The sequence below is a fragment of the Mesorhizobium sp. WSM4808 genome, from assembly GCF_055811675.1.
Genome location: NZ_JBVVQX010000014.1, coordinates 55,928 through 170,757, shown reverse-complemented (window position 1 = coordinate 170,757; position 114,830 = coordinate 55,928). Strand labels below are relative to the sequence as shown.

The window sequence follows — 114,830 nt, the reverse complement described above, 5'->3', positions numbered from 1 at the left end:
CGATCTCCAGCCATTGCTTCTGGCCATGCGCGAGCTCGCCGGCCAGCGTGGCGGCACGGTTACCGAGCGCGACCAGTTCCAAGAGTTCACCAACCGGGCGCACTGGCGAAGGCGCGCCCCAGCGCGCGACCTTCAGATTGTCCTCCACCGAGAGGTTCGGGAAGACCGAGGGAATCTGGAATTTGCGGGCGATGCCGAGCCGGGCGATGCGATGCAGCGGCAATCCGGCGATGTCATGGCCGAGGAAGCGCACGCTGCCGCTGGTCGGACGCAGCGTGCCGGTCAGCACGTTGAGGAAAGTGCTCTTGCCAGCGCCGTTCGGCCCGATGATGCAGCAAAGCTCCTTGTCTCGTACGGTGAGGTTCAAAGCCTCCAGCGCCTGCAGTCCGCCAAAGCGGATACCGACATTTTCAGCCTGGAGCAGGATGTCGCTCATTGCGCGCGCCTCCTGCCCTTGAACAGGCCTTTCAGCCGCGCGTAGATCGACAGGATGCCATCCGGCAGGACGAAGACGATGATGACGAAGACACAGCCGAGGAGAAGGGGCCACAGGCTCGGGTTGAAGCTGCTGATCGTCTGCTGCGCGCGCTGAATGAAGATGGCGCCCAGTACTGGCCCAAGCAGCGTGCCGCGTCCGCCGACCGCCACCCAGACGATGACTTCCGTCGACAGAAGCAGCCCGGACAGATCGGGTGCCACCAGCCCGGCCATGCAGACATAGAGGGCGCCGGCAAGGCCGGCGATCGCCGCCGACAGGACGAAAGTGACAAGCAGCCGCAACGGCGCATTGTGGCCGAGCGCGGCCGCCCGGATTTCATTGTCTTCAATGGCGGTCAGCACTGTGCCCCAGCGGCCACGGCTGATCAACCAGAGCGCCAGCACCGTCATGGCGACGATGGCCGAGACGAAGATGTAGCTGGGCAGATCCTGGCTGAGATCGACGTGCAGCCCGCCAAGATCGAACTCGATCGGCGGGATGCCGATCAGGCCGCTGTCGCCGCCGGTAACCGAGCTCCAGGAGACCGCGGCCTGCTGGCAGATGACGCCCATGGCCAGCGTGACGATGGTGAAATAGCTGCCACGGATGCCGCCGAAGAACAGGAAGTAGCCGATGATGGCGGCGACGAAGGCCGCACCCGCCACCGCACCCATGATGCCGAGTAAGCTTCCAAAGGGGATGGCATCATTGAGTGTGACCAGCGCCATGATGTAGCCGCCGATGCCGAAAAAGGCGGCGTGGCCGAAACACAGGATTCCGGTGCGGCCCCAGAAGAAGTCGAGGCTCGCCGCGAACAGGCCGAAGATCAGCGCGTCGCGGATCACCGTCAGCTGATAGCCGCCGGCAAAGAACGGATAGATGATCGCGAGCGCCACGCAGGTGGCGAAGATCAGCAGCCAGTTGCGATCACGGGCGATCATCGCGACGCACCGTTAAACAGACCGTTGGGCCGCAGACGGACAGCGACGATGGCAGCCAGCAGCACGATCGCCTGCGCCAGCGACGGCGAGATCTGATAATTGAGGATGCTGGTCAGCCCGCCGACGAAGACGCTGCCGGCGACAAGGCCGCCAATCGAGCCGACGCCACCGACGATGACGACGAAGAAGGCGTTGGCGAGATAGTTCACCCCCATCTGCGGCAGCACGATCGCCAGTGGCGCGACCAGTCCGCCGGCAAGCCCGGCGATGGCCGCGCCAAAGGTGAAGGCAATGGCGTAGGTGCGCCGCGTGTTGATGCCGACGCCCTCGGCCATCTCGCGGTTCTGGATGACGGTTCGGATATCGAGGCCGAAGGGCGTCCGGCTGATCAGCAGGATGACGCCGAGCAAGGTCAGCATGGCGATGCCGATCAGGATCAGCCGGTAGGCCGGATAGACGGTGAAGACGAGATCGAGCGTGCCCTCGATCGGCGGCGTCACGGGCTTGGCGCCGAGGCCGAAGGTCAGTTCCAGCCCTTGCTGCAGGATCAGGCTGACACCCCAGGTGGCGAGAACGGTCGAGACAGGCCTGGAATAGAGATGGCGGATGATGGCGAATTCGAGGATGCAGCCGACCACCGCGCCGGCGATGGGCGCGGCGGCCAGGCCCAGCCAGAAAGAGCCGCCTATGCTCTGGACGAAATAGACAGCGAAGGCGCCGACGGTGACGAACTCGCCATGCGCCAAATTGGTGACGTTCATCAGGCCGAAGCTGATCGCCAGCCCGAGCCCGACCAGCATCAGGATGCTGATCAGCGTCAGAGCATTGAGCAGCGTGGTGATGAGAAAATCCATCGCGTCAGGCCGCGCTTGCGAGACGTTGGCGCAGGCCGGCGAGCAGCCCCTCCGCGGCATCGATCGCAGCAGCCTGGTGTGGCTGCAGATCCTGCCCAGCCCACTCGCCGATATGGTCCGACAGCGGATCGACCACTTCGGTACGGTGATTGGCCAGCGTCTCGATGACGGCATGGCCGCAGAACGGCACATAACCTTCGGAGTAGCCGCCCTCATGGGTCATGATCAGGCGTCCTTGCGATGTTTCCGCGGCCAACGCCACCATGCGCGCGGCGAGCCGCCTGAAGCATTCGCTGTTGAGCATCATGCGGCCGAGCGGATCAAAGCCTGACGCATCGAAGCCGGAAGCGACGATGACGAGGTCCGGTCTGTAGGCGCGCAGCGCAGGTGCGATGACGCGGTCGAAAGCCGCTTCATAGGCGCCGGTGCCGCTGCCCCCCGGCAGAGGTATGTTCATGTTGTAGCCTTTGCCGGCATCTTTCCCGTTGTCGGCCAGCGCACCGCGCCCGGTCGGGTAGAGATTGTCCTGATGCACGGAAATGGCCAGCACCGACGGGTCGGAATAGAACACCGTCTCGGTGCCGTTGCCGTGGTGCACATCCCAGTCGACTATCGCCGCGCGCCCGAGCAAACCTTCATGCTGCAGCCGGCGGACAGCAACGCCGATGTTGGAGAACAGGCAGTTGCCCATCGCCTGGTCGGGTTCGGCATGATGCCCCGGCGGCCGCGCCAACGCATAGGCATTGTCGACGCGGCCGGTCAGCACCGCGCGCATGGCGGCATAGGTGGTGCCGGCAGACAGCAGCGCGATGTCGAAGCTGTTGAGACCGATCGGCGCCTGTGGTCCGGCGAAACCGGAGCCACGCTCGCTGAGCATGCGGATATCGTCGACATGGCGTTGCGTGTGCACGCGCAGCAGGTCCTCGATCGAGACTGGCTCTGGGATGATCGGCACCAGATGACGCGACAGGCCACTGACCTGGATGAGGTTGTTCAGCCGGCGCTTCGAGCCGGGCGATTCCAGATGGCGGCCGGGTTCCACGAAACGGCCGGGCGGCATCATGTCGGCGCTGGGGCCGGTGTCGTGCCACATCAGCTGTTCGTGAAAAACGTAGCCTGTCGCCATCCGCAGCGTCCTCCGAAAACCAGGTGACGCTAGCAGGCTGACGATCATGTGGCCCGACCCGAAAGAGGGGTTGTGCCCGTTATTCTATACCCCTCCTTTCGGAGGGGGATGGGCGCCTGCTGACCCTTGCGCGGCGCGCACCGCCTGCACCCGGTTGGATACCGCAAGCTTGCCGAAAATGTTCTTCAGGTGCCATTTCACCGTGGTTTCGCTCACCGACAGCGCCAAGGCGATATCGCGATTGGACATGCCCTCAGTGAGATAGCGCAGCAGTTCGGCCTCGCGCTGGGTGAGCTGTTCCTTCTCAGCGGCTGGTGCGGCCAGCTTGCTTGTCGCGACAGGCATCGCCTGCGCGGCATCGATGATGCGCGTCGCATAGGCTGACAGCGCGGGATCGGTCTTCGCCTGAGCCGCACGCAGCCGCCTCAACCCTTCGACGACAGGCCTTCCCTCGTCGACGAAGGAACGGATGAAGCCTGACGGCTGGGCAAGACGTAGTGCTTCGAGGAGATTGCGGTCTGCCTCGCGTTGGTCGTGGGCAGCGCTGGCAGCCTTGGCGCCCAGGATCAGCGCCAATATATGGCGGCGCATGCGCCCGCTGTCTCTCGTGCGCTCCAGCAGCGCGTCGAAAATCCGCGCGGCATCGGCATAGGATTTCTCGGCCGTCAGCAGGCGGCCCTCGGCGAAGAATTCGAACTCGTTGGCGGTGGTGATAACCATCGACGCCTCGGTCCCTTCTCCGCGATGCTCGGCCAGCAGCGCGCGCGCCTCGACATTGCGGCTCTGGTCGAGCAGCACACGTATGCGGTCATGCACGATCATCGATGCCAGGCGGCGATACACCGTGCCGCGCACGCGTTGATAGATGCGCTCAAGCATATCCAGTGCCGCTTCGGTGCGGCCGGTCAGCTGCAGCACGCGGGCATAGGTCGGCACGCTGGCCAAGGGATAGACGATGACCGCCGCGCCTTCGATCTGCGGTCCGAGATTCTCGACCAGCGTCAACGCCTCGCCCGACGCATTGGTCTCGTAGGCGAGTTCGGCAAGCAGCGTTCCGGCTAGGGCTTCGGCATAGGAGTTTGCACCGATCCGCGCCCTGGCCTCGATGATGGCGTTGCGCAGCAGCCGCTCTGCGGCGGGCAGGCGGCCCGCCGAACGCTCGATCACGGCCATGTAGCAATTGGCGATGGTGACGCCGAGCAGGCTGCCGCTTCGCTCGTGCGCCCGTCGTGCCGCGTCGATGGCGGCGCGGGCACCTTCGAGGTCGCCCAGCGCATAGAGGTTGTAGCCTATGACGTTGGCGGTCGCGCCCTCCATGAACCAGGCATCGGGCGCAATGACGCGCAGGGCCGCAAGGGCTGTGTCGCGCGCCTGATCGAACTGCTCCAGCGTGCTGTGCACGGCAGCGGCGAGGACCACGAGCTCGGCCTTTATCGTCGTGCCGGTCATGGTGCCCGGGTCACTGCCGTCGGCCGGTCCGGCCTCGACCAGCTTGCGCGCGTTGCTAAGCGTCTGCTGCGCAATCTCGGGTTGGCTGCTGTGCACCGCCAGCCACAGCACGACGAGTTGCAGCCGGATGCGCTGGTCAATCAGCGTCCTCGGCAGCAGCGCAAGCAACTGACGCACATAGAGGAGCTGGCACTGGGCGATGAGGTCGAGCGCATTGTTCTCGACGAACACCGCCGCGCGGGCCTGGTCGCCGGCGGCCAGCGCGTGCCCGATCGCCTCTGTCAGCATCTTGCGCTCGCCGAACCATTCGGCGGCCGCCAGATGCAGCGGCGCGATCATCTCCGGTTCGCGCCGCTCCATTTCGCGGCTGAGGAAATCGCGGAACAGATGATGGTAGCGGAACCAGCGCCGTTCTTCGTCGAGCGGCACCAGGAACAGGTTGCGCGTCTCGATCTCGGTAATCGCCGCCTCGGCATCGGCCGCCCGCATCACCGCTCGGCAGGCCTCGGCACTGAAGCGTTCGAAGATCGAACTGTAGAGCAGGAATTTTGCGATTGCCGGCGGCAGTTCCAGGAACACTTCGCCCATCAGGAAGTCGGCGACGTTTCGGTTGGCGCCGGTGAAGTTGCCGATGACGGTTTCGGGTGCATGTGCGGCACTCAGCGACAGCGAGGCCAGTTGCAGGCCGGCGGCCCATCCTTCGGTGCGCGAGCACAGGGTTTCCACCGCACCGCTGCTGACGCTCAAGCCCAGCTTGTCGTTGAAGAAGGCTTCCGCTTCTGACGAGGCGAAGCGCAGATCGTCCGGGCCGATTTCGAAGACGTCGCCAAGCACCCGGAGCTTGCCGAGCTGCAGGTCGGGCAGGCTGCGCGAGCCGATGACGAAGGCGACGTTTGCCGGCGCCTGCCGGGTCAGACGCTCCATGAACCGCTTCACCGCCGGCGCCTCGACGGCGTGGTAATCGTCGAAGAACAGGGTGATGTCGGCCTGGCGCGCCGCCAGACCCGCCACAAGTGCCGAGAGCACGACATCGAGCTGGGGGATCGGGCTCGACTGGAAGGCAAGATCGAGTTCCGCCGGACTCTGAACCAGTTGGCGCAGCGCGCCCACCAGATGCGACAGGAAGGCGCCCTCGTCATTGTCGGTTGCCTCGCAGGACAGCCAAGCGGTCAGCCGGCCGTGGCGCGCGACTTCCGCGGCCCATTGCGCCATCGTCGTCGATTTACCAAAGCCGGCCGGCGCGGCGAACAGCACGATGCGCGTGTCGATATGGCGCTCCAGCGTCGACAGGATGGTCTCGCGGCGAACCCATCGGCGATGGTGCGGCGACGCTTGGCTGACGGATTGCGGGGCTGTTCTCATCTAGGTCCGCGCAACTTGTCGCTTTTCCGGGGAAAGCGCGGCTCCCTTGCCATTGCTCCACTCCGTTTCGATCAGCGGAATCTGCGGTGCGGCATCGCGCGGCAAGGTTCCCTTGATCCGGGGATCGTCGACGATCTCAAATCCGGTCGCGAACGGCACGAACCCGCAGGCACTGTAGAACCCGATGACACTGTGATGATCGAAGCTGCTTGTATGCAGCCAGATGCGGCTCGGGTTGAGACACCATGCGAGGTCCAGTGCCCCGGCCATCAGCCGTTTGCCGAAACCCCTGCCGGTCAGGGACGGGAACAGGCCAAAATAGATGATCTCGATCTCGCTGCTGTCGGCGACGAAGAATTCGACCATACCGAGATGGGCGCCGGTCTCATCATGGCCGTAGTAGAGATGCTGGCGCGGGTCGGCGAAATGCTCGGTGATTTCGGCATCGGACATTTCGGAAACACGGTCCCAAAGCCAGGGCGCGCCGATCTCGAGGAAGATCGCCCGATAGGAAGCGCAGTCGGGCGTCGTAATCCGTGTCATGGCCAAGGGGTGCGCGAGATCGGGCTGCGGCGAGCGCGCCTCCATCCACGTCACCGCATTGGCAAGCTTGCCCGCCGGCAGGCGATGGTAGCCAATGGCGAGATCGGTGATTTCGGCCGGCATCGTGTCTTCGGTGATCAACGCATTCCCCGTCATGTCTTCCAGAGATAGCAGTATCGGCTTGCTGCATCCGATGCCAACTCCCCAAGACCATGGCAGCATCGAACGGCAAACCTTGGACTGAAAGTTTGGCGCGTATGCCTCTTGCATTTCACAGGAATGGCATATGAGATATGATACACCATTCAGAAGAAAGTGAAATATGATGCCTGAGCGGATTGCGGACGAGGCCATTCTGAGCGCGGTCGATGACGGCTTCGCGCGGCAGGTAGCGTTTCTGCAAGAGCTCGTGCGTTTTCCTTCACAGCGTGGCGAGGAACATGCCGCACAATCGTTCATGGCGGCTGCCTTTGAGGCTGACGGCTATGCCGTCGACATGTGGCGCGTCGATGTCGATGCGATTCGCGACCTGCCGGGTTTTTCACCCGTGGCAGTTTCTTATGACGACGCCTTCAATGTCGTTGCCACGCATACGCCGCGAAACGCGACCGGCCGCTCGCTGATCCTCAACGGCCATATCGATGTCGTGCCGACCGGACCGTTCGACCGCTGGGTGCGCGATCCCTACGACCCGGTGATCGAGGACGGCTGGATGCATGGCCGTGGCGCCGGCGACATGAAGGCCGGCCTGTCCGCCTGCCTCTATGCGCTGGCCGCATTGCGCAGCCTTGGCTATCAGCCGGCCGCGAACGTGTATCTCCAGTCGGTGGTCGAGGAAGAATGCACCGGCAATGGCGCGCTTGCCTGCCTGCAGCGCGGCTACCGCGCCGACGCCGCCTTCATTCCCGAACCGCTGGAGCCGAGGCTGATGCGGGCGCAGGTCGGGCCGATCTGGTTCCGGGTCGAGGTCGACGGCGACCCGCAGCATGCGTCGGGTGCATTTTCGGCCGGGGCCAATGCCATCGAAAAGGCATTTGTCATCATCCAGGCGCTGAAGCAACTCGAAATCGTCTGGAACGCGCGCAAGGTCGACGACAAGCATTTCCATGATCACCCGCACCCGATCCGCTTCAATCTCGGCAAGATCGAAGGGGGCGAATGGACATCGAGCGTTCCGGCGCGATGTGTCTTCGAGATGCGCGTCGCCACCTATCCCGGCCAGAGGCTCGAAGACGCGAGAGCCGAGCTCGAGGCCTGTATCGCCGAAGCGGCGCGTGCCGATCCGTTCCTGGCCAATCGTCCGCCGAGCCTCACCTACAACGGCTTCATGGCCGAAGGCTATGTGCTGGAGGGTGCCGACGAGATGGAATCCGTGCTGCGCCGCAGCCATACCGCCGTCTGGGGCGAGCCGCTGACGGAACACGTCACCTCGGCGACGACGGATGCACGCTTCTTCGGCCTCTATGCCGACACGCCGGCGATCGTCTATGGCCCGATCTGCCGCATGCCGCATGGTTATGACGAGGCGGTCGATCTCGACTCGGTGCGCAAGGTCACCCAGACCATCGCGCTGTTCATCGCCGACTGGTGCGGGCTTGAACCTATCGAGGCTAAGCCATGAATGCGGCCGTCCCCGATGCGTTCGGCGAAACACTCGCCGAGGACGCGCCTGATGTTTCGGCGGCCGAAGCGCTTGCCATCCTGCGCCGGCACTACGGGCTGACCGGCACCGCGCGTCCGCTGCCTGGCGAACGCGACCACAACTTCCACATCCAGGCCGACGGCGAGCGTGAGTTCGTTCTAAAGATCTCCCATCCGGCGGAAGAGGCCGGCTTCACCGATTTCCAGAACAAGGCGCTCGACCACATCTTTGCAGTCGACCCCACCTTGCCGGTTCCCTCGGTGCGCAAAAGCCTTGAAGGCGAGCCGCAATTTGCGGCCAGTGTTGGTGGATCGGCGCCGCGAATCATCCGGCTGGTGACTTATCTGCCCGGTCAGCTGCTGTCGCGCTCGCCGACTTCCGAGGCGCAGGATCGCAATCTCGGCGTCTTCCTCGCCCGCCTTGGCCGGGCGCTGCGCGGCTTCTTCCACCCGGCCGCCGGCAGCGACCTGCTCTGGGACATCCGCAAGGTCGCCAAGACACGGCCGATGATGGCGCATATCAGTGATCCGAGCCGGCGGGCGATGGTCGAGCGCGCGATCGACTCCTTCGAGCAGCATGCGGCGCCGGTCATCCCCACCCTGCGCGCGCAGATCGTCCACAACGACATGAACTCCTACAATGTGGTGATGGACGCGTCGCGGCCGGAGATCGTCAGCGGCATCCTCGATTTCGGCGACATGATCCATTCGCCGCTGATCTGCGACCTCGCCATCGGCGCCGTCTATCGCTGGCCGGCGCAAGGCCATCCGCTGGCGCCGGCCGCGCGCTTCGTCGCCGGCTATCAGTCGGTGCAGCCATTGGAGGCCGAAGAGATCGGCATTCTCTTCAATCTGATCCGTGCCCGCCTTGCGCTCATCGTCAACATCGCCAGTTGGCAGGCCGAGCGTTTCCCGGCCAAACGCGACTACGTGCTGCGCCTCGCCACCGAGGTCTGGGCTTCGCTTGAAAAGCTTGATGGTCTGTCATCCACCGATGCCCGCCGCTATTTTCTCGACAATTCCAATCCGGAGTAAATGCTCGTGTCCCAGTCCTCGCCATATCCTTCAAATGCCGACGCGGCTGCATCGGAGCGCGCGCTGCTCGAGCGCCGCGCCAGGCTGCTCGGGCCGACTTACCGCGCCTTCTACCGCAATCCGATCCATCTGGTGCGTGGCAGCGGTGTGTGGCTCTACGATGCCCAGGGTCGCAGATTCCTCGACGCCTACAACAACGTCGCCTCGGTCGGACACTGCCATCCGCGTGTCGTCGAGGCGCTTTCGGGGCAGGCCGCCACGCTCAACACACACACACGCTATCTCAGCGAGATCATCCTCGACTACGCGGAGAAACTTCTCGGCACCGTGCCGGCCCATCTCGGCCATGCCATGTTCACCTGCACCGGCAGCGAGGCCAACGACCTCGCCATCCGCATCGCCCAGCATTCCAGCGGCGGCACCGGGGTGATCATCACCGACTTTGCCTATCACGGCGCCACCATCGCGACGGCGCAGCTGTCGCCGGCGGCGGTCGGGGCAAAGGGCGTGCCCGCGCAGCACCGCACCGTGACAGCGCCGGACACGTTCCGCGACCATGGCCGGGCCGCACATGATTTCGCCAGAAATGTCGCTGCCGCCATCGAAGATATGCGCGCAAAGAATATCCGGCCGGCCGCATTGCTTCTCGACTCGGCCTTTTCCAGCGATGGCATCTTCTTTCCGGATGCGGCGGTAATGCGCGAGGCGGCCGACCATGTAAAAAAGGCCGGCGGCATCGTCATTGCCGATGAGGTCCAGTCTGGCTTCGGCCGGCTCGGCCAGGGCATGTGGGGCTTCGCGAATTACGGCGTCGAGCCCGACATCGTCACGATGGGCAAGCCGATCGGCGATGGGCACCCGATGGGTGCCGTGCTGGTGCGGCCGCAACTTGTCGCCTCCTTCGGCTCGAACACCGGTTACTTCAACACTTTTGGCGGCAATCCGGTCGCTGCCGCCGTCGGCCTCGCCGTTCTGGAGGTGATCGAAGGCGAAGGACTGATCGAGAATGCGCGCAATGTCGGCGCCTATACGGCTGAGCTGCTGCGCGCCCTGCAGAGCCGGCATGGCGCGGTCGCCGATATCAGGCACAACGGCCTCTATTTCGGTGTCGAGCTGACGGCGGACGGTGACGAGGCGCTGGCCGCCACCAAGACATCGGCGGTCGTCGAAGCCATGCGCGAGGACGGCGTGCTGATCTCGTCCTGCGGTCCGCGCGGCAATGTGCTGAAGATCAGGCCGCCACTGCCGTTTGCCAGGGACAATGCCGAGCAACTGGCCGAGACGCTCGATCGCGCTTTGTCGAACTGGTGATCGGAGCGGGCCGCGCATGCTGAAGCTCGAACATCAGACCCTGAATGACCGCGCCTATGGTGCGCTCAAGCAGGAATTGATTTCGGGTGGTTTCAGCCCGGGGCAGACGCTGGTTATACGCAAGCTCGCCGAGACGTTCGGCATCTCGACCACGCCAATCCGCGAGGCGCTGCAGCGGCTTGTCGCCGAGCGACTGCTCGAGATGCAGAACAACCGCTCGGTCATCGTGCCGTTGCTGTCCGCGCCTGCCTTCGAGGAACTGACGCGCATCCGTATCGCCGTCGAGGGACTGGCGGGCGAGATGGCGGCGACCAGGATGAGCGAAAGCGGGCTGGCTGACATACAGGCGACGCTCGCCGGCATGCAGCGTGCCATCGAGGCCGGCGACGCCAGGGCCTATCTCTCGTTGAACGAGGCGTTCCACTTCGCCATCTACCAGCATGCCGGCGCGCCGATCCTTTTGAACATGATCCGCGACCTCTGGGGGCGGGTTGGGCCTTATCTCAAGCTGCTGATGCAGGCCGATCGCTACATCCCGCACTCCAACGACGCGCATCGCAAGATCGTCGCCGCACTGGAGCAGCGCAGCGGCCCCACTGTGCGGGTCTTCATAGAAGAGGACATCGCGATGGCGGCCGCCGTGCTGTCGGCAAACCTTGACGCTGCCAGGTAGCCGTCGGCCTAGCTCGTCCCGTCCAGCCGGTCGCGCAGCATGCTCCAGCCGAGCAGCATGTTGGGCGCGTGCCGCAGCAAGGCATGGAACGGGATTGGCGCCGGCGACGCATAGGGCAGCGGCAGGTCGCGGGCCTCGGTTCCAGAGGCCCAGTCCGCCAGCACCTTGCCCATCGCCGTTGTCATCGCGATGCCGCGGCCGTTGCAGGCGCGTCCGGCGATCAGGCCCGGACCGAGGTCGATCAGGTGCGGCAGGAAATCCGGTTCAACCGCTGCCATTCCCGACCAGCTGTAGGCAAGCGGCGGCAGGTCGGGCAGACCGAGATGCCGACCAAGCCTTCGCCAAATCGTCTGCGGTACGCGCGTGTCGGCACCAGCGCCAAGGATGTTCATGCCGCCGCTGATCAGCCGGTTTTCGGCGTCGAAGCGGAAGGTGAACAGATTGCGTCTGGTGTCACCGACGCCTTGCCCGCCGGGAAGCAACCGGCTGCGTACTTCACGAGGCAATGGCGCTGTCGCGGTCTGGAAGACTTTCAGCGGGAAATAGGTTCGCTGCAATGACGGATTGAGGGACCAGCCATAGGCGTTGGTGGCGATCAGCACCTTGCCGGCGCGTACTGAGCCAGATGGGGTTTTTAGCATCCAGCCATCGGCTATGCGATCAACCGAGGCGACGCGCGTCTGCTCGAAGACCTTCGCGCCGGCTTTCTCCGCCGCATCGGCAAGCCCGCGCGCATAGGCGACCGGATTGAGCACGCCGCCGCAACGATCCATCCAGCCGCCGGCATAGCCCGGCACGCCCGTCAGGGCTTCGATTTCCTGCCGGTCCAATGTGACTGCCGGCCGGCCAAGCTGTGCCCATTGCCCGGCACGTGACTTGACCTTCTCGAAGGCGGCAGGCGAATGCGCAGGCTGGATCCATCCGTTCTGCACGGCGTCGCAGTCGATGCCGTGCTGCCGGATCAGGCGGAAGACCAGGTCGGCGCTGCCGGCGGCGAAATCGATCAGCCTTTCGCCGCGCGACGGTCCGAGATGGGCCAGTATGTCGACTGGATCCATTTTGGCGAAGTTCGGCACGACAAAGCCCGCATTCCTGCCGGTCGCACCCCAGGCGATGAATTCGGCTTCGAGAACGGCGACGGAAAGGCCTTTCCCCGCCGCGTGCAGCGCGGTGGAAAGACCGGAAAAGCCACCGCCGACGATGGCCAGGTCGACAGCGAGCCCGCTCTGCAGCGCCGGCCGCTCGCGGCGGTTGCGGCTGACGGCATGCCACAGCGAAGCGCCATGCGTTTCCCGCCGAACCGTGGCATTCATGACGGCGAAATGCTCCTGGCCGTCGCCGCCTTCGCCCGCTTACCTAACCAGGACCGCCGCGGTCTGTCGCCGAATAGGCCGTTCGGCCGGATCAGCAGTATGACGCAGAGCATGACGCCGATGGCGGCGATCTGCAGCGCGGCGGCGCGAGCCTGCTGTTCCGGCGGGAAGAGGATGCTGGTCAGCGTGCCCGATCCGGCCCATATCGCCCACACCAGGATGCTGCCGATGACGGCGCCGAGATTGCTGCCGGAACCGCCGACGATCAGCATCACCCAGACCTGGAAGGTCAGGATCGGCAGATAATTGTCCGGCGCGATGAAGCCGGTGAAATGCGCCTGCAGCGCGCCGGCCAGCGCCATGATGGCGCCGCCGACGGCAAAGGCCTGGACGCGGTAGAAACGCGCGCTCTTGCCAAGCGAGATCGCCGCCCGCTCATCCTCGCGCAACGCCTTCAAGACCCGCCCCCACGGGCTGCGCGACAAATGTTCCAAGGCGAGATAGGCGATCAGCGTCACCACCGAGACCACGCCAAGGTTGGACAGGTTGAACAGCAGCGGCGTCTCGGCAAGGCTGCCGAAGGGGCGCGGAATAAAACCGATGCCGAACGGGCCGCCGGTCAGTTTCTGCGCGTTGAGCGCGACCAGTTGCACGACGACGGCGACGCCGAAGGTGGTGATCGCCAGATAGTCGGATTTCAGCCGCAGCGTTGCCATGCCGGTAAGCGCTGCAGCGATGCCGCCGACGACCATGGCGCCCGCCCAGCCGACAAGGATCGGCAGGCCGAAGCCGCCCAGCCGCGCGGCATCGTCCGGTGTGGTCAGCAGCGCCGATGTGTAGGCGCCGATGGCGACGAAGCCGGCGAGGCCGACATTGAACAGCCCGGTCAGGCCCCACTGCAAATTGAGCCCTAGCGTGACCAGCGAGAAGATCAGCGCTGTGGTCAGGAAGAAGGCGCCGTAGCCGAGCAGGTCCATCAGCGTTCCCTCACACCAAACAGGCCGATCGGCCGCACGAACAGCACCGCCATCAGGATGATGAAGGAAACGGCGGCGCGCCACTCGGCGCCGATCAACTGCACCGCACCAGCCTCGGCGAGCCCGATGATCAGGCCGCCGAGCACCGCACCGGGAATGCTGCCGATGCCGCCGAGAATGGCGGCGGCGAACATCGGCAGCAGCATGTCGAAGCCCATGAACGGGCGGATCTGCACCAGAATGCCGATCATCACGCCGGCGACGCAGGCGAGAGCGCCGCCGATGACCCAGGTGACGCGCACCACGCTGGCGACATCGATGCCGACGATGCGGGCCAGCGCCGCGTTCTGGCTCAAGGCCTGCATCGAGCGGCCGGTCTGCGTGCGCGTTATCAACAGATGCACGCCGAGCACCAGCACCGCGGTCAGCAGCAAAAGCGCGATCTGGTCGGGTGTGATGCGGATGCCGAAGCCGACCGGCATGGCGATCTGGATCGCGCGGCTGAAATAGGTCGGCCGCGAGGTGAAGGTGAATTCGAGCAGGCTTCTCAGCGCCATCGAGGCGCCGAAGCTCGCCATCACCACGATGATCGCCTGGCCTTGCGAGCGAAGCCGCGAAAACAGCACCTTGTCGAGCAGCAGCGCCAAGAGCGCGGTGAAGGCCATGCCGATAACGAGCGCAACAATGAGCGGCCAGCCGAAGGACAGCGGTGCGATCGGCGCCACCTTGCCTACTGTCGCACCGATGGCGCTGACGACGGCCAGCGTCGCATAGGTGCCCCATGCCATGAAGTCGCCATGGGCGAAGTTCGAGAAGCGCAGGATCGAATAGGTAAGCGTCACGCCGATGGCGCCGAGGCCGATCATCGAACCCGTCAGCAATCCGTCGACGACAAATTGCAGGCTCATGCCTCACCTCCTTTCCCTGCCTTAGATGGGCGCTGGCCGAGATAGAGTTCGGCGACCACCGGATCGTTCCACAATTCGGAGGCGATGCCCTCGTGCCGGTCCTTGCCTTCGACCAGGACATAGGCGCGGTCGCCGATGGCGAGCGCCGCCTTGGCATTCTGTTCGACCAGCAGGATGGTGACGCCGGACTTGCGGATGCCGGCCAGCATCTCGAACACCATCGAGACGAATTTCGGCGACAGGCCGGCCGACGGCTCGTCCAGCACCAGCACTCTGGGGTGGACGATCAGCGCCCGTGCGACAGCGAGCATCTGCCGCTGTCCGCCCGACAAATTGCCGGCGGCGGTGCGGCGCTGGCGGACGAGGTCTGGGAAGGCGGCATACATCTCCTCGATGCGGGCAGGGATTTCGCGCCGCTCGAGGACGCCGCAGGCGACCCTGAGATTGTCCTCGACCGACATCAGCGGGAAGATGTTTTCGGTCTGCGGCACGAAGGCCAGTCCAAGCCGCACCATGGTGTGGGCAGGCGCAGCGGTAATGTCCTTGCCGTCCAGAAACACCGTGCCACCGGTGATCGGGACGAGGCCGGCGATGGCCTTGATGAAGCTCGACTTGCCGGCGCCGTTGGGGCCCAGCACGACGACGATCTCGCCTTTTTTGACAGTGATCGAGGCGCCGCGCACGATCGGCACGCCGGGCTCGTAACCGGCTTCGAGGTCGCGGACATCGAGGACGATCTCGCTCATGCCGCGCCTCCGAGATAGGCCTCGATGACACGTGGGTCGCGAGCGACTTCTTCGGCCGTGCCTTCGCTGAGCAGCTGGCCGCTCGCCATGACGAGGACGCGATGGCAAAGCCGCGTCACCATATCGATATTGTGCTCGATCAGCAGGAAGGTGATGCCACGCGCGTTGATGTCCCGGATGCGGTCGATGATGACCTCCAGCAGCGTCGCGTTGACGCCGGCCGCCGGTTCGTCGAGCAGTATGATCGCCGGGTCGGCCATCATCACGCGGGCGAGTTCGAGCAGCTTGCGCTGGCCGCCGGAAAGCACCCGCGCCGGCTCATGCGCGAGATGGGTGAGGGTGACCAGTTCCAGCAGTTCGAGCGCCTTTGTCCTGGCGGCTCTTTCCTGCGCGGCGACGCGCCATGGCGTGATGAAATTGGCGAGCAGCTTTTCGCCGGCCTGGCCCTGTGCGGCCAGCATAATGTTTTCGATCAGCGTCAGATTGGGCAGCGGGCGCGGGATCTGAAAAGTTCGGCCAAGGCCATGACCGATGCGCAGATGCGCGGCTTCGCCCGAGACAGGCGTGCCGTTGAGTAGGATCTCGCCGCTGGTCGGCAGGATGCTGCCGGCGAGCAGGTCGAACATCGTCGTTTTGCCTGCACCATTGGGGCCGATCAAGCCGAGGATTTCTCCCGCTTTGACGTCAAACGAGACATCGTTGACCGCGACAAGGCCGCCGAACCGCCTGACGACATTCCTTGCCGTCAGAACCGGCGCGCGGGTTTCCCCTTGCCGTTTGGTTGCCTCGCTCATCAAACCCTCTGGCCGAAGACGATCGTTGCCGTCTCCTGATTATGATTTGTGATCACACTTGCTTTGATCACGCTATTCGGCTTTAATTTCATCCGCAAGCCGAAAACCGGCCAAGAACGGAATTCCATGCAAAAGGCTGCCATCGAAAAGAACAACGAGGCGATCGCGGCCCAGCTTGCGCCAGTCGGCCGCGAAACTGTGCAGGACCGCGTCTACTCGGAATTGCGCCGCGCCTTGATCGGCGGCCTGTTCGAGCCGAGCCAGGTGCTGACCATCCGTGGCCTAGCTGACGCCTTGGTCACCTCGACCATGCCGGTGCGCGAGGCGCTCGGCAGGCTGATCACGGAAAAGGCGCTGGAGGCGCTGCCCAACCGTTCGGTGCGTGTGCCGCCGATCACATTGGAACGGCTGGATGATCTCTTGCGTGCCCGCATCCTGATCGAGGGCGAAGCGATCGCGCTGGCCGCCGCCCGCATGGGCCCGCGCCAGATCGCCACCATCGAAACCATTCTCGGCGAATGGGACGAGATGCGGGCGCTGAAACACAAGAAGGACGTCGATCGCGAAGTGACGCTCAATCAGAGCTTTCATTTCGAGATCTACCGCTCCTGCGGCTCGGCCGTGCTGATCCCGATGATCGAGAGCCTGTGGCTGCAATCGGGGCCCTGCATCCGCGTCGCTATCTATGCCTTCTCGGAGGCCGGCGAAGTCGACACCGCCCAGTATCACCGCCGCATCGTCATGGCGCTGTCCACGCAGGATGCGCAGGCGGCGCGCGAATCGCTTGTCGCCGACATCAGCCGCCCCTTCACCTTCCTGCGCAGCAAGCTGCAGGCCGCCGCCGCGAAAGACCAGACATGACCGCCATCAGGATCACCGAGCCGCGCTCGCAGCTTTCCGTCACGGCGCTGCTGCTGCCCGAGAAGGCACCGGAAAACGCTGCCTTCCTCTCGGCCTATCTCGGCACGCCACGTGTCGTCCCTGGCATCCATGCGATGTGGACGGGGCCGGAAATCTCCTGTCCGGTTCCCGCGGCCGATCTCGAGGGCCAGGCCTATGCGAAACCGTTGCCGGCCGAGAACGCGACGCTGACGCCGCAGCCGGGCGACATCGTGCTTTCCTACGTGCCGCCACGCATGTGGGGCGGCAATCCCAATGCGATCTTCGACATCGGCCTCTACTACGGGCAGGGCGCGCGGCTCTTGTTCCCGATCGGCTGGCTGGCCGGCAGCGTGGTGGCGCAAGTGCGCGTCGAAGAGCGTGACCGGTTCGCCGCCGCTTGCGGTGTCATCCGCCGCAACGGCGCCTGCGATGTTACCTTCAGCCTGATGGAGGCTTGAATGGCCGACGACAGTTTCGAGCTGTTCGATCTTCGCGTCGAGGCGGTCATCCCGGAGGGCAAGCCGATCTATTGCGGCGCCAAGGAAGGCGACTATTTCGAACTTAAGGGCGAGATGCTGTCGATGCCGGCAGGGCAGGGTTTTTCGATCTATTCGCTCGCCGCCGTCTTGCCTCTGCTGGCGGCCAAGCAGCGCCCAACCCACCCGAACGACTGGATGACCTCGGACGCGGAGATCGCTTGTCCCGATCCCAATTGCGCCAGCCGGCTGAGGATCGTCAGGATGGCCAAGCGGCGGTTCAGCCACGCCGAGACCACGGCGGTGCCGCTGCCTAAAGAGGATGACCTGAGATGAGTGCCAAGACCTTCGAACTCGGCTCTGGCTACACCATCTCGCGCGTCATCCGCGGCGGTTGGCAGCTGGCCGGCGGCCACGGCGCCATCGACCGCAGCCAGGCGGTGGCCGATCTGATCGCCACCTTCGATGCCGGCATCTGGACCTATGATTGCGCCGACATCTACACCGGCGTCGAGGAATTGATCGGCGCCGCGCGCCTGCGACTGGCCAGTGAGCGCGGCCTCGATGTCGCCGCCCGGATGAAGGTGCACACCAAGCTGGTGCCCGACCTCGAACGGCTGGCCAGCATCAGCCGCGACTACATCAGGAGCATCGTCGACCAGTCATTGCGGCGGCTGAAGACCGAGCGGCTCGATCTCGTTCAGTTCCACTGGTGGGATTATGACCAGCCTCGCTATGTCGAGGCGATGGGCTGGCTCGACGAGCTTCGGCTTGAAGGCAAGGTGCGCAATCTCGGCACCACCAATTTCGACACGCCGCGCCTGGCTGAAATCCTTGCCGCCGGCATACCGCTGGTCAGCCAGCAGCTGCAATATTCGGTGCTCGACCAGCGGCCTGGCAACAGCTTGGCGAACCTCGCCGCCAAACACGGCGTCAGCTTCCTCTGCTATGGCTCGGTGGCCGGCGGCTTTCTCAGCGACAAATGGCTCGGCGTGGCCTAACCGGCCACGCCGCTCGAAAACCGCTCGCTGGTGAAATACAAGCTGATCATCGACGATTTCGGCGGCTGGGGCCTTTTCCAGCACCTGCTTCAGGCGCTGAAGGCCGTTGGCGACCGCCACGGCGTCGACCTCGCCACCATCGCCAGCGCCTGGGTGCTGGAGCAGCCGCAAGTGGCGGCCGTCATCGTCGGCGCCCGCAACCAGGCGCATGCGCTGGCCAATGCAAAGATCATGGACGTTGCGCTCGACGCCGAAGACCGGGCGCGGATTGCCGCCGTCATCGCGCAAGGCACCGGTCTCGAGGGCGACGTCTACACGCTGGAGCGCGACCGTCACGGCCGTCACGGCTCGATCATGCACTACAACCTCAATGCGGGGAAGAAATGAGCGACGAGCCCTCCCTGTTTTCACGCGCCAGCGCCGAAATCATCGACCTGCACCGCTTCTTCGTCGACTGGTTCGTCGCTGCGCGCGCCAACACGGTGGACTTCGGCCGCTTCGAACGCGCCATGGGCAAAGACCTCAGCATGGTGGCGCCGGACGGGCAGATCCTCGACCGCGAAGCGGTCATCGATCATGTCCGCGCAAGCCGCGCTTCCTGCGACGATGGTTTTGCCATTTCGATCGAGGACATCCGGCCCGGCTGGCAGGACGCCGATACCATCGTCGTCCTCTATGTCGAAGCGCAGCTGCGCGCAGGCAAGCACAGCCGCCGCCAGTCCAGTGCCGTCTTCACCACCAGTTCATCGGCGCCCAACGGCGTTGAATGGCGACATCTGCATGAGACCTGGCTGCAGGTGCCGGAACGCTGAACAGGCTCCAGAATTCAAATACAGTCGAGTAACGAAAGGGGAACAACAATGACAAAGACGATACTCCAACTCACCACCGCGCTCGCCCTCGTCACGATGGCGGGTGCTGCGCAAGCCGCCGATTGCAAGATCACCGTCGGCCTCGTCATGGAGCTGACCGGCCCGGCCGGCGAATACGGCCAGGCCGGCGCCAAGTCGGTCGAGATGGCCTTCCGCGACATCAACGGAGCCGGCGGTGTGCGCGGCTGCGATCTCGTCACCGACACGCGCGACAGCCAGAGCCAGGGCAACGTCGCCGTTGACGCCGCCACCCAGCTGGTTCAGGTCAAGAAGGTGCCGGTCATCATCGGCGGCATCATCTCCTCGGTGTCGATCCCGATCCTGACTTCGGTCACCGCACCAGCCAAGATCGTCCAGGTCTCGCCGGCTTCGTCCTCGCCGACGCTGACCGCGCTCGGCCGCGACGGCAAGACCAACGGCATCTTCTTCCGCACCATCACCTCGGATGCGCTGCAGGGCGTCGCCGCCGCCAAATACGCCGTCGACAAGGGTTTCAAGAAGCTGTCGATCATCCATGTCAACAACGATTTCGGCGTCAACATGGTGGCCGAATTCTCACGTGCCTACAAAGCGCTCGGCGGCACCATCGTCTCCGACACGCCCTACAATGAGAAGCAGTCGAGCTATGCCTCGGAAGTCACGGCGGCAATGGCCGGCGAACCGGACGGTCTTTACCTCGTCAGCACGCCGGTCGACGGCGCTACGGTCGCCCGTACCTGGATCTCGCAGGGCGGCGTGCAGAAATTCCTGCTCAATGACGGCATGAACAGCCCGGACTTCATCGAATCCGTCGGCGCCGATTATCTGAAGGAAGCCTACGGCACGTCCTCCGGCACCAGCCCGACGGCCTCGACGGAGTATTTCACCAAGAACTACAAGGAATTCTCCGGCATCGAACCGACCAATCCGGCGGCCGACCGCTCCTATGACGCCGGCGCGATTGTTGGTCTGGCCATCGCCATTGCCGGTTCTGAGGACCCGGCCAAGATCAAGGATGCGATGTACAAGGCCGTCGATCCGGCCGGCACGCCGATCTTTGCCGGCAAGGAAGAGTTCGCCAAGGCGCTCGGCCTGATCAAGGACGGCAAGCCGATCCGCTATGAAGGTGTCATCGGCCCTGTCGCCTTCGACAAATATGGCGACATCACCGGCCCGTTCCGGCTGTGGAAGATCGTCGACGGCAAGGTGGCCACCGACGGCGAAATGACCACCGACGACGTCAACGCCCTGCAGGCCAAGCTTCAGTAAGACAACTCTCCGGTATCGATCACGATCCATCGTGATCGATACAGGACGATTGTCCTGTTTTACATTGCCGACGGACACGGACGACGTCGCTTTGCGTGGACGATCGTTTGCCCGGCAGGCGGCGTTTCGGCCTAACATGGCATCGGCCTCGACAAGAAGAAGTGGCTGCATCTGGTCCGCAGCGACGCCGAGATCGCCACGATGCGGCGGCTGAACGCAGCGCTTGACCCGAGAAACATCCTCAATCCGGGACGGGTCTTCGACCTCGACCCGACTGCCTTCTGCCGATGACGATCCCGCACAGCCTGACGCATCAGCCGCTTTGCCTTGCCGCTTCGCGGATGGTCTGCAGCAGGATGGAAAAGGCCGGCGAGGGCGCGGTGTCGGTCCGCATGGTCAGGCCGACCGGTCCCTTGGTTTCCTCGGTGTTGACCGGCAGGGCGACGAAGGCGCCGCTGCCGAGTTCATTGGCAACGACGCCAGCCGAAATGATCCAGACGGCATTGCTTTGCCGCAGGAAGGCGCAGCCGAAGGAGTCTGAAACGGTTTCGATCTCGGTTGCCGGCGCCGTCATGCCGTTGGTGATGAACAGGCGGTCGACGAAGGGGCGGATGACCGATTCCCGCGTCGGCATCAGCATCGGGAATTCGTCGAGCCGTGCGAACACATCCTGTCCCGGATCAAGCAGCGGATGTCCGGCTCGCACCACGAACAGCACCGGTTCAGAATAGAGGTGCTCGAAGAAGAAGCCGGTCATGTTTTCCGGCGCCGCCAGCCTTCCGACGACGAGATCGAGCGCTCCGGTGCGCAACTGTTCGAGCAGCACGGCGTTCTCGCCGGTGACGATCTTGATCGCCGCACCTGTGTCCTCCTCAAGGAACAGGCCCATGGCGAGCGGTATCACCCGCGCCGACACTGTCGGCAGCGCACCGATGCGGATCGGGTGCCGGCTGACCGCTCCGTCCTGGCGGACGGAATCGACGCCTTGCTTGAGTGCCGTGATCGCCGTTCCGGCATGGCGAAGAAAGATCTCGCCAATGCGCGTCAGTCGGATGCCACGGCCGTCGCGCTCGACCACCGCAACCCCCAGCGCCCCTTCCAACTCGCGCAATGTCTTGGTCACTGCCGGCGGGCTGACATGCAGCAAGTCAGCCGCTCGTGCCACGCTTCCCTGCCGCGCGACCTCCAGGAATGCCTGCAAATGGCGGAACCGGATCCGGCTCTCGGACATGAATTAATAACCCATGAGTTAATGAAACGACGCAAAATATCATTTTACCGAACCAAACGCCTTGTGCAATGTGGGGGCGGAGGACCGAAACCGTGCCATTCCTCACCATCGGCGGCATCACGCTGCACCATCGCCACATCAAGGCGAGCGGCAATGCGCGCCCTATCATATTCATCAATTCACTGGGCACCGACTTCCGGATCTGGGACGAAATTGTCTCGGCGCTCGATGGTGAAATGCCGCTGCTGGTCTATGACAAGCGCGGTCACGGGCTGTCCGACATCGGCGACATCAGGTCGATCGACGATCATGTCGATGATCTCTCGGGCCTCATCGATCATTTCGAATTGAGCAAAGTCGTGCTGTGCGGCCTGTCGGTCGGCGGCATGATCGCGCAGGGGCTCTATGCCAGGCGACCTGAAATCGTCGAAGGCCTGATCCTTTGCGACACGGCGCACAAGATCGGCACGACGGACAGCTGGAACACACGCATCGCAACGGTCGAAAGCAAGGGCATCCAGGCGATTGCCGATGGCGTGCTAAAAATGTGGTTCACCCCCGCCTTCCACGCGGCGCGTCCAGCCGAGCTCGACGGCTATAGGAACATGATGACCAGGCAAGCGCTCGCCGGTTACATCGGGACCTGCGTTGCCGTTCGCGATGCCGATTTCACCGATGCCGCACGCCGCATCGCGGTGCCGACACTCTGTGTCGCGGGCGGCCAGGATGGCTCGACGCCGCCCGATCTCGTCCGCTCGCTGGCCGAGCTGATCCCCGCCGCGCGCTTCGAGATCATCCGCGACGCCGGACACATTCCTTGCGTCGAACAACCCGAAGCGCTGGTCGCCCTGATCCGCAGTTTTATCGCGTCGCTTGCCCCTGGAGCAGAAACTCATGGATGAAGTCCCCGGCGACGCAGCCAGATATCGCAAGGGGCTCGCGGTGCGGCGCTCGGTACTCGGCGACCGGCATGTCGACCGGGCCGAAATCGCCGCCACCGATTTCGACCAGCCTTTCCAGGAGCTGATCACCGAGGCTGCCTGGGGAACCGTGTGGGCGCGGCCGGGTTTCACCAAGCGTGAGCGTTCGATCGTCACGCTGGCGCTGCTGGCCGCACTCGGCCATGATGAGGAGATCGCCATGCATGTGCGCGCCACCGCCAACACCGGTGCGTCGCGCGACGACATCTGCGAGGCGTTCCTGCATGTCGCCATCTATGCCGGCGTGCCGGCCGCCAACCGTGCCTTCAAGATCGCCAAGGAGGTGTTTTCGGAAATGGACGGGAGCCAGAATGCCCGCTGAGTCCGGCTCGACCCGGAGGCCCGAGACCGGCGCCTTCTTCCAGCGCGACCGGACATGGCATCCGCCGGCTCTGACGCCGAACTATAAAACCTCGGTGCTGCGCTCGCCGCAAAAAGCACCGCTCGCCTTCGACAACACGCTGTCGGAGATTGCAGGTCCCGTTTTCGGCCACGCGATATTGGGCGAACTTGACGCCGACCTGATCCACAATTTCGCCAGGCCCGGCGAGAGCGCGCTCGGCGAGCGGATTATCGTCCATGGCCGAGTGCTCGACGAACGCGGCATTGGCGTGCCCGGCGCGCTGCTTGAGTTCTGGCAGGCCAATGCCGGTGGCCGCTATCGCCATAAGAGGGATGGCTATCTGGCGCCACTCGATCCGAATTTTGGCGGTTGTGGCCGCACTATTACAGGCGAGGATGGCTTCTATGCCTTTCGCACCGTCAAACCCGGTCCCTATCCTTGGCCGAACGGGCCGAACGACTGGCGTCCTTCGCACATCCATTTCTCGGTCTTCGGCCAGGGTTTCGCGCAGCGGCTGATCACACAGATGTATTTCGAGGGCGACCCGTTGATCTGGCAATGCCCGATCGTGCGCGGCATCCCCGACAAGGCGGCCATCGAAACGCTGATCGCCACGCTCGATATGCAGGCGACGATCCCCTTCGACGCGCGCGCCTACAAGTTCGACATCGTGCTGCGCGGCCGGCGCGCGTCGCTGTTCGAAAACAGGCCGGAGGGCAATTGATGGCCCAGTCGCTCGACCGGCTCAGGGAAAGCCCTTCGCAGACCGCCGGACCCTACGTCCATATCGGGCTGACACCCAATTTCTGCGGCATCGGCGGTGTCTATCCGACCGACCTTGGCGCCACCATGGTCAACGACAAGACCAGAGGCGAGCGCATCGGCCTGCGCATCCGGGTGCTCGACGGCACCGGCACGCCGCTCAAGGATGCGCTGATCGAGATCTGGCAGGCGGATGCCGACGGGCTCTACAATCCGCCGGCAGAACCGCGCGGCACGGCCGATCCCAATTTCTTCGGCTGGGGCCGTTGCCCGACCGACATGGACACCGGCCTGTGTGCATTCGAAACGGTCAAGCCTGGCCGCGTTCCGTTCAACGATGGTCGCCTGATGGCGCCGCATATCACGCTCTGGATCGTCGCCCGCGGCATCAATCTCGGCCTGCACACAAGACTGTATTTTTCCGATGAGGAAAAGGCCAATGCTGAAGATCCGATCCTTGCGCGGGTCGAGCACCGCGTTCGCGTGCCGACGCTGATCGCCGAGCGCCAAGGCGATATGTATGTCTTCGACGTCCATCTCCAGGGGGAGAAGGAAACGGTCTTCTTCGACAGCTGATGGTCAGGAGGAGCAGGACATGACCGTATCGCCCTTCGACCACCCACTGCTCTCCGCGCTTCTCGGCGACGGGGAAGCGAGCCGGCATTTTTCCGTCGAGGCGGAAATCGATGCGATGCTGGCCTTTGAACAGGCGCTGTCGCAAGCGGAGGCCGATAACGGGATAATCTCCAAAGATGCCGAGGCAGCTATCGTGGCAGCGCTGGCCACGTTCCGGCCCGACCCCGCCTTGCTGCGGGCCGCTGTCGCCAAAGACGGCGTCATGGTGCCGGAACTGGTGCGCCAGATCAGGGCGGCGGTTGGCGAACCGCATGGCCAGAAAGTGCATTTCGGTGCGACCAGCCAGGATGTCATCGACACCGGCCTGATGCTTCGGCTCAAATCCGTCGTCGAGCATCTCGATCTGTTGTTGACCGAAACAGTCATGCGCCTCGCCTCGCTCGAAGAGCGTTTTGGCGGCAGGGCGCTGACCGGCATGACGCGTATGCAGAAGGCGATTCAGATCAAAGTGCAGGATCGTGTGGCAGCGTGGCAGGGGCCGCTGCAACGGCATCAGGAAAGGCTGCCGGAACAGTCGAGACGCTTGCTGGTGGTGCAGTTCGGCGGTGCCGCCGGCACACTGGAAAAACTAGGCGACAAAGGAAAGGCAGTGCGCGCAGCCCTGGCCGTCAGGCTTGGTCTTGGCGACGCACCGCAATGGCAGAACCAGCGCGACGCTCTCGCCGATTTTGCCGGTTGGTTATCGCTGCTGACCGGCAGCCTCGGCAAATTCGGCCAGGACATCGCTCTGCTGGCGCAAGGTGGAACCGAAATCAAACTTTCCGGCGGTGGCGGCTCGTCTACCATGCCTCACAAGCAGAACCCGGTGAAGGCCGAAGCGCTGGTGGCGCTTGCCCGCTTCAACGCCACGCAGCTTGCCGGCCTGCATCACGCGCTCGTGCATGAGCAGGAGCGGTCGGGTGCTGCATGGACGCTGGAGTGGCTATTGCTGCCGCAGATGGTCGTCGCAACGGCAGCGTCGCTGCGCCTTGCCGCCGAACTGGCCGCACAGGTCGAAAGTCTCGGCCACTGATGCGCACGCAAATCGTCGTCATCGGGTCCGGGCCGTCCGGGCTGCTGCTTGGGCAATTGCTGGCCGGCATCGGCGTCGAGACGGTCATTCTGGAACGCGCAAGCCGCGAGCACGTGCTTGGCCGCGTGCGGGCAGGGGTGCTCGAACAGGGCACCGTCGAATTGCTGGAACAGGCCGGCGCGGCGGCAAGGCTGCATGCCGAAGGGCTGCCGCATACTGGCATCTCGCTCGCCTTCGACGGACGCTTGCATCGCATCGACCTCAAGGCGCTGACCGACGGCAGGCATGTCACCGTCTATGGCCAGACCGAGGTGACGCATGATTTGATGGACAAGCGCGACGCGGCTGGGCTGACCACGATCTACGAGGCGGCAAATGTCGCTCTGCACGATTTCGACGGCACCGCGCCTTTCGCCACCTATGACAAGGATGGCGTCACGCATCGCATCGACTGCGACTTCGTTGCCGGCTGCGACGGTTATCATGGCGTCAGCCGCAAATCGGTGCCCGAGCGTACCCTAAAAATCTTCGAGCGGCAGTATCCGTTCGGCTGGCTCGGCGTGCTGGCCGAGGTGCCGCCAGCCGACCGCGAACTGGTCTACGCCAATCACGAGCGGGGTTTTGCGCTGTGCTCGATGCGCTCGACGCATCGCAGCCGCTACTATGTGCAATGCCCCCAGGACGATCGCGTGGAGGCGTGGTCGGATGAGCGCTTCTGGGACGAGTTGCGCCGCCGCTTGCCGGAGCAGACCGCGGCAAATGTCGTCACCGGCCCATCTTTCGAGAAATCGATCGCGCCGCTGCGCTCCTTCGTTGCCGAGCCAATGCGCTTCGGCAGGATGTTCCTGGTTGGCGACGCCGCCCATATCGTACCGCCGACCGGGGCGAAAGGCCTCAACCTCGCCGCCAGCGACGTGCGCTATCTCTTCGCAGGTTTGCGCGACTTCTACGTCGAGAAGTCACATGATGGCATCGACGCCTATTCCGGCAAGGCGCTGGCACGGGTCTGGAAGGCGGTGCGCTTTTCCTGGTGGATGACGACGATGCTGCACCGTTTTCCCGACACCGGCGATTTCGGCCAACGCATCCAGGAGGCCGAACTCGACTACCTCGTGCACTCGCGCGCCGCATCGACCGCGCTCGCCGAGAACTATGTCGGCCTGCCTTATTGAGGGCTGCGGATCATCCAGCGCCTTGCTGCCTGGCAAAATCCAAAAGCATCGGGCGCTGCCCCTTGAGGATTTTCACCTCGGCCTCGGGCAAGGTGAACCAGCCCGCTCTGTCGACCTCCGGGAACTCCTTCAGGGATCCCGACCTTGGCGGCCATTCCATGGTGAAGCTGTTGCTCTTGATGGAGGTCACATCGATGTCGATGGTCGCCTCGACGGACCAGGCCGAGACGATCTTGCCGCCCGGTTGCCTGTAGTCGCCGAGACGAGTGAAGTATCCATCGACCTTGACGCCAAGCTCTTCCTCGGTCTCGCGTTGCGCTGCCGTCAACTCGTCCTCGTTTTCGTCGACAAGACCCTTCGGTATCGACCACGCACCATCGTCCTTCTTCGCCCAGAAGGGGCCGCCCGGGTGAACCAGCAACACTTTGAGACCACCGTCTTCGCGGCGATGGATCAGCAATCCCGCACTCCGTTTTGCCATTTTATATGTCCGTCTGCGAAGCCGGCAGCCTGCCACTGGTTCCTTGAATCGTTGACGCGAACCTTGCACCAGGGGATTGCGACGCTATGTCAGGCGCGGCTGCATTGCACCTCACCCGCGAGTCCGGCAATCTGATACCATCGCCTATTTGGCGGCTCGAAGGCTAGGTGACGATGCAACTCGGTCTTATTGGCTACTACAGCGACTTCGTCGTGTATCCGCTGGTAATCGCCGTGCTGGCAGTGGCCGGGCTGCTCGAAGCCGGCGAAGAGGGTGCGCCGGGCTGGATAGGCACGGTCCTCGCCTGTCTCGGCCTCTGGACGCTGATCGAGTATGTGCTGCACAGGTTCGTTCTTCACCACATTCCCTACATCAAGGACCTGCACGACCGTCACCATGTCGAGGAGCGCAGTTCGGTGGGCACGCCGACCTGGCTCAGCCTCGGGGTGCATGCGCTGGTCGCGTTCCTGCCGCTATGGATGATCTCGGATTTCGCCACCGCTAGCGCGGTAAGCTGCGGGTTGATGCTGGGGTACCTCTGGTACATCAGCATCCACCACATGATCCATCACTGGCATCCCGCGCATCCGAGCTATCTCTACACGCTCAAGCGTCGCCACGCGGTCCATCACCACATCGACGAAGCGGCCAATTTCGGTGTGACGTCGGCGTTCTGGGATCGCGTTTTCGGGACGGCGCGGCTCTAGTCGGAGGCCAGATCAACCCCAATCGTTCAACGCCTCTTCCCGCGACCTCCGGGAGACTTGGCTCCGCGGGGTCCGCTCTGAGCCGGCGTGTTGTTCTGGTTTTCGTCGGACAGCTTGCGCCAGCGGGCAAGGCGCTCGGGATCGAGCGTCCCGGCCTTCAAGGCAGCCTGCACAGCACAGCCCGGCTCATGCACATGCGTGCAGTCGCGGAACTTGCAGAGCGGCGCGAGCTCGGTGATTTCGGCAAACAGCGTGTCGATGCCATAGCCGACGTCGCTGACTTGCAGCGTCCGCATTCCCGGCGTGTCGATCACCCAGCCGCCGCCGGCAATGGCGTGCAGCGATCGCGACGTGGTGGTGTGGCGTCCCTTGGCATCGTGCTCGCGTATGCCTCCGGTCTGCTGCGGCGATTGCTGCCCCGATCCGGCCAGCGTGTTGACCAGCGTCGATTTGCCGACGCCGGAGGAGCCGATCAGCGCCACCGTCTGGCCGACACCGCACCAGGCAGCCAGGATGGTTGCCGCATCCGATGTCCGGGGGTTCAGCGTCACGACCGGCAATCCACGCTGCAACGCGGCAGCCTGCCTTGCATATGTCTCGGCGTCTTCAGCGGTATCGGCCTTGGTCAGCAGGATCACTGGCGTCGTTCCGGCCTCATTGGCGAGCGCCAGATAACGCTCGAGCCGGGCGGGATTGAAGTCGGCATTGCACGAGGTGACGATGAACAGCGTGTCGACATTGGCCGCGGCAAGCTGCGGCACCCTGCCGCCCTGGGTGCGGCGCTCCAGCACCGTCTTGCGGACCAGGCGGCGCTGCACAAGGTGTTCATGCCCATCGACCAGTACCCAGTCGCCGACCGCATAGTCACCGGTGTTCGCCTGCGCCGGCAGCGTCAGATCGACCGGCCCTGCCTGGGACAGGCCGGTCAGGCGATCGCGGTGGACGGTGGCGATCCGCGTCGGGACAAGATCGGCGTCGCCGGGTTCGAGCTGGTCGCCAAAAAAATCCGTCCAGCCCAGGCCGGCAAGCGATGGCATGGAGTGGTCCGTCACGGCTTTGACCACGGCGTCGCGGACATTGGAGAGTATCCCTGGCAGGTGAGGCGCGGACGGGGTGGGCGATTGCCCAGCTGTATGGGCGGCATGGCGGCATTTGGCAAGCAGGCCGGAGCCGAGAGCGAGCGGCAAGCTTCTGCAGCCTATCCCTCGATCGTCGAACTGACGATCAAGTCGACGAAACAGCGCTATCCGAAAGCGTTTGGCGGGAAAAAACGGCGGCGAGCCGCCTCAGTTTTGAAACGTTAACGAATAATTTGACGCATGCAATATTTCTGGGTTCTATTGGTAACTGTGAAAATTGACTGAATAAGTTCCATCCAGCATTGTCGCATCCGGTCAACGGCCGCATGACTGGGGCGGGCCGATCATGGCAGGGGATCAGGAATATATCGATGGCGGAGAAGACGCACCGCACGATGGATGACTTCGCCCAGGCATGCGGCGTGTCCCGGCCGACGCTGTCCAAATATTTCGACGATCCGGCGAGCGTGAAGCCGGCGACGCGGGCGCGCATCGAAGCCGCCCTGCGCTCCTCGGACTATCAGCCCAACCTTTTCGCCCGAAATCTCAACCGCAAGCGCACCCGCAACATCGGCATCGTCGTGCCGACGATCACCGATCCGTTCTACGCCGAGATGGTCAGCCGCATCGAATTTCGCTGCCGCGACGAAGGCTACTGGCCGATCGTCATCTCCTCACATGGTTCGCCGAAGCTGGAGGCGGAGTCGGTCAGGACGCTGCTGTCGCTGAAGGTCGCCGGCGCGATCATCGCCCCACTGGGTCTGGCTTCCGACCGCGGCGTCTTCGACAAGCTCGGGCAGGATATTCCGATTGTCTATTTCGACACCTATATCGAGGGCGATACGCCGTTCGTCGGCAACGACAACCGGCAGAGCGTCTCGACCATCGTCGACTATCTCTGCCGTTCGGGTGAGCCGCCGGTCTATCTCGACATCCCACACGTCAACCACAACTCCGGCGAACGCCAGGAAAGCTACATCGTCGCGATGGAGACCGCCGGGTTCAAGCCGGTCGTCATCGAAGGCACCCGCGATTACACCTGGGACTTCGAACGCATCGGCTACGAGCAGACGGAAAAAATGCTGCAGGCCGGCGCCTTGCCCGGCCGCACCATCCTGTGCGCCAATGATCGTCTCGCCTTTGGCGTGATGGCGGCTGCGTTCTCGCGCGGCCTGAAGGTCGGCCGCAGACCCGATTGCGATCTACGCGTTGCCGCGCATGACGATCATCCGCTGAGCCGCTACACCTGCCCGGCGCTGACCACCATGGCGCAGGATTTCACCGCCATGGCCGGCCGCAGCGTCGAGATACTGCTGGCTCTGCTGGACGAGGCCGATCCGCCGAAGCAAGGCCTGGCCCGCACTGTCAAGCTCGGCGCCACCCTGGTGATGCGTCAGTCGGCCTGATCGTCAGCGACCTTCTCGAAGTGGCGCCAGGCAGCCACCGCCTCGGCCACCGCTTGCCGGGCAGCGGGGATATGGCGTCCCATCGAGACGAAGCCGTGGATCTGGCCCGGCCATTGCCGCTGGATGAGCGGAACGCCCGCGGCTTGCAGGCGCGCCGCATAGGCTGCCCCTTCGTCGGCGAGGATGTCGCAGCCGGCAAGCGCCACAAAAGCCGGCGCCGAGCCGGCGAGGGCAGGCGCCAGAAAGGGCGAGACGCGCCAGTCCGTGATATCGTCGGGCGTTCGCACATAGTGGTCGCGGAACCAGGCCATGGTGGTTGCGGCGAGCCCGAAGCCGTCGCCGAAACGCTGGTAGCTATTCGATGCCTGCCGCGCGTCGGTGTTGGGATAGATCAGGAGTTGCGCCGCAAGCGGAGGCGCAAGCCCATCGCGGGCAAGCAGCGCCAGCACCGTGGCGAGATTGCCGCCGGCGCTGTCGCCGGCAACGCCGATGCGTCTGATGTCGATGCCGAGACCGGCGGCATTCTCCGCTATGAAGCGCAGTGTTGCCAGGCAATCCTCGAGCCCGGCGGGAAATTTGTGCTCTGGCGCCAAGCGATAATCGGGACAGACAATGACGGCGCCGCCGAGATTGGCCATCAGGCGGCAGATCTCGTCATGCGAATCGAGGTTGCCGATGACCCAGCCGCCGCCATGCAGGTAGAGCAGCGCCGGTGCCCCGCTCTGCGGTGCGCCGATGCCGCGATGGATGCGGAGCGCTATAGGCCCATTCGTCCCGTCGATCTGCCGTTCCTGGGTCGCAGCGACCGGCTCGTGCTCACCCTGTAACGTCGGGAACGAGGCGTTGTAAGCAGTTCGCGCCGCCGCCACGCTGCCGGTCTCGAATGGCTCGCCGCCGGCTGCACGACCAATTTCGAGGACGCGCAGCGCATCCGGATCGAGCGTCATGGTCATGTCCTCAGGCCAGCAGGCTGCTCGCCTCTTCCTCGGTCAGCAGGGCCGGCTGCACGACATCGCCCGCGATGGCGATTGATCCCTGTGTTTCACCGGAGCGCAGGATAGCCTCCATGATCTCCAGTACATGCAGCGCGAGGCTGCCGGAGGCCCGTGGGGTGCTGCCGGTTTGAAGCGAGCGCACCAGATCGGCGACGCCGAGCATGCGGTAATTGGCGCGATCGGGTGCCGCATAAGGCCAGTTGCGCGCGCCGTAGAGCTCGCCCTCGCTGGCGAAATCCTGCCAGTCGGCGCCGCGTTCCGACAGCGACACCGTGCCGCCGAACGTGTCGGGGTCGGGCAGGCGCAGCGAGCCCTCCGTGCCGTGCAGTTCGATCGGATGGTTGGAGTGGCGAAAGACGTCCCACGAGGCGCCGAAGGTGACGGTCGCGCCGGAGCGGAACTCGAGCAGCGACAGCACATTGGTCGGCGTGCCGACCTTGAATGTGGTGTTCTTGAATGGCCCTTCGGCTGATATCAGCCTTTCTTCCTGGCCGCGTGTCGCCATTGCCATGACGCGCTCGACCGGGCCGAGCAGATTGACCAGCATGGTCAGATAGTACGGACCCATGTCGAACACGGGGCCACCGCCTGGCTGGTAGTAGAATTGCGGGTTGGGGTGCCAGTGCTCCATGCCGCGGCCCATCATGAAGGCGGTGCCGGTGACCGGACGGCCGATGGCGCCGTCATCCATCAACCGGCGCGCACGGCGCCCGGCAGCACCGAGGAACGTGTCGGGCGCCGAGCCGAGCAGCAGGCCGCGCGACCGGGCCTCGTTGACCAGGCGTTGTCCGTCGGCGGCCGAGGTGGCGAGCGGCTTTTCGGTGAAGACGTGCTTGCCGGCCGAAAGCGCGGCAAACGAAATGTCGAAATGCGCCGCCGGAATGGTCAAGTTGAGGACAAGATCGATCTCCGGGTCCGCCAGCAACGCATCGACGCCGAGTGCCTGGATGCCATATTCCTTCGCCCGCACCGCCGCCATGTCGGCCGAAATATCGGCACAGGCGCGCAATTCGATCCCGCCAAAAAGCCCGGCGTTGCGCAGGTAAGTCATCGAGATGTTGCCGCATCCGATGACGCCGATCCCGAGTTTGGTCTTTGATGTCCCGTGCATTTTCGATCCTGCCTCCCAATGCGCTCATGGCCTGCCGGGATCCGCCCAGCCGTTAGGCGGATCGCTTTCGGAAAAGGCTATACAACATTTTAAATATTGACGTGCGTAAAACTTTTATACAACATGCGAAAATGTTGGTGCGATATCTGGGAGGCCGCCAGCCCTGGGAGGAGAAAATGACAGGCATGAAAACCGGCCGACCGCCGATGCGAATCCTGTGGGCTATGCGCGCATTGGATACTCGGTCGCAGCCAGGGACCGCGACGGGGTCAGGCATAGATCACCTTGGCCCCGGTCCTATCAAGCTGGCTGCGTATCGGGTCGGACAGGCCGTCGTCGGTGATCACGACATCGACGCTCGACAGCGAAAATGCCTTGGAGGTCCCGCTGACGCCCCATTTGCTCGAATCCGCAAGGAGGACAACGCGCCGGGCCATGCGCACGAGGTTTCGCTTCGTTCGCGCCATGTCTTCGTTCACGTCGACCACATCCAGTGACGAGTCAATCGCATGCGCTCCAACAAAGACCTGATGCGCTACCAAGCCGCCGAGAGCCGTGTCGGCATCGGTGATCAGTGTGCTCACCGTGTCTGGATAGACCCGGCCGCCGATCATGTGAACGTCGAGCCCGGGCCGATGCATCAGATGCTGCACGATATTCATCGCCGTGGCCGCGACCACGACATTGCTGAGCGGCGGTAACAGCATGGCAACCTGCATCAATGTCGAGCCGCCGTCGAAGATGACCGATTGGTTGTCCTCGAACAGTTCTACCGCTGCCCGGGCGATGCGTTTCTTTGCATCGAGGTTCGTTTGCATCCGCCGGGCGAACGCGGCCGTGGTCGAATCCGTGGTCCGGGTCACCGCGCCTCCGCGGGTCTTGGTCAGCAGTCCCTTGCGGTCCAGTATCTCGAGGTCGGAGCGCACCGTGACTTCCGATACGCCAAAATCGTCTGACAGGTCCTTGATGCGGACCTGTCCGCTACGTTGCACTTCACCCAGGATCGATTGGCGTCTCTGCTCTGACAACATTGCCCTGTCCTTGCCTCCATCCGCCAAGCAATCACCCTGGCCTCGGTTCACTCTACCAAAAATATGCGAATTCGAAAGCTTTCGAAAGATTGCATTTGTCTTTTCTTTCGCAAACACTGGGTGCAGGATTTTGAAATCAATCGATTGGAGAATTTTGGACTCATGAGCCTCGGAACCAAGGTGCGCCTGGCGCGCCTCTTCTCACATCCATCGGGGAATCTTTTTGGCGGCGCGGTCGACCACTTTGTCGGCTATGGCGACGTGCGCAAAGGAGGTCTTGCCGATCTGCCGGGCGCCCTTGCACGCGTCATGGTAGGCAAACCCGACTACGTCAGCATCCAGCCCGGCACCGCGCGCCATCTGTGGCCGCAATACGCGGGCAAGGCTTGCCTGGTGATCCAGGCCGGCTGCTTCACCCCGGACGATCGCATCAGTGAACTGATTGCAACGCCCGAGGATGCGGTGCGCGCTGGCGCCGATGCGTTGGCCGTGGCCATTCCGGTGCGCGGCGCGACCGAGGGCAAATACATACGCTGGCTGACCGATTCGGTGAACGCGGCGGCCCGTTACGGCATGCCGGTGGTGGCGCATATCTACCCTCGCGATTTCACCGACGGGGCAAAAATCGTTTTCACCCCCGACGAGATCGCCTATGCGGCACGCATCGGCTACGAGTCCGGCGTCGATGTGATCAAGATCGGTTACACGGGCGATTTCGAGTCGTTCCGAGAGACCGTTCGGACCTGCCCGGTGCCGGTTGTGATCGCCGGTGGTCCGAAGACCGACACGCTGCTCGGCGCCCTTCAGCAGACGGCGGACGCCATCCGTGCCGGCGCGCGCGGTGCCGTGGTGGGCCGCAATCTCTGGGGGCACGGCGATCCGGAAAAGGCAGCGATCGCCTTTCGGGGCGTCATCCATGACGGCCTTTCGGCGCAAGACGCCCTGGCGAAGGCGGGTGCCTGAACCATGCCCGCCGTCCCTTCAATCCTCGGCTTCGGAGCTATTGCGATCGACGACATCGTCTATGTCGATCAGCCGTTGTCGGCGGGCAAGGGGAAGGTTCTGCAAAGTGCCCGAGCTTTCGGGGGAAATGTCGCGACGGCACTTGCCGCCGTCGCGCGGCTCGGCGGAAGCGCCGGGTTCGTCGGATGGCTGGGCAGTGCCGCCGACGACGCCGTGTTGTGCGATCTCGTTGCGAGCGGCGTTGAAACCGCGTTTGCGCCGCGCCACCCGCACGCGCGCCCGGTGCGCTCGCGGATCACCGTCGGTTCGGATGGGGAGCGATTCATCGCGTATGACGACGAAGCGATGCTGGGCACCGCGCCGGACTTTCCGGACGAGGTTCTCAGCCGCGCGACAGTCCTGATCGTCGACAGTTACGGGATCGGGTCGCTGGATGTCGTGGCTCGGGCTCGCGATCTCGGCCTTGCGATCCTCGGCGATGTCGAATGGAGCCACGGCCCGGCCACCGAGAGACTGATCGGGCTCTGCGACCATCTCATTCTTCCGCTCGGCTTCGCGCGGACCGCCACCGGCCGCCAGTCGCCGGCCGAGATACTCGATGCATTGTGGTTGCCGTCGCGCTCCGCCGTGGTTCTGACGGATGGCGGCAGGGGCGTCTTCTATCGCGGACGCGACGAGACAGGGCTCTGGCACCTGCCTCCGCACCAGGTTGCCGTCGTCGACTCGACCGGCGCCGGTGACTGCTTTCATGGCGCCTATGCCCTTGCATTGACACGCGGGGCCGACACCGCAGGCCGGGTCGCATTCGCGGCCGCGGCGGCGGCCCTTTCGATAACGGGGCGGGGCGGGCGCGAGGCGCTTCCGACCGACGCCCAGGTCACGGAACTCCTGGCATCGACGAACGCGCCGTCGGCAGTCGAACTGAAATATGCGCGGCTCGATACCGGAACATAGCCCGAACTATCCGAGGAAATATTTCGCAGGTGAACGTAAGCCGAAGACAATCATAAAAATCAGTGGCTTAGACTTGTGGAGGGAGGAATATGGCAGAAGTCGTTCTTGAAAATATCTGCAAGACATACGGGAACAATTTTCACGCAATCGACCAATTGAACCTGTCGGTCAAGGACGGTGAGTTCTTGATTCTCGTCGGGCCGTCCGGCTGTGGCAAATCCACCGCGCTGCGGATGATCGCGGGATTGGAGGACGTCACCAGCGGCAGCCTTCGGATCGGCGGAATAGACGTCGTCGACATGCCGCCCAAGGACCGCGACATCGCGATGGTCTTCCAGAGCTACGCCCTCTACCCGCATATGACGGTGTTCGAAAACATCGGCTTTTCGATGCGGCTGGCAGGCAAGCCGAAGGCCGAGCGCAAAAAGCGCGTGGACGAGATCGCCAAAACCCTTCAACTGACGTCTCTGCTGGACAGCAAACCCGCGAACCTTTCAGGCGGGCAGCGTCAAAGGGTTGCCATGGGCCGCGCCATGGTGCGCGAGCCGGCAGCCTTTCTCATGGACGAACCGCTTTCCAATCTGGATGCGAAACTGCGTGTTCAAATGCGCGCCGAAATCACCAGTCTGCAAAAGCAGCTCGGCGTAACGACCATATATGTGACCCACGACCAAACCGAAGCCATGACGATGGGCGACAGGGTCGCGGTGTTGAAAGGCGGCGTGCTGCAGCAGGTCGACACACCCAAGAGGCTCTATGAATCGCCGGTGAACGCCTTCGTTGCCGGCTTCATCGGGTCTCCTTCGATGAACCTTTTCGAGGCAACCCTGACGGGCGACGAACTGATGTCCGGCGCCCTGGCCATCCGGCTGCAGGATGCAGCCTTCGTGCGCAGGCCGGGCTTGAGGTCGTATGCGGGGCGCAAGGTCGTGTTCGGCATACGACCGGAGGATCTCTATGACAGCAGCCTCGAATCCGGCCGCAAGTATCAGACGATACCGGCAAAGGTGACCTCGATCGAAGAACTTGGATCCGAACAAATCGTCCATCTCGACATCGACGCGGTCCGGGTGGACTCCGGCGACCCTGACGCGGTGCAGGATTTCGGCCTGGCGTCGAATGCGGTGGCGAAATTCGAACCGACCAGCACAGTCCGCTCCGGCTCGGAAATCAGGTTGGCCCTGGATGACGCCAAGCTCCATTTCTTCGACCCGGAGACGCATCTGGCAATTTGAATATCAGCGATAAGACCCGCGGGTGAGGGTGAGGCACCTGCATAAGAAGATTTGTGAGTAACCAGACGATCGGCCGCATTGTGCGGTCGAATATAAAGAAGGAGGAGAAGATGACGTTTCGTATAAAACCCGCGATGCTGAAAATAGCCGCAGCCGCATGGTTGCTTGGCGCAACCGGCGCCATGGCGGATACGACGCTGGAATTCACCCAATGGTGGGAGCCCGAATTGCCGGCTGGCTCGCTCAGGGCAATCATGGATGACTTCGAGGCCGCAAATCCCGGAATCAAAGTGACGCTGGTCAGTGGGCCCTACGCGACCACGCGAGACCAGATCTCGGTTGGTGCTGCAACCGGAACGCTCAGCGACGTCGTCGGTCTCGACGGTGCCTGGGTGAACAATCTGAATGCGCAGAGCGCACTCGCCGACATGAATCCGATGATGGATGCGAGCGCTTTCGACAAGAGCCAGGTCGCGGACATCATCAAGGTGGACGGCAAGGCGGTGATGTTTCCCGTGGCTTCCTTCGTCTATCCGGTCTTCGTGAATTTGGACCTCGCCGCCCAGGCAGGCGTGACCAAGCTGCCGTCGACCCGTGCGGAGTTTCTCGAAGCCGCCAAGAAGATGACGATCGCCGACAAGAACCAGTATGGCTGGGTGCTGCCCCTCTCGCTGCAAACGCCATCCGGCGTCCAGAACGACATGATGTCGTGGGTTTGGGCTTCGGGTCAGTCGATGATGGCGAACGGCAAGCCGGACCTTGAGGGCAAACCGGTGGTGGACATGCTCACCTTCGTCAAATCTCTCAACGACGCCGGAACCATCTCGCCCGGCATCGCCACCAAGACCGAGCAGGAAAAGGTCGAGGAGTTCGTCAACAACCGCGTCGGGATGATGATCGACTCGCTCGCGCATGTGAACCTCATCCGCAAGCGCAATCCCAAGCTGAACTTCGACCTCATCCCGGTCCCGGTCGTGGAAAACTATACCGGCAAGCGCGGCCTTCCCTATGCCTCCTGGGGCATCGGCATCTCTGCTGCCTCGAAACATCAGGAAGAGGCCTGGAAACTCGTCCAATATGTGATGAGTGAAAAGGTGAACGCCAAGCTCGTATCGCTTGCAAACGCCTTCCCCGGCAACGTCAACGCCAAGCCCGATTTCGTGACCTCGGACAAGGCTTTCGGCAAGGCTTTCGAAATCTTCAAGACCGGTTATCTCGCCAATGAGTTCACGGGCCTGCCGGTGGCAGAAGACCTGATGACCCAGTTCGACGTGCAAGCCCAAAAGATGCTCGCCGGCGAGCAATCTCCGGAACAAGCAGCCGCCGCCGCTCAGAAGGGCTGGATGGCGAAATTCTGATCGGCCTGTTCCCGTTTGCTATCTTCGACCGGGTGGCCTGACTTCGGGCAGGCCACCCGGCAACAACGGATCGGCAATTTGAGTGGACCTGTTTTTGAAGCTTACCTTCTCTTGAAGGCGTATCCCAAGGTTGGCACATGACCCGGCAAAAGCGTTCCCACCATAAGCTCAAACGAGCGGTCGCACCCTACCTCTATCTGTCGCCCTCGCTGCTCATAATCGGGCTTCTGATGCTGCTGCCGATGGTGACGGTGATTGGCTACTCGTTCCAGAACAGCGCGGTGCTGCGTCGTGACCCATCCTTTGCCGGACTGAAACACTACCAGGCGATCTTCGACGACCCCGTGTTCTGGGCTTCGCTGTGGCACACGCTCTACTTCACATGCATGAGTGTCATTTTCCACATGACCATCGGCATGGCCTTCGCGCTCATGCTGAACAGCGACCGCATCAATCCGACGCTGCGCAATATCCTGCGCGTGCTCTATATACTGCCTTGGCTGTTCACCGCGGTGATTATCGCCGTGATCTGGCGCCTGCTGCTTGAGCCGAACGGTGTCGTGAATAGCATTCTCATGCAAATCGGCATCATCGGTTCCAAGGTCGAATGGTTTTCCTCGCCTGAGACCGCGCTGCACGCGGTCACCTTTGCCAACATCTGGGCGGGCTATCCGCTCTTCATGGTCAGCCTGCTCGCGGGTTTGCAGGGCATTCCCAAGGATTTCTACGAGGCTGCCGATATCGACGGGGCGAAAGCCTACCAGAAGCTGATCTTCATCACCATTCCGCAGCTGATGCCGATCATCATCAGCATCTCGCTGCTTGACTTCATCTGGACCATGCAGGTCTTCCCGTTAATCTGGATAACGACGGGCGGTGGCCCGATCTACTCGACCGAGGTCCTCAGCACCTACACGTATAAGCTGGCGTTTTCGAGCTACAACCTGTCGCAGGCTTCAGCCAGCGCTGTGGTCATCTTGTTGATCTCTCTCGGCCTGACGCTGTTCTATATTCGCTATCAGAAGGCTCGGTAGTCATCATGAGGAAAAGGCATACGCCGAAAGACAGGCTGATCACCGTCGCGCTCCATGTAGCGCTTGCAGCGGGGCTCTTTTTCGCGGCATTTCCGATCTACTGGATGCTGAGCAGCTCGTTCAAATCGAATACCGAAATCTTTGCCTTGCCACCAACCATCCTGCCAAAGGCGTTTACGCTGGAAGCGTATGCAGCCATCCTTGGCGACCCGGTAAAGCTGCGCTTCTTCTTCAACAGCTATTTCGTGGCGGGAGCGGTGACCGTGCTGACGGTGCTGATCGCCTTGCTGGCGGCCTACGGGTTCAGCCGCTTCAACTTCCGCGGCAAGGGCATCCTGAACACAATCATCATCAGCACGCAGACGATTCCGCCGATCACACTTTTGATCCCCTTCTTCGGACTTGTCGTCTCATACGGCATCTTCGATACCTACGTCGCACTGATCCTGACTTACCTGGTGTTTACGCTGCCCTACGCGATCCTGCTGATGACGGGATATCTGAACACCTTGCCCCGCGATCTCGATGAAGCCGTGGCTGTCGATGGCGGCTCCAGTTGGACAGCGCTTTGGCGGGTGATTGTCCCGATTTCACTGCCTGGTATCGTGGCGACGTCGGTCTACACCTTCCTGTTGTGCTGGAACGAATTTCTCTTTGCGCTGACGCTGACGAAATCGACGTCCATGCGCACCGTCCCGATCGGCATCCAGCTGTTGATGGGGCAGCATGCCTTCGAATGGAACCAGATGATGGCAATGAGTGTGCTCGGCTCGCTACCGCTCTTGCTCATCTACCTCGTTGCCCAGAGGTACTTCCTCGCCGGCATGACCGCGGGCTCGGTCAAGTAGGACGTCCATCCCACGGCGACGCAGGGTGGCATCAAGCAATAGGCGATACCAAGGAATGAAAGGACGAACGTGAAAGAGCTCAAAGTCGGCTGCCAGACCTTCACCTGGGAAATGCTGGGAGACCGGTTTACCGGCGGCCCCGACGATCTGCTGAAGGCGATCGCCGATGGTGGCTATGCCGGCATCGAGATCACCGACACCATGATCGGACATTATGGCGACAAGCCGGAGGAGTTCGCCGCCGCGCTGAAGGCGTCGGGGCTGACGCTGGTTTCCTTCGCCTTTGGCTCGAACAGTGGTTTTACGCTGAAGGAGGAGATCGGCGCCGACCTCGAAACCGCCAAGCGCTGGATCGATTTCGCCGGCGCCTTCCCCGGCGCGCTGGTGTCGATGGGCTCTGCAACGGCGGTGTCCGACGGCCCGCGCGAGGACAAGTTCGCCATCGCGGCCGAGGTCTACAACAAGGCCGGCGAGATCGGACGCAAGGCCGGCGTCCAGGTTGCGGTGCATCCAAGCTCGCACCACAACACGCTGCTATTCGACCGCGCCGATTACGACACGATCTTTGCCTTGCTCGACCCCGACCTGGTCGGCTGGGTGCCGGATACCGGCCATACCCTGCGCGGCCACAAGGACATGTCCGATACGCTGCGCACCTACCGCGACCGCATCCGCTACATCCACCTCAAGGACGTCGATGCCAACGGTACCTGGGCCATGCTCGGCAAGGGCGTCTGCGACACCCCGGCGGTCATCGAGATCGCCAACACCGCACCGCGCTTCAACGGCTGGCTGGTGCTGGAGGAAGAATCCGAAACGGCCGCCGCCGATCCTGCCGGCGCGGTCAAGACCAACCGCCAGACTATGCGCAGCTACGGCGCCTGAAGAACGAGACGATGATCAAGAAACAGGACAGACGCCTCAGGGTCGGCGTGCTCGGCTGCGGCCCCATCGCGCAGTTCGCGCATCTGGAATCCTGCGTCAAGGCCGGCAATGCCGACCTCTACGCCATCTGCGACGCGGCACCCGATCTGCTTGCGCGCATGGGCGCCACTTACGAACCGCAGAAAATGTATTCCGACTATGAGGCAATGCTCGCCGATCCCGAGCTGGAAGCGGTGATCGTCGCCACGTCGGACGCCTATCATGTGCCGATGTCGATCAGGGCGCTCAACGCCGGCAAGCATGTTCTCTGTGAAAAGCCGATCGGCACCTCGGTCGAGGAGGGCGAGGCGCTGGCCGAAGCGGTCAGGCGCTCGGGCAAGATCCTGCAGGTCGGCCACATGAAGCGCTTCGATCCGGCACTGGAGGCCGCGCGCGACTTCGTTCGCGACGAGATCGGCGAAGTGCTGGCGCTGAAGGCCTGGTACTGCGATTCCACCCATCGCTACACCAACACCGATGCCGTGCAGCCGCTGCCCGTCACCAGCAGGCTAGCCAGGAAGCCAGCCGGAAATCCCAAGGCCGATCTCAGGCAATACTTCATGCTGGCCCATGGCTCGCATCTCGTCGACACGGCGCGTTTCCTGTGCGGCGATATCGTCGCCGTGCGCGCCCGCCTCAATGAGAAATTCGGCGCCTATTGCTGGTTCGTCGAAACCGAGTTCGCCAGCGGCGCGCTCGGCCATCTCGACCTGACGGTTGCCGTGCGCATGGACTGGCACGAAGGTTTTCAGCTCTATGGCGAGAACGGCTCCGTTATCGCCAGGACATTCAACCCTTGGTACTTCCGCGCCAGCGAGGTGGAGATATTTCACGAGAAGACCGCCACGGCCCACAAGCCGCTCGGCGCCGATGGCCATTTCTTCCGCCGCCAGCTGGAAGGTCTTGCCGACACAGTCCTGAACGGCACGCCGATGCGTGGCGCCAATGTCGAGGACGGCATCGCCTCGATCCGCGCCATGGTCGCCATCGCGCGTTCGGTGGTATCAGGCGAGCGAGTCGAACTCGCCTCGGTGTCGGGGGCGGTGTGATGCGTCTCGGCATTTTCGCCAAGACCTTTGCCGGCACCGATCCGGCCGCCGTGCTGGCTGCGGTGCGGCAAGCTGGCTATGAGACGACGCAGTTCAATCTGGCCTGTGCCGGCCTGCCGTCGATGCCGGATGCTGTGCCGGCGGACGCCATCGCCTCCGTCCGTGCCGCCGCGCAGTCGAACGGCGTTTCACTCGCAGCACTGTCGGGCACCTACAACATGGCGCATCCCGACAAAGCCGTGCGCGACGACGGCCTCAGGCGCCTCGCCGTTGTCATCGAGGCTGCTGCTGCCCTCGGCATCCCGCTGGTCACGCTCTGCACCGGCTCGCGCAACGCCGCCGATCAGTGGGCCTATCATCCCGACAATGCCGATCCGGCCGCCTGGTCCGACATGGCCGCCGAGATGGCGAAGGCGCTGGCGCTGGCCGAAGGTGCCGGTGTCGATCTCGGCATCGAGCCTGAGCAGGCCAACATCGTCACCTCGGCCAGGGATGCGACCCGGCTGATCGCCGAGATGGGATCGAAGCATCTGAAGATCGTGCTCGATCCGGCAAACCTGTTCGAACACGCCACGCCCGGCGAGGCGCGCGCTATCGTTGCCGCCGCGATCGACGAGGCCGCCGGCCACATCGCCATGGCGCATGCCAAGGACCGTCATGGTGACGGTCGCTTTGCCACATCAGGACAAGGCATTGTCGATTTTCCGGATTTTGTTGCACGGCTAAAGGCAGCGGGCTTCGACGGACCGCTTGTCACCCACGGCCTGTCCGCCGACGAAGCCCCCGATGTCGCCGCCTTTCTGCGAAGGCTCCTCTGATGGGCGCCGCCCCGACGATCCTGCTTCGCGACGATGCAGCGCTTCGTGTCTTCGACGCGGGGCAGGGCAGGCTTCCCGTCGTCTTCCAGCATGGCCTCGGCGGTGACGCAGCGCAGGTCGCGCAGAACTTTCCCGATGGTCCTTCATACCGTCGGCTGACCGTCGAATGCCGAGCGCAGGGCGGTTCCGGCGCCGGTAGCAAGCGCCCGTTTTCGATCGCGATGTTCGCCGATGATGTGCTGGCCGCCGCGGATGCGGCCGGCCTCGACCGTTTCGTCGCCGGCGGCATCTCGATGGGTGCGGCCATTGCCTTGCAGCTTGCCGCCCGGCACCCGGACCGGGTCGCCGGTCTCCTGCTTGTGCGCCCTGCCTGGGCTTTCGATGCGGCGCCGCAAAACATGCGCCCTTACGTGGAAGTGGCGGAGCTCATCCTCAGCCGTCCTTTATCGGAGGCGCGAGATATCTTCGCGGCGTCCGCGACGGCCGCCCGCTTTCACACCGAAGCGCCGGACAATCTTGCTTCCCTGCTCGGCTTCTTCGCGCGCGAAAACGCGCCCGTCTTCGCCGAGGTGATGCAGGCGATCGCAGAGGATGGACCTGGCGTGACGCGGGCAGCCGCCGCTGGCCTTGCGTTCCCTACGCTCGTCATCGGCAGCGGCATCGATCTCGTCCATCCGCTGGCCGCCGCCCGCAGCCTCGCCGACGCCATCCCCAATGCGACCTTTGCCGAGGTGATGCCGAAGGCCACCGACAAGGAGTGCCATTTCGCCGAAATTCGCGCCGCCATCGCGGACTTTCTCGACATGAATTTCAACAACCAGGACCAGTCATGATCTCGAAACCTCTCTCAGGCCCGGCCGCCATCGCCGCATTGCCGCGCGACCGGATGATCGCCGAATTCTCGCTCTGGTCGGCCAATCTCGCCAATTTCGAAAACGACTTGAAGCGCATCGAGCCCTATGTCGATCTTCATCATATCGATGTGGCGGACGGTCATTTCGCACCGTCCTTCCTGTTCTTCCCCGATCTCGTCGCCCGCATTGCGGGGCTGACGGCGAAACCCATCCATGTCCACCTGATGGTCGATGAAGCAATCGTCGAGGCGCAGACGCGCCAGTTCATCGAAGCCGGCGCCGACATGATCAGCGTCCATGCCGAGAATGGCGAAGCCGGATTGCGCGCCGTGCGGCTGGCGCGGGAGCTCGGCGCCGAGGCCGGCGTCGTACTCAGGCTGGAGACGCCTGTGGAAGCAGTGACGGCCTTCGTCCCGGAAGCCGCCTTCGTGACGCTTCTTGGAACCGCAATCGGCGTCAAGGGACAGAGCCTGTCGGACAAGGCCTGCGACAGGCTGGGCGCTGCCCGCGCCATCCTGAGAGAGGCCGGCCGCGAGGCGCAAGTGGTTCTGGCGGCCGATGGCGGCATCCGCCACGAGACCGTGCCGTTGCTGCGTGCCGCCGGGGCCGAAACCGTGGTTCTCGGTTCGCTCGCCTTCGGTGACAAGGACCTCGCCGGCCGCATCGGCTGGCTGCACGGCTTGAAGGTCGCGGCATGACATCAGAAGCCGCCCTTGCGATCGATCTTGGCGGGACGGAGCTTCGCGCCGCCCTGGTCGACCGCGACGGCAAGATCCTGGCATTCGCGGCGGTGCCGACGCAGGCGCAGGCCGGTCCCGATGTGGTGATCGGCCAGATCGAGGCGTTGGCGGCGACAGTCCATGCCGAGGCCCCGGCACTTTCGATCGTCGGCGTCGGCGTCGGTGCACCGGGGCCGCTCGATCCGCTGGCCGGCATCGCCGTCGGCCCGCCGACGCTCGCCGGCTGGCTGGACGTGCCGCTTGCCGACATCCTGGAACGGCGGCTCGGCCTGCCGGTGCGGCTGGAGAACGACGCCAATGCCGCGGCGCTCGGCGAATGGCGCTTCGGCGCCGGCCATGGCGCTCGCTCGCTGGTCTTTGTCACGGTTTCGACCGGCATCGGCGGCGGTGTCGTCGTCGACGGGCGCATCCTGCATGGCCGCCGTGGCCTTGCAGCCGAGATCGGTCACATGACCATCACCAATGAAGGCGAGCGCTGCGTATGCGGTGTCGTTGGCTGCTTCGAGGCCATCGCGTCGGGAACGGCACTTGGCCGCCGCGCCAGCGCCGCCACGGCAGCCGGAGACGGCTCTACCTTGCGACGCTTGTCAGCGGACGCGGAGGTGACCGGCCGCCATGTCGTCGAGGCGGCACGGCTGCAGGACGCTCTTGCCTCGGCCTTGCTGGAGGAGGAAGCGCGCTGGCTGGGCATTGGCTTCACCAATCTCCTGCATCTCTATTCGCCCGATGTGCTGGTCGTCGGCGGTGGCATCGCCAATGGGCTCGATCTGATGCTGCCGACCATCGAGGCGACCATCAGGCAACGGGCTATGCGCGCCTATCGCGACGTGCCGGTCGTTCAGGCCCAGCTCGGCCGCCATGCCGGGCTCGTCGGCGCCGCCAGCCTTGTGCTGTTCGACGACGGGGGCACTTTGGCAGCCCGCATGCCTGTTGGCCCAAGCACGTTTCCGGACACGCCGCTGAGCAAGACCGGCACGGTCTGACGTTGCGACCTGCATGACAAAGGCCAGAGGCAGCACGCCTCCGGCCTTTTACGCATTGACCGCGCGTCATTACTCGGCGGGAACAACGTCCGCCGGCAGGCTATCGTCGGCCGTGCCCGCCAGCGCTCTGGCCAGCTTGGCCTCGTCGAGTTCGCCTTCCCAGCGAGCCACCACCAGCGTGGCGACAGCATTGCCGACGAAGTTGGTCAACGCCCGGCACTCCGACATGAAGCGGTCGGCGCCGAGGATCAGCGCCATGCCGGCGACCGGCACCGCCGGAACCACCGAAAGCGTCGCCGCAAGGGTGATGAAGCCCGCTCCGGTGATGCCCGCGGCACCCTTGGAGGAAAGCATGGCCACCAGCAGCAGCAGGATCTGGTCACCCATAGACAGGTGGATGTTGGTCGCCTGTGCGATGAACAGCGCCGCCAGCGTCATGTAGATGTTGGTGCCGTCGAGGTTGAAGGAATAGCCGGTTGGGATGACCAGGCCGACGACCGAGCGCTTGGCGCCGGCCTTCTCCATCTTTTCCATCAGCGAGGGCAGGGCGGCTTCCGATGAGGAGGTGCCCAGCACCAAAAGCAGCTCTTCCTTGATATAGCGGATCAGCGACAGGATGGAGAACCCGTTGTAGCGGCAGACCGCGCCAAGCACGACGAACACGAACAGGAACGACGTCACGTAGAAGGTGCCGACCAGCATAGCGAGATTGATCACCGCGCCGATGCCGTATTTGCCGATGGTGAAGGCCATCGCGCCGAAGGCACCAATGGGGGCCGCCTTCATCAGCACGCTGACCAGCTTGAAGATCGGTGTCGTCAGCGCCTGCAGGAAATTGAGCACGGGCGTGCCCTTGTCGCCGACCAACGCCAGCGCGATGCCGAACAGCACCGAGAAGAACAGCACCTGCAGGATGTCGCCGTCGGCGAAGGCGCCGACGATGGTCGACGGGATGATGTTCATCAGGAAGCCGGTGACCGACTGGTCGTGCGCCTTGGCGGCGTAATTGCTGATGGTCGAGGCGTCGAGCGTCGCCGGGTCGATGTTGAAGCCGGCGCCCGGCTGCACGACATTGGCGACGACAAGGCCGATGATCAGAGCCAGCGTCGAAAAGGTGAGAAAATAGAGCATCGCCTTGCCGGCGACACGTCCGACCTTCTGCAGGTCGCTCATGCCGGCAATGCCCGTAGTCACGGTCAGGAAAATGACCGGGGCGATGATCATCTTGACCAGCTTGATAAAGGCGTCGCCGAGCGGCTTCATGCTCTCGCCGACCGACGGATAGAAATGGCCGAGCAGGATGCCGACGGTAATCGCGACGAGCACCTGCACGTAGAGTTGGGCATAGAAAGGCTTGCGCTGCGCGGCAAGCGCGCCTGATTGGTCTGCGATGTGCATCGAACTCTCCCTGGCCGGATGGGGCGGAGCGCCCTGCGTGACTTCTCCCATCGCGGCGCTCCGGTCGCACGCCGCTGCCAGGGAGTTTTGCAAGCGCTGTGCCAGTTCGCGGAAAGGCCGGAACCACGGGATTTCCGCCTTTGTCTGACGTCATGCGGCCAAAGCCTGTGCGGATTTCCGCACAGGCAGTGTTTGCCTGGGCGGATTTTCGCATTACACTGGCCGAAAGGCCGCGAGCAAAGGGGAGAGGGCAGACGCCGCAAGCAGGCACCGATAGCGGATTCTCTGGATTTGCCGGCCGTGGATTGCTGCGCGAGGCCGTGGCGCGGCTGCGCGATGGCCGCTGGGTTGCCGTGGTCGCCGCTCTTGCATTTCTGGCCGGCGCGATCGCCATTGCCGGGCGCATCGCCTCCGGCCAGGCGGCCGATAATCTGCGTGAGACGGCACTCGCCGCACTGCCGCTGGCGGCGGGAACCCTGACCGGCGAAATCGAAAAGCAGCGCCTGGTTCCACTGGTGTTGGCCAGAGACGATGCGGTGCGCGGCGCTCTGCGCCGGGCCGGAAAAATGAAAGAAAAGGCCCTCAACGACAAGCTCAAGTCGATTGCCGGCGATGCCTCGGCATCCGCCATCTACATCATCGATACGGCAGGCATCGCCATATCAGCCAGCAATGCCCACGAACCGGCGAGCTTTGTCGGCATCGATTACAATTTTCGGCACTATTTCCAGGAAGCGATGAGCAAGGGTGCTGCCAGCCAATATGGCCTCGGCACAATCAGCGGCAGACCGGGGCTGTACCTTGCCAGCCGCGTCGACGATGGCGGCAAGCCGCTCGGCGTTGCGGTGCTGAAGGTCGAACTCGACGGCGTCGAAGCCAATTGGCGTTCCAGCGGTTTCCTTGTGTTCATCACTGATGAACGCGGCGTGGTGCTGGCTACCAGCCAGCCCGACTGGCGGTTCCGTGCGCTGGCGCCACTGTCGGCCGAGGACACCGCCGCAGCCCACGAGCAGCTCCAATTGGCCGATGCAGGCTTCGAGCCGCTGCCGATCCGGCGCGGCGCTGGTGACGGCCTGGCGACGATCGACAACGCGGGAAAACCGCGCCAGTTCGTCGAGGTGGTGCAGGATTTGCCCGCTGCTGTTCCTGGCTGGCGTCTCTGGCTGCTCACTCCCGCCGACGCTGCTCTTTCATCGGCCGCCAACACGGCGCGGCTCACCACGCTGCTTGGTCTGCTGCTGATAGGCCTGCTTGCCTACGTGCTGACCCGGCGCCGGCGAACGCGCAGGCTGAGGCAAGAGGCGCTGGCGCGGATGAATGCCGAACTGGAGAGCCGAGTCAGCACGCGAACGGCCGAGTTGACCCGCTCCAACACCGCACTTGCCGGTGAAATCGCCGAGCGCGAGAATGCTGAAGCCAAGGTGCGCCGGCTGCGCGACGACCTCGCCCAGGCCAACCGGCTTTCCATCCTCGGCCAAATCGCCGCCGGCGTGGCGCACGAGATCAACCAGCCGGTCGCCGCTATCCGCACTTATGCCGAGAATGCGGGCCGCTTTCTCGAAACCGGCAAAACCGAACCGGCCAGCGGCAATCTGACGTCGATCGTGTCGATGACCGAACGCATCGGCGCGATCACCAGCACCTTGCGCACTTTCGCCCGGCGGCCGGGTGTCGCCGCTTCGCCGCTGCCGGTGCGCGAGGCGATCGACGGTGCGCTGTCGCTGCTGTCCGGCCGCATCCGCGATTCCGGCGTGACCATCGTCAAGCCGCGGGGCACCGCCTCGCCGGCGGTCATGGCGAGCCGCATCCGGCTGGAGCAGATCCTGGTCAATCTGTTGCAGAATGCGCTGGACGCTATGAAGGACCAGCCCGATCCGCGCATCGAGATCGAGCTTGCCGAGCGCGACGACAGGGTGCTGATTTCGGTGCGCGACAACGGCCCAGGTCTCGGCCCGGAAGCAGCCGGCAATCTGTTCATGCCGTTCCAGACCACCAAGGAGAAGGGGCTTGGCCTCGGGCTGGTGATCTCGCAGGAGATCGCCCAGGAGTTGGGCGGCACGCTGCGGCTCGATCCCGGCAATGGCATCGGCGCATCCTTCACCATCGATTTGAGGCGAATTGAATGATTGAGGGATCAGGGCTGGTGGCGCTCGTCGACGACGATGCGGACCTGCTGCACGCCACAACGCAATTGCTCGAGCTTGCCGGCTTCGCTGTGGTCGCGCGCGACGCCGCCGAGGCAGCGCTTGCCGTCGTCGACAGGACCTTTGAAGGCGTGGTGGTCAGCGACATCCGCATGCCGGGCATGAACGGGCTGCAGCTGTTCGATCGCATCAAGGCGATCGACCCGGACATACCCGTGATCCTGGTCACCGGCCATGGCGACGTCGATCTCGCAGTGGCCGCGCTCAAGGACGGTGTCTACGATTTCATCTCGAAACCCTATGCCGGCGACCGCCTTGTCGAGGCGCTGAAACGGGCGAGTGAGAAGCGACGGCTGGTGATGGAGAACCGGCGGCTGCGCGAAGCCGCGGCCCTCGCCACTGACGGCCTGCCGCTGATCGGCGAGGCTCCTGCCATCAAGCGACTGCGCGAGACCTTGCGCCAGATTGCCGACATGAACGTCGATGTGCTGGTCGAGGGAGAAACGGGAACCGGCAAGGAAGTGGTGGCGGACCTCCTGCACAGATGGGGGCGACGGCGCGCAAAACCCTTCGTGGCACTGAATTGCGGTGCGCTGCCGGAGACGGTCATCGAGAGCGAGTTGTTTGGCCATGAGGCGGGCGCGTTCACCGGCGCGCAGCGGCGGCGGATCGGCAGCATCGAGCATTCCAGCGGCGGCACGCTGTTTCTCGACGAGATCGAATCCATGCCGCCGGCGCTCCAGGTCAAGCTGCTGCGCGTGCTCGAAACACGCAGCCTCACTCCACTTGGCTCGAACGACATCAGGCGCATCGATCTCAGGGTCGTCGCCGCGACCAAGGTCGATCTGGGGCGGTCGGACCAACGCGGTGATTTTCGCGAGGATCTGTATTTTCGCCTTAACGTGGTGACGCTGCGCATCCCGCCGCTGCGCGAGCGTCGCGGCGATATCCCGATGCTGTTTGGGCATTTCCTGGGCAAGGCGGCAGAACGGTTCGGCCGGCCTGTCGCGAAGATGAACGCTGCGGTCAGCGATCATCTCCAGTCGCATGACTGGCCAGGCAATGTGCGCGAGCTTGCCCATTTTGCCGACCGTGTTGCGCTCGGCCTCGGTCCGGAAGATGAGAGGAGGGCGGTCTCCGCGCATTCGCCGGAGCCTACGGCAGCATTGCCAGAACGGGTCGGCCAATACGAAGCACAGCTCATCCGCGACGCGCTGCGCGACCATGGTGGCGAGGTGCGCAGCGCCATCGATGCGCTGGGCGTGCCGCGCAAGACCTTTTATGACAAGCTCAAGCGCTACGGCATTGCCGCATCAGAGTTTCGCAATGGCGGTGATCCGGATACGTAGCCCATCCCGGAAAGGGTAATGTCTCAGTTTGAATTCAGAAGATCGTCGGTCGCGTTTGAGGCGCAGGCGAAACCGCCTATACCTCGTGGAAAGGAAGGGAGGAGCGTGTCCTGAAGGTTAAAGTTCTCGTTCTTGGATGGCTCGGCCTATTATTCGCGGGGTTGCTTATCCTCCAAGTTTTCCTGGGAGAACGCCACGGAGGGGGCTTCCTGTGGGCGGCGATCATCGGCTTTACTTGGGCGATTGCTTATTGGCCGGTTACATTGATTGTGCTCGGCTTAGGATTTTGGGCGTCAGACTGGTGGTTGAGGCAGGGGTAAACGCCCAAATCAAACTGGGACACTACCCGGAAAAGCGATGAACACGACACTGGAAACGACGGCAAATCCCTTGCCGGAAGACCTTACCTTTCTCGCCGAAAGGCTGGCGGCGTTCAACGACGGTGATGTCGGCGCTTCCGAAAGGAAGGCGCTTGCCGTGTTTGTGCGCGACGAGGATGGCGCGGTCGTCGCTGGCATTTCCGGTTACACCGCCTGGGGCTGGCTCTACCTGCAATGGCTCTGGGTCGATGAGCGGCTGCGCGGCCAGCACATTGCCGGCAAGATGCTGGATGCGGCCGAACAGGAAGCCATGGCACGCGGTTGCCGGAATGCCTGGATCGACACCTTCAATCCGAATGCCGCCAAGGTCTACCAGCGTCAGGGTTACGAACCCTTTGGAACGCTTGCCGATTTCCCTATCGGCCGCAGCCGCATCTTTCTACAGAAGAGGCTGGCGTTGGTCTGATCCATCCCTGCGGAACCGGGATGGACTGTCTTCCTGCCTGACCCGCAATCCGAACGAAGGTGGTTATGGTCCGGCGGACCGTTACTCGGCCGGAACCAGGCCTGGGTCTCCCATCGGGCTTGCTCTGGTTTCCTTGCGTGCCGACGCACGGGCGAGCACGCTTTGGCGGTTTACGGATCTGCGCTCGGCATCGATGCGATGGATCAGGATTTCCGCACGCTCGATCGACCCGAGCAGGGCCAGGATCGTGCCGCGTTCGGCGGCACCGGCATTCGGTCCGAGCGCCAGCGTGCGGGCACGCAGTTCCTCGACCCCAGGCAGATTTACATGGCCGGCCGGCATCTGCGGGCTGGAAATTCCGTAAGTTGGCAAGATTTCGCGCAGCGACGTGTCGAGCTTGTTCAGCGCGACGTCGACGATGGCTTGCGCTGGGTTGCTGAACTTCTCGCGCCTGACGCGGCGCGCCACCTGATGCATCGATTCCGTCAGGGCGGCCGTGAAGTCGGCTTCCTCGATCAGGCTGGCGATCAGATCGAGCTGTTCGTAAGGCAGATCCTCCTTCATCAGCGCGGCGGTGTAGGCGCGGATATCGCGGCTGAGGATGTCGGTCGCCAGATAGTGCTCGCCCGGATCCGACGGCGCCTTCTTGGAAGAGCGTGCGATGTCGAGGAACATGGCGCCGGCCTCCAGATGGCGGGCCGTCTCTTGCTGCACGGCGGGAATGGCCTTGGCAAAATCGCTGGCCAGTTTGCGGTCGAGGAATTTCGGCGTCGAGAAATCCTCCGCGTCGTCGGCATCCGTGTGGCCGACACGCGATAGCGCCCGCTCGAACACGCCGATGAACGGGAACAGCAGCACTGTGTTGAAGACGTTGAAGAAGGTCGAGTAGAGGCCGACCGCGACCGGCACCAGGGGGAAGGTCTCCTTGCCGTCGACAATCACCGGAACGGCCGGATCGCCGCCGAAGAACTGCATGGCCCATTCCAGCACCTGGATGGAGACGAAGAACAGAGGGATGGTGATGCACACCCCGATGATATTGAACGAGATGTGCGCATAGGCGGTCCGCTTGGCGTTCTTCGAAAGGTTGAGCGAAGCCATCCACGACGTGATCGTGGTGCCGAGATCGGCGCCGAGCGAGAAGGCGACGGCGGTTGTCCAGTCGAGAATGCCCGCCGCGCCAAGGCCCATGACGATGCCGATCGTCGCCGAGGACGAGTGGATCATCGCGGTCACGCCGGCGGCGATGAACACGCATTTGAAAAGGTTGAGGTAGGAGTCGGCCGTCAGCGTCTGCAGCAGCGCCATGACTTCCGGCAGGTTGCGAAGCGGACGCAGGCCGCCGGTCATCAAATTGAGGCCGTAGAAGATCAGAGCGAAACCCATGCAGGCGAGCGCTATGTTCTTCACCTTTTCGCTTTTGGCGAAGCAGTAGACCAGCGAGAACACGCCGGCCAGGATCAATCCGAGCGGACCGAGCGGCAGGGCGATGAGCCCGTTGCCGAGCGTGGTGCCGATGTTGGCGCCCATGATCACGCTGATCGCCGGCCGCAGGGCGATGACACCGGCATTGACCAGCCCGACGACCATGACGCTCATCGCCGTCGACGACTGGATGACGCCCGTGATCAGCGTTCCCGCCAGCACGCCTTTGACCGGCGTACCGGCTGCCTTGGCGAGAAAGTCGCGCATCCGGTTGACCGACAGCGCCTGGATGCCGTTTGCCATGAAATCCAGACCGAGCATGAAGATGCCCAAGCCGCCGATCACCGGCACGAGGATGTCCTTGAAGATATCTATGTCCATTTCAGGCAGGCCCCCAACAAGTCGCCACGACGACGCGGTATGAAGTTCGGTTGCTGCGCAAGGCAGCTTTCGTTCGGGTCAGTTTCCGACCGGCAATTGCCTTGCCCAATACTGTTCGATCTGGCCAATGAGCGCTTTCGGCAGCGGCACATAGCCGAGTGCGGTGGCGTCGCCGGCACCTTGCGCGAAGGCGAGCCGGAAAAGATCATGCACGCGGCGATAGCGATGTTCCGAACGCCCCGCGACCTGGACAACGGCGAACACCGCCGTGCTGATCGGGTACGCACCATCTCCGCTGCGATTGGTGAGGGAGGCGAAGAAGTCGGTCGTTTCCCCCCAGGCGACGGAGGTGGCCGCTGCTTGCACGCCCTGCGGGTCCGGTTTGACGAACTTGCCGGATTTGTTCTGGACCGCTGCGAAGGGAAGGCCGGCGCGAAGAACCTGGCCGTATTCGGCGTAGGCAATCGCCCCCTTGCTCGCAGCCACGGCACGAAGAAGCGCTTGCGTACCTTCCGCGCCTGTCCCGAGCGGCCAGTCGATCAGAGTGTCGGCTCCAGGCTTCGTCTTCCAGTCTTCGCTTGTCGATGACAGAAACTCGGTGAAGACATAGGTTGAGCCCGAACCGTCCTGCCGGTGGATGACGCTGATGGCGAGATCGGGAAGGGCTATGTCGGGATTGAGCACCCTTATCGCAGGATCGGACCAGGACTTTATCTTGCCCAGATAGATGTCGGCGATCACCGGGCCGGAGAGGCGCAGACCTTGCTCCGGCAGGCCATCGAGATTGGCGACCACCGCGATCCCGCCCATGACGATCGGAAATTGCTGCTGGCCGTTCCTGGCGAGATCATCAGCCGGCACGGGAACATCCGTGGCGGCGAAAATCCAGTTCGGGCTGCGCAAGCCGCATCAGGCCGGCAAGGGATCCGACCGGTTCATAATCGACGGTCCAGTCCAGCGTGAAGAAGTCGCCGCCGTCGGCGCGTGCAGCCTTGTATGTCGTTGCCCACTTGCCGATGATCGGCGCGGCCAGTGTCGACCCCGCACCGCGAATGGGCTCAGCCCGCGCAGCGGATCCGATCATGGCCCCGATGATTGCAAGGGCGAGCGCAGCTGCCACCCCCGAAATCGTCGGCCGTGCACCGCGCAATAAGGCTAAACCTGCTGACAACATAAATTGAATCCCAACTATACTGCCGCCGCTATGCAGGCACGCATCAATGGCCATACGCCCGCGAAATGAGGCGTCAGCTGAAAACAAGATCGCTGTTGTCTTGTATTAATTCTTCTTAACGGTTGGATGACAGTGGGTCCCGGCGGAAAAGCTTTTCGACTATTCCGAAGACCTTTCGACTGCAAAACCTGAGCAAAAAGCCGCATCGCCTGAAAGTCGGCCGGGCGGGAAAGGTCATCCCATCCCGTTCCGGGATGGAAGAGGCTCTAACTGGCGAGTTTTCCGCCCCGCATCGGCCGCGGTGCGCCGGTCGTGCTCGGAAAGCTGATTGGCAGGCCGCGCAGCACGCGCACCGCGAGGAAGGCAAAACACTCCGCCTCGACCGCATCGCCGCTCCAGCCGAGGCTCTCGGCCTGCACCACTTGGACGCCGGCACGGCTGGTCAGCATCGCCATCATGGTCGGGTTGTGGCGGCCGCCGCCGCTGACCACCAGTTTTTTCGGACGGCTTGGTAAGAGGTCGAGTGCCTTGCCGACGGCTCCAGCGGTAAAGGCGGTCAGCAGTGCCGCGCCATCCTCCGCATCCAGCCCGTCCGCCATGGCGGCGCCGAAGTCGAAACGGTCCAGCGATTTGGGATAGGGCTTGTTGAGATAGGGGTGCTGCAGCAGCTTGGCCAGCCGCGCCTCGTCCACCTTGCCCGCACCGCCGAGCGCGCCGTCGCGGTCCATCTCGCCGAGCCCTTTCGACTTGATGAAATCGTTCAGCGGTGCGTTGGCCGGTCCGGTGTCGAAGGCAACGACATTGTCGATGCCATCCCACCAGGTGATGTTGGCGACGCCGCCGAGATTGAGTACGGCCACCTCGCCATTGGCGCCGGCGCCACGCATCAACGCCGTGTGATAGACCGCGGCCAGCGGCGCGCCTTGCCCCCCGGCGCGCATGTCGGCCGAGCGGAAATCGTAAGCGACCTTGGTACCCAATATGGCATGCATCAGCTCACCATCGCCGAGTTGCCTTGTCTGGCCCAGCCGTCCAACCTGCGGCGCGCGATGCAGAACGGTCTGGCCGTGAAAACCGACGACGCCGATATCGGCCATCGTCATGCCATAGCCTTCGACCAATTCCTTGACGGCTGCTGACTGGGCACGCGTCAGGGCTTCCTCCGCGGTGTGGAAGATCGCCGGCTCCGGCCCGACAAAGTTCCACGCCCGCGCCTCCGTCAGCGTCTCTTCCAGCAGGGAGCGGATCGACGGAGGATAGGGCATCAGCCGGTAGGTGCCGAAATCCTCGATACGTTCGCCGTCGGTCTTGATCAGCGCGACGTCGATGTTGCCGTCCAGCACCGTGCCGGTCATCAGGCCGACGGCCCAGATTGGTTCCATGGTCGTTTCCTTGTTGAGCATGATCTTTTCCGAAAACCGTTTCCCACTTTTCGGGACCACGCTCCAGTCCCATTGATGAGATCGCCGACAGCTTTGCGAAACCTGACGATTCTACCGTCAAAATATTGGTCTAATGAATCCGGGCGGCGGGCAAGGTCCAAGCCTTGCCACTTTCGAAGTGGCGGTCTCGGTGCTGAAGGCCGAGCGGCTTTCGTAGCGCCACAGGCGATGTTGGACCGCGCAACGTCGTTTCTGCAGCCCGTCTGGTTCAACAGCCACCGAGATGCCACCTCTTGCCTGTCAGCCCCGAAGGCGCGACCTTGTCTGATCTGGCGAACGCTTCCGCCGAAATCCGCAAGGGAGAGAAAATCATGACCTCATCCGATGTGGCCGTTATTGCAGGCGCGGGCGCTGGTCTGAGCGCCTCGCTTGCGCGCCTTCTCACCCGCGAAGGCATTCGCGTGGTTCTGGCCGCTCGCAACGTCGAGAAGCTCAGCGCTCTGATCGACGAAACCGGTGCTCTGGCCGTTGAGACGGATGTCGCCGACGCTGCGTCCGTCGCCAGGCTGTTCGACACCGCCGACAAGGCCGGCACGCTGGCGCTCGTGGTGTTCAACGCCAGCGCACGCACCCGCGGCCCGATCGCCGAGCTCGATGCGGAAGCGGTCAAACAGGCATTGCTGGTCGGCGCCTATGGCGGCTTCCTGGTCGGCCAGCAGGCGGCGCGCCGGCTGCTTGTCCGGGGATCCGGTTCGATCCTGTTCACCGGCGCCACCGCCAGTGTGAAGGGCTTTCCCGGCTCGGCCGGCTTTGCCCTGCCGAAATTCGGCCTGCGCGGCCTGGCGCAGTCCATGGCCCGCGAACTCGCCCCGCAGAACATCCACGTCGCCCATTTCATTCTCGACGGCCAGATCGCGCCGCCCGGACAGGCAGCCGATCCCGACCTACAGGACCGCCGCCTGTCGCCGGATGCCATCGCCGAGGCCTATCTCGCGGTCCATCGCCAGCATCGCAGCGCCTGGAGCTCGGAGCTTGAGTTACGGCCTTGGGTCGAGACGTTTTGACAATCCAGACGATCGCCCGGCGGGAAGCAACGCGATCCTTCCGCTTTTCCTATATATTAGGAAATGCTGATATTTTGTGGCGCTAAGCTGCTTGTCCAATACATAAAAAGGCACAGTGTAATATATACGTTTGTTTAACGCGGGTTGTGCATGTTGCAGCTTTCCCGGGTTAATTGAGAACGCGCATGTCGGTTACACGTCGTACACTGCTTGCGGCCGGGAGCGGCGGGTTGCTGATCTCGCAAGCCCGCGCAGCCAGCACTCCGGGACAGCAGGCGGAGAACGCCCCTCAACCTATCGCGAGCGGCGATGCATTGCGCATCGCAATGCCGGCCTTCGCTTCCAATCCGTTCTTTCCGTCCGACGGATCGGGGGACGATGGCATAGACATGGAGTTGGCCCACGGCATCGCCGCGGCCCTTGGCGTCGAGCCGGTATTCGACCGATCCGCCGCAACGTTCGACGATATCGTCAGACAGGTCAGTTCCGGACAGGCCGACATGGCGATTGGCAAGCTTAGCCGGACGCTTCAGCGCGGCCGGTCGATCATATATTCCCGCCCCTACGCCATGCTGCGACAAGGGCTGATCGCCAACCGCCTCAACCTGGCGCGTATCGCGCAAGGCAAACCGGCCGAACAGATCGTCCGTGATTTCTCAGGCGATCTTGGCGTGATCGAGGGCTCTTCATTCGCCACCTATGCGGCCACGACCTTCCCGCATGCGCAAATCCACCGCCTGGCAAGCTGGGATCTGATCATCGATGCGATCCGAAACGGGACGATCGACATGGCCTATCGCGATGATTTCGAGATCAAGAAGCTGATGGTCGACGATCCGTCGATGACGGTCGTCGCGCGCTCGATCACGCTGACCGACAAGGTCGATACGATCGCAGTCGGCGTGCGGCCCGACAATCCGCACCTCGCGGCCTTTGTCGATCTCTATCTCGATCTCGCGCGGGGTCAGCAGATTCTCAACACGGATGAGATCATCGCCCGCTATCGCCTGGGGAGCAAAGCCTGACATGGCCATCTCCGAGGTAGCCGGACCCCTGCCTTTCGACTGGCGCCTCGCGGCAAGGCGTATCCTGCGATCTCCGGTGACGACGATTGTGATGATTGCTGCAGGGATATTGTGCGGCCTCTACTATCCAGACTTTGCCCATGCGATCAGCCCTGTCGCACAGCTCTACCTGAATTTCCTCAAGATGGTCGTCCTGCCCTATTTGGTCTCGTCGGTCATCTTCTCCATCACGGCAATGGTCCAGGATCCCAAATCGGTCCGCTACCTCGGCAAGGTAGGTATGGCCGTGCTGGTCGTGTCGTTCCTGAGCGTGCTGGTGAGCGGCACCTTGTCGTTGATCCTGCAGCCGGGCCAGATCGAGAATCCGCAGTCGCGCATCGAGCTTGGCGAGTTCATCAATTCGCAAGGCAGCGTGTCCACCGATCTCGCCTTCCCGTTCCAGCCGCCGCCCTCCAATGGCGACCCCAATGGCGGGCACTCGATCCTGCTCGACTTGGTGCCGAACAACGTCTTCAACGCGCTGGCCTCGGGCCAGACCATCCAGGTTTTGCTGTTCTGCCTGCTTTTCGGGCTCGCGATGGGAAAGATTCCCCAGCCTTCGTCCATGAGCCTGACCCAGGCGCTCAACGCGGTCTACCGGGCCTGCACGGTGCTCACCAACTGGTTCATCTGGGGGTTGCCCTTTGCAACCTTCATCCTGATCGCGGACCAGACCGCGTCGACCGGAACCAAGCCGCTCACGCTGATGGGCGGTTACCTGCTGGTGATGGGCCTTTCCTGCCTCATATTCGTCGCCGGGGCTTTTGCCATTATCGCCATCCGGTCGCGACGAAGCTACTGGACCACGATCAAGACCTGCCAGCCCCTTCTCATGGTGGCCATCACGACACGCTCTACGGTCGCCTCGCTGCCGTGGGTCATCAACCTTTTGAGCGAGCGCCTGCGGTTCAGCCTGGTGGTGGTCGAACTGCTCGTGCCGCTGCAGGCGGCATTGCTGCGTACAGGCCCAGCGCTGCTCTACACCTCGGGTGCGCTGTTCATCGCCCAGCTTTACGGCCACCAGCTTGCAGTCTCGGACCTCGTGCTCGTCGGCATCATCTCAGCGCTTCTCGCGCTCACCACCGGCGGCATGGGCAGCCTGCTCATCCTGTCCCAGATGTCCATCGTCTGCGGCTACCTGAAGCTTCCCTTCGAGGCGGCGTTCGTCCTGTTCGTCGCGGTGGATGCAGCCGTCGACACGTTCATGACGCTGGCCAGCGTCTGCACCGTCGCGGCGAGCACGGCAATGATCGCTCCCAGCCACAGGGAGACGACGCAGCCTGACGCCGCCTCGGACCAGCTCGAAGCCGAGCCTGTCAGATGATCGACGACAGCATCCGTCCCCAGCTCGGCATTATCGGCGGTCTTGGGCCGCTTGCTTCGGCTGATTTCTACTTCAAGCTGACCCGGATGACCCAGGCGCTCAGAGACAACGAACATGTGCCTGCGGTGATCCTCAGTGTCCCGCAGCTGCCCGACAGGACCGAAGCGATCCTTGCCGGCCATGACGGGCCGCTGGCGCCTTTGAAAGCCGCGGTCGCGACGCTCAATGCGCTCGGCGTCGCCCGCATCGCGATGCCGTGCAACACCGCCCACCATTGGTACGGCCAACTGGCGGCGAATTCGCACGCGGAAATCATCCATATCGGAGACGCTGTGGTGACGGAGACGCGTCGCAGCCTGGATCAGGGCCGGGTTGCTGTTCTCGCCACCCAAGGCACGCTGGTCTCCGGCTTCTATCAGGACAGGATGTCGGCAGCGGGATTTGAGCTCTGCCTTCCCGCGAACACCGAGTTTCAGGCCTGCGTCGACAGCGCGATCAGCCTCGTCAAGGCGGGTTCGATCGCGGATGCGGCGGTTGAAACCGAGCGCGCGCTCGACATCGCGCAAGCGGCCGGCGCCGATGCAGCCCTGCTCGGCTGCACCGAACTGTCGGTGGTGGCCGCCAGCCTCAACGATATCAATGGATTGGTCGTCATCGACAGCAATGCGGCCCTGGCGCGCGCCTGTCTGACACGGTTGGGCTTCGGTGCCCAGGAAGCCCGCGGCCTGCCGACCGTATCACGGCTGCCGGAACATGACCGATCGATGCGCGCCAGCTTGGCCGCACTGGCCTAGCCCTATGGATAGAACCTCATAGCATTTCGGAACCCGTCAGCCCTGGCGCGGCACGCCCTTGGCAAGCAGGTAGACGAGATACGGCCCGCCAAGCAGCGAAGCGAACAGGCCGGCGGGCAGTTCGTAGGGAAAGGCAGCCATGCGCGACAGCCAGTCCGAGACGATCATCAGCAGGGCGCCCAGAAGCATCGCTCCGGCGAGATGGACGCGGGCGCGGGAAAAGCCGACCAGACGGGCAAGGTGTGGCGCGATCAGGCCGACGAAGCTCAACGGTCCGACGACCATGGCGGCCAGCGCGGTGAGGAGCGCGGCAACGACGATCAGCATCAATCGTCCGCCGGCGACCGGCACGCCCAGCCCGCGTGCGCTGTCGGACCCGAGCGGCAGGATGTCGAGCCAGCGCGCGGCGAGGAACAGCGGCAATGTCAGCGGCAACAGACAGGCGAGTGCTAGCCCTGCATCGAGCGTCGACGCCTGGCCGGTCGAGCCGCTCAGCCAGCGCAACAGGATGTAGGACTGCGCGTTGCCCATGGCGATCGTCGCGGTGATCGCAGCGCTGCACAGCGCGCTCATGGCGATCCCGGCAAGCAGCAGCCGCTCGGCACCGAACTTTGCTCGTGCGGCAAGGGCCAGCATGGCAATCAAGGCCATCAGTGAGCCCAGGGCTGAGCCGGCGAGCTGCCAGCCGAGATCGGCCGTGGCGCTGACCATCAGCACGGCTGTCAGGCCGGCACCGGCGCCGGTGCCGACGCCAAGCACTTCGGGGCTCGCCAGCGGGTTGCCGGTGACCCGCTGGATGACGACGCCGGCGGCCGCGAGCATGGCGCCGGCGGCGGCCGCCACGCCGATCCGCGGCGCGCGCCACGCGGCGAGATCGGTTAACAGGTCTCCCCCAGCAATAGTCCAGCCGTCCGGACCGCGCCCGACGACAAGCGCCACGGTGGCAGCGACAAGCGCCAGCGCAAACAGAAGCAGGATGATCAGCCAGGGCCGGCTGGCCTTGCGCGGTGCGGTACCATTCGAACCGAGATGCGGCCACTCGAAAAGGCGCAGCCGCGGCAACAGCCACAGCAGCAGCGGACCGCCGAGCAGGGCGGTGCCGGCGCCGGTCGGAATGCGTTCGCCACCGGAACCGGCGGCCAGCTGTACCAGCCCGTCCGTCAGCCACAGCAGCACGGCGCCGATCAGCGGCGCGGCGATCAGTTTTTGGCGCAGTGTGCGGGCGCCCGAAAGCGTGGCCAGCGCCGGCGCTGCAAGACCGATGAACCCGATGACGCCAACCTCTGCCGCGACTGACGTCGCCATCCACACGGCAAGCGCGACGATGAGAAAGCGGCTTGAGTGACGGGCGACGCCCAGGCCGCGTGCCGAGGCATCGTCGAGACCAAGAATGGTCAGCGGCCGCAGCAGCATCAATGCGGCAACCGCGCCGGCCAACAGCCTGACCGTCAGCGCGATGGTCGGCTCCCAGTCCTGCTGGACCAGCGATCCGCCGCCCCAGATGAACAGCGAAAACAGGTAATCGCCATTGGCGAGGATCAGTGCTGCGCTGACGGAACTGGCGGTCAGCGCCACCATCATCCCGGCGAGCATGACCGACACCGGCTCCAGCCCGCGCCGCCAGGTCAATGCCAGCACCAGCAGCACCGCGGCGATGCCACCGGCGAAGGCGACCAGGCCCTGCGACCGCTCCATCAGCAGCGGTGCGTAAAGCGAGGCGATCGTCATGGCCAGTTGCGCACCAGCCGAAATACCGAGCGTCGACGGTTCGGTCAGCGGGTTGCGCAGCACATGCTGCAACAGCAGGCCGGACAGGCCGAGCACGGCGCCGGCCAGCACCGCCACGGCGGCGCGCGGCAACGTGCTGTAGAGCAGGATGACACGATCGAGATCAATGCCGTCGCCCGGCGGCGCGGCCGGCCACTGCATGCCGACCCGCCATGCGAACAGGAGCGCTGCCACAGCCGCGAGGAGGCCCCACAGGGCGATTGGCAACAGCGCGGCACTCGTCGTGGCGCGGTGGCCGACTGCGCGCTCAGCCATGGCTTTGCCCGGCAATAGCTGCCGTCGCCAGGCGCGCGAAGCGGCGTGCCGATGGCAGGCAGCCAAAGTGGTTGACCGGCTCCAGGACGGCAACGCGGTTCTGGCGCACCGCCGGCAGAGCGTTCCACAAGGCATTTGTCGGAAGCGAACGCCCGACATCCGCCGGCAGTGGCGAAACGATCAGGATCGACGCCTCGGGCACGCGCGCCAGCGCCTCCAGTCCGACGGGTGCCGCCGCGCTGTAGCTCGTCTCGTCGGTCCATGCATTGACCAGGCCGAGAAGCGTCAGCACATCGCCGAACATGGAGTCGCGGCCAAAGGCGCGAAAATGCCTGCTATCGCCTAGGCTGATGACGAAGACCGGGCGCCCGGAAGCGCGCGGCAAGGTGCCGCGCAGCCGCGCGATTTCATCAGCGGTCTCATCGGCGTAGCGCTCCGCCTCGGCCTGCCGTCCCAGCTTTTCGCCCAGAGCCAGTGTCGCTGCCTCGGCGAGCACATAAGGCGGCACGCCGGCCTCGTAGACCGTTTGCGCAAACACCGGCGCGATGCGTTCGAGCATCGGGCGCTGGTATTCGTAGAAATTGGAGATCACGATGACATCAGGCGCGACGATGCGCAGCAGCTCGTAATTGGGCGCGCCGCGCAGCCCGAGATCGGCCACCGATTGGGGCACTGCCGGCTCGACCGCGATCTTGCGAAACTGGATCAGTTCGGTCGCCGCCACCGGCTCGATGCCGAGTGCCAGCAACGTCTCCAGCATGCCCCAGTCGATCGCTGCAACGCGTGGTGTAGCAGCCCTGGCGGCGACCGGTGGCAGCAATGCCGCGGCCGCCAGCGCAAGCACCTGCCGTCTGTTGGGCAGATGGATCATCACTGGCTTGTTTGGCAAGCTGTAACCAAGTCGACTACCAAGTCGTATGCGCCTTCAGCTTGAACGAGCGGCCTTCGCCATAGGAACAGGTCAGCGTCGTCTGGCAGCTCGACACATAGGTCTTGTCGAAGAGGTTGGTGATGTTGAGATCGATCCCCCAATTCTCCTTCTCGTAGCCGAGCTTCAGGTCGGCCAGCGTGACCGCCGGCACTTTGGCCGTGTTCTCATTGTCGGCCCACGAAGAGCCAACATAACGCAGGCCGCCGCCGATCGAGATGCCGTCATACCAGTCGCCGCGGAACGTATAGTCGACCGAGGCGGAAGCCATGACTTCGGGCACGATGAAGGGCGTTTTGCCGATCACCGAGATACCGGTATCGTCCTTGAATGCGTCCACGTCCTTGAGGATCTTGATGTCGTATGCGGTGAATGCGCCCGTCACCCGGAAGTCCTCGGTGATGTTGACCTTGCCTTCGAGTTCGAGCCCCGCGAGCGCACTTCGCCGGTCTGGATCTGCGCGAATGCGTCAACGTTCGAAGCCACATTTTGACGGGTGAGGTCGAAGAGCGACACGGTGAACAGGCCATCGACAAAGGTCGGCACATATTTGACGCCAACCTCGTATTGCTGGCCTGTCTCCGGCTTGAACAAATCGCCGGTCGCAGTCGTGCCGATGATCGGGTTGAAGAAGGTGGCAAAACTGACATAGGGGGTGACGCCGTTGTCGAATTCATAGGCCAGCCCAGCTCGCCCGGAGAAGTCGCCGACGGTCTGGCTCAGATCAATGACCGGGAGACTGAATTTCTCCGTGTAATAGGTCGGGCGATTGTCGGCATCGAGCCAGCCGCGATCATATCGCCCATTCAGCGTCACCAGCCAGCCATCCCCGAAACGCAACTGGTCCTGCGCATAGAGGCCGAGCTGCTTCTGCGTCAGGTCCTGGTTCAGATAGCTGACGCGCGGCGTCAGCGGCGAACCGTAGACGGGGTCGAACCCATCGATTGGCGGAGTAAGCCCAAATTCCGCCGACGACTGCACCTGGTCGATGTTGTAATATTTGTAGTCGATGCCGGCCAGCAGCGTGTGTTCGACTGGCCCGGTCTCCACCTTGCCCTCGATCTGCAGGTCCGACAGGAATGTCATCGCGTCGGTGTCATGGTCGAAATTGATGCGATCCAGCGCAGTGGGGCTCGCTGCAGGATTCGTATCTCGGGACCAGCCGTTGGGATAGACGCTGACTTCGTTGATGGAAGCGGCACTAAATCGAGTGTTGGAGCGCACCGTCCAGTCATTGTCGAATGTGTGTTCGAACTCGTAGCCTATCGAGCCCTGTTCCCGCTTGTAGAGATCGACGCTCGGCTCGGTGAAATTCGCATCCGGGTCGATGCGGCCATAATTCACGCCGTCCACAATGTGGTCCGTCACCGTCCCGCTATAGGGCAGGAAGCTGCCGCCATTGTGGTTTTCGTCGATGTGGCTGTAATTGGCCAGGATGGTCAGCGTGGTTGCTTCGTCCGGCTTCCACGTAATACTTGGCGAGATGAAGCCGCGCCAGCCATTTTGCAGGTCGCTGTAGGTATCGCCGCCGGCGACTTTGCCCGTCATCCGGTAGCTGACCGCGCCATCCTTGGCCACGTCGCCAATGTCGAAGCCGAGATAGACATTGCCTGCGTCGTTGACGCCGGTCTCGACATAGCGCGTGCGTTCGAAGTCCGGCCGCTTGCTGACATAGTTGACCAGGCCACCGGGATTGCTGCCGCCATAGAGCACGGAGGCCGGGCCCTTCAGCACCTCGATGCGCTCAAGCCCGAAACTGTCTACATAAAAGCCGCCGAAGCCGTAGCTGAACAGCTGCAGCCCATCCATGTAGGTGCCGGTGGCCGTCGCCTGGAAACCCCGGATGTACAGCCAGTTGGTGTCGCTGTCGGGGCCGAAGGGCTGCGCGAAGACGCCGGCCGTGTAGCGCAAGGCTTCGTCGGCCTTCTGTGCGCCCTGGTCGTCGATCTCTTGACGGCCGACTACCGACACGGATTGCGGGATATCCTTGATGTCGGTCGCCGTCTTGGAGCCGGTCCTGCTTTTTTTGGCGACGACGCCTTTAACCGGTCCGGTCGCGCCGTCGCCGGCCTGGCCCTCGACCACCACCGGTTCAAGCTGGGTGCTGGTTTGCACCGACTGCGCGAACGCGGCCATTGGCGGGATCATAGCGGCTGCGGCGACGCTGGCCGCCAGAAGCGCCTTCATCCGGTAAGTTCTGCTCATCAGGAAAGTCCCCGCCTGTCGACATTGAGATACTTGATCATTTATCTCAACTTATCTGCGGGTCATTGGACGGAATTGGGCAGTTTGTCCATTCTTGTCCAAACGAGGGACATCACGGTGTGATGTTGCGGAAATGTCACTGGCGACTGGTGCTCCTCATCCAGGCGCCGGGTGTCACGCCGACAATCGACTTGAACACACGCGTCAGGTGCGCCTGGTCGAAAAAACCCGTTGCCTCGGCGATGTCGCCAAGTGAAGCGGCGTCACGCGCCATCATCGCCTTGGCCCTGTCGACCCGCGCTTGCATCTGCCAACGATGCGGCGGCACGCCCGTCGCCGCCTTGAAGGCATGACTCATCGCGGTTTCGGACAGGCCGGTCAGCGCGGCGAGATCGGCAAGCCGGATCCTGTCCAGGCAATGCGCGTCGATGTAGTCGGTGACGAGGCGCAGCTTGCGGCGCGAGAGCGGCGACCGTCGCCTGGCGGTATCAGGCTGGTCTATCTGGAACAGGCTTGCGAACAAGGCATTGAGCAAGCCCTCGCCATAGAGATCATGCAGAGGCCGGTCGTTGCCGCATTCGGCGGCAATCATGCCGGCAAGCATGGCGATCCGGTCGTCGCGAAACTGGAAGCGCGACATCCGCAAGGCCTCGTGGTCAAGGCTGCGGCCGAAGCGGCGCGTCAGCGCTGCGGCGTCGAAATGCAGGTCGAGATGCCGGATCCGCCGTAGCCCCTCGACCCGGCCGCGGATCGGCACGCCGGCCGGTATGTAGGCCATGGAAAAAGCCTGGTCGTGGCGGCGCAATTCGCCCTTGGCGCCTTCGACGAAGAAAGCGCCGTCGCCATCCACATCGAGCGCGACGAACAGCCGGGGGTCGGGAGAGACGTAATAGCCTTCGGCCTTGTCACCGCATGAGACATCCCAGAGGTCGGCGACCACGCCGTCCCAGACATGCCATTTCAGATCGCCAATGACTGAAAAGCCCTCAATCCGGCTTTCCATGCGCGCAACGAAGGTCAAGTCCTGTGATCCCAACCATAACATGATAAATCATGTTTATGCCCGGTTAGCGACCCCACCGCAAGTGCTTTGCGGCTGCTCGAAAATCGGCCGGAACCAATACCGCTGGGGCCGTCAGGCCTCAAACACTTTCGAGGTATGTCTCGATTTCGAAATCGCTGACATTGAGCGCGAACGTGTTCAATTCCTGGCGTTTGCAGGCAACGAAGGAGTCGCGCAGGATGGCTGGAAAAATCTCCGCCACATGCGTCCCGCTCTCGAAGGCGGCGATCGCGGATGCCCAGTCCGGCGGCAGCTTTGCCGGCGGGAGTCCCTGGCCGTCGGTGCCGATCGGATCGCCTGGCGATATTTGTCTTTCAATGCCCGTCAGTGCGGCGCCCAATATGGCCGCTAGCACCAGATAGGGATTGGCGTCGGCTCCCGAAACGCGATGCTCGATGCGGCGCGCACCGGTTGGCCCGCCGGGAATGCGGATCGCCACCATACGGTTCTCATAACCCCAGGCGACTGCGGTCGGCGCATAGGATCTCGGGCGCAGCCTGCGGTAGGAGTTGAAGTGCGGCGCGAACACCAGCGTGCTTTCGGCCATTGCCGCAAGCAGGCCGCCGACCGCATGGCGCATGGTCTCAGAACCCTGGTCGGTGCCGTCATCGAAGACGTTGCGCCCTTCGCCGTCGATCAGGCTGAAATGAACGTGAAAGCCGTTGCCTGCGCGGTCGCCATAGGGCTTAGCCATGAAGCAGGCGGCAAAGCCGTGCTTGCGGGCAATGCCCTTCACCGTGCGCTTGAACAGCACCGCATCGTCAGCCGCCCGCAAGGCGTCCGCGACATGGTTCAGATTGATTTCGAACTGACCGACGCCGTTTTCGGCGATGGCCGTGTCGACGGGAATGCCTTGCGTCCGGCAGGCCTCGTAGACGTCATGGATGAAGGATTCGAAGTCGTCGATCTCGTCGATCGACAGCGCCGCGTCGGAATCGAGACGGCGTCCGGTCACCGGGGAGACCGGTCCGACCGGCCGTTGCGATTGCGGATCGACGAGGTAGAATTCGAGTTCCGTTGCCGCGACCGGGGTCAGGCCCAAGGCCTTGTAGCGATCGAGGATGCGGGCCAGCGCCCGTCGCGGGTCGCCGAGATAGGGCGCGCCGCTTTCGTCGGCCAGCCAGAGCGGGACAAGCGCTGTCGGATGCGCCGTCCAGGCCACCGGCAGAATGCCGCGCCCCGTCCACTGGCACAGTCCGTCGGCATCGCCGGTCGAGAATACCAGCGTGTTGCCTTCGATGTCCTCGCCCCACACATCGAGCCCGATCAGCGAAAAAGGCATGCGCAGCTTGCCTTCCAGCGCCTTTCTTGCCTGCTCGACGGGAATGCGCTTGCCGCGCATGATGCCGTTGAGGTCGCACACCGCGGCTCTCAGGCTCTGGATGTCGGTCCTGCTGTCAAGCCAGTTCAAAACGTCCGCAATTGCATCGCTCAATTTATGACCTCTGGTTTTCGAAGGTGCCGCAACCTGACCGGCTGCACTGTCCCTGATAAAAATAGCTTGTGAGTTTTAGGAAAACAAACTTGGCTGTCGCCAAGCGCTTTTCCTTATTTTTTCAAGTCACTAGCTGGGATGTCGGGAGGCATTTCAAAACCAATTGCGCGATCTGCGATCGCAACATAGAGGCAAGAGGTCGGAAAGCCAAGTGGCATTCAAACTGTGGGTTAGTTTGAAATTCAACCTTCAAACAATCCCCTCGGAGTGTCATATTGTTGGCATGGGGCCGCTGACAGGCTGGGGTCAGAGCGGGCGAGGTGTGGCGATTGTGACTGATAACCACCCGAAGCGCCCGCGCCGCCAAGGCGAAAGCAGGAAAGATGAAGAACGGCGTTCTATTATCCGCTCACTGGTTGAGCTAGATCGGCCGGTTGCAGAGCTTGAAAAGCTTTTGGCGCCGCTTCCCTGGGACTATCCAACTGCGCTGGTCACGCTGACCTACGATCACATTCGAAGCGTTCTCTTGCGCTTTCTAGCCGGGAACCTCGAGGCGAAGGACGTCGAGGAATGGGCCGATCTTGTTGAAATGCGAGATGATATCGAGTTCGCAGAAGACCGGACGAAAGAGGTAGTCCATATGCTGTCCACGCCGCAAATCCACTTTCCTATCGACGGCCAGCTTGCGCGGCTTCTGCTATCGCCAATTTCGCACTGACTGACTACCGGCATTCGACGTTCTGGGTTCGCCACCGAGACAAAATGGCTGGGCCTTCGATCGAACAATTGTCGCCCGGCGATTCTAGCTTCTCATCTTCGAAAATCTCGCCTGCTGCAGGATGTGCGAGGCGCCTTCGTCGATGTCGCGCACGATGGCGGCGCGGGCGCGCTCGCCATCCTGAGCCTCGATCGCCGCTACGACTTCCTCGTGAAAGTCAATGTCGAGAATGGAGGCGAGGTCATCCTCGAACCCCGTGGCGAGATTCCTGAGAAACGGGCCGACCTGCATCCATACGGTCTCGATCAGGAAGATCATCTGCTCGTTGCCGCAATGGCGATAGATCGAGAATTTGAAGTCGTGGTTCTTGCGCAGATAATCGTCGATATCGCCCTTGCGAGCCGCCAATGTCAGTTCGGTGGCGTGGCGTCGGATCGTGCGCAGATTGTTGCCGTTGATGCGTGTTGTCGCCAGCTCGGTCGCCGAGCCTTCGAGGATAGTCCGCACCGCGGTCAATTGCGAAAACCGGTCGGCCGATATTGCCGGCACTTCGACGCTGCCGTTCGGCATTGGGCTGAGCGCCCGCAGCGCTTGCAGCCGCATGAAGGCGCTGCGCACCGGCATGTCGCTGGTGCCGAGTTCCCTTGCGAGTTTTCGCGATGTCAGCTTCTGGCCCGGCGTGAACTGGCCGGACATCAGTGCCCGCACAAGCTCAAGATAGACTTTTTCATGCAAGGGAACGGTGTCGACGGCGGTCAACCCGAATTGTGTTTTGTCGGCCATCGGCGGGGCGCTGCTTCATCGGTTCAGAAATCTGTGCGGCCGGCTGGTTTCGCCGCTGGGGATTCTGCGTGGCCGAGCCCGGCGAGAACGCCGAAGTCAGCGACTTATCAAGCACATGATAGACGCTTCGATCGTTGCGCGGCAAGCGACGCGTCGCGCCAAGGCTCACGGCTTGATTGTCAGGCACACGGCGTCTCTGCCACGCTGTGCAAAACGGTCATCACAAATCTTGACCTCGCATGCACTTGCACCTCTGGCCGCTGTCTGGCTTTTTGGGCTACCCATCGCAACGGAGTGATTCGCATCATGCCACTCGATTGCAAGGTTTCAAGGCAGTCTGCGGGTGGGTCGTGAAGCGCGCGCAATTGGCGAAGGAGACACAGGCATGGCCGAGTTCAAGAAGCCCGAAATCTCCGAGATGAGACCCAAGATCACCGTGATCGGCGTTGGCGGCGGCGGTGGCAATGCCGTCAACAACATGATCGCGGAGCAGCTTCAGGGCACTGAATTCATCGCCGCCAACACCGACGCCCAGGCGCTGACCATGTCGAAGGCGACGCGGCTGATCCAGCTTGGCGCCCACGTCACCGAAGGATTGGGCGCCGGATCGCTTCCCGAGATCGGCCGCGCCGCGGCCGAGGAATCGCTCGACGAGATCATGGACCATCTGGCCGGCACGCATATGTGTTTCGTCACCGCCGGCATGGGCGGCGGCACGGGAACCGGTGCGGCTCCAATCATCGCCCAGGCGGCGCGCAAGGCCGGCATCCTGACGGTGGGCGTCGTCACCAAGCCTTTCGCCTTCGAGGGCAGGCGCCGAATGCAGATGGCCGAAGAGGGCATCGAGCGGCTGCGCGAGAGCGCCGACACGGTGATCGTCATCCCGAACCAGAACCTGTTTCGGATCGCCGATGCCAAGACCACCTTCGCCGATGCGTTCGTCATTGCCGACCGGGTGCTCTATGCCGGCGTCAGCTGCATCACCGATCTCATCGTCAAGGAAGGCTTGATCAATCTCGACTTCGCCGACGTCAAATCGGTGATGCGCGACATGGGCCGCGCCATGATGGGCACCGGTGAGGCCTCCGGCGAGGGTCGGGCGATGAAGGCGGCCGAAGCCGCGATCGCCAACCCGCTGCTCGACGAAGTGTCGATGAAAGGCGCCAAGGGCGTGCTGGTCTCGATATCGGGCGGCAGGGACATGACCCTGTTCGAGGTCGACGAGGCCGCCACCCGCATCCGCGAAGAGGTCTACGAGGATGCCGACATCATCGTCGGCGCCATCTTCGACAAGGGCATGGAAGGCCGCTTCAGGGTCTCGGTGGTGGCGACGGGTCTCGACCGTGCGTTTGGGGTGGAGGATGCCGAAGCCGGCATCGCCCGCGACCACGCCGGTCAGCCGGCACGCACGCTTCAATAGGTCGTATCGCGCGTTTATCCTCGCCAGGAGATAATTTCTCGGGGGAGACATCGCTGAATAGCAATTGCATTGCCGACGGATCAGATTGACTGGCGCAACTATTGTGTTCAGCTGTATCGATCTCGGTACCGCTGCTGCTACAAGAATCCGTCATAGACGGCCATCTATACTGGCTACCCGTATCGTTCGAGCGACGAGAGGCGCGGCTTGGAATTCGACTTGAAAACCATCGAAGCGCTTGCGCCCGATCAGGCGTCGTTGAGCGCCGCGTCCAGGTTGACCAGGCAATCGAACTGGCCACGGCTCGAAAAGAGCGATCAACTGGGGCTCCTCTGGGGGGAATGCCAGGGTTCCGGCTCCAATCCCTACCGTGTGGTCGTCGACACCGGCGACCATGGCTACAAATGCACCTGTCCGTCGCGGAAATTTCCCTGCAAGCACACTTTGGCGCTGATGTGGATTGCAGCCACCACGCCGGCCAGTTTTACCGCCGCAGGCTCGACCCCGGAATGGGTGAATGATTGGCTCGGCCGCCGCAGGAAGGTCTCGCCGCAGCCGGCGGCGCAAGCGCCCGGTGCGGGAGGCAAGAGCATTGGCGAGGCCTCGCGCGACGACGAAAGCGCTGATGTCGAGGACGCCGCTGCGGTCGAGCGCCGCGAGGCAGCGCAGCGCAAGCGGACGCTGGATACGCAATCCGCGGTGTCGGCGGCGTTGGATGAGCTGGATCAATGGATCGCTGACCAGTTGCGGCTTGGCCTGGCCGGTTTTGTCGACAACAGCAGTGATCGTTGCCGCCGGATTGCGGCACGGCTGGTCGACATGAAGGCGACAGCGCTTGCCGGCCGCATCGACGAGATTCCGTCACGGCTGATGGGGCTGCGCAGCGAGGAGCGCCCGGACGCGGCGATCCGCGAACTCGGCAAGCTCGTGCTGGTGGCCAAGGCCTGGCGATCGACACCAGGCGACGCCGAACTGAGGCGGCTCGTATCGACGTCCGAAAGCCGTGAGCAGGTTCTGGCCAATCCCGATGCCAAACAGGTCGAAAGCGTCTGGGAGGTGCTTGGCGAGAAGATCGAGTCGCGCCGTGACGGTCTCGTCAGCCATTCGACCTGGCTCCTCGACCTGAAGAGCGCGAGCCCGCAATTTGCTCTCTTGCTCGACTATTTTCCGGCCTCGGCCGGTCGCCGGTCGAACGCCTTCACACCGGGCGACCGGTTCGATGCCAGGCTGGTCTTTTACCCGGCACGCCAGCCGCTGCGGGCCTTGGTGGCGGACCGCAAGGGCGACGTCTCGACAGGTGAGTGGCCCGATTTCGGCTTTCGCACAGCCGATCCGCTCGCGGCGCATGCTGCTCACCAGAACACAGCCCCTTGGCTCACCGATTGTCCTGTCATGCTGCCGCCCGGCGCGATCCTGCTGGACGATCGGGGCGCTGCCTGGTGGCAAGCCGCCGACGATCCGCATGGTATCGCCTTGCCGATTGCCGACACCGTCAATCCAACGCTGCTTGGGCTGGACCTTATGGCAACGGCAGCACTTTGGAATGGCAGCCGGCTTGACCTGCTGGCAGCGCAAAGCGGTTTCGGGAGGCTTGACTTGTCGTGAACGAGATCGAGCAGACCGGCCTGGCGGCCATGCGCGACTGCTGGATCACCGGCGGGACCACCTTCGACCTGGCTCCGGGCGCGTGGAAGGAGATCGCCGGCGGTGCCAGCCCCGACGAGCGCGAACGCCGGCTGCTGGCGATCGCCGCACAAGCTCTCGACATTGCCTTGCGGCCAGCCGCGCCGAAGACGCTGAAACGCCGCCCGCAATTGCCCGAACTCGCCTTGCCGATGCTGCCGGAACGGCTGCGGCCGCTCTTGCGAGCCGCGCTCAAGCATGCCGCCGACACAAGAAGCAAGTCGCGTGTGGTCACGCTCGTCGCCAGCCGCGGCTTCGTGCTGCATCCGATGGACTGGATGCCAGCCGCGTCGGATCAGAGCAGTCCGGACGTTTATGCACCCTGGGTCGACTGGCAGGCAGGCGCGGACGGCGAAAAACCTGCAAGCCAGGAGCATCTGACGGTGGAAAACTGGGATGACTTCTATCCCGCCGCACGCCGCACCGCGCTCGCCGATATGCGCCGCACCGCACCGGCTTCGGCTCGGCAACTGATCGAAACCAAGGCCTCCGGAGAGCCGGCGGAGATCAGGATTGCACTCGTCGACCTGTTGCGCTTCGGCCTGGGCGCCGATGACGTGCCATTCCTGAAGAGCCTCTCCGCCGATCGTTCCGGGAAGCTGCGCGAACTCGCTGGCCGGTTGCTGGCAAGATTGGGAGAGCACGGCTCGCCAGGCGATGGCGGGCCGGAAGCTCCGACGGCCGAACTCGCTGCCTTCATCGCTGAAGGCAAATCCGGCTTCATCCGCCGCCGCACCACCTACACGCCGGCAAAACTCAAATCGCCGGCGCAGGAAAGACGTCGCGCCGAACTGTTCGAGACCTGTAACCTGGTCGACCTCGCCACGCGCTTCGGCACCACCGAATCCGAGTTTATCGGGGCGTGGCAATTCGGCGCCGAGAGCAATGCCGATATCCTTGTTGCCCGAATGGTCGCCGCGTCGGGCAGCGACGCCGCGGTGACGCACATGGCGGATACGCTTGTCGCCGAAGGTGGCAAGCCCACACTCTTCGTCCTCCACCTCATGGCGCGTCTGGACAGCCGCAGGAAGCGTGTCCTGGTCAGGTCGATCCTGAAAGACACGCAACATCTCGGCGCGCTCAATCTGGCCGAGGGCCTCGAAGCAAGCTGGCTGGAATGGGCCGACCTGACAAACGGCCAGATGCTCCCGGCGCTTCGCTCCGCTGTTGCAGGAAACGATGACGCTGTGAAGCGAGGCGTCGACCAGCTTCTGGAAACTATGGGCTTTCTCGCCACGGCGGCGACGGCGGAGAAATTGATCGGAGACGTTGTTGCGGCCGGTATGGCGCCGGCGGCGCCGTCTCTCGGTCTTCTGCGGCTCAACGCGTCACTGGCCGAGCATCGAACCAACATATGATCAATCCGGAGAACAGCAAATGAACGCAGCCATCCGTCTTCCGGTCGAGCAGGCCTATGCCGCCGAATTGCAGGCGCTCTCGCGCAACGATGACCGGCAAAGGCCCGCCGGCTGGAGCCTGTCGCCCAAGGCCGTGTTGACCTACCTGCTCGGCGGAAAGGCTGACAACGGGACAGTGATAACGCCCAAATATGTCGGCCGGCGCCGGCTGATGGAAACCGCGGTCGCGACGCTCGCCACCGATCGCGCGCTGTTGCTGCTGGGTGTCCCCGGCACGGCCAAATCCTGGGTGTCGGAACATCTCGCCGCCGCCATCATGGGCGATTCGACCCTGATCGTGCAGTGCACGGCCGGCACCGACGAGAACCAGATCCGCTATGGCTGGAACTACGCGCAGCTTCTGGCAAAGGGCCCGAGCCAGGACGCGCTGGTGCCGACGCCGCTCTACCGCGCCATGCAGGACGGCAAGCTTTGCCGCCTCGAGGAGCTGACGCGCATGGGCTCCGATGTGCAGGACACGCTGATCACCGTGCTGTCCGAAAAGATGATGCCGATCCCGGAACTGAACACCTCGATCTACGCGCAGCGCGGCTTCAACATCATCGCCACCGCCAACAACCGCGACAAGGGCGTCAACGAGCTGTCCTCGGCGTTGAAGCGCCGCTTCAATGTCGTCGTACTGCCCTTGCCCGAAGACATGGCGGAGGAAGTGGCAATCGTCTCCAAGCGGGTCGGAGAGATGGCCGGCGGTCTCGACCTGCCGGTGCCGAAGAATGTCGGCGAGGAGATCGCGCGCGTGCTGACCATTTTTCGCGAGTTGCGCTCCGGCGCTACAGCCGACGGCAAGGTGACGTTGAAGACGCCGTCCGGTTCGCTGTCCACGGCCGAAGCCATTGCCACCATGGTCGGCGGCCTCAGCCAGGCGGCCTGGTTCGACAGCGGCAAGCTCGGCGCCGAAGGCCTTGCCGCCAGCCTCGTCGGCGCGATCGTCAAGGATCCGGTGCAGGACAAACTGGTGCTGGAAGAATATCTGGAAACCGTGCTCAAGAAGCGGCCAGACTATGCCGGCTACTACGCGGCCTTGAACGCGGCAATCTGACGCCATGGCGCTCAGCGACGTTTCCTATTTCGGCATACGCCATCACGGGCCCGGCTCCGCCGACAGCCTGGTGCAGGCGTTGCAGGAGTTGAAACCGGTCGCCGTGCTGATCGAAGGACCGGCCGACGCCAGCCCGCTGTTGCCGTTGCTCGCCCGCCCCGAAATGCAGCCGCCGGTGGCGCTGCTCTGCTATCCCGAAGACGATCCGGCCTCGACAAGCTTCTGGCCCTTCGCCGAATTCTCGCCGGAGTACCAGGCGACGCTCTGGGCCGTCGCCAACAACGCAGCAGTGCGCTTCATCGATTTGCCGTCGTCAGCCCGCACTGCGCCGATTGAGGCCGTGGGGGAAACCGAGAGCGATGGAACGGAACCCAACGTCGAGGCTGACTTGGCGCCGCATCTGCGGGACCCGATCGGAACGCTGGCACAAGCTGCCGGCTATGAAGATGGCGAAAGCTGGTGGTCTGATATCATCGAGCAGAACCCGCAGCCGGGTCCAATCTTCGCGGCAATAGCCGACGCGATGACGACGCTGCGGGACGGCGAAGGTCCGCTTGCGGCGTTTGAGGCGAAACGCGAAGCGCATATGCGGCTTGAGATCGCCGCCGCGCGAAAGGAATTCGATGGGCCGATCGCTATCGTTTGCGGTGCTTTCCATGTGCCGGCACTGCAGGCGACGCGACCGCTGAAGGAAGACCAGGCGCTACTCAAGGGGCTCGCCCGCCGCAAAAGCATGATGACCTGGGCGCCATGGACGGGGCCGCGCCTGGCGCTGGGCTTCGGTTATGGCGCCGGCGTTGTCGCGCCCGGCTGGTGCAAGCATCTGTGGCAGACGCGCGGGCAAGGCGACTCCTCGGTCCTGTGGCTGGCGAAGATCGCGGCGGTCCTGAGGGCGAAGGGGCACATGGTCTCGACCGCCTCGCTGATCGAAGCCGAACGGCTGGCCCGCACGCTGGCTGTGATCCGTGAGCGGCCAAAGCCCGGTTTCGAGGAATTGCGTGACGCCGCGATGCCGCCCTGTTCAACGGGGAAGCGCTGCTGTGGGCGCTGGTCGAAGCCGAATTGCTGCTGGGCGCCGATGTCGGTGAAATTCCGCCAGACACGCCGCTGGCGCCGCTGATCGAGGACCTGCAACGCAACCAGAAAGCAGCGCGGCTGAAGCCCGAGGCGCTGGAGCGCGAATTATCGGTCGATCTGCGCAGCGAGAGCGGGCTGTTTCGGTCGACCTTGCTGCACCGGCTGTCCGTGCTTGGCGTGCATTGGGGCAAACTCACCGACAGCGGCCGTAGCCGCGGCACCTTTCGCGAGCGTTGGACGCTGTCGTGGGAACCTGAATATGCCGTTCGACTGGTGGAGAACCTGGTCTACGGACCAACCATCGAAAAGGCGGCCAATGGCCGGCTGATCCAGATGATCGGCGCGGCAACGTCTCTTGATGCGATGGCCGCACTGGTCCAGGGCGCCATCACGGCAAACCTGTCGGAAGCGTCGATCGCCGGTCTCGCGGCCTTGGAGGACCGGGCAGCCCGCAGCAGCGAATGCCTGGAAATCCTGACATCGGTGCCGCCGCTCGCCGACATCATCCGCTATGGCGAGGCTCGCAAGACGGAAACCGCCCGTCTGTCCGGTCTGCTGGAGCGGCTGATCGTCGAAGGCGGGATCGCGCTCGCCTATGCCGCCCGCGACCTCGATGCCCAGGCATCCACGACGCTGGTCGGCGCCATGCGCAAGGCCGACGAAGCGATCAGTCTGGTCGAGCCTGAACAGGACGTGCTGGACGCCTGGCGCAATGGGCTGGCTGCGGTCCTCGATGGATCGCGCTCGACGGCGCTGGTGGCAGGCTGTGCCGCGCATCTGCTCTACGAAGCCGGCCATCTGTCAGCCGACGCGGCAACCGGTCTGATCGCACGACGTCTGTCTCCAGGAACGCCGGTCACCGAGGCTGCAGGGTTCTTCGAGGGTTTCTTCAGCACTGCCGGCCAACGGCTGATCTACGACGAGGGCCTGCGCGGTGCGGTGGATGCCTGGCTCGCATCCCTCGACGAAGACGCCTTCATTGCGCATCTGCCGTTGCTGCGCCGGGTCTTTTCGCATCTGGACTCGATGGAGCGGCGGCGGTTGATCGAAGCGGTGCTCGGCCGCGCCGCACGCCTGCCTGCCGGACTGACGCCGACTCCGGATGGCGGCGAAGCGTGGCGCCGCCATCTTGAACGGCTCGGACCCTTGCTGACGGGCGGGAGCGGCAATGGATGACGAGGCTGAAATGAGCGAGCCAATCCAGGCCGGCGACGGACGGGAGCGCCGCTGGCGCCTGGCGATCGGTGCCGATGAGGAAACCTCGTCAGCGCTGTCCGACACCGACAAGCGGCTTTCCGCGGCGCTCGATGCGCTTTACGGCGATGGTGCCGGCGATGCGGCTGCCGATCCGCGCAAGCGGCGCGGCGGCCTCGGCCGCTCGGCGCCAAGGGTGGCACAGTGGATGGGCGATATCAGATCGTTCTTTCCCGCACAGGTCGTCCAGATCGTCCAGAAGGATGCCTTCGAACGGCTCAACCTGAAGCAGATGCTGATGGAGCCGGAATTCCTCAAGGCGATCGAGGCCGACGTCAATCTCGTCGCCGACCTGATTTCGCTGCGCTCGGTCATGCCGGCCAAGACCAAGGACATTGCGCGTACGATCATCGCCGATATCGTCGCCAAGCTGATGCAGCGGCTGGAGCAGAAGACAGCCGAGGCGATCCGCGGCGCGGTCGACCGGTCGCAGCGCACCAACCGCCCACGTCAGCGCGACATCGACTGGCCGCGTACGATCTCAGCCAACCTTCGCCATTACCAGCCCGAGCACAAAACCATCGTGCCGGAGAAGCTGGTCGGCTTCATGCGCAAACAGCGAAGGCTGGTCGACCTGGATGAGGTGGTGCTGTGCGTCGACCAGTCGGGCTCGATGGCAAGCTCGGTGATCTACGCCTCCATCTTCGCCGCGGTGATGGCTTCCCTGCCGGTCGTGCGGACCAAGCTTGTCTGCTTCGACACGGCCATCGTCGATCTGACCGAGGAGCTCAGCGATCCTGTCGAAGTCCTGTTCGGCGTGCAACTGGGCGGCGGCACCGACATCAACCAGGCCGTGGCCTATTGCGCGGACCGCATCGAACGGCCGACCAAGTCGCATATGGTGCTGATCACCGACCTTTATGAGGGCGGCAACGGGCAGGAATTGCTGCAGCGGCTTGCTGCACTCGTTCGCTCCGGCGTCAACGTCGTGGTGCTCCTGGCGCTGACCGACCAGGGCAGGCCAGGTTATGACCCGAAGATGGCAGGCTCGGTGGCCGCCCTCGGTATTCCGGTCTTTGCCTGCACGCCGGATTTGTTTCCAGACATGATGGCGGCGGCATTGCGTCGGGAAGATATCGGCGCATGGGCGGCTGGCGCCGATATCAAGCTGGTTCGTGCCGAGGCCGAGACTCCGGAGTAAAACAGCCGTCGCCAGAGCTGCCAGGATGCTTCTGGCAGCTCTGGGAAAAATGGCTGGAGCTCAGCCGAACTTCGGGTCGAGGCTGCCCGACTTATAGCGCTTGGCCATTTCGGCGACCGGCAGCGGCTTGATCTTCTGCGCGTTGCCGGCGGTGCCGAACTGTTCGAAGCGCTCCTTGCAGAGCTTGCGCATGGCGGCCATGGCTGGTGTCAAATATTTGCGTGGATCGAACTCGCTCGGGTTCTCGGTCAGCACCTTGCGGATCGCGCCGGTCAACGCCATGCGGTTGTCGGTGTCGATGTTGATCTTGCGCACGCCGTGCTTGATGCCGCGCTGGATTTCCTCGACCGGCACGCCCCAGGTCGGCTTCATCTGGCCGCCATATTTGTTGATGATCTCCTGCAGGTCCTCGGGCACCGAGGACGAGCCGTGCATGACCAGATGCATGTTCGGCAGCCGGCGGTGGATCTCCTCAATGACGTTCATGGCCAGCACCGCGCCGTCGGGCTTGCGCGAGAATTTGTAGGCGCCATGGCTGGTGCCCATGGCAACCGCCAGCGCATCGACATGGGTGTCCTTGACGAACTCGACCGCCTGTTCCGGATCGGTCAAAAGCTGGTCGTGGCTGATGGCGCCTTCGACGCCGTGGCCGTCTTCCTGCTCGCCGCCGCCGCTCTCCAGCGAGCCGAGCACGCCGATCTCGCCTTCGACGGACACGCCGCCCCAATGCGCCATGTCGACGACGCGCTTGGTGATGCCGGAATTGTAGGCGTAGTCGGCCGGCGTCTTGCCGTCTTCCTTCAGCGACCCGTCCATCATGACCGAGGTGAAGCCGTACTGGATAGCGGTGACGCAGGTGGCTTCGTTGTTGCCATGGTCGAGATGCATGCAGACCGGAATGTCGGGATGGATTTCGACCAGCGCGTCGATCAGCTTGGCCAGCACCACGTCATTGGCATAGGCGCGGGCGCCGCGGCTGGCCTGCAGGATGACCGGCGACTTGGTCTCCTCGGCGGCCTCCATGATGGCGAGGCCCTGTTCCATATTGTTCATGTTGAAAGCGGGCACGCCGTAGCCGTATTCGGCGGCGTGGTCGAGCAATTGTCTCAGTGTTATGCGAGCCACCCAATAGTCTCCCGTATCTGGTTTCAAGCGCAACGTCGCGGGCCGGCCGGTTGCCGGTCGGCCCTTGATGCTTCTGGCGGGATTTCAACGGAACCGCAACCTTCAGAGCTCTTCTCGATCGCAATTCTTGTTGCAGGGCTGAAATCCGGCCGTTTTGGTGACTTAAGCCGCGATCAACTCCCGCGCCGCCAGGAGTTGCACGCAGGCGTTCGCCGCTTCCTTGCCCTTGACCGTGAAGTGCTCAAAGAAGAAGCGGTGGTGCTCGGCGCTGTCGTGGTAGTTGTGCGGGGTGAGCACCGCCGACAGCACCGGCACGCCGGTCGACAGCTGCACGTTCATCATGCCGTCGATGACAGCACTTGCGACGAATTCATGCCGGTAAATGCCGCCATTGACGACAAAAGCGGTGCCGAGGATCGCGGCATAGCGGCCGGTCTGGGCCAGGGTCTTGGCATGCAGGGGAATTTCATAGGCGCCCGGCACGTCGAAGATGTCGACAGTGAAGTGCTCGCCTCCGATGTCGGCCAGTTCCGTCTCGAAGGCCTGTACGCATTGGTCGACGATAGCGGCATGCCAGCGCGCGCGGATAACGGCGATGCGAGTCTTTTCGTAGTCTTTATGGGAATGCTGATTCATGGGTCCATCCTTCCGTTTCGAACCAGAATCAGGACGCACGATACGGATTAAGCCCGCGAAAAGCGGGCCGGCTTCCGTTCGTTCTCTTCCATCCGGACTGTAACCGTCGGCTCCGGAATCACACCGGATCTGCTGACCTTTCCGATTTTGCCGGAAAGCGCTCGCGGGCTCAGGCCGAAACCTTTACCGCCGGTGGGGACTTTCACCCCGCCCTGAGAACATTAACAGCTTTGTATGAAAGGGCAGGGCGCTGCTGTCAACCGTGAGAAGGTTGGGCCAAGTTCGTTCGATTATCGCGTGCGCCACGCCGCCGCCGATGCGGCGATCAGCATCAGCAATGCTGCGACCATTGCGCAGGTGGCAAAACCAAAGCTGGTGTAGAGCGGCCCGAAGCTGGTGGTGCCGACAAAGACCGCTAGGTAAGTCACCGCGCTGTTCAGGCCCATGATCGTGCCGCGCCGCGACGGATCGAGTGCAGACAGGCGCATCACCAGGACATTCAGGCCGAAATGATTGGCCAGTCCCCAGATGGCCACCATGGTCAAGGTCAGCCCGAAACTGCCGCTCGTCGCGGCCATCGCGACGTAGACCACCGCAACCAGAAGATAGGCAAACGGCATGACGCGCCGCGCACCCAGTCTGTCGATGACGCCGTCGAGCAGAGCAGCGGTGCCGAAGCCTATACCGTAGGCAAGCGCCGCCAGGCCATTGGCGCTCACCGGCTGTCCAAGCCCGACATGAAGATGGTCGCCGAGATAGCCATAGACGCCGTAGAAAGAAGTCATGAAGGCGGCGCACGCGACCAGCAGCGGCAGGATTCCGGGAATGCCGAGCGCTTCCAGCGGGGCGGGCGCCGGTCCGGCCTTCCTGGTGTCGCTGAGCGACGTCGCCGTCAGCCCCATCCATGCAAGGGCCGCAAGCACCGCGACCGCTGCGAAAACGGCGCGCCAATGCACAAGATCGGCAAGCACGGCCGAAAGCGAAACGCCGGCCACCATGCTGAGCGTCCATCCGGTCAGCACGACGCCGATCGTGCCGCTCTCCCTGCCCGGTGGGGCGATGGCCGCGGCGCTGGCATAGATCGCGGGCATGGCGATGCCGGCAGCGATGCCGGCGAGTAACTGTGCCGCGACCAGCATGATCACCGTGGGTGCGACGGCACTCGCAACCAGCGCCAGTGCCAGCAGCAACAAAGCCCCCTGCAGCATCCGGCGGGCGCCGAGCCGGTCGATGTAGCGGGCCAGGAACAGGGCGCTTGCGGAGGTGCCAAGGCCGAACGCTGCCGCCGCAATCATCACGGCCGGCACGCTGGTGCCGAACGACGAGGCGACAGCCGGTGCAATCGGACCCAGCACTAGCGAGTTCGAGCCGATGACGGCGATGCAGCCCGTCAGCAGATAGGCAAGCGCCGGGATCGGGGCTCGGGCAGTCAATGGCGCAACTTGATCAATGTTCGACATATCAGCATAATGGCCGTATTCTATTCAGCGGAGAACCAGGAATTTCGCCATGGATGAAGAAACAGATGGCATTCTGCAGAACAGGCCCGCGGCCCGCGATCTCGACGCGATAGACCGAAGAATATTAGGTGTCCTGGTCGATGACGCCACGATCAGCTACGCCGAACTCGGCGATCGCGTCGGCTTGTCGCCACCCGCAGCGCATGAGCGGGTCAAACGGCTCCGTCGCAGCGGCGCCATCCGCAACACAGTCGCCATAATCGATCCCCGGGCGGTGAAAAAGCCTTTGCTTGCCTTTGTCCATATCGACACCAGGGGCTGGGGAAAGACGCCGGAACTGATGGCGGTCTCCCAATATCCCGAAGTCGAGGAGATCCATACGGTCGCCGGTGATACCTGCATGCTGCTGAAGGTCCGCACGGAAGACACCAGAGCACTCGAAGGCCTTTTGGCGCGCCTGTACGAAACGCCGGGGGTCACCTCGACGCGCAGCTATGTGGTGTTATCGACCTATCTGGAGCGGCCGGTGCAGCCGGGCATTACCGAGACATGGCCGACACCGAAGCATATGGCCGAGCCTCTGTACTAGGGACGTGGGCTACGCCCGCTCGGGGAACATCGCCTTCAATCCCTCGCGCGATGCCTTGGCAACGCCGCGCTCGGTGATCAAGCCGGTGACCAGCCGCGCCGGCGTCACATCGAAGGCCGGGTTGGCCGCAGGCGTCGTCTCCGGCGAAATGCGCACCTGGGCAATCTCGCCGGCGGCGGTCTTGCCCCAGACCAGCGAGACCTCGTCGGCCGAGCGCTGCTCGATCGGGATCTCGGCCAGTCCGTCATGCACGGTCCAGTCGATGGTCGGCGACGGCAGTGCGACATAGAACGGCACATCATTGTCGGCGGCGGCGAGCGCCTTGAGATAGGTGCCGATCTTGTTGCAGACATCGCCGTCGGCCGTTGTGCGGTCGGTGCCGACGATGACCATGTCGATTGCGCCGCGCTGCATCAGATGGCCGCCGGCATTGTCGACGATCAGTGTGTGCGGCACGCCGTGCCCGGCCATCTCCCAGGCGGTGAGCTGTGCGCCCTGGTTACGCGGCCGCGTTTCATCGACATAGACATGGACCGGAATGCCGGCTTCTGTGGCCAGGTAGATCGGCGCCGTGGCGGTGCCGTAGTCGACCGTGGCCAGCCAGCCGGCATTGCAGTGGGTCAGGATGTTGACCGGTTCGCCCTTCTGCTTGCGCGCCGCGATCGCCTTGATGATGGCAAGACCGTTCTCGCCGATGGCGCGATTGAGACCGACATCTTCGTCGGCGATCTCACTGGCCCGCCGATAGGCAGCTTCGGCGCGCTGTTCCGATGGCACGGGGCGCAGGAAGCGCCGCATCTCGTCGAGCGCCCAGCGCAGATTGATCGCCGTCGGCCGCGTCTCGTGCAGGGTCTCCCACACGGCATCGAGCGCTGCATCCGACGGATCGTCAGCCATCTGCATGGCGACGCCGTAGGCAGCGGTGACGCCGATCAGCGGCGCGCCGCGTACCCACATGTCGCGGATGGCGGTGGCGATGCCGTCGACCGTGCCGATCGTCTCGATGCGGAAATCGTGCGGCAGCCAGCGCTGGTCGATGATATCGACCGAACGGCCGTCGTCGCTCAGCCAGATGGTGCGATAGTGGCGGTCGCCGACGTTCAAATGCTGCTCTCCTGTTCGATCAGCGCGGCCAGTTGGTTGACCTCGTCGATGCTGTGGATCTGGCGCCGGTTGACGGCGAGGTGACGGCCGAATTTCAGCGCCTTTGCCTCACAACTGGCGCGCAAATCCTCATCGGCAATGGTCTCGAAATCGGCATTGTGGGCGAGGCCGAGGATGCGCCTGTGCACCTCGATGCCGGCAAAGCCGAGCAGATCGGTCCACATCTGGTGCAGAACATGGTCGAGCGCCTGCTCGGCACCGAGCTTGTCGCCCTGATCCTCGAACAGGCTCTTTTGGTAGAGCATGCCGGAGCGCTCGGTGCGCCATAGATGCGAGAATTCGGCGCGGAACACTGACCATGTCTCGACCGTCACACCGAGCATATAGGCGCGCATGGCGTCGCGCTTTCCCTCCTCCTCGTGGCCGCGTTGCGAGAAGAACGACATCCAGAAATTAGCAAGCAGCATGCCGACGTCGAAAGCCATCGGGCCGTAGAAGGCGAACTCCGGATCGATCATCCGGGTTTCGCTGTCGGTGACCATGATCGAGCCGGAATGCAGATCGCCATGCAGCAGCGTTTCGGCATTGGCGGCGAAGATGTGCTTCAGCCGCTGCGCCTCGACCTTGAGGTCGCGGTCGGCGCGCAGATCGGCGACCAGGCCGTCGAGCTGCGGCGAGGTGTGCCGGTTCATCTTGGCGTCGAAATAGGGGTCGGAAAACACCAGGCTCTCGGTGATGTCGCAGAGCTCGACATTGTCGGCGAACAGCGCCAGATCGGCCTTGCGGTCCTTGGCGGCCATATGGAGGTCGGAGCCGCGAAACAGCGTCCGGGCCATGAACAGGCCGATATCCCGGGCAATGTTCGGCAGCTGGCGGCCGTCGATCAGGGCGCGGCGCAGGATGATGTGCGGCGGCGCAAGATATTCCATGATGATCAGCGCCTGGCCTTCATCGAAATAATGGATTGCCGGCACCGAGCCTGGCGCGCGCGCCTCTTGCCTGGTCAGCGCGTGATATTCGAAGAAGGAGCGCTTCAACGGCAGCGGCCAGCTGTCGCCGACCAGGCGAACATAGGGCAGGGCCTGCTTGACCACGGCTGCACCGCTGGCGCCCTCGACAATGAACACCAGGTTGAGATTGCCGTCGCCGACCTCGCGAACCTTCCAGGCGCCAGTGTCCTTGCCGATCTTCGCGCATAGCGCCTCGTTGCCGCCAAGGCGTGCAGCCAGGGTTTCGACCGATAGTGCTTCGAACGGCAATTTTTCAGTCATCGTCATCCTCCCGCTTATGCGCTCCGAACATAACGGAGGCGTGGCGGCTGGGCCAAGCTAGGAAGCGATCTGGCAATTGTCAATCGTGTTGACAATTGCCGATGCAGCCCATAGCGTCATGTCAGGGAGGAACGCATGGTCGGCAATGCCGTGTTCCGCGTAGAGGGACTGAGGAAATCCTTTGGCCATAACGAGGTGCTAGGCGGCGTCTCGGTCGAATTGCATGCCGGCGAAGTCACCGTGCTGATGGGCGCCAACGGCGCCGGCAAATCCACCCTCGTCAAGATCATCTCCGGTGTCTACGAACGCGGCGGCGGCACGATGGCGCTCGCCGACCAGGATTTCGCACCGAAAACCCCGGCCGAAGCGATCCGCGCCGGCGTCGTCACCGTGCACCAGAATATCAACGACGGTGTCGTCGCCGACCTCGACGTCGCCACCAACCTGACCCTCGACCGGCTGAGCGGCAGCGGCGCGCCGACCCTATTCAACCCAATGCGCGTGCGGCGGGAGGCCAAGGCGGTTGCCGACCGCATGGGGCTGGCCATCGATTTGAAGGCGCGGGTGAGCGATCTGTCGCTGGCCGATCGCCAGATGGTGGCGATTGCCCGCGCGCTGGCGCACAAGCCGAAAGTGCTGATCCTCGACGAGCCGACCTCATCGCTGTCCAGCGCCGAGGCCGACCGGCTGTTCGCGCTGATCGACAGGCTGCGCGAGCAGGGCGTGGCGATCCTCTACATCTCGCATCGTATGTCGGACATCAGGCGGCTGGCCGATCGCATCGTCTCGATGCGTGACGGGATCATCTCAGGCATTTTCGACAAGAAACCGCTCGACTATGAAGGCGCGGTCAACGCCATGCTCGGCCGCAAGATCCATCTCGACCAGATCGTCGTCAGGAATTCGGCCAAGGGAGTCCTGACGATCGAGGGTCTGCGCATTGCGCCGGGCGCCCGGCCGATCTCGCTGACGCTCGGCGACGGCGAGGTCGTTGCCATCACCGGCCTCGTCGGCGTCGGCAAGACGGCGCTTGCCGAGACTCTCTTTGGCGTGCGCCAGCCGCTCGCCGGTACAATGACGCTGAACGGCAGGCCTTATGCACCTGAAACAGCCGGCGAAGCGATCGCTGCCGGCGTGTTCCTGGTCGCCAAGGACCGCGGCGAGAATGGCATCGTCCAAGGCTTCAACATCCAGGAAAATATCAGCCTGCCGTTTCACAAGCGCATGTCGCGCTTCGGCATCCTGAGGCGCCGCCTCGAACGCACCACGGCACGCCGGCAGATCGAGGAACTGAGCATCGTCTGCCGTTCCGAGAAGGACGAGATGTCGGAGCTGTCCGGCGGCAACCAGCAGAAGGTGATGGTCGCCCGCTGGATGGCGCAGGAGGCAAGGCTGTTCATTCTGGATGAGCCGTTTCAGGGCGTCGATATCTCGGCCCGGCGCGACATTGCCGCCAAGCTCAGGGCCAGTGCAAACGGACGCGCCACGCTGCTGTTCGTCACAGAACTCGACGAGGCCCTGGAGACCGCCGATCGCATCCTGGTCATGTCGGAACAGACCATCGTCGGCGAACACCGCAATGCCGATGTCGATCTCGACCGCCTGCTGGCCGAGGTCGCCGGCGGGCCGCTGCACAGTGCGGCCTGAGCGCGGGCGATAGGAATTGGAATGGAGAGAGCATGGGTTCGGGTTGGGTAAAGACGGCAGCAGCGCGCGGGAGCGCCGAATGACATTGCGCGACCACGCCATCCGCTACGGGTTCATCGTGCTCTTGTTCGGGCTCGTCGCCTATTTCTCGATCGCCGCCGACGGTTTCGTTTCGCCGCAAAGTGCCGTCTTCATCTTCCAGTCGGTCGCCATCACCGGCGTGCTGGCGCTCGGCGTCACCGCCACGTTGGTTGTCGGCGGCTTCGATCTGTCGATCGGCTCGGTCGCTACATCAGCCATGATGGCGGCCGCCTACGTGATGGTGGTGCTGGAGCAGAACGCCCTTGTCGCGGTCGTCGTCTGCCTGCTCATCGGCGCCATTGTCGGCCTGATCAATGGCTGGCTGATCGTCTACATGCGTGTGCCCGATCTGCTGGCGACGCTCGGCATGATGTTCCTGCTCGTCGGCCTGCAGCGCATTCCGACAGAAGGCCGCTCGATCGCCACCGGCATGACCATGCCGGACGGTTCGGTCGCCAACGGCAAATTCTCCGATGCCTTCCTGGCGCTCGGCCGCCACCGCTTCGACTTCTTCATCCCGAACCTCATTCCGGTGTCGGTGGTGGTGCTGCTCGTGCTCGCCGTGCTGATCTGGTTCTTCCTCGAATACACCCGTTTCGGCCGCATGATGTATGCCGTCGGCAGCAATGAGCGCGCCGCCGAACTCGCCGGTGCGCCTGTCAAGGCATACAAGATCTGGGCCTACGTCATTTCAGGAGTTTTTGCCTCGATCGGCGGCATTTTGCTCGCTGCCCGGCTTGGACGCGGCGACATCGCCTCGGGTAATAATCTGCTGCTCGATGCGGTCGCCGCGGCACTGATCGGCTACGCGGTCCTAGGTGCCGCCAAGCCGAACGCCTTCGGCACTGCCATCGGTGCGCTGTTCGTCGGCATCTTGCTGCAAGGCCTGACGATGATGAACGCGCCTTACTATACGCAGGATTTCGTCAAGGGCGTGGTCCTGGTCGTCGCCCTTGTCTTCACCTTTGCGCTTTCAGGCAGAGGCAGGAGGTAGCTTTCGACCGGAACAGGATTTCGAGTTCAACAAGAGTGGAGGAAAACAAAGTGAGCATTACAAGAAGACTTCTGGGGAAGGTGGCGCTCGGATTGGCCGGCGCAACCATGCTGATGCAGGTCCCGGCTTTTGCCGCGGACAAGCCGGCGCCTTTCGACAAGCCCGGCGTCAAGATCGCGCTGGTGCGTTATCTCTCGACCGGCGACTTCTTCCAGGCCTATCTCTCGGGCGTCGAGGCACAGTCGAAGGCGCTCGGCATCGACTTGCGTGTCCTCGACAGCCGCCAGGATGCCGCCCTTCAGTCCGACATGGTCGATCAGGCCATCGCGCTTGGCGTGCAGGGCATCATCATCCAGCACGGCCTGACGGAATCGATGAAGGACGCCGCCCAGCGCGCGGTCGACGCCGGCATCAAGGTGGTGGCGTTCGACGTCAATGTCGAAAATCCCAAGATCCCGCAGATCGAACAGTCCGACCGCGACTTGGCGCGCCTCGCGCTCGAGCAGGCTGTCAAGGACAATGGCGAGAGTTGGAATGCCGGCTATGTCTATGTCGCCGGCATCGCGCCGCTCGATCGTCGCAACGAGACTTGGGTCGACGTCAAGAAGAAGTATGCCGGCATCAAGGAAGTCGCGATGTTCGGCACGCTCGACAATCCGATTGCCAACTCCGTCGCCAACCAGGCGCGTTCGGTGCTGACGGCGCATCCCGACATCAAGGTGATGTTCGCTCCCTATGACGAATTCGCCAAGGGCGTGAAGATCGCTGTCGACGAAGCGGGCTTGAACAAGGGCATCAAGATCTATTCGGCCGATATCTCGACGTCCGATATCGCTGCGATGCGTGAGCCCGACAGCGCCTGGGCCGCGACCGCCGCGACCAATCCGGCTGTCGTCGGCCAGGTCTCGGTGCGTGCGCTGGCGCAGTTGCTGGCCGGTGAAGATCCCGGCCACAACGTCGTCGTGCCGCCGACGCTGATCACCCAAAAGGACCTCATCGACAAGGACATCAAGAACATGGAGGACCTGTCGGCCAAGCTGCCGCAGTTCGCCCATGCCGATGTCGCGATGCCGGCCTGGATGCCGAACCCGAACGCCAAGTAGGTTTCGCTATCGAAGGCCGCCTGCAGCCGCTTGCTGCAGGCGGCCTTTTTGCTGAATATCTGCAGCCGGCGCCAGGCTCCGGCCCAAGGTACGGTGCTTATATGGAAGTCCAGGCGGCAATCGAGGAAGACCTGTCCGGCGCCGTCGCCGGAACCTTGTTTCGATGCCCGCAGGCCACCACCGGTGTCGTGGTGTTGGGTGGGTCGAGTGGCCGCATCGATGTCGGGCGCGCACGGCTCTTTGCAAACCAGGGTTCGTCGGCCCTTGCCCTGCGATGGTTTGGCGGTGAGGGACAGCCTCCTGGAATATGCGAAATTCCCCTCGAAACCTTCTTTGCGGCGACCGACTATCTCATTGGAACGGGATGCCACCGCATCGTCTATGTCGGCACATCCAAGGGTGCCGAGGCCGCATTGTGCGCAGCGGTCCATGATCAGCGTGTCAACGCTGTGGTCGCGATCAGCCCGTCATCGGTGGTTTGGGGAAATATCGGCGCGGGCCGGGATGGCTTCAGCTGGCCTGAACGATCCTCATGGTCGCTCGACGGTATTCCCCTGCCATTCGTGCCGACAGATCCGGATTGGGCACCCAAGCAGGTGGATGGTCTGGTGTCTTACAGCGGGTTATTCGAACGCAGCATGAAAACCTTCAAGCGGGAGGCGAATGCCGCGACCATTCCCGTGGAAAAGATATCGGCCGAGATTGTGCTTGTCGCGGGTGGCGACGATGCGCTGTGGCCCTCCCTATGGTTCGCGGAAGAGATTGTCCGGCGGCGCGGCAAAGCCGGCAAGGTCACCCACCTCGTTTCATTGCCGGATGCGGGGCACCGTATTCTCTTGCCGGGGGAAACCACGCCGCGCTCGGTGTCGCATGAGCATGGCGGCAGTGACGAGGCTGATTCGAGGCTGGGAACCAGGGCCTGGAAACACATTCTAGAGTTGCTGTAGCAGGGGTTTCGCGGCGGCCGAAGGATGCTGGTCGTTCCAGAAGTCGAGCACAGTCGAGATTATTGCCTCCGGCGCGTCTTCCTGAACGAGATGTTTGGCATTTGGAACTGTGATGAACGGCGCACCGGGGATGCGGCGCGCCAGTTCTCGCCCGTCGTCGAGCGGAATCCACTCGTCGTCTTCACCCCACAGGATCGTCACAGGGCAACGTATCTCGTCGTACCGCCACTCGACCTCTCGACTGTACTTGTCGTCCATCTGTGCGATCTGACGCCAAAAAGCCTTCTGTCCCTCGTCTCCAAGCCATGGCTGCAGATAGAGCTGCATTTCGTCCGCGCGCAACGCGTTCGCGACAGAGCCGCCGATATAGGCGCGAAGCATGGCTTCATGGATATAGGCCGGCAGACCGGCAAACGCTTTCTCGTGTTCTTTTGCCGCTTGAACCAAGGGCGATCCCTGAGGGCTGATCGCGACCGGATCAATCAGCACCAGAGAGCGATAATCGAGCCCGTTGAGCAGGTGGCCGCGCAACGCGACGGAGCCGCCGAAGTCATGCGCCACGATGTCGGGCCACTCCAGCTCCCAGTGAGCGTAGAGCGCCGCGAACAACTCGTTTTGAAAGCCGCGCGACACGTCCGCGTCGGGCTTGGCGGATTGCCCGTAGCCGAGCATGTCGAAATAGTAGATCCGGCGCCGTTGCCCGAGCCAAGCTGCAATCCGCCGCCATTCCACCGACGAGAACGGGGGTACCATGAAGCAAGACCGCCGGCGGCCCGTCGCCGATCGTTCCCCATGCGATCGGGTGACCCGAAAAAATAAAGCGTTCGGGCAGGGACCAGTCATCGGTTGGCATGAGGGAACTCCCGGCAACAATTTAGCTGCTTGACCTTGCTCGATCTCAATGGCCGGTCGGGTCGAAAGTTCCCAACCGCCCCTTCTCGAGCAAGCTTCGGAGTTGCACCGCACCTTTCGTCTGGACGGATCTCTACGTCAGCGCAACGCTGCCGCGATATTACCGCCGTCGACGGTCGTCACATCGGCGGTGGTGCGGTCGGCCAGCGCGTGATGCAGGAAGGCCTGCGCCACGTCCTGCGCCGTCACTTCCTGGCCGAGCAGATTGCCGGACATGTAGTCCTTCTCCGACACGCCGCGCGCGCCTGAGCGGCTGGCGATCATGGCGTCGGTCAGAAGCCCCGAGCGGATGCGGTCGGCGTTGACGGCGTTGGAGCGGATGCCATGCGCGCCATAGTCAAGCGCGTATTGCCTGGACAGGAACAGTGTCGCCGCCTTCGGCACGCCATAGGCGCCGAACTTCGGGCCGGGGTTCACCGCCTGTTTGGAGGTGTTGAACAAAAGCACGCCGCCTGTGCCCTGCTCGAGCATGATGCGCACGGCATTCTGCGCCACCGATTGGTGGGCGAAGAAATTGAGCTCGAAACTCTTGCGCAGGAGTGCGTCGTCGAGCTCGCCGATGCGGCCTTCCCAGGCGGCGCCGGCATTGGAAACCAGGATGTCGACACCGCCGAACACGGCGACCGCCCTGTCGAAGGCGGCACGCACCTGCGCCGGGTCGGTGATGTCGGCGGCGACGCCGATCGAATTGTTGCCGGCTTTCTTCGCCGCATCGGCAGCCTTTTCGGCGTCGAGATCGACGACGACGGCATGGGCGCCATTGTCGGCGAACAATTTGGCTGTCGCTGCACCGATCGCGCCGGCGCCGCCGGTGATCAGCACCACCTGGCCAGTCAGTGGCTTCGGCTTGTTGGAGGCGAGCTTGGCCTGTTCCAGCGACCAGTATTCCAGCGGGAACAGATCGGCCTTGGAGAGCGGGTGGAAACGGCCGACCGCCTCGGCGCCGCGCACCGCCTCGATCCACATCTCGCCGACGTCCGAGGCGATCTTCGCGTCCTTCAGCGTGCGGCCATGGCCGAACATGCCGAGGCCCGGCACCAGCGTCAGCCGCGGCATCTGGTCGAGCATGGTGCGCTTGACGTCGTCGAGCGCATCATTGGTTTCGAAATAGGCGCGATAATCCTTGGCGAACGCGTCGACATGGCTCTTGATCACCGCCTTGTAGTCGCCGGCCTTGTCAGCATCGGGCGCCGGCAGCGCCATTGGGCCGGTCTTGATGCGGATCGACAGATCCGGTGTCGACACGCCGCGTCCGGCATAGTCGGCGATCTCGGCCGAATTGATGAAATCGACAATTGCCGGCGAAGTGCGGAAATCGCTGACCATGCGGTCGAAGCGGCCTTCGCCGCGCGCCACCGCCACCGCACCACGCAGCATCGGCGCGATGGACGCCGGTGTCGCGAGGCTTGCCGGCAAGGCCGCCTTTGCCGCCTTCGGCTTGCCGCTTGCGGCAATGAAGTCCTCGGCGACATTCACATAGTGGATCATCCGGTCGTAGGCCTGTTTGGCGTCGTCGCCGAAGGTGAAAATGCCGTGCTTGTCCAGGATTAGGCCTTCGACATCAGGGTCGGCGTCGAAGATGTCGGCCGCCGCCTTGGCGAGGTCGAAGCCGGGCATGATGTAAGGCACATAGCCCATCTTGGCGCCGAAAACCGTCTTCACCAGAGGTTTGGAGTCCTCCTGGTCGACGATGGCGAGGATGGCGGTCGAGTGCGTGTGGTCGACGAATTTGTGCGGCAGGAAGGCATGCAGCAGCGTCTCGACCGACGGGTTGGGCGAGGACGGATCGATGAGGTTGACGCGTTGCAGGGCAACCATGTCCTCGTCGGCCAGCCTGTTCAGCGCGCGCGCCTTGAGCAACGGCTTGAGCTTGACCGCCGGCAGGCCCTGCGGCTCGATGACGCCCATATCCCAGCCGCTGCCCTTGACGCACAGCACGTCCCACTGGTCGCCGACGAGGTCGGTTGCCGTCGTCTTGCAAGAGGTGTTGCCGCCGCCATGCAGGACCAGCCGTGGTTCGCCGCCGAGCAGCCGGGTCGTGTAGACGCGCAGCGCCAGGTCGCGGCCGACACCCTTTTTCGCGTAGTCTGCGACGAGATTTTCGGCTGCTTCGTCATTCCACAAATTCTTCATGTTCGCTTCGTCCGGTTGCTGTCTTTGTTGGTGAAACAGGATTGCCGCGACGCTTTGATGACAATGCGCCGGCAGCGGAGAGGAGGATTTCTAGGAGGCCTTTTCTATGGTGGCAGCCGCATGGTCCAGGAGCCGCTGCGCCATGTGCGCGCCGACCACCAGATGCGTGCAAAGGCCGCCGGCGATCGCCGCGAGCAGCGGTTCGAACTTGCTGTCCTCCTGCACCACCACCAACCGCCTGGTGATGGCGCGCAGCGAGGCAAGTTCGGCGGAGATCACCCGGCGGTTATAACCGCAGCCGAGCACCTTGCCTTCGGCGTCTATGATCTGCCCGGCAATCACGCCGGCAGCGCCTTGGCTACGCAAATCCGCCATTTCGTTTGGCGTCAGCGCGCCGCATTTGACCAGATGGCTGTCGGCGTCGACCGCGCCGACCGAGTATAACGCCAGGTCGCATTCGCTGACACCCGACAATTGTTCCCGGATCACCGGCTCGGCACGCAGCGCCCGCGCGAGTTCTTCCGTCGACAGCACCAGCGGCGCGTAGAAATTGAGCCCCTTGGCGTTGAGCCGCCGCGCGATTTCCATGGTGCATTGGTCGGGGCGATAGGAATAGGGCGCGCCGAGATTGCCGCAGAGCTGCACCACCGTGACATCCTGTAGATCGGCATAGGACATCACGTCGGCGATCATATAGACGGTGCGGCCCCAGGCGACGCCGATGCGGTCGCCCTTCTTGACCAGTTCGAGAAAGACGCTCGCCGCCAGCACGGCGATTTCCGTCGATGGGTCGGCAATATGATCATTCTCCGGCGCGATCCAGACGGCGTCGAGGCTCAACGCATCCTCGAGCTTGCGCGCCAGCACGTCGTCGGTGAAAAGCTGGGTCGAGGTCGAGATGTTGACGATGCCGGTCTCGCGCGCCTTGCGCAGATACATGGCGACCGAGGCACGGGAAATGTTAAGCTGGCTCGCCACCTGGTCCTGCCGCAGGCCATGGGCATAGTAGAGCCAGGCGGCCTTGTGGATGAGTTGTTCTGCCGGTCGGATCGCCATGCCGTCTCCTCGGCTGACATTATTCACGGCTCTCGACAAAAGTCAAACTGGGCAGAGGTATGCGATACTCCCGCTTACGCCGAATCTGGTTCATCATTGTGCCAAATGCGCTCTCTCGTGGCATCGTTTGTGGTGACGCGGCCCGAGCCTGTGATTAGAACGTCTGAAAGAAACCGCGGGGGGAGCATGGGATGGGCAGTCCTTACGAACAGGATCTCGACAAGAACGCGGCCAACCATCAACCGCTGACACCGCTCACCTATCTTGAGCGCGCGGCCAAGACCTATCCCGACCATGTCGCCATCATTCACGGCCGCCAGCGCATCGACTATCGCACTTTCTGGCATCGGTCGCTGAAGCTTGCCTCCGCGCTCGACAGGCGCGGCATCGGCAAGGGCGACACCGTCACCGTCATGCTGTCCAACACGCCGCCGATGCTGGAGGCGCATTTCGGCGTGCCGATGACCAAGGCGGTGCTGCATTCGCTCAACACCCGCCTCGATGCCGCGGTCATCGCCTTCCAACTCGATCATGCCGAGACCAAGGTGCTGATCGTGGACCGCGAATTCTCCGGCGTTGTCAGGCAGGCCCTGGAACTGACCGAGGTCAAGCCGCTGGTCATCGACTATGACGATCCCGAATACGCCGACGACGCGCCGTATCCGAAGGGCGAGCGGGTTGGCACGCTGGACTATGAGGCATTTATCGCAGGCGGTGATGAGGATTTCGCCTGGTCGATGCCCGACGACGAGTGGGACGCCATCTCGCTCAATTACACTTCCGGAACGACAGGCAATCCGAAGGGCGTCGTCTACCACCATCGCGGTGCCGCGCTGATGGCCTACACCAACACCATTCATGCGGGCATGGCCAAGCACGCCGTCTATCTCTGGACGCTGCCGATGTTCCACTGCAATGGCTGGTGCTTTCCCTGGACGCTCGCCGTCCAGGCCGGCACCCATGTCTGCCTGCGCTGGGTGCGGCCGAAGCCGGTCTACGATGCGATCGCCGATCACGGCGTCACCCATCTGTGCGGTGCGCCGGTGGTGATGTCGGTGCTGATCAATGCCAGGGACGAGGACAAGCGCGAATTCCCGCAGACTGTCACCTTCAACACCGCCGCAGCTCCGCCACCGGAAGCCGTGCTGTCCGGCATGGCCGATGCCGGCTTTGCCGTCACCCACCTCTACGGCCTGACCGAGACTTATGGCCCGGCGGTCGTCAACGAATGGCATGGCGCCTGGGACGATCTCGAAAAGGGCGAGCGCAGCGCCAGGAAGGCGCGGCAGGGCGTGCGCTATGCGGCGCTCGAAGGCCTGACCGTCATGGATCCCGAGACGATGCGGACGACACCGGCCGATGGTGAGACCATCGGCGAGGTCATGTTCCGCGGCAACATCGTCATGAAGGGCTACCTGAAAAACCGCAAGGCGAGCGACGAAGCCTTCGCTGGGGGCTGGTTCCATTCCGGCGATCTTGGCGTCATGCACCCCGATGGCTACATCCAGTTGAAGGACCGCTCCAAGGACATCATCATCTCCGGTGGCGAGAACATTTCCTCTATCGAGGTCGAGGACGCGCTCTACAAGCACCCGTCGGTTGCCTCTTGCGGCGTCGTCGCCAGGCCCGACGACAAATGGGGCGAGGTGCCTGTTGCCTATGTCGAGCTGAAGCCCGGCAAGGCCGCGGCCGAAGCCGAGATCATCGATCACTGCCGCGCGCTGCTTGCCCGGTTCAAGGTGCCGAAGGCGGTCATCTTCGCCGAAATCCCGAAGACCTCGACCGGCAAGATCCAGAAATTCCGGCTGCGCGAGATGGCGAGGGGGACTTAAGCCTCGTCGCTGCTCTCCTCCAGTTACGACCTTTGCGATTAGGCAAATCCTCCGCGACTTTCGTCGGTTCCCTGTCACCATCTGTCACCATTCGTACGTGTACACCGAATCCGCATTGACAGGTCGCTCTTTTCAATTTACGAGTGACGAAAATCGAAATTCATCACTCGTAAATCGATAGAGGATCATGTCCGAAGCCGCCACCATAGTCGCCGAAGCCGCCCGACAGGAAAATGTAACGCGCATTCTCGATTGCGCCGAGCGCCTGTTCCGGCACTATGGCTACGGCAAGACCAATGTCGCCGACATCGCGCGTGAGCTCGGCATGTCGCCCGCCAACATCTACCGTTTCTTCGCCTCCAAGGTCGAAATCCACCAGGCCGTCTGCGGCCGTATGCTCGGCGCCAGCTACAAGATGGCCTACGAGATTTCGCGCCTGCCGATCAGCGCCGAGGAGCGGCTTCGGCGTTACGTGCATGCGCAATACAAGATGACGATGGAGGTCATGCTCGACGACCAGAAGGTCCACGAGATGGTCATCGTCGCCCTCGAACGGGACTGGGGTGTGATCGACAAGCATGTCGACAGCATCCACGACCTGTTTGCGGAGGTGATCCGCGACGGCATCGAGGCCGGTGAGTTCAGACAACAGGACCCGGTGACCGCGTCGCGCTGCTTCGGTGCCGCAACCGTCATCCTGTGCCATCCGCAAATGGTGGCGCAGTGCCTTGCCAAGACCAACCGGGCGATGCCCGACGATCTGATCGACTATGCGATCAGAGCTCTGAAGTAATAGCCCCCGCCAGCCGGTTGTCGACCATTCATCTCCAGTCGGAGTACCAAGATGTCTTTGTCCAATTCCATCCTTCGCAAGCTGCCAGTTGCCGGCCTGATCGTCGCCACTCTCGGGCTTGCCGGCTGCAGCCAGGAAAAAGCCGAAGTCAAGGATATCATCCGTCCCGTCAAGGTTGTCGAGATCGCGAAGGTGCACGACACCCGCACGCTCTCCTATTCCGGCTCGGTGCGAGCCCGCACCGAGAGCGCTCTGGCGTTCCGCGTCAATGGCAAGATCACCGAGCGCCTCGTCGATATCGGCCAGCATGTGGCTGCGGGCGATGTGCTCGCCCGCATCGATCCCATTGACTACGACCTCTCGGTCAAGAGCGCGCAGGCAGCGCTCGATGCCGCCGAGCGGCAGGTCGAGACCGTGGAGCTTGCCCGCAAGCGAGCCGAGCAGCTTTTTGCCAAGAATTTTGCCCCGAAATCACAACTCGAACAGGCGACCTTGACCTATGACCAAGCGGTCGCCACCCGTGATTCCGCCCTTTCGACACTTGCTCAGGCGAAGAACCAGGTCGGCTATACCGATCTCAAGGCCGACAGGGATGGCATCGTCACCACGGTCAGTGCCGACGTCGGCCAGGTCGTCGGTTCCGGCACGCCGGTTGTCACTGTCGCCGTCGACGGCGAGAAGGAAGTGCTGATCGCCGTCCCCGAAATGGAAATCGCCGAATTCAAGCCGGGCAAGGCAGTCAAGGCAGGCTTCTGGTCAGACGATGCGCTGGCGCTCGATGGCAAGGTCCGCGAAGTCGCCGGTAGCGCCGATCCGCAGTCACGCACCTTTGCCGTCCGCGTCAGCCTGCCAAACGATCCGCGTGTGCTGCTCGGCATGACCGCCAGCATCGAAGCCTCGGCGGCCAATGAGCGGCAGCTGGTCTCGATCCCGCTGAGCGCATTGGCCGAGCAAGGCACCCAATCGATCGTCTGGACCGTCGATCGTGGCGCCGACACCGTTCATGCCCGTCCGATCAAGGTTGCCGAGTTCGCCGCCGATGGCGTGCGTGTTGCAGAGGGTTTGAAACCCGGCGATGTCGTGGTCGCCGCCGGCACGCAATTCATGACCGAAAACCTGAAGGTGAAGCTCGCTGGTGATGCGGCGCTGCAATCGGCATCCGCGGCAGACGGCGACGCCAAGCAGGTGCGCTGACGACAGACAACCGGCTGCGCGTTCCCGCAGTCGTTGGTTTCCGGGCGGCAGGCGCCCGACCGAGACGCTCGATTGATGTAACCCCCACATCGATCTCGCGTCCCACCGCGATGAGTGCTTCTCCGCTCGGAGAGCCTTGCCGCCCGGAAGCCACTATGAAACCTCGATTTTGATGCGCTAGATAGATGGACCAGCGTCGATGACCAATTCCACGGAAGAGAAGCGGCCCTTCAACCTGTCGCGCTGGGCAATCGGCCATCCCGCCATTGCGCGGTTCCTGTTCGGCCTGATCATCATTTCCGGCGCGCTCGGCCTGATGCGTATGGGCCAGAAGGAAGATCCCGATTTCACCTTCCGGATCATGGTCGTCCAGGCGATCTGGCCGGGCTCCTCGATCAAGGAGATGGAAGACCAGGTCGTCAACAAGATCGAACGCAAGCTGCAGGAAACGCCGCATCTCGATTTCGTGCGCTCCTTCACCCGCGCTGGCAGCGCCATCATCACCGTGCAGATCAAGGGCGACACCAACACCGCCGAGGTGACCGACGCCTTCTACCAGGTGCGCAAGAAGGTGGGCGATATCCAGGGCGACCTGCCGCAGGGCCTGCTCGGCCCGTATTTCAACGACGAGTTCGGCGACACCTTCATCACCTTGCATTCGATCAGCGGCGACGGCTTCAGCTATCCCGAACTGAAGAAGTTCGCCATCCAGGCGCGCGACATGCTTTTGACGACGCCCGGCGTCGAGAAGGCCGTCATCATCGGCGACCAGCCGGAAAAGCTCTATATCGACGTCTCGTCCAAGGCCCTGGCCGAACGCGGCCTGACGCTGACCGATCTGCAGAATGCGATCAAGGGACAGAACAATGTCGACCCGGCCGGCTCCGTCGATACCGGCACCAACTCGGTACGCATCTCCGTCGAGGGCGATGTCGGCAAGGTCGAGGATATCCGGAACCTGCGCCTGCGCGCCGGCGGCCAGGTCACAAGGCTGGGCGACATCGCGACGGTGACCTCGGGGCTGGAAGATCCGTTCCAGCGCAAATACCGCTTCAACGGTCACGACAGCGTGCAGTTGGGCGTCGTCATGGCCAAGGGCTTCAAGGTTACCGACGTCGGCAAGGATGTCGAGGCCACCTACAAGCGCTTCGAAGAGGCGCTGCCCTACGGCGTTGCGGTCGACCAGATCTCCGACCAGCCGGGCGTCGTCACCGATGCGGTGGCCGAGTTCATGCATGCGCTCGGCGAAGCGTTGCTGATCGTGCTCGTCGTCTCGTTCCTGTCGATAGGCTGGCGTTCTGGCCTGGTCATCGCCATCGCCATCCCGCTGGTGCTGGCTGCGACCTTCGCCATCATGTACGAACTCGGCATCGACCTGCAGCGCATCTCGCTCGGCGCGCTGATCATCGCGCTCGGTCTTCTGGTCGACGACGCGATGATCGTCGTCGAGATGATGGAGCGCAAGCTGGAGGAGGGGATGGTCAAGGTCGAGGCGGCGAGTTTCGCCTATTCCTCGACCGCCTTCCCGATGCTGACCGGCACGCTGATCACCACAGCCGGCTTCATTCCGGTCGGCTTCGCGGCCTCGACCGCCGGCGAATATGTCCGCACCCTGTTCTATGTCGTCGGCATCGCGCTGATCGTCTCCTGGTTCGTCGCGGTCTATTTCACGCCATGGCTCGGCAATATGATCCTCAAGCAGCGCAAGCATGCCGGCAGCCATCACGATGTCTTCGACACGCGTTTCTATCGCCGGCTTCGTGCTACCGTCAGCTGGGCCGTGCGCCATCGCATCATCGTCCTGGTGATGACGCTGGTCACCTTCGGCACCAGCCTGTGGGCTTTCCAGTTCATTCCGCAGAACTTCTTCCCGCAATCGTCGCGGCCGGAAATCCTCGTCGACCTTTGGCTGCCGGAAGGCACCAGCATCAAGGAAGTCGAGGCGCAGGCCAAGGCGCTCGAAACCAAGATGATGGACGACAAGGACAAGCGTTTCATCGCCACCTATATCGGCGAAGGCGCGCCGCGCTTCTTCCTGCCGCTCGACCAGCAGCTGAGCAACCCCAACTTCGCCCAGCTGCTCGTCATGGCCAATGACGAACCGGCCCGCGAACGGCTGATCGTCAAGTTGCGCACCGTTCTGGCTGAAGACTTCCCATCCATCCGTGCCAAGGTCGATCGTCTGTTCCTCGGCCCGCCGACCGGCTGGCCGGTGCAGATGCGCGTCATGGGGCCGGATCGCCAGGAGGTGCGCCGCATCGCCGACCAGGTGAAGGCGAAGTTCCGTGAGGATCCGCTGCTTGGCGCCGTGCATGATGACTGGCTGGAGCCGGTTCCGGCGATGAAGCTGGTCATCGACCAGGATCGTGCCCGCGCACTCGGCGTCACCTCGCAGCGCATCCGCCAGATGCTGCAGGCGGCAATGTCCGGCGCGCCGCTCGACGACTTCCGCGACGGCGAGGAGACGGTGTCCATCGTCGCCCGCGAGCCGGATGCCAGCCGCAGCCTGCTGTCCTCGGTCGACTCGGTCTATATCCCGACCGACTTCGGTGGCTTCGTACCGCTGTCGCAGGTTGCCAAGGTGGTGCCGGTGCTGGAGCAAGGCATCGAGTGGCGCCGCGACCGTCTGCCGACCATCAGTGTGCGGGCAACGCTGCCCGACGGCGTGCAGTCCAATGACGTCGTCACCAAACTGTACAAGGATATGCAGGGCCTGCGTGACGGATTGGCGCCCGGCTACAAGGTCGAGATCCAGGGCGGTGCGGAGGATTCGGCGGAAAGCCAGGCTTCGATCGCCGCCAAGGCGCCGATCATGCTGGCCGTCATCGTCGTGCTTTTGATGATCCAGCTGCAGAACTTCGGCAAGGCGATGCTGGTGCTGGCGACCGGTCCGCTTGGCATTATCGGTGCTGCCGCGGCACTCTTGATCAGCGGCGCGCCGTTCGGCTTTGTCGCCATTCTCGGCGTCATCGCGCTGCTCGGCATCATCATGCGCAACTCGATCATCCTGGTCGACCAGATCGACCAGGACATCGCCGCGGGCATGGACCGCTACGAGGCGATCATCGGTTCGGCCGTGCGCCGTTTCCGGCCGATCACGCTGACGGCGCTGACGGCGGTGCTGGCGCTGATCCCGATCTCGCGCGGCGTCTTCTGGGGTCCGCTCGCCTACGCCATGATGGGCGGCATCCTCGTTGCCACGGTGCTGACCATCCTGGTCCTGCCTGCCGGCTACGCCCTGTTCTTCGGCCGGGAGCCGAAGAAGCGCGGGGCGGAGGGGCGGACCGACGATCTGGAACTGAGCCAGGAAGCCGAAAAGCCGCAACTGGCGCTGGCCGCCGAATAGACCGATCCTTTTCACTTTTACGAGGTCAGATGACGAAGAACCAGTTGGCGAGCAGCATCACCACCACGCCGGCTACCAGGGTCAGGTAGGGCAGTATGCCCGCCTTTTTGACCGAGAGGTCGGCCCCCGTCATGCCGAGATCGGCCAGCATGTGGTCGGGGAACTTGCCCTTGTCCTGGATGTAATGGCGGAAGCAGAACACCGGGATAATCAGGGCTGCCGTGATCAGGCCGGCCCACAGCGCCATCGGGTTCCAAACTTTGGCTCCCGCGCCCATGAAGATCATGTTGACATAGGCGAAGATCGCGCCGACGCCGAGCAACCAGCTCGGTGCTTTCCAAGGCCGGGCGATATGGCCGTTGTCGATGCGGTGGATCCAGCCGGCATTGAGGTTGAGGAAGTTGAAGATGATATAGCCGCAGTTCGACACGGCGAGGATGAAGAAGAAGCTCGTCGCGTCGGCAGAGGCGATGGCCAGCACGATCAGGTTGAAGACGAGATCGGTCCACATTGCCCGCGTCGGCGCGCCATGTTCGTTGACATGGCTGAGATAGCGCGGCAGCCAGCCATCGACCGAGCCCTGGTAGAGCGTGCGTGAAGAGCCGGCCATGGCCGTCATGATGCACAGAACCAGAGCCAGGATCATCAGCATCACCAAAAGGCTGTGGATCAGTGCGCCGCCGCCGACCATGCCGGCCAGCGCGTCGGCGACACCGGAGCCGTCGACGATCGGTGTCGCCAGCATGCCGTTGAGGCCAAGCACGCCCTGGAAGGTGAACGGCACCAGGATGAACAGCAGCATGCACAAAAGGCCGGAATAGAAGATGGCCTTGAACGTGTCGGTGCCCGGGTTCTTGAACTCCGAGGTGTAGCAGACGGCGGTCTCGAAGCCGTAGGTCGACCAGGCGGCGATGAACATGCCGCCAAGCACCAGCGTCCAGCCGGCAATGTTCCAGGCACCGGGCTCGGGCGCATAGGCGGCCGCCAGCGGCACCAGCGGCGAAAAATTCGCCCAGTTGATCTGGCCGGTGACGATCGGAACGACGCCGACGATCAGCATCGGGATGATGACCAGCAGGCCGATATATTTCTGCACATTGGCAGTGCCGAGGATGCCGCGATGCTGGATGGCGAAGATAATCAGCATCAGCACCGCGCCGATGAAGAAGGTCGCGTTGAGGGTGAACGAGACCGGCCCCAGCGTGTGGCTGTAGAGCGTCCAGTTGCGGATCACCGGCGTTGCCGCGGTGGTCACCGCCGTGATGGCGTCGGCGGCACTCGTCCCGGCATGCGCCGCGATATAGGCGACGACTTCGGGCGAGGCATCGGTGAACAGCGGCACCGGCGCCAACGCGTTGAGGATATAGGCGGCGGCGATCGAGCAGCCGAGCGACAGCACCGGCGACCAGGCGAACCAGTTGCACCACACCGACAGCGGCGCGATGAACTTGGAATAGCGCAGCCATGCGGTGGCGCCGTAGATCGACGCGCCGCCCGACTTGTTCGGAAACAGTCCGGCGATTTCGGCATAGGTGAAGGATTGCAGGAAGCCCATGATCATGGAGAAGATCCAGATCGCGAAGGCCAGCGTGCCGGTCGTGCCGGCAATGCCGCCGATCGAGAACAGGACGAGGGCAGGCACACCGCTCGCCACCCAGAAGGCGCCGCGCCAGTCGATATTTCGGTGCAACTTGCCTTCGGCAAGCGGCTCCAGGACAGTCGTTATCGTGCTCATATGTCTTTGTTCCCCATTTTGATGTTCCCCGTTCGTGACCGCCGCGGCTTCGCTAGGCTCACCATCGACGCATGCATTGATGGACTGCCGGTGTTTCCACTCAGTCGTATTTTTTTCTTAGGAGTGAAGATTGATCCGGCGCGCTTTCACGTCAAGCGAATTGTCGCGCCGTGCACATCACGCTTGCGAAACATGTCAGCTTCACACTGGCGGGCAGGATTGTTCGGAAAAGGACCAGGGGTCTGGAAACGAAAAACCCGCCGCAGGCGGGTCGCGGCGCAAATCAGCACCATGGACGAATATGTAGCATAGCTGCCCTCAGCAGGTCAAGAAAAAATTCCTATCGGGCTGCCAGCACGGCCTCACTGTCTTGGGAGGAAGGCCGTCAGGAGCGTGGTTTGGTCTTTTGCGGATCGTAGTGGGCGAAGGCGACGACGCGCGCCGGCAGCCGTTTGGCATGGCCGTCGAGCTTGCCGATCTCGACCTCGGTACCGACAGCCGAATGGGTGACGTCGAGCCTGGCCAGCGCGATGGTCTTGTTCAGCACCGGAGAACGCATGCCCGACGTGACCACGCCGATCTGGGCGCGGCCGACATGCACGCAGTCGCCATGGCCGACGTCGACATTGGCCTCGATGTCGAGGCCGACCAGCTTCGTCTGCGGGTGCTCCTTGCGGCGGATCAGCGCCTCGCGGCCGATGAAATCGTCGGTCTTGCTCTTCAGCGGCACGGTGAAGCCGATGCCGGCCTCGAACGGATCGGTCTGGTCGGAGAATTCGTAGCCGGCGAAGATCAGCCCGGCCTCGATGCGCACCATGTCCAGCGCCTGCAGCCCCATCGGCTTCAGCCCATGCGGCTGGCCGGCTTCCCAGATGGCGTCGAACACCTTTTCGGCGTCGCGCGGATGGCACCAGATCTCGTAGCCGAGTTCGCCGGTATAGCCGGTGCGCGAGACGACGACCGGAATGCCGTTGCCGCCACCAATGCGGGCGACGGCGAAGCGGAACCATTCGAGCTCGTCGATCGACGGCTGCAATGGCGAAGTCCAGATCACTTCTCGCAGAATGTCGCGGCTCTTCGGACCCTGGACGGCGACGTTGTGCATCTGGTCGGTTGACGAGCGCACCAGCACGTTGAGGCCGAGCTTCGTCGCCGTCTCGCGCAGCCATTCGCCGGATAGATCGTCACCGCCGACCCAGCGGAAATTGTCCTTGCCGAGCCGCAGCAGGGTGCCGTCATCGATCATGCCGCCATGCTCGTAGCACATGGCCGAATAGACCACCTGGCCGACGCCGAGTTTCTTGACGTCGCGGGTCAGCGTGTATTGCAGCAGCGCCTCGGAATCGGGGCCGGTAACCTCGAACTTGCGCAGCGGCGACAGGTCCATGATCACCGCGTCCTGGCGGCAGGCCCAGTATTCCGCGATCGGCCCGTCCTTGGCGAAGGAATTGGCGAGCCAATAGCCCCTGTACTCGCCGAAGTTGCGGGTGTGCTTGGCAAAGCTCGAATGAAAAGCTGTCTCGCGGGTCATTTTCGGTTCCGAATCGGGCGTCATGCGTCTGGCGATCGCTCGCGAGAATTTGTGCTGGCCGGAATAGGTCCGCACATGGATGTCGGTCGGGTTCCAGCCATTGGCCGGCGTCGTGTCGTCGGGGCAGGCGGAGGACACGCAGACGATGTCGGTGAGCGCCCTGAGCAGCACATAGTCGCCCGCCCGCGACCACGGCTCGTCGGACACCATGACGCCATGCGCGTCGATCGCCGTGTTGAAGAAGAAGTTGATCGCCATCCAGCCCGCGCGGGGATTGACGCCCTTGCCGGCCAGAGCGCCGTTGAAATTCTCCGAGCAGTTGGTGTGGCCGGGATAGCCGATGTCTTCGTAATATTTGGCCGCGCAGGCGAGCGCGAAGGCGTCGTGCCGGCCGCATGTGTCCTGCACCACCTCGACCAGTGGCTCCATGTCCTGGTCAAAGTATTTGGAATGCAGGCCGGGCATCGGGTAGCTCGCACCCATCAGCGTGCGAGTCGTCGTCACGTCGAGCGGATGATCCAGTCCCCTGTCCAGCTTGCGCGCCGAAAAGCACTGGAAATCGGTGCACTGGCGCCCGTCGACATCGATGATCTGGAGATAGTCGCCGGCCTTGACGAAATAGGCCTCCGCCGTCGCCGAATGGACACGCAAATCGAGCACCGGATCGGCCAGCGGATCGGCCAGTAGCGATTTCACCGCCGAGCGGATCGTGGCGCGGCGGACGATGGCGGTCAGCGGCGTCGCCGTGTCGTGACCATCGACCAGCATCGGCCCCCCGGGGGCCGCAATCAGCATCGCGCCATCGCGCGCGACGGTGAAAGCCTGTTCGGTGCCGGCGGGCGTCGCGCCGCCGAACACGCGAACCGCCTTGGCATGGTCAAGCTGCACTTGCCGGCGCGCGAGCCCGCTCCGCAGCGATGCGAGGCTGTCGTCGTCCTCGGCCAACAGCGCCTTGATGCCGGCAGCGTTGCTGTTCGATGCTTCACCAAAAATGCCGGGATCGGTGACGCCGGTCCTGTCCCAGGCCAGCAACTCGCAGGCCTGGCCACCCTCGACATTGCGCACGGTGATCGTGTCGCCGGCCATGATATCGATGAGCACCGCGCCATTGCCATGGATCGTATAACGCTCCATGCCCGGCGGCAGCGCGATCTGGCCGGGCCTCAGGATGAGGCTCGGCCGCGGCGGTCCGGCAGCAATTGCGGGGTAGGGCGACTGGCTCATTTCAGCCTTGCGGTTCGAGAAACAAGTTTGCCTGTGTGTGAAATTATTTTAGCGGTAAGAATAGCAGTGCGCGTGCGTTTGGCAAGGTGAAGGTGGCGTTTCGGACGTAGTCGGCTCAGGTTGAATTTCGCCAATCAGCCTTGTCTCCGAACGTCGGCGCCGCCCCTCATCTGGCTGCCGCCATCTTCTCCCCGTAAACGGGGCGAAGGGCGCTGTCGTCATCGGTTTCGCCAAGTGCCGACGCTAAGGAGATGGCGCGGCATTGCAGCCAGCGTCTTTCGCCCCGTTTACGGGGAGAAATGCCCGGCAGGGCAATGAGGGGCAGCGCCGAGATCTACAATTAGCGACCTAAACTCCGTCAGAGTGGCTGATAGCAACTCCGTACTCCGCAGCCGAATCCAGCACCGTATGCCAAAGGCTTTCGGCGAAGGTCGCAAACACCAGAAGGTTGAACACCGCCTGCCCATCCGGCCGATCGCCGCCGCGCCAGAGCGTGACGCTGGTGTGATCCATCGATGTCGCGGCGGCGGCGCCAACCGGGAACGTCGTTGGGTGCAAGTCGATCGAAGACAGTTTCGCCAGCATGGTGCGTGCCTTGACGCCCGAAATGCTGATCAAGACCCGTGCATGCGACTGATCCGACAGCGAGGCGGAGCCGGAGAATGCCGGCGTCAACGTCTGCGTGGTGTGCTTGCCGCCCTTCGACAGCACGAAAAACTGATCCGGTCCCGACCAGATCAGCGTTGCGTCCGCCGCGCCGACTGCTGTCGGCGTTTCCGGAGCAGCAACGCCAAAGCGAACCTTCGCTGCCGTGGCCATGTCAGCCGCCTTACCGCGCCTCGCCATCATCTGGATCAGATCAAAATTGCGGATCTCGGTCAGCGAGACGCCGGCCTCGATACCGCGTGCACCATGCGCGCCGGTAACAAGCGCCCTTTCAAGGGGACTTCGGGGAACCCAGGAAAAATCAGCCACGCTGGCGCCCTCCATCCGGATCGTAGAAGACGGGATTGCACAGTTCGACATCGTAGTCTTCGCCGCGCAATGGATCATGCGCATGGACGATCTCGCCGATGCGTTCGCGGCCGCGTTCGACAAGCGCGAGCCCGATCCACTGATCCAACGTCGGCGAGAAGCAGACCGAGGTGACATAGCCCTGGTCGTTACCAGGTCCCGGTGTCTGTCCCTTTGGGATGACGTGCGCACCGGAGCGCAGCCGGCGTGCCTTGTCCGTCGGCTTGATGCCGACGACGACCTGCCGGTCCGGGTCTACCAGCGCCTCGCGTCCGGCCATGACGCGGCCGATATAGTCTTTCTTGGTCGACATCATCTTGCCCAGGCCAAGATCGGCCGCCGTCGTCGTGCCGCTCAGTTCCGGTCCGGCAATGTGGCCCTTTTCGACGCGCATGACGCCGAGCGCCTCGGTGCCGTAGGGCGTCACGCCGAATGGCGCGCCGGCCAGCATCAGATTGCGCGCCATGGCATCGCCAAAGCGCGCCGGCACTGAAATCTCGAAAGCCATCTCGCCTGAGAACGAGATACGGAACAGCCGTGCCCTCAGGCCCCCGCGAAGTGCTACTTCGCGCGCGCCCATGAATGGAAAGCCTTCGTTGGAAACGTCTTCGGCCGGGTCGACGATTTCCCAGAGCAGGTCGCGTGTCTTCGGCCCGGCGATCGAGAATTGCGCCCACTGGTCCGAGACGGAAGTGAGCTGCACGTCGAACTCCGGGAACAGCACCTGGCGGCAGAATTCGAGATGCTGCATCACCAGCCCGGCCTTGGCCGTGGTGGTGGTCAGGAAGTAATGATCCTCGGCCAGCCGCGATGTCGTGCCATCGTCATAGACGATGCCGTCCTCGCGCAGCATCAGCCCATAGCGCGCCTTGCCAACGGCCAGGCTGGAGAAGGTGTTGATGTAGACGCGATCCAGAAAGGCGCCGGCATCGGGGCCGTGCACGTCGATCTTGCCGAGCGTCGAGACATCGCAGAAGCCGACGCCGCCGCGCACCGCCTTGACCTCGCGGGTCACCGATTCCAGCCAGTCCTTCTCGCCGGCGCGAGGGTACCATTGCGCACGCTTCCACAGGCCGGTGTCGACGAAGACGGCGCCCTGTTCGGCCGCCCAGTGATGCGACGGCGTCAGCCGCGTCGCATGAAACGTCTCGTCGCGATGATGACCGGCGAAGGCGCCGATGGCGACCGGCACGTAAGGCGGCCGGTAGATTGTCGTGCCGGTCTCGGGGATCGAACGGCCGCTGACCGCGGCCATGATGGCAAGGCCGGCGACATTCGAGGTCTTGCCCTGGTCGGTCGCCATGCCGAGCGTCGTGTAGCGCTTCAGATGCTCGACCGATTCAAAGCCTTCGCGCTGCGCCAGCTCGATGTCTGATGCCGTCACGTCATGCTGGTAGTCGACAAAAGCCTTGCCCTTGCCGGCGACATGCCAGAGCGGCGTCAGCGAAAAAGCCTCGTCGTCGGCGGCAGGCGCGATACCCACTGTGCCGCTATGTCCCGTGTCACGCGCCGCTGCCGCGCCGGCGGCAAATCCCTGGCTCAGGCAGGCGCCGAGGCCGAAATCGCCATTGGCGGCACCCGCGGCGACCATGCCGGGAGGCGCGCCGTCCGGCACGAAGGCAGATATGTCGTTCTGCCATTTCGGCCGGCCACGATGGTAGGAAGTCAGCCCGACCGCCGGGTTCCAGCCGCCGGAGACTGCGAGGCCGTCCGCTTCGACCTCGGCGCGCGCGCCACCGGTCAGCGAGACCGCGATTTTCCTGACGCCATCCTTGCCGCCATCGACCCCGCTGACGGAACCATGCAGCACCGGGAAGCCGCCCTTGGAGGCCAGCGAACGATGCGCCGGCGACACTTCGGACCGTGCGTCGATGACCGCCGGGATCTGCAGGCCGGCCCCGAGTGCCGTCTCGACCGTACGCCAGCCATCCTCATTGTTGGTGAACAGCGCGAGGCGCTTTGCCGGTGTCGCCGCATAGCGCGCGACATAGGTGCGCATGGCGGACGCCATCATAACACCGGGCGTGTCGTTGCCGGCAAAGACGATCGGCCGTTCGATGGCGCCGGCCGCGACGACGCAGCGCTTCGCCACGATCCGCCACAGCCGCTGTCGCACCTGATGCTGAGGCGGCGAGGGCAGGTGGTCGTTGACCCGCTCGATCGCGCCATAGGTGCCGCCATCGTAGACGCCGAATAGTGCCGTGCGGGTCATGATGCGGACGTCCGGCATATCGGCCAAATCAGCCAGCGTCCGCGACAGCCATTCGGCGGCCGGAACACCATCGATCGTGCCGCCATCCGACAGCAGGCGGCCGCCGGGGACAAAATCCTCTTCGCACAGGATGACGCGGGCGCCTGCACGGCCGGCTGCCAATGCCGCGGCCAAACCGGCCGGACCTGAACCGGCGATCAGCACATCGCAATGCGCCCATGCCTTGTCGTAGTGATCGGGATCGGCGATGCCTGAGGCACGGCCGAGGCCGGCGGCGCGGCGGATCGCCGGCTCGTAGATCGCTTCCCAGAACTTCGCCGGCCACATGAAGGTCTTGTAGTAGAAGCCGGCGACGAAGATCGGCGCGAACAGCTGGTTCACCGACATCACATCGTGGCGCAGCGACGGCCATCGGTTCTGGCTGGCGGCCTCGAGCCCGTCATAGAGTTCGGCTGTCGTCGCCTTGGTGTTCGGCTCGCGCCGTGCGCCGGTGCGCAGCTCGACCAGCGCGTTGGGTTCTTCCGAACCAGCGGTGAGAATACCGCGCGGGCGATGGTATTTGAACGAGCGGCCGACCAGCTTGACGCCGTTGGCGATCAGCGCGGAGGCGAGCGTATCGCCCTGGAAGCCGAGGAAAGCCTTGCCGTCGAAACGGAAGTTCAGTGGCACCGAGCGGTCGATGAGACCGCCGGAGGTGAGACGGTGGGATTGGCTGGAAGTCACGATTGCCGACCCTTCGTCGCTTCGATGTCATGCGGCAGCGTCGAGCCGCCCCTCATCGCCCTGCCGGGCACTTCTCCCCGTATAGTGACGGGGAGAAGGACGCTCTCGTCCACGATTTCGCCAATCATCAACGCTGCAGGAATAGCGGCCAGGTTGCGGCCAGCGTCCCTCTCCCAGTCTCTATACGGGGAGAGGATGCCGGCAGGCAGGTGAGGGGCGGCGCTGACTTGCACAAGAAAATTCATTTCGCGACCTGCCTCGCACCCACGCCAGCCGCCGGCTCAACGGCGGAAATCTCGTGCGTCAGCGTGTTGCGGGTGACCTTCAGCCAGGCCCGGCAGCCGCCGCCATGGTACCAGTATTCGCTGGTCTGCCCGGCGACATTGTCGCGCAGATAGACATAGTCGAAGACCTCGTCTTCCGAGGCGCCGGCTTCGGGGCGCACCGGCTTGGCGTCGCCGAGATAGGTGAACTCGCCGAGTTCGCGTTCGCCGCAGAAGGGACAGACAATGCGCATGCTGTTCTAGACCGCCTTCAATGCAGGTTCGGTTGGGCGCCTTGGCCCTTTTCGTCGATCGTGGCGCCAGTTCGGAACCGATCGAGGCGGAACCGCGCGGCTTCTTCGTGCGATTCATCGCGCGCCAGAAGATGGGCAAAGACAAGGCCGGAGCCTGGTGTCGCCTTGAAGCCGCCATAGCACCAGCCAGCGTTGATATAGAGCCCGTCGACCGGGCTCTTGTCGATGATCGGCGAGCCGTCCATCGACATGTCCATGATGCCGCCCCACTGGCGCAGCAGGCGCACGCGGCCGATCATCGGCATAAGCGCCATGCCGCCCTCGCAGACGTCCTCCATCACAGGCATGTTGCCGCGCTGGGCGTAGGAATTGTAGCCGTCTATATCGCCGCCGAAGACCAGCCCGCCCTTGTCCGACTGGCTGACATAGAAATGGCCGGCGCCGAAGGTCATGACACCAAGGATAAGCGGTTTGATCGCCTCGGAGACGAAGGCCTGCAGCACATGGCTTTCGATCGGCAGGCGCAGGCCGGCCATTGCCGCGACGCGCGACGAACTTCCGGCAACAGCCATGCCGACCTTGCCGGCGCCGATCTTGCCGCGCGATGTCTCGACGCCGGTCACCTTGCCATTGGCGTCCCTGACGAAGCCGGTGACTTCGCAATTCTGGATGATGTCGACGCCGAGTTCGCTCGCCGCATGGGCATAGCCCCAGATAACAGCATCGTGCCGCGCCGTGCCGCCGCGCCGCTGCAACAGCCCGCCTTGCACGGGAAAGCGCGCATTGTCGAAGTTCAGGAACGGTATCATCTTCTTGACCGCGGCGAGGTCGAGCAGTTCGGCGTCGATGCCGTTGATGCGCATGGTGTTGCCGCGCCGCGCATAAGCGTCGCGCTGCGCGTCGGAGTGGTAGAGGTTGATGACGCCGCGCTGGCTGACCATCGTGTTGTAGTTGAGGTCCTGCTCCATCCGCTCCCACAGCTTCATCGACAATTCGTAGAAGCCGGTATTGCCGGGCAGGCCGTAATTGGAGCGGATGATGGTGGTGTTGCGGCCGGCATTGCCGGAGCCGATCCAGCCTTTTTCGAGTACGGCGACATTCTTGATGCCGTACTCGCTGGCGAGAAACCAGGCGGTGGCAAGTCCGTGGCCGCCGCCGCCGATGATCACCACGTCGTAGCGATCCTTCGGCGTGGCGTCGCGCCAGGTGCGCTGCCAGTTCTTGTGGCCGGACAGGGCGGCGCGGGCGAGCGAGAAGATCGAATATTTCATCAGTTCATTCCGAGGTCGCTCGCACCGCGCTGGTGGTCAGATATCCAGCGTGTGGTCGCGCTCCCATTGCGTGAAGTGCGAAGCATAGGAATTCCATTCCTGGTGCTTCAGCTTTAGGTAGGCCGACGAGAATTCCTCACCCAGCGCCGCCTTGAGCGATTTGTCCTTGTCGAACTCGCGCAAGGCGTCGAGCAGGTTGAGCGGCAGTTTTGGCGCGCCCTTCACCGTGTGCCCATGCTGGTACATGTCGATGTCATAGCGCTTGCCGGGATCGGCCTTCGAGCGGATGCCGTCGAGGCCGGCGGCGATGATAACCGCCTGCAGCAGATAAGGGTTGGCAGCACCATCCGGCAGCCGCAGCTCGAAGCGGCCGGGGCCGGGCACGCGCACCATGTGGGTGCGGTTGTTGCCGGTCCAGGTCACCGTGTTCGGCGCCCAGGTGGCGCCCGAAATCGTGCGTGGCGCGTTGATGCGCTTGTAGGAATTCACCGTCGGGTTGGTGATCGCGGCAAGCGCGGAAGCATGCTTCATGATGCCGCCGAGGAAATTCCGGCCCTTGGCCGACAGGCCGAGCTCCATCGCTTTGTCGGCGAAAACGTTGGTCTTGCCCGATTTGTCCCAGACCGAGATATGGGCATGGCAGCCATTGCCGGTCAGGCCCTGGAAGGGTTTGGGCATGAAAGTCGCGCGCAGGCCGTGCTTCTCGGCGATCGACTTGACCATGAACTTGAAGAACGAGTGCTTGTCGGCGGTCGCCAGCGCGTCGTCGAAGGCCCAGTTCATCTCGAATTGGCCGTTGGCATCCTCGTGGTCGTTCTGGTAGGCGCCCCAGCCGAGCGCCAGCATGTGGTCGCAGATCTCGGCGATGACGTCATAGCGGCGCATCACCGCTTGCTGGTCGTAGCAGGGCTTTGAGGCCGTGTCGTATTCGTCGGAAATCGTCTTGCCATCCGGCGAGATCAGGAAGAACTCGGCCTCGACGCCGGTCTTGACGTGCATGCCGTCGCTGGCGGCCTCTGCGATCAGCCGCTTCAGCGTGTTGCGCGGCGCCTGGTCGACCTCCTTGTCGTCCATGATGCAGTTGGCCGCGACCCAGGCGACCTCAGGCTTCCACGGCAGCTGGATCACCGAATCCGGATCCGGCACCGCCAGCATGTCGGGATGTGCCGGCGTCAGGTCCAGCCAGGTGGCGAACCCGGCAAAGCCGGCGCCGTCCTTCTGCATGTCGGCGATTGCCTGCGCCGGCACCAGCTTGGCACGCTGGCCACTGAACAGGTCAGTGTAGGAAATCATGAAATATTTGACGTTTTTCGCCCTTGCGAATTCTGCAAGATCAGTTGCCACGCTAGTTCCCCATTTTTATCGATTGTTGTTCCCGAGTATGCGGGAGTCGGCCCTTCGTTGATCAGAAGCCGTTCTTCCCCGGTATCCAGTTGGTGCCGGCCAGCGGCACGCCGGCCATGGCGGCTGCCTCGATCGTCAGCGCGACGAGGTCCTCGGGTTCAAGATTGTGCAGGCTGTTCTTGCCGCACGCACGCGCGATGGTCTGCGCTTCCAGCGTCATCACCTTGAGGTAGTTCGCCAGCCGGCGCCCGGCAGCCACCGGGTCGACCCGCTTCATCAATTCCGGGTCCTGCGTGGTGATGCCGGCGGGGTCGCGCCCCTCGTGCCAGTCGTCATAGGCGCCGGCCGTGGTGCCGAGCTCGTTATACTCGGCCTCCCAGCGGGGATCGTTGTCGCCGAGCGCGACGAGGGCAGCCGTGCCGATCGAGACCGCGTCGACGCCGAGCGCCAGCGCCTTGGCGACATCGGCGCCGTTGCGGATGCCGCCGGAGACGATCAGCTGCACCTTGCGGTGCATGCCCAGATCCTGCAGCGCCTGTACCGCCGGCCTGATGCAGGCAAGCGTCGGCATACCGACATTTTCGATGAACACTTCCTGGGTGGCGGCGGTGCCGCCCTGCATGCCGTCGACGACAACGACATCGGCGCCGGCCTTCACGGCAAGCGCGGTGTCGTAGTAGGGCCGGGCGCCGCCGACCTTGACGTAGATCGGCTTTTCCCAGTCGGTGATCTCGCGCAGCTCGAGGATCTTGATCTCGAGATCGTCGGGGCCGGTCCAGTCGGGGTGGCGGGAGGCCGAGCGCTGGTCGATGCCTTTCGGCAGCGTGCGCATTTCAGCGACGCGATCCGAAATCTTCTGGCCAAGCAGCATGCCGCCACCACCCGGTTTGGCACCCTGGCCGACGACGACTTCGATCGCATCGGCGCGGCGCAAATCGCGCGGGTTCATGCCGTAGCGCGACGGCAGATATTGATAGACCAGCTGCTTTGAATGGCCGCGCTCTTCCTCGGTCATGCCGCCGTCGCCCGTCGTGGTCGAGGTGCCCGACAGGGTCGCGCCGCGCCCGAGTGCCTCCTTGGCGGGGCCTGACAGTGAGCCGAAGCTCATGCCGGCGATGGTGATCGGGATATTTAGCTCGATCGGCTTCTTGGCATGGCGAGAGCCGAGCACGACTGATGTGTCGCAGCGCTCGCGATAGCCTTCGAGCGGATAGCGCGAGATCGATGCGCCGAGGAACAGAAGGTCGTCGAAATGCGGCAGCTTGCGCTTGGCGCCGGCGCCGCGGATGTCATAGATGCCGGTCGCCGCGGCACGGCGGATTTCGGAAAGAGTATAGTCGTCGAAGGTCGCGGATTTGCGCGGCGTCGTCGGAGGGTTGCGATAGGTCATGCTGCCTCAATACGCGTCGGCGTTGTCGATATTGAAATTGTAGAGCGTGCGCGCCGAGCCGTAGCGCTTGAACTCCGACGGCTTGACGCCGGTGACACCGGCGCGGTCGAGCAGGCCTTGCAGCAATTCCAGATGCTCAGCCCGCATCTCCTTGGCGATGCAGTCGGCACCCAGGCTGTCGACCTTGCCGCGCACGAAGAGCCGCGCCTCGTAGATGGAATCGCCCAGCGCGTCGCCGGCATCGCCCAGCACCACCAGATTGCCCGACTGCGCCATGAAGGCCGACATGTGGCCGATATTGCCGTGCACGACGATGTCGATGCCCTTCATCGAGATGCCGCAGCGCGACGAGGCATTGCCTTCGATGACCAGCAGGCCGCCCTTGCCGGTGGCGCCGGCATACTGGCTGGCGTCGCCTTTGATGGTGATCGAGCCCGACATCATGTTCTCGCCGACGCCGGGACCCGCCGAGCCATGCACGGTGATGGTGCTGCCGGAATTCATGCCGCCGCAATAATAGCCGACGCTGCCACGCACATCGATGGCAACAGGCTGGTCGACGCCAACGGCGACCGAATGGCTGCCTTTCGGGTTCAGCACTTCCCAGGCCGTTTCATTCGAGCCGGGCGACAGATTGTGCAGCGCCTGGTTGAGTTCGCGCAGCGACGATTGGTCAAGATCGAAGACCCGAGGGTCATGTGCTGCGGTCTTTGAAAGCGTGGTTGCCGACATGAATTCAATGCTCCCAGAAATAGACGGTTGCGGGCTCGGGTTCCCAGACCCTCGCATTGTCTATGCCGGGTAGTTTGGTCAGCGCGCGATATTCCGAGCCGAAGGCGACATACTGGTCGGTTTCGGCCATCACGGCAGGCTTGCAGGCGATCGGATCGCGCACCACGCCAAAACCGTTCTTGGTGCCGACGACGAAGGTGAAGAAGCCGTCGAGGTCGGAGAGCGTGCCTTCCAGCGCCTCGCCGAGATTCTTGCCATGCGCCATCTGCGACGAAAGATAGGCGGCGGCCACTTCAGTGTCGTTCTCGGTCTCGAAGGTCATGCCTTCACGGATCAACTCGCGGCGGACGTTGTTGTGGTTCGACAGCGAGCCATTGTGCACCAGGCACTGGTCGGCGCCGGTCGAGAACGGGTGCGCGCCCATCGTCGTCACCGCCGATTCCGTTGCCATGCGGGTATGGCCGATGCCATGCGTGCCGGTCATCTTGCGGACATCGAAGCGCTCGACGACGGCCTCCGGCAGGCCGACTTCCTTGTAGATCTCGACAACGTCGCCGGCGCCCATGATGCGGATGTCGGGGCGCAGCGCCTGGATGGTTTCGCGCGCTTCATCGATCTTGGCCGGCGTGGTCCTGACGACGGCATGGGTGGATTTCACCGCGATCGTCACCGGCGTGCCGATGGCCTTGGCGAGCTCCGCCTCGAGGCCGCGGAAATCGCGGTCGGGCCTGGCTGACTGGATGGTGATCTTGGCCTCATTCTTGGAAGGCGCGCCATAGATGGCGATACCGGCGCTATCGGGACCGCGGTCGCTGAGGGAGATCAGCATCTGCGACAGCATCGCACCAAGCTGGGGTTCCAGCGACTTGTCCTTCAAAAACAGTCCGACAATTCCACACATGTCAGCCTCCCGATGTTTGTAGCTAAGAGATCGTTTGTAGCTAAGAGAGGATGTATCGAATGAGCCGCACAAATTCAATCGTATGAAAAAAATATTCCTCCAGTTACCTATGCGGCTCAATGCCGCTCTGCGCACTGTCGCCGTCTCGCCGGGCATTGTGAACCCATTTGGCGGTGCGGATGCGG

General features: G+C 63.5%; 100 protein-coding genes, 3 pseudogenes and 1 riboswitch (2 of these 104 running past the window's edge). Of the genes and pseudogenes, 56 read left to right on the top strand and 47 right to left on the bottom strand.

Going from position 1 to position 114,830, the window contains the following annotated elements:
* From AC0L2U_RS24445 to AC0L2U_RS24420, 6 genes are all read right to left on the bottom strand, one after another.
* Window positions 1-436, bottom strand: the 5' portion of a protein-coding gene (locus AC0L2U_RS24445) for an ATP-binding cassette domain-containing protein (protein ID WP_127327022.1). 269 nt of this gene lie to the left of the window's left edge; only the first 436 of its 705 coding nucleotides appear in the window; its start codon is at window positions 434-436; its stop codon lies off the left edge, out of view.
* The gene (locus AC0L2U_RS24440) at window positions 433-1,419 is read right to left on the bottom strand and encodes a branched-chain amino acid ABC transporter permease (protein WP_127395695.1); all 987 of its coding nucleotides are present in this window, start codon (window positions 1,417-1,419) and stop codon (window positions 433-435) included. The genes AC0L2U_RS24445 and AC0L2U_RS24440 overlap by 4 nt, the downstream gene beginning before the upstream one ends.
* Window positions 1,416-2,273, bottom strand: coding sequence for an urea ABC transporter permease subunit UrtB (gene urtB / locus AC0L2U_RS24435; protein ID WP_127320912.1), 858 nt, complete (start codon window positions 2,271-2,273; stop codon window positions 1,416-1,418). The genes AC0L2U_RS24440 and urtB overlap by 4 nt, the downstream gene beginning before the upstream one ends.
* Before the next feature lie 4 nt (window positions 2,274-2,277).
* The gene (locus tag AC0L2U_RS24430; protein WP_473602763.1) at window positions 2,278-3,399 is read right to left on the bottom strand and encodes a class II histone deacetylase; all 1,122 of its coding nucleotides are present in this window, start codon (window positions 3,397-3,399) and stop codon (window positions 2,278-2,280) included.
* An 84-nt stretch (window positions 3,400-3,483) separates the two neighbouring features.
* Entirely contained in the window at window positions 3,484-6,210 is a 2,727-nt protein-coding gene (locus tag AC0L2U_RS24425) for a winged helix-turn-helix domain-containing protein (protein WP_292136410.1), read from the bottom strand.
* Complete coding sequence (locus AC0L2U_RS24420; RefSeq protein ID WP_127395696.1) at window positions 6,211-6,909, bottom strand: GNAT family N-acetyltransferase; 699 nt, start codon at window positions 6,907-6,909, stop codon at window positions 6,211-6,213.
* 169 nt (window positions 6,910-7,078) lie between these two features.
* On the opposite strand from AC0L2U_RS24420, the gene AC0L2U_RS24415 reads away from it, so the two are divergent.
* Genes AC0L2U_RS24415 through AC0L2U_RS24400 form a run of 4 tightly spaced genes read left to right on the top strand, consistent with a single transcriptional unit; the run spans window position 7,079 to window position 11,413 of the window.
* The gene (locus AC0L2U_RS24415) at window positions 7,079-8,374 is read left to right on the top strand and encodes an ArgE/DapE family deacylase (protein WP_473602762.1); all 1,296 of its coding nucleotides are present in this window, start codon (window positions 7,079-7,081) and stop codon (window positions 8,372-8,374) included.
* Window positions 8,371-9,429 carry a phosphotransferase gene (locus tag AC0L2U_RS24410; protein ID WP_292136416.1) on the top strand — a complete coding sequence of 353 codons (1,059 nt, stop codon included), beginning with the start codon at window positions 8,371-8,373 and terminating at the stop codon, window positions 9,427-9,429. Before AC0L2U_RS24415 ends, AC0L2U_RS24410 begins: the two co-directional genes overlap by 4 nt.
* The gene (locus AC0L2U_RS24405) at window positions 9,430-10,740 is read left to right on the top strand and encodes an aspartate aminotransferase family protein (RefSeq protein ID WP_189367305.1); all 1,311 of its coding nucleotides are present in this window, start codon (window positions 9,430-9,432) and stop codon (window positions 10,738-10,740) included.
* A 16-nt stretch (window positions 10,741-10,756) separates the two neighbouring features.
* A complete protein-coding gene (locus AC0L2U_RS24400) occupies window positions 10,757-11,413 on the top strand; it encodes a GntR family transcriptional regulator (protein WP_127327028.1) in 657 nt (218 codons plus the stop codon).
* Between the two features lie 8 nt (window positions 11,414-11,421).
* On the opposite strand, the gene AC0L2U_RS24395 is transcribed toward AC0L2U_RS24400, so the two are convergent.
* The 5 genes from AC0L2U_RS24395 to AC0L2U_RS24375 are packed head-to-tail and all read right to left on the bottom strand — an operon-like array spanning window position 11,422 to window position 16,151.
* The gene (locus AC0L2U_RS24395; RefSeq protein WP_127398651.1) at window positions 11,422-12,726 is read right to left on the bottom strand and encodes an NAD(P)/FAD-dependent oxidoreductase; all 1,305 of its coding nucleotides are present in this window, start codon (window positions 12,724-12,726) and stop codon (window positions 11,422-11,424) included.
* Window positions 12,723-13,706: a branched-chain amino acid ABC transporter permease gene (locus AC0L2U_RS24390; RefSeq protein WP_164874023.1), complete on the bottom strand. Its 984-nt coding sequence runs from the start codon at window positions 13,704-13,706 to the stop codon at window positions 12,723-12,725. The genes AC0L2U_RS24395 and AC0L2U_RS24390 overlap by 4 nt, the downstream gene beginning before the upstream one ends.
* The gene (locus tag AC0L2U_RS24385) at window positions 13,703-14,611 is read right to left on the bottom strand and encodes a branched-chain amino acid ABC transporter permease (protein ID WP_127327031.1); all 909 of its coding nucleotides are present in this window, start codon (window positions 14,609-14,611) and stop codon (window positions 13,703-13,705) included. The genes AC0L2U_RS24390 and AC0L2U_RS24385 overlap by 4 nt, the downstream gene beginning before the upstream one ends.
* Window positions 14,608-15,357: a branched-chain amino acid ABC transporter ATP-binding protein gene (locus AC0L2U_RS24380; protein ID WP_127381440.1), complete on the bottom strand. Its 750-nt coding sequence runs from the start codon at window positions 15,355-15,357 to the stop codon at window positions 14,608-14,610. Before AC0L2U_RS24380 ends, AC0L2U_RS24385 begins: the two co-directional genes overlap by 4 nt.
* A complete protein-coding gene (locus AC0L2U_RS24375) occupies window positions 15,354-16,151 on the bottom strand; it encodes an ABC transporter ATP-binding protein (RefSeq protein WP_127398307.1) in 798 nt (265 codons plus the stop codon). The genes AC0L2U_RS24380 and AC0L2U_RS24375 overlap by 4 nt, the downstream gene beginning before the upstream one ends.
* Before the next feature lie 126 nt (window positions 16,152-16,277).
* Between AC0L2U_RS24375 and AC0L2U_RS24370 the strand changes: the two genes are divergently transcribed.
* The 7 genes and pseudogenes from AC0L2U_RS24370 to AC0L2U_RS24340 all read left to right on the top strand — a co-directional run.
* Entirely contained in the window at window positions 16,278-17,012 is a 735-nt protein-coding gene (locus AC0L2U_RS24370) for a GntR family transcriptional regulator (RefSeq protein ID WP_127270675.1), read from the top strand.
* Entirely contained in the window at window positions 17,009-17,491 is a 483-nt protein-coding gene (locus AC0L2U_RS24365; protein WP_127270673.1) for a DUF3830 family protein, read from the top strand. The genes AC0L2U_RS24370 and AC0L2U_RS24365 overlap by 4 nt, the downstream gene beginning before the upstream one ends.
* Window positions 17,492-17,845 (top strand): TIGR04076 family protein, encoded by a 354-nt coding sequence (locus tag AC0L2U_RS24360; protein WP_127270671.1) that lies wholly within the window; start codon window positions 17,492-17,494, stop codon window positions 17,843-17,845.
* Window positions 17,842-18,897 (top strand): annotated as a pseudogene (locus tag AC0L2U_RS24355) (aldo/keto reductase). The gene AC0L2U_RS24360 and the pseudogene AC0L2U_RS24355 overlap by 4 nt, the downstream one beginning before the upstream one ends.
* Window positions 18,894-19,322 carry a DUF4440 domain-containing protein gene (locus AC0L2U_RS24350; RefSeq protein ID WP_127266587.1) on the top strand — a complete coding sequence of 143 codons (429 nt, stop codon included), beginning with the start codon at window positions 18,894-18,896 and terminating at the stop codon, window positions 19,320-19,322. Before AC0L2U_RS24355 ends, AC0L2U_RS24350 begins: the two are co-directional and overlap by 4 nt.
* A gap of 48 nt (window positions 19,323-19,370) precedes the next feature.
* The gene (locus tag AC0L2U_RS24345) at window positions 19,371-20,630 is read left to right on the top strand and encodes an ABC transporter substrate-binding protein (protein WP_127266586.1); all 1,260 of its coding nucleotides are present in this window, start codon (window positions 19,371-19,373) and stop codon (window positions 20,628-20,630) included.
* 114 nt (window positions 20,631-20,744) lie between these two features.
* Window positions 20,745-20,921 (top strand): annotated as a pseudogene (locus AC0L2U_RS24340) (FAD-linked oxidase C-terminal domain-containing protein); the annotation flags it as partial.
* A gap of 22 nt (window positions 20,922-20,943) precedes the next feature.
* Here the strand turns inward: AC0L2U_RS24340 and pcaQ are convergent.
* Window positions 20,944-21,861, bottom strand: a complete 918-nt coding sequence (gene pcaQ, locus AC0L2U_RS24335; protein WP_473602761.1) for a pca operon transcription factor PcaQ — start codon at window positions 21,859-21,861, stop codon at window positions 20,944-20,946.
* A 92-nt stretch (window positions 21,862-21,953) separates the two neighbouring features.
* Here pcaQ and pcaD point away from each other — a divergent pair, with 92 nt between their 5' ends.
* The 6 genes from pcaD to pobA are packed head-to-tail and all read left to right on the top strand — an operon-like array spanning window position 21,954 to window position 26,766.
* A complete protein-coding gene (gene pcaD, locus AC0L2U_RS24330; protein ID WP_292137577.1) occupies window positions 21,954-22,763 on the top strand; it encodes a 3-oxoadipate enol-lactonase in 810 nt (269 codons plus the stop codon).
* Entirely contained in the window at window positions 22,756-23,163 is a 408-nt protein-coding gene (gene pcaC / locus AC0L2U_RS24325; protein WP_127318459.1) for a 4-carboxymuconolactone decarboxylase, read from the top strand. The genes pcaD and pcaC overlap by 8 nt, the downstream gene beginning before the upstream one ends.
* On the top strand, window positions 23,153-23,908 hold the full coding sequence (pcaH, locus tag AC0L2U_RS24320) for a protocatechuate 3,4-dioxygenase subunit beta (RefSeq protein ID WP_292137579.1): 756 nt from the start codon (window positions 23,153-23,155) through the stop codon (window positions 23,906-23,908). Before pcaC ends, pcaH begins: the two co-directional genes overlap by 11 nt.
* A complete protein-coding gene (gene pcaG, locus AC0L2U_RS24315) occupies window positions 23,908-24,522 on the top strand; it encodes a protocatechuate 3,4-dioxygenase subunit alpha (RefSeq protein WP_473602759.1) in 615 nt (204 codons plus the stop codon). The genes pcaH and pcaG overlap by 1 nt, the downstream gene beginning before the upstream one ends.
* A 19-nt stretch (window positions 24,523-24,541) precedes the next feature.
* Window positions 24,542-25,594, top strand: coding sequence for a 3-carboxy-cis,cis-muconate cycloisomerase (locus AC0L2U_RS24310; RefSeq protein ID WP_473602758.1), 1,053 nt, complete (start codon window positions 24,542-24,544; stop codon window positions 25,592-25,594).
* Window positions 25,594-26,766, top strand: a complete 1,173-nt coding sequence (pobA, locus tag AC0L2U_RS24305; protein ID WP_127811101.1) for a 4-hydroxybenzoate 3-monooxygenase — start codon at window positions 25,594-25,596, stop codon at window positions 26,764-26,766. The genes AC0L2U_RS24310 and pobA overlap by 1 nt, the downstream gene beginning before the upstream one ends.
* A 10-nt stretch (window positions 26,767-26,776) precedes the next feature.
* Here the strand turns inward: pobA and AC0L2U_RS24300 are convergent, their stop codons facing one another.
* Window positions 26,777-27,247 (bottom strand): NUDIX hydrolase, encoded by a 471-nt coding sequence (locus tag AC0L2U_RS24300; protein ID WP_127397441.1) that lies wholly within the window; start codon window positions 27,245-27,247, stop codon window positions 26,777-26,779.
* A gap of 173 nt (window positions 27,248-27,420) precedes the next feature.
* On the opposite strand from AC0L2U_RS24300, the gene AC0L2U_RS24295 reads away from it, so the two are divergent.
* The gene (locus AC0L2U_RS24295) at window positions 27,421-27,954 is read left to right on the top strand and encodes a sterol desaturase family protein (RefSeq protein ID WP_127381450.1); all 534 of its coding nucleotides are present in this window, start codon (window positions 27,421-27,423) and stop codon (window positions 27,952-27,954) included.
* 26 nt (window positions 27,955-27,980) lie between these two features.
* Here AC0L2U_RS24295 and rsgA read toward each other — a convergent pair whose 3' ends face one another.
* Window positions 27,981-28,991 carry a ribosome small subunit-dependent GTPase A gene (gene rsgA / locus AC0L2U_RS24290; protein WP_164895753.1) on the bottom strand — a complete coding sequence of 337 codons (1,011 nt, stop codon included), beginning with the start codon at window positions 28,989-28,991 and terminating at the stop codon, window positions 27,981-27,983.
* Between the two features lie 96 nt (window positions 28,992-29,087).
* Between rsgA and AC0L2U_RS24285 the strand changes: the two genes are divergently transcribed.
* Both AC0L2U_RS24285 and AC0L2U_RS24280 read left to right on the top strand, forming a co-directional pair.
* Entirely contained in the window at window positions 29,088-29,258 is a 171-nt protein-coding gene (locus AC0L2U_RS24285; RefSeq protein WP_164895754.1) for a hypothetical protein, read from the top strand.
* A gap of 146 nt (window positions 29,259-29,404) precedes the next feature.
* The gene (locus tag AC0L2U_RS24280) at window positions 29,405-30,439 is read left to right on the top strand and encodes a LacI family DNA-binding transcriptional regulator (protein WP_127266575.1); all 1,035 of its coding nucleotides are present in this window, start codon (window positions 29,405-29,407) and stop codon (window positions 30,437-30,439) included.
* On the opposite strand, the gene AC0L2U_RS24275 is transcribed toward AC0L2U_RS24280, so the two are convergent.
* From AC0L2U_RS24275 to AC0L2U_RS24265, 3 genes are all read right to left on the bottom strand, one after another.
* Complete coding sequence (locus AC0L2U_RS24275) at window positions 30,427-31,386, bottom strand: alpha/beta hydrolase (protein WP_128289609.1); 960 nt, start codon at window positions 31,384-31,386, stop codon at window positions 30,427-30,429. The two genes, AC0L2U_RS24280 and AC0L2U_RS24275, sit on opposite strands and share 13 nt — an antisense overlap.
* A gap of 10 nt (window positions 31,387-31,396) precedes the next feature.
* Window positions 31,397-32,545 carry a Gfo/Idh/MocA family protein gene (locus AC0L2U_RS24270; protein WP_128289610.1) on the bottom strand — a complete coding sequence of 383 codons (1,149 nt, stop codon included), beginning with the start codon at window positions 32,543-32,545 and terminating at the stop codon, window positions 31,397-31,399.
* 269 nt (window positions 32,546-32,814) lie between these two features.
* Entirely contained in the window at window positions 32,815-33,576 is a 762-nt protein-coding gene (locus tag AC0L2U_RS24265; RefSeq protein WP_127319228.1) for a DeoR/GlpR family DNA-binding transcription regulator, read from the bottom strand.
* Window positions 33,577-33,738: 162 nt separating this feature from the next.
* Here AC0L2U_RS24265 and AC0L2U_RS24260 point away from each other — a divergent pair, with 162 nt between their 5' ends.
* The 12 genes from AC0L2U_RS24260 (at window position 33,739) to AC0L2U_RS24205 (ending at window position 45,336) form a co-directional block, all read left to right on the top strand.
* Window positions 33,739-34,539 carry a beta/alpha barrel domain-containing protein gene (locus AC0L2U_RS24260; protein ID WP_127255183.1) on the top strand — a complete coding sequence of 267 codons (801 nt, stop codon included), beginning with the start codon at window positions 33,739-33,741 and terminating at the stop codon, window positions 34,537-34,539.
* Between the two features lie 3 nt (window positions 34,540-34,542).
* Window positions 34,543-35,493, top strand: a complete 951-nt coding sequence (locus AC0L2U_RS24255) for a PfkB family carbohydrate kinase (protein WP_127811096.1) — start codon at window positions 34,543-34,545, stop codon at window positions 35,491-35,493.
* Between the two features lie 89 nt (window positions 35,494-35,582).
* Window positions 35,583-36,728 (top strand): ABC transporter ATP-binding protein, encoded by a 1,146-nt coding sequence (locus AC0L2U_RS24250; protein ID WP_128289611.1) that lies wholly within the window; start codon window positions 35,583-35,585, stop codon window positions 36,726-36,728.
* Between the two features lie 110 nt (window positions 36,729-36,838).
* Window positions 36,839-38,086: an ABC transporter substrate-binding protein gene (locus AC0L2U_RS24245; protein ID WP_127811094.1), complete on the top strand. Its 1,248-nt coding sequence runs from the start codon at window positions 36,839-36,841 to the stop codon at window positions 38,084-38,086.
* Window positions 38,087-38,223: 137 nt separating this feature from the next.
* Window positions 38,224-39,120 (top strand): carbohydrate ABC transporter permease, encoded by an 897-nt coding sequence (locus AC0L2U_RS24240; protein ID WP_023808791.1) that lies wholly within the window; start codon window positions 38,224-38,226, stop codon window positions 39,118-39,120.
* A gap of 5 nt (window positions 39,121-39,125) precedes the next feature.
* Window positions 39,126-39,968 carry a carbohydrate ABC transporter permease gene (locus AC0L2U_RS24235; RefSeq protein WP_027036113.1) on the top strand — a complete coding sequence of 281 codons (843 nt, stop codon included), beginning with the start codon at window positions 39,126-39,128 and terminating at the stop codon, window positions 39,966-39,968.
* Between the two features lie 111 nt (window positions 39,969-40,079).
* The gene (locus tag AC0L2U_RS24230; protein ID WP_473602771.1) at window positions 40,080-40,853 is read left to right on the top strand and encodes a sugar phosphate isomerase/epimerase family protein; all 774 of its coding nucleotides are present in this window, start codon (window positions 40,080-40,082) and stop codon (window positions 40,851-40,853) included.
* Between the two features lie 11 nt (window positions 40,854-40,864).
* Window positions 40,865-41,941 (top strand): Gfo/Idh/MocA family protein, encoded by a 1,077-nt coding sequence (locus tag AC0L2U_RS24225; protein WP_127319216.1) that lies wholly within the window; start codon window positions 40,865-40,867, stop codon window positions 41,939-41,941.
* Window positions 41,941-42,759 carry a sugar phosphate isomerase/epimerase family protein gene (locus tag AC0L2U_RS24220; RefSeq protein WP_127319214.1) on the top strand — a complete coding sequence of 273 codons (819 nt, stop codon included), beginning with the start codon at window positions 41,941-41,943 and terminating at the stop codon, window positions 42,757-42,759. The genes AC0L2U_RS24225 and AC0L2U_RS24220 overlap by 1 nt, the downstream gene beginning before the upstream one ends.
* A complete protein-coding gene (locus AC0L2U_RS24215) occupies window positions 42,759-43,592 on the top strand; it encodes an alpha/beta fold hydrolase (RefSeq protein ID WP_473602757.1) in 834 nt (277 codons plus the stop codon). Before AC0L2U_RS24220 ends, AC0L2U_RS24215 begins: the two co-directional genes overlap by 1 nt.
* Window positions 43,589-44,311, top strand: a complete 723-nt coding sequence (locus tag AC0L2U_RS24210; RefSeq protein WP_128289613.1) for a ribulose-phosphate 3-epimerase — start codon at window positions 43,589-43,591, stop codon at window positions 44,309-44,311. Before AC0L2U_RS24215 ends, AC0L2U_RS24210 begins: the two co-directional genes overlap by 4 nt.
* Entirely contained in the window at window positions 44,308-45,336 is a 1,029-nt protein-coding gene (locus tag AC0L2U_RS24205; protein ID WP_128364476.1) for an ROK family protein, read from the top strand. The genes AC0L2U_RS24210 and AC0L2U_RS24205 overlap by 4 nt, the downstream gene beginning before the upstream one ends.
* 69 nt (window positions 45,337-45,405) lie before the next feature.
* Here the strand turns inward: AC0L2U_RS24205 and AC0L2U_RS24200 are convergent, their stop codons facing one another.
* A complete protein-coding gene (locus AC0L2U_RS24200) occupies window positions 45,406-46,734 on the bottom strand; it encodes a dicarboxylate/amino acid:cation symporter (protein WP_473602756.1) in 1,329 nt (442 codons plus the stop codon).
* A 167-nt stretch (window positions 46,735-46,901) separates the two neighbouring features.
* Here AC0L2U_RS24200 and AC0L2U_RS24195 point away from each other — a divergent pair, with 167 nt between their 5' ends.
* The 3 genes from AC0L2U_RS24195 (at window position 46,902) to AC0L2U_RS24185 (ending at window position 51,013) form a co-directional block, all read left to right on the top strand.
* Entirely contained in the window at window positions 46,902-48,860 is a 1,959-nt protein-coding gene (locus AC0L2U_RS24195; RefSeq protein WP_473602770.1) for a sensor histidine kinase, read from the top strand.
* Window positions 48,857-50,227, top strand: coding sequence for a sigma-54-dependent transcriptional regulator (locus tag AC0L2U_RS24190; RefSeq protein WP_292338011.1), 1,371 nt, complete (start codon window positions 48,857-48,859; stop codon window positions 50,225-50,227). Before AC0L2U_RS24195 ends, AC0L2U_RS24190 begins: the two co-directional genes overlap by 4 nt.
* Before the next feature lie 357 nt (window positions 50,228-50,584).
* Window positions 50,585-51,013, top strand: coding sequence for a GNAT family N-acetyltransferase (locus AC0L2U_RS24185; RefSeq protein WP_128288134.1), 429 nt, complete (start codon window positions 50,585-50,587; stop codon window positions 51,011-51,013).
* A gap of 81 nt (window positions 51,014-51,094) precedes the next feature.
* Here the strand turns inward: AC0L2U_RS24185 and AC0L2U_RS24180 are convergent, their stop codons facing one another.
* From AC0L2U_RS24180 to AC0L2U_RS24165, 4 genes are all read right to left on the bottom strand, one after another.
* Window positions 51,095-52,819, bottom strand: a complete 1,725-nt coding sequence (locus AC0L2U_RS24180; RefSeq protein WP_128288133.1) for a Na/Pi cotransporter family protein — start codon at window positions 52,817-52,819, stop codon at window positions 51,095-51,097.
* Between the two features lie 78 nt (window positions 52,820-52,897).
* On the bottom strand, window positions 52,898-53,680 hold the full coding sequence (gene pstS, locus AC0L2U_RS24175) for a phosphate ABC transporter substrate-binding protein PstS (RefSeq protein ID WP_473602755.1): 783 nt from the start codon (window positions 53,678-53,680) through the stop codon (window positions 52,898-52,900).
* Window positions 53,670-53,993 (bottom strand): hypothetical protein, encoded by a 324-nt coding sequence (locus AC0L2U_RS24170; RefSeq protein ID WP_473602754.1) that lies wholly within the window; start codon window positions 53,991-53,993, stop codon window positions 53,670-53,672. The genes pstS and AC0L2U_RS24170 overlap by 11 nt, the downstream gene beginning before the upstream one ends.
* A 266-nt stretch (window positions 53,994-54,259) precedes the next feature.
* Window positions 54,260-55,375, bottom strand: a complete 1,116-nt coding sequence (locus AC0L2U_RS24165) for an anhydro-N-acetylmuramic acid kinase (protein ID WP_473602753.1) — start codon at window positions 55,373-55,375, stop codon at window positions 54,260-54,262.
* 371 nt (window positions 55,376-55,746) lie between these two features.
* Between AC0L2U_RS24165 and AC0L2U_RS24160 the strand changes: the two genes are divergently transcribed.
* The 4 genes from AC0L2U_RS24160 (at window position 55,747) to cuyB (ending at window position 59,621) form a co-directional block, all read left to right on the top strand.
* Window positions 55,747-56,439 (top strand): SDR family NAD(P)-dependent oxidoreductase, encoded by a 693-nt coding sequence (locus AC0L2U_RS24160; protein WP_127811083.1) that lies wholly within the window; start codon window positions 55,747-55,749, stop codon window positions 56,437-56,439.
* A gap of 185 nt (window positions 56,440-56,624) precedes the next feature.
* A complete protein-coding gene (locus AC0L2U_RS24155; RefSeq protein ID WP_164873890.1) occupies window positions 56,625-57,464 on the top strand; it encodes a substrate-binding periplasmic protein in 840 nt (279 codons plus the stop codon).
* A gap of 1 nt (window position 57,465) precedes the next feature.
* Window positions 57,466-58,827 (top strand): dicarboxylate/amino acid:cation symporter, encoded by a 1,362-nt coding sequence (locus AC0L2U_RS24150; protein WP_127268227.1) that lies wholly within the window; start codon window positions 57,466-57,468, stop codon window positions 58,825-58,827.
* Window positions 58,824-59,621, top strand: coding sequence for a cysteate racemase (gene cuyB, locus AC0L2U_RS24145; protein ID WP_473602752.1), 798 nt, complete (start codon window positions 58,824-58,826; stop codon window positions 59,619-59,621). Before AC0L2U_RS24150 ends, cuyB begins: the two co-directional genes overlap by 4 nt.
* 36 nt (window positions 59,622-59,657) lie before the next feature.
* On the opposite strand, the gene fhuB is transcribed toward cuyB, so the two are convergent.
* The 5 genes and pseudogenes from fhuB to AC0L2U_RS24120 all read right to left on the bottom strand — a co-directional run bounded on the left by fhuB (window position 59,658) and on the right by AC0L2U_RS24120 (window position 67,295).
* Window positions 59,658-61,664: a Fe(3+)-hydroxamate ABC transporter permease FhuB gene (gene fhuB, locus AC0L2U_RS24140; RefSeq protein WP_473602751.1), complete on the bottom strand. Its 2,007-nt coding sequence runs from the start codon at window positions 61,662-61,664 to the stop codon at window positions 59,658-59,660.
* Window positions 61,657-62,535, bottom strand: a complete 879-nt coding sequence (locus AC0L2U_RS24135) for an ABC transporter substrate-binding protein (RefSeq protein ID WP_128362926.1) — start codon at window positions 62,533-62,535, stop codon at window positions 61,657-61,659. Before AC0L2U_RS24135 ends, fhuB begins: the two co-directional genes overlap by 8 nt.
* A gap of 34 nt (window positions 62,536-62,569) precedes the next feature.
* A pseudogene (locus AC0L2U_RS24130) lies at window positions 62,570-64,779 on the bottom strand (TonB-dependent siderophore receptor).
* A 154-nt stretch (window positions 64,780-64,933) separates the two neighbouring features.
* On the bottom strand, window positions 64,934-65,818 hold the full coding sequence (locus AC0L2U_RS24125; protein WP_164748641.1) for a helix-turn-helix domain-containing protein: 885 nt from the start codon (window positions 65,816-65,818) through the stop codon (window positions 64,934-64,936).
* 121 nt (window positions 65,819-65,939) lie between these two features.
* Window positions 65,940-67,295, bottom strand: a complete 1,356-nt coding sequence (locus AC0L2U_RS24120) for a glutamine synthetase family protein (protein ID WP_127268594.1) — start codon at window positions 67,293-67,295, stop codon at window positions 65,940-65,942.
* A gap of 211 nt (window positions 67,296-67,506) precedes the next feature.
* On the opposite strand from AC0L2U_RS24120, the gene AC0L2U_RS24115 reads away from it, so the two are divergent.
* Complete coding sequence (locus AC0L2U_RS24115) at window positions 67,507-68,013, top strand: hypothetical protein (RefSeq protein ID WP_127811080.1); 507 nt, start codon at window positions 67,507-67,509, stop codon at window positions 68,011-68,013.
* An 84-nt stretch (window positions 68,014-68,097) separates the two neighbouring features.
* On the opposite strand, the gene AC0L2U_RS24110 is transcribed toward AC0L2U_RS24115, so the two are convergent.
* Window positions 68,098-68,796 (bottom strand): GntR family transcriptional regulator, encoded by a 699-nt coding sequence (locus tag AC0L2U_RS24110; protein WP_127811079.1) that lies wholly within the window; start codon window positions 68,794-68,796, stop codon window positions 68,098-68,100.
* Window positions 68,797-69,181: 385 nt separating this feature from the next.
* On the opposite strand from AC0L2U_RS24110, the gene ftsZ reads away from it, so the two are divergent.
* The 7 genes from ftsZ to AC0L2U_RS24075 all read left to right on the top strand — a co-directional run bounded on the left by ftsZ (window position 69,182) and on the right by AC0L2U_RS24075 (window position 77,828).
* Window positions 69,182-70,216, top strand: coding sequence for a cell division protein FtsZ (gene ftsZ, locus AC0L2U_RS24105; RefSeq protein WP_127270104.1), 1,035 nt, complete (start codon window positions 69,182-69,184; stop codon window positions 70,214-70,216).
* 219 nt (window positions 70,217-70,435) lie between these two features.
* Complete coding sequence (locus AC0L2U_RS24100; protein WP_245482764.1) at window positions 70,436-71,821, top strand: SWIM zinc finger family protein; 1,386 nt, start codon at window positions 70,436-70,438, stop codon at window positions 71,819-71,821.
* On the top strand, window positions 71,818-73,257 hold the full coding sequence (locus AC0L2U_RS24095) for a DUF5691 domain-containing protein (protein ID WP_127811077.1): 1,440 nt from the start codon (window positions 71,818-71,820) through the stop codon (window positions 73,255-73,257). The genes AC0L2U_RS24100 and AC0L2U_RS24095 overlap by 4 nt, the downstream gene beginning before the upstream one ends.
* Before the next feature lie 19 nt (window positions 73,258-73,276).
* Window positions 73,277-74,356 carry an ATP-binding protein gene (locus tag AC0L2U_RS24090; RefSeq protein ID WP_127398719.1) on the top strand — a complete coding sequence of 360 codons (1,080 nt, stop codon included), beginning with the start codon at window positions 73,277-73,279 and terminating at the stop codon, window positions 74,354-74,356.
* Window positions 74,357-74,360: 4 nt separating this feature from the next.
* Window positions 74,361-75,476, top strand: coding sequence for a DUF5682 family protein (locus AC0L2U_RS24085; protein WP_473602750.1), 1,116 nt, complete (start codon window positions 74,361-74,363; stop codon window positions 75,474-75,476).
* Window positions 75,419-76,609 (top strand): DUF5682 family protein, encoded by a 1,191-nt coding sequence (locus AC0L2U_RS24080; RefSeq protein ID WP_473602749.1) that lies wholly within the window; start codon window positions 75,419-75,421, stop codon window positions 76,607-76,609. Before AC0L2U_RS24085 ends, AC0L2U_RS24080 begins: the two co-directional genes overlap by 58 nt.
* A complete protein-coding gene (locus tag AC0L2U_RS24075) occupies window positions 76,602-77,828 on the top strand; it encodes a VWA domain-containing protein (RefSeq protein ID WP_127270708.1) in 1,227 nt (408 codons plus the stop codon). The genes AC0L2U_RS24080 and AC0L2U_RS24075 overlap by 8 nt, the downstream gene beginning before the upstream one ends.
* 60 nt (window positions 77,829-77,888) lie before the next feature.
* On the opposite strand, the gene fba is transcribed toward AC0L2U_RS24075, so the two are convergent.
* The 3 genes from fba to AC0L2U_RS24060 form a co-directional block, all read right to left on the bottom strand.
* Window positions 77,889-78,953: a class II fructose-bisphosphate aldolase gene (fba, locus tag AC0L2U_RS24070; RefSeq protein WP_013532928.1), complete on the bottom strand. Its 1,065-nt coding sequence runs from the start codon at window positions 78,951-78,953 to the stop codon at window positions 77,889-77,891.
* 162 nt (window positions 78,954-79,115) lie between these two features.
* Window positions 79,116-79,589 carry a 6,7-dimethyl-8-ribityllumazine synthase gene (locus tag AC0L2U_RS24065; protein ID WP_127397370.1) on the bottom strand — a complete coding sequence of 158 codons (474 nt, stop codon included), beginning with the start codon at window positions 79,587-79,589 and terminating at the stop codon, window positions 79,116-79,118.
* Window positions 79,590-79,665: 76 nt separating this feature from the next.
* Window positions 79,666-79,813, bottom strand: a riboswitch (FMN riboswitch).
* A gap of 66 nt (window positions 79,814-79,879) precedes the next feature.
* A complete protein-coding gene (locus AC0L2U_RS24060) occupies window positions 79,880-81,049 on the bottom strand; it encodes an MFS transporter (protein WP_128288125.1) in 1,170 nt (389 codons plus the stop codon).
* A 49-nt stretch (window positions 81,050-81,098) separates the two neighbouring features.
* Between AC0L2U_RS24060 and AC0L2U_RS24055 the strand changes: the two genes are divergently transcribed.
* Window positions 81,099-81,638 carry an Lrp/AsnC family transcriptional regulator gene (locus AC0L2U_RS24055; protein WP_127320961.1) on the top strand — a complete coding sequence of 180 codons (540 nt, stop codon included), beginning with the start codon at window positions 81,099-81,101 and terminating at the stop codon, window positions 81,636-81,638.
* A 9-nt stretch (window positions 81,639-81,647) separates the two neighbouring features.
* On the opposite strand, the gene mtnA is transcribed toward AC0L2U_RS24055, so the two are convergent.
* Window positions 81,648-82,742: an S-methyl-5-thioribose-1-phosphate isomerase gene (gene mtnA, locus AC0L2U_RS24050; RefSeq protein WP_128362925.1), complete on the bottom strand. Its 1,095-nt coding sequence runs from the start codon at window positions 82,740-82,742 to the stop codon at window positions 81,648-81,650.
* Window positions 82,739-84,013, bottom strand: a complete 1,275-nt coding sequence (gene mtnK / locus AC0L2U_RS24045) for an S-methyl-5-thioribose kinase (RefSeq protein ID WP_127398701.1) — start codon at window positions 84,011-84,013, stop codon at window positions 82,739-82,741. Before mtnK ends, mtnA begins: the two co-directional genes overlap by 4 nt.
* 135 nt (window positions 84,014-84,148) lie before the next feature.
* On the opposite strand from mtnK, the gene AC0L2U_RS24040 reads away from it, so the two are divergent.
* From AC0L2U_RS24040 to AC0L2U_RS24025, 4 genes are all read left to right on the top strand, one after another.
* Window positions 84,149-85,660, top strand: a complete 1,512-nt coding sequence (locus AC0L2U_RS24040; RefSeq protein ID WP_292139405.1) for a sugar ABC transporter ATP-binding protein — start codon at window positions 84,149-84,151, stop codon at window positions 85,658-85,660.
* A 79-nt stretch (window positions 85,661-85,739) separates the two neighbouring features.
* On the top strand, window positions 85,740-86,735 hold the full coding sequence (locus AC0L2U_RS24035) for an ABC transporter permease (RefSeq protein WP_023808756.1): 996 nt from the start codon (window positions 85,740-85,742) through the stop codon (window positions 86,733-86,735).
* Window positions 86,736-86,785: 50 nt separating this feature from the next.
* Window positions 86,786-87,838 carry a substrate-binding domain-containing protein gene (locus tag AC0L2U_RS24030; protein WP_023808755.1) on the top strand — a complete coding sequence of 351 codons (1,053 nt, stop codon included), beginning with the start codon at window positions 86,786-86,788 and terminating at the stop codon, window positions 87,836-87,838.
* Between the two features lie 101 nt (window positions 87,839-87,939).
* Complete coding sequence (locus tag AC0L2U_RS24025; protein ID WP_127811068.1) at window positions 87,940-88,785, top strand: acyl-CoA thioester hydrolase/BAAT C-terminal domain-containing protein; 846 nt, start codon at window positions 87,940-87,942, stop codon at window positions 88,783-88,785.
* Here the strand turns inward: AC0L2U_RS24025 and AC0L2U_RS24020 are convergent.
* The 3 genes from AC0L2U_RS24020 to AC0L2U_RS24010 all read right to left on the bottom strand — a co-directional run bounded on the left by AC0L2U_RS24020 (window position 88,771) and on the right by AC0L2U_RS24010 (window position 92,886).
* Window positions 88,771-89,538 (bottom strand): alpha/beta fold hydrolase, encoded by a 768-nt coding sequence (locus AC0L2U_RS24020; RefSeq protein WP_292699375.1) that lies wholly within the window; start codon window positions 89,536-89,538, stop codon window positions 88,771-88,773. The genes AC0L2U_RS24025 and AC0L2U_RS24020 overlap by 15 nt on opposite strands.
* A gap of 237 nt (window positions 89,539-89,775) precedes the next feature.
* The gene (locus AC0L2U_RS24015; RefSeq protein ID WP_128288120.1) at window positions 89,776-91,830 is read right to left on the bottom strand and encodes a bifunctional aldolase/short-chain dehydrogenase; all 2,055 of its coding nucleotides are present in this window, start codon (window positions 91,828-91,830) and stop codon (window positions 89,776-89,778) included.
* 90 nt (window positions 91,831-91,920) lie between these two features.
* A complete protein-coding gene (locus AC0L2U_RS24010; protein WP_127396099.1) occupies window positions 91,921-92,886 on the bottom strand; it encodes a sugar-binding transcriptional regulator in 966 nt (321 codons plus the stop codon).
* A 191-nt stretch (window positions 92,887-93,077) separates the two neighbouring features.
* Between AC0L2U_RS24010 and AC0L2U_RS24005 the strand changes: the two genes are divergently transcribed.
* The 4 genes from AC0L2U_RS24005 to AC0L2U_RS23990 all read left to right on the top strand — a co-directional run bounded on the left by AC0L2U_RS24005 (window position 93,078) and on the right by AC0L2U_RS23990 (window position 100,051).
* Window positions 93,078-94,718 carry an acyl-CoA synthetase gene (locus AC0L2U_RS24005; protein WP_292655368.1) on the top strand — a complete coding sequence of 547 codons (1,641 nt, stop codon included), beginning with the start codon at window positions 93,078-93,080 and terminating at the stop codon, window positions 94,716-94,718.
* A gap of 187 nt (window positions 94,719-94,905) precedes the next feature.
* Window positions 94,906-95,511 carry a TetR/AcrR family transcriptional regulator gene (locus AC0L2U_RS24000; protein ID WP_027036073.1) on the top strand — a complete coding sequence of 202 codons (606 nt, stop codon included), beginning with the start codon at window positions 94,906-94,908 and terminating at the stop codon, window positions 95,509-95,511.
* A gap of 51 nt (window positions 95,512-95,562) precedes the next feature.
* A complete protein-coding gene (locus AC0L2U_RS23995) occupies window positions 95,563-96,705 on the top strand; it encodes an efflux RND transporter periplasmic adaptor subunit (protein WP_127399315.1) in 1,143 nt (380 codons plus the stop codon).
* 199 nt (window positions 96,706-96,904) lie between these two features.
* Window positions 96,905-100,051, top strand: a complete 3,147-nt coding sequence (locus tag AC0L2U_RS23990) for an efflux RND transporter permease subunit (protein ID WP_127328496.1) — start codon at window positions 96,905-96,907, stop codon at window positions 100,049-100,051.
* 25 nt (window positions 100,052-100,076) lie between these two features.
* Here the strand turns inward: AC0L2U_RS23990 and AC0L2U_RS23985 are convergent, their stop codons facing one another.
* The 11 genes from AC0L2U_RS23985 to AC0L2U_RS23935 all read right to left on the bottom strand — a co-directional run.
* A complete protein-coding gene (locus AC0L2U_RS23985; protein ID WP_127270074.1) occupies window positions 100,077-101,786 on the bottom strand; it encodes an APC family permease in 1,710 nt (569 codons plus the stop codon).
* Between the two features lie 385 nt (window positions 101,787-102,171).
* The gene (locus AC0L2U_RS23980; protein WP_473602748.1) at window positions 102,172-104,541 is read right to left on the bottom strand and encodes a DUF1989 domain-containing protein; all 2,370 of its coding nucleotides are present in this window, start codon (window positions 104,539-104,541) and stop codon (window positions 102,172-102,174) included.
* Window positions 104,542-104,889: 348 nt separating this feature from the next.
* Window positions 104,890-105,516, bottom strand: a complete 627-nt coding sequence (locus AC0L2U_RS23975) for a sarcosine oxidase subunit gamma (RefSeq protein WP_473602747.1) — start codon at window positions 105,514-105,516, stop codon at window positions 104,890-104,892.
* Window positions 105,509-108,490 carry a sarcosine oxidase subunit alpha gene (locus AC0L2U_RS23970; protein WP_473602746.1) on the bottom strand — a complete coding sequence of 994 codons (2,982 nt, stop codon included), beginning with the start codon at window positions 108,488-108,490 and terminating at the stop codon, window positions 105,509-105,511. The genes AC0L2U_RS23975 and AC0L2U_RS23970 overlap by 8 nt, the downstream gene beginning before the upstream one ends.
* Window positions 108,491-108,731: 241 nt before the next feature.
* Window positions 108,732-109,007: a sarcosine oxidase subunit delta family protein gene (locus tag AC0L2U_RS23965; protein ID WP_127811059.1), complete on the bottom strand. Its 276-nt coding sequence runs from the start codon at window positions 109,005-109,007 to the stop codon at window positions 108,732-108,734.
* A gap of 17 nt (window positions 109,008-109,024) precedes the next feature.
* Window positions 109,025-110,278 (bottom strand): sarcosine oxidase subunit beta family protein, encoded by a 1,254-nt coding sequence (locus AC0L2U_RS23960; protein WP_473602745.1) that lies wholly within the window; start codon window positions 110,276-110,278, stop codon window positions 109,025-109,027.
* Between the two features lie 36 nt (window positions 110,279-110,314).
* Window positions 110,315-111,622, bottom strand: coding sequence for a type III glutamate--ammonia ligase (gene glnT, locus AC0L2U_RS23955; protein WP_127811057.1), 1,308 nt, complete (start codon window positions 111,620-111,622; stop codon window positions 110,315-110,317).
* Between the two features lie 61 nt (window positions 111,623-111,683).
* Window positions 111,684-113,012, bottom strand: coding sequence for an FMN-binding glutamate synthase family protein (locus tag AC0L2U_RS23950; RefSeq protein ID WP_128288111.1), 1,329 nt, complete (start codon window positions 113,010-113,012; stop codon window positions 111,684-111,686).
* A 6-nt stretch (window positions 113,013-113,018) separates the two neighbouring features.
* On the bottom strand, window positions 113,019-113,744 hold the full coding sequence (locus AC0L2U_RS23945) for a GltB/FmdC/FwdC-like GXGXG domain-containing protein (protein ID WP_127811056.1): 726 nt from the start codon (window positions 113,742-113,744) through the stop codon (window positions 113,019-113,021).
* Between the two features lie 4 nt (window positions 113,745-113,748).
* The gene (locus tag AC0L2U_RS23940) at window positions 113,749-114,645 is read right to left on the bottom strand and encodes a class II glutamine amidotransferase (protein ID WP_127397720.1); all 897 of its coding nucleotides are present in this window, start codon (window positions 114,643-114,645) and stop codon (window positions 113,749-113,751) included.
* 103 nt (window positions 114,646-114,748) lie between these two features.
* Window positions 114,749-114,830, bottom strand: partial view of a hypothetical protein gene (locus AC0L2U_RS23935; protein WP_127397719.1) — the end only. 242 nt of this gene lie beyond the right edge of the window; only the last 82 of its 324 coding nucleotides appear in the window; its start codon lies beyond the right edge, outside the window; the stop codon is at window positions 114,749-114,751.

Coding starts and splice junctions, on each gene's coding strand:
- AC0L2U_RS24110 (WP_127811079.1), bottom strand. CDS start 68,796: ATGGCCGACAAAACACAATTCGGGTTGACCGCCGTCGACACCGTTCCC.
- AC0L2U_RS24240 (WP_023808791.1), top strand. CDS start 38,224: ATGACCCGGCAAAAGCGTTCCCACCATAAGCTCAAACGAGCGGTCGCA.
- AC0L2U_RS23985 (WP_127270074.1), bottom strand. CDS start 101,786: ATGAGCACGATAACGACTGTCCTGGAGCCGCTTGCCGAAGGCAAGTTG.
- urtB (WP_127320912.1), bottom strand. CDS start 2,273: ATGGATTTTCTCATCACCACGCTGCTCAATGCTCTGACGCTGATCAGC.
- AC0L2U_RS24350 (WP_127266587.1), top strand. CDS start 18,894: ATGAGCGACGAGCCCTCCCTGTTTTCACGCGCCAGCGCCGAAATCATC.
- AC0L2U_RS24245 (WP_127811094.1), top strand. CDS start 36,839: ATGACGTTTCGTATAAAACCCGCGATGCTGAAAATAGCCGCAGCCGCA.
- AC0L2U_RS24430 (WP_473602763.1), bottom strand. CDS start 3,399: ATGGCGACAGGCTACGTTTTTCACGAACAGCTGATGTGGCACGACACC.
- AC0L2U_RS24060 (WP_128288125.1), bottom strand. CDS start 81,049: ATGTCGAACATTGATCAAGTTGCGCCATTGACTGCCCGAGCCCCGATC.
- AC0L2U_RS24270 (WP_128289610.1), bottom strand. CDS start 32,545: ATGCACGGGACATCAAAGACCAAACTCGGGATCGGCGTCATCGGATGC.
- AC0L2U_RS24260 (WP_127255183.1), top strand. CDS start 33,739: ATGAGCCTCGGAACCAAGGTGCGCCTGGCGCGCCTCTTCTCACATCCA.
- AC0L2U_RS24135 (WP_128362926.1), bottom strand. CDS start 62,535: ATGATCCATCTGCCCAACAGACGGCAGGTGCTTGCGCTGGCGGCCGCG.
- AC0L2U_RS24005 (WP_292655368.1), top strand. CDS start 93,078: ATGGGCAGTCCTTACGAACAGGATCTCGACAAGAACGCGGCCAACCAT.
- pcaC (WP_127318459.1), top strand. CDS start 22,756: ATGGATGAAGTCCCCGGCGACGCAGCCAGATATCGCAAGGGGCTCGCG.
- AC0L2U_RS24210 (WP_128289613.1), top strand. CDS start 43,589: ATGATCTCGAAACCTCTCTCAGGCCCGGCCGCCATCGCCGCATTGCCG.
- AC0L2U_RS24155 (WP_164873890.1), top strand. CDS start 56,625: ATGTCGGTTACACGTCGTACACTGCTTGCGGCCGGGAGCGGCGGGTTG.
- AC0L2U_RS24415 (WP_473602762.1), top strand. CDS start 7,079: ATGCCTGAGCGGATTGCGGACGAGGCCATTCTGAGCGCGGTCGATGAC.
- AC0L2U_RS24395 (WP_127398651.1), bottom strand. CDS start 12,726: ATGAATGCCACGGTTCGGCGGGAAACGCATGGCGCTTCGCTGTGGCAT.
- AC0L2U_RS24065 (WP_127397370.1), bottom strand. CDS start 79,589: ATGAATCAGCATTCCCATAAAGACTACGAAAAGACTCGCATCGCCGTT.
- AC0L2U_RS24250 (WP_128289611.1), top strand. CDS start 35,583: ATGGCAGAAGTCGTTCTTGAAAATATCTGCAAGACATACGGGAACAAT.
- cuyB (WP_473602752.1), top strand. CDS start 58,824: ATGATCGACGACAGCATCCGTCCCCAGCTCGGCATTATCGGCGGTCTT.
- AC0L2U_RS24440 (WP_127395695.1), bottom strand. CDS start 1,419: ATGATCGCCCGTGATCGCAACTGGCTGCTGATCTTCGCCACCTGCGTG.
- pobA (WP_127811101.1), top strand. CDS start 25,594: ATGCGCACGCAAATCGTCGTCATCGGGTCCGGGCCGTCCGGGCTGCTG.
- AC0L2U_RS24150 (WP_127268227.1), top strand. CDS start 57,466: ATGGCCATCTCCGAGGTAGCCGGACCCCTGCCTTTCGACTGGCGCCTC.
- AC0L2U_RS24215 (WP_473602757.1), top strand. CDS start 42,759: ATGGGCGCCGCCCCGACGATCCTGCTTCGCGACGATGCAGCGCTTCGT.
- AC0L2U_RS24165 (WP_473602753.1), bottom strand. CDS start 55,375: ATGGAACCAATCTGGGCCGTCGGCCTGATGACCGGCACGGTGCTGGAC.
- AC0L2U_RS24170 (WP_473602754.1), bottom strand. CDS start 53,993: ATGTTGTCAGCAGGTTTAGCCTTATTGCGCGGTGCACGGCCGACGATT.
- fhuB (WP_473602751.1), bottom strand. CDS start 61,664: ATGGCTGAGCGCGCAGTCGGCCACCGCGCCACGACGAGTGCCGCGCTG.
- AC0L2U_RS23960 (WP_473602745.1), bottom strand. CDS start 110,278: ATGAAATATTCGATCTTCTCGCTCGCCCGCGCCGCCCTGTCCGGCCAC.
- AC0L2U_RS24190 (WP_292338011.1), top strand. CDS start 48,857: ATGATTGAGGGATCAGGGCTGGTGGCGCTCGTCGACGACGATGCGGAC.
- AC0L2U_RS23945 (WP_127811056.1), bottom strand. CDS start 113,744: ATGTCGGCAACCACGCTTTCAAAGACCGCAGCACATGACCCTCGGGTC.
- AC0L2U_RS24010 (WP_127396099.1), bottom strand. CDS start 92,886: ATGGCGATCCGACCGGCAGAACAACTCATCCACAAGGCCGCCTGGCTC.
- AC0L2U_RS24040 (WP_292139405.1), top strand. CDS start 84,149: ATGGTCGGCAATGCCGTGTTCCGCGTAGAGGGACTGAGGAAATCCTTT.
- AC0L2U_RS23950 (WP_128288111.1), bottom strand. CDS start 113,012: ATGACCTATCGCAACCCTCCGACGACGCCGCGCAAATCCGCGACCTTC.
- pcaQ (WP_473602761.1), bottom strand. CDS start 21,861: ATGTCCGAGAGCCGGATCCGGTTCCGCCATTTGCAGGCATTCCTGGAG.
- AC0L2U_RS24385 (WP_127327031.1), bottom strand. CDS start 14,611: ATGAGCCTGCAATTTGTCGTCGACGGATTGCTGACGGGTTCGATGATC.
- pcaH (WP_292137579.1), top strand. CDS start 23,153: ATGCCCGCTGAGTCCGGCTCGACCCGGAGGCCCGAGACCGGCGCCTTC.
- AC0L2U_RS24085 (WP_473602750.1), top strand. CDS start 74,361: ATGGCGCTCAGCGACGTTTCCTATTTCGGCATACGCCATCACGGGCCC.
- AC0L2U_RS24160 (WP_127811083.1), top strand. CDS start 55,747: ATGACCTCATCCGATGTGGCCGTTATTGCAGGCGCGGGCGCTGGTCTG.
- AC0L2U_RS23995 (WP_127399315.1), top strand. CDS start 95,563: ATGTCTTTGTCCAATTCCATCCTTCGCAAGCTGCCAGTTGCCGGCCTG.
- AC0L2U_RS24235 (WP_027036113.1), top strand. CDS start 39,126: ATGAGGAAAAGGCATACGCCGAAAGACAGGCTGATCACCGTCGCGCTC.
- AC0L2U_RS24015 (WP_128288120.1), bottom strand. CDS start 91,830: ATGAAGAATTTGTGGAATGACGAAGCAGCCGAAAATCTCGTCGCAGAC.
- AC0L2U_RS24400 (WP_127327028.1), top strand. CDS start 10,757: ATGCTGAAGCTCGAACATCAGACCCTGAATGACCGCGCCTATGGTGCG.
- AC0L2U_RS24025 (WP_127811068.1), top strand. CDS start 87,940: ATGGAAGTCCAGGCGGCAATCGAGGAAGACCTGTCCGGCGCCGTCGCC.
- AC0L2U_RS24055 (WP_127320961.1), top strand. CDS start 81,099: ATGGATGAAGAAACAGATGGCATTCTGCAGAACAGGCCCGCGGCCCGC.
- AC0L2U_RS24380 (WP_127381440.1), bottom strand. CDS start 15,357: ATGAGCGAGATCGTCCTCGATGTCCGCGACCTCGAAGCCGGTTACGAG.
- AC0L2U_RS24275 (WP_128289609.1), bottom strand. CDS start 31,386: ATGACGCTCGATCCGGATGCGCTGCGCGTCCTCGAAATTGGTCGTGCA.
- AC0L2U_RS24285 (WP_164895754.1), top strand. CDS start 29,088: ATGGGCGGCATGGCGGCATTTGGCAAGCAGGCCGGAGCCGAGAGCGAG.
- AC0L2U_RS24375 (WP_127398307.1), bottom strand. CDS start 16,151: ATGAGCGAGGCAACCAAACGGCAAGGGGAAACCCGCGCGCCGGTTCTG.
- AC0L2U_RS24360 (WP_127270671.1), top strand. CDS start 17,492: ATGGCCGACGACAGTTTCGAGCTGTTCGATCTTCGCGTCGAGGCGGTC.
- AC0L2U_RS24420 (WP_127395696.1), bottom strand. CDS start 6,909: ATGACGGGGAATGCGTTGATCACCGAAGACACGATGCCGGCCGAAATC.
- pcaG (WP_473602759.1), top strand. CDS start 23,908: ATGGCCCAGTCGCTCGACCGGCTCAGGGAAAGCCCTTCGCAGACCGCC.
- AC0L2U_RS24000 (WP_027036073.1), top strand. CDS start 94,906: ATGTCCGAAGCCGCCACCATAGTCGCCGAAGCCGCCCGACAGGAAAAT.
- AC0L2U_RS24370 (WP_127270675.1), top strand. CDS start 16,278: ATGCAAAAGGCTGCCATCGAAAAGAACAACGAGGCGATCGCGGCCCAG.
- AC0L2U_RS24230 (WP_473602771.1), top strand. CDS start 40,080: ATGCTGGGAGACCGGTTTACCGGCGGCCCCGACGATCTGCTGAAGGCG.
- AC0L2U_RS24200 (WP_473602756.1), bottom strand. CDS start 46,734: ATGCACATCGCAGACCAATCAGGCGCGCTTGCCGCGCAGCGCAAGCCT.
- AC0L2U_RS24035 (WP_023808756.1), top strand. CDS start 85,740: ATGACATTGCGCGACCACGCCATCCGCTACGGGTTCATCGTGCTCTTG.
- AC0L2U_RS24185 (WP_128288134.1), top strand. CDS start 50,585: ATGAACACGACACTGGAAACGACGGCAAATCCCTTGCCGGAAGACCTT.
- mtnK (WP_127398701.1), bottom strand. CDS start 84,013: ATGACTGAAAAATTGCCGTTCGAAGCACTATCGGTCGAAACCCTGGCT.
- AC0L2U_RS24265 (WP_127319228.1), bottom strand. CDS start 33,576: ATGTTGTCAGAGCAGAGACGCCAATCGATCCTGGGTGAAGTGCAACGT.
- AC0L2U_RS24220 (WP_127319214.1), top strand. CDS start 41,941: ATGCGTCTCGGCATTTTCGCCAAGACCTTTGCCGGCACCGATCCGGCC.
- AC0L2U_RS24300 (WP_127397441.1), bottom strand. CDS start 27,247: ATGGCAAAACGGAGTGCGGGATTGCTGATCCATCGCCGCGAAGACGGT.
- rsgA (WP_164895753.1), bottom strand. CDS start 28,991: ATGCCATCGCTTGCCGGCCTGGGCTGGACGGATTTTTTTGGCGACCAG.
- AC0L2U_RS24295 (WP_127381450.1), top strand. CDS start 27,421: ATGCAACTCGGTCTTATTGGCTACTACAGCGACTTCGTCGTGTATCCG.
- AC0L2U_RS24020 (WP_292699375.1), bottom strand. CDS start 89,538: ATGGTACCCCCGTTCTCGTCGGTGGAATGGCGGCGGATTGCAGCTTGG.
- AC0L2U_RS24405 (WP_189367305.1), top strand. CDS start 9,430: ATGCTCGTGTCCCAGTCCTCGCCATATCCTTCAAATGCCGACGCGGCT.
- AC0L2U_RS24365 (WP_127270673.1), top strand. CDS start 17,009: ATGACCGCCATCAGGATCACCGAGCCGCGCTCGCAGCTTTCCGTCACG.
- AC0L2U_RS23965 (WP_127811059.1), bottom strand. CDS start 109,007: ATGCGCATTGTCTGTCCCTTCTGCGGCGAACGCGAACTCGGCGAGTTC.
- ftsZ (WP_127270104.1), top strand. CDS start 69,182: ATGGCCGAGTTCAAGAAGCCCGAAATCTCCGAGATGAGACCCAAGATC.
- AC0L2U_RS24225 (WP_127319216.1), top strand. CDS start 40,865: ATGATCAAGAAACAGGACAGACGCCTCAGGGTCGGCGTGCTCGGCTGC.
- AC0L2U_RS24345 (WP_127266586.1), top strand. CDS start 19,371: ATGACAAAGACGATACTCCAACTCACCACCGCGCTCGCCCTCGTCACG.
- AC0L2U_RS24180 (WP_128288133.1), bottom strand. CDS start 52,819: ATGGACATAGATATCTTCAAGGACATCCTCGTGCCGGTGATCGGCGGC.
- AC0L2U_RS24255 (WP_127811096.1), top strand. CDS start 34,543: ATGCCCGCCGTCCCTTCAATCCTCGGCTTCGGAGCTATTGCGATCGAC.
- AC0L2U_RS24410 (WP_292136416.1), top strand. CDS start 8,371: ATGAATGCGGCCGTCCCCGATGCGTTCGGCGAAACACTCGCCGAGGAC.
- AC0L2U_RS24090 (WP_127398719.1), top strand. CDS start 73,277: ATGAACGCAGCCATCCGTCTTCCGGTCGAGCAGGCCTATGCCGCCGAA.
- AC0L2U_RS24075 (WP_127270708.1), top strand. CDS start 76,602: ATGGATGACGAGGCTGAAATGAGCGAGCCAATCCAGGCCGGCGACGGA.
- AC0L2U_RS23940 (WP_127397720.1), bottom strand. CDS start 114,645: ATGTGTGGAATTGTCGGACTGTTTTTGAAGGACAAGTCGCTGGAACCC.
- AC0L2U_RS24310 (WP_473602758.1), top strand. CDS start 24,542: ATGACCGTATCGCCCTTCGACCACCCACTGCTCTCCGCGCTTCTCGGC.
- AC0L2U_RS24205 (WP_128364476.1), top strand. CDS start 44,308: ATGACATCAGAAGCCGCCCTTGCGATCGATCTTGGCGGGACGGAGCTT.
- AC0L2U_RS24280 (WP_127266575.1), top strand. CDS start 29,405: ATGGCGGAGAAGACGCACCGCACGATGGATGACTTCGCCCAGGCATGC.
- AC0L2U_RS23980 (WP_473602748.1), bottom strand. CDS start 104,541: ATGAGCCAGTCGCCCTACCCCGCAATTGCTGCCGGACCGCCGCGGCCG.
- AC0L2U_RS24425 (WP_292136410.1), bottom strand. CDS start 6,210: ATGAGAACAGCCCCGCAATCCGTCAGCCAAGCGTCGCCGCACCATCGC.
- AC0L2U_RS23990 (WP_127328496.1), top strand. CDS start 96,905: ATGACCAATTCCACGGAAGAGAAGCGGCCCTTCAACCTGTCGCGCTGG.